At 70.7% G+C, this 115,343-nt stretch carries 103 protein-coding genes and 3 pseudogenes (2 of these 106 cut by a window edge); 62 read left to right on the top strand and 44 right to left on the bottom strand.

Features of this window, described 5'->3' with window-relative positions:
- From M2157_RS10945 to M2157_RS10900, 10 genes are all read left to right on the top strand, one after another.
- A protein-coding gene (locus tag M2157_RS10945; protein WP_280865133.1) for an NAD(P)/FAD-dependent oxidoreductase crosses the window boundary here: on the top strand, positions 1-766 show its 3' portion. 647 nt of this gene lie to the left of the window's left edge; 766 of the gene's 1,413 nt are visible here — the last part of the coding sequence; the start codon falls outside the window, past its left edge; the stop codon is at positions 764-766.
- A gap of 131 nt (positions 767-897) precedes the next feature.
- Complete coding sequence (locus M2157_RS10940) at positions 898-1,839, top strand: SCO3242 family prenyltransferase (RefSeq protein WP_280861617.1); 942 nt, start codon at positions 898-900, stop codon at positions 1,837-1,839.
- A gap of 32 nt (positions 1,840-1,871) precedes the next feature.
- On the top strand, positions 1,872-2,708 hold the full coding sequence (locus tag M2157_RS10935) for a sugar phosphate isomerase/epimerase family protein (RefSeq protein WP_280861616.1): 837 nt from the start codon (positions 1,872-1,874) through the stop codon (positions 2,706-2,708).
- A gap of 45 nt (positions 2,709-2,753) precedes the next feature.
- Positions 2,754-3,413: an EboA domain-containing protein gene (locus M2157_RS10930; protein WP_280868190.1), complete on the top strand. Its 660-nt coding sequence runs from the start codon at positions 2,754-2,756 to the stop codon at positions 3,411-3,413.
- Between the two features lie 3 nt (positions 3,414-3,416).
- Positions 3,417-4,283, top strand: a complete 867-nt coding sequence (locus M2157_RS10925) for a TatD family hydrolase (RefSeq protein WP_280861615.1) — start codon at positions 3,417-3,419, stop codon at positions 4,281-4,283.
- A gap of 7 nt (positions 4,284-4,290) precedes the next feature.
- A complete protein-coding gene (gene eboE / locus M2157_RS10920) occupies positions 4,291-5,448 on the top strand; it encodes a metabolite traffic protein EboE (RefSeq protein WP_280861614.1) in 1,158 nt (385 codons plus the stop codon).
- Positions 5,445-6,845 (top strand): nucleotide pyrophosphatase/phosphodiesterase family protein, encoded by a 1,401-nt coding sequence (locus tag M2157_RS10915; protein WP_280861613.1) that lies wholly within the window; start codon positions 5,445-5,447, stop codon positions 6,843-6,845. Before eboE ends, M2157_RS10915 begins: the two co-directional genes overlap by 4 nt.
- Before the next feature lie 63 nt (positions 6,846-6,908).
- Positions 6,909-7,418, top strand: a complete 510-nt coding sequence (locus M2157_RS10910; protein WP_280865132.1) for an O-acetyl-ADP-ribose deacetylase — start codon at positions 6,909-6,911, stop codon at positions 7,416-7,418.
- Positions 7,419-7,607: 189 nt separating this feature from the next.
- Entirely contained in the window at positions 7,608-8,168 is a 561-nt protein-coding gene (locus M2157_RS10905) for a hypothetical protein (RefSeq protein WP_280865131.1), read from the top strand.
- Between the two features lie 226 nt (positions 8,169-8,394).
- Entirely contained in the window at positions 8,395-12,252 is a 3,858-nt protein-coding gene (locus M2157_RS10900; RefSeq protein WP_280865130.1) for a glycoside hydrolase family 2 TIM barrel-domain containing protein, read from the top strand.
- A gap of 89 nt (positions 12,253-12,341) precedes the next feature.
- On the opposite strand, the gene M2157_RS10895 is transcribed toward M2157_RS10900, so the two are convergent.
- From M2157_RS10895 to M2157_RS10885, 3 genes are all read right to left on the bottom strand, one after another.
- A complete protein-coding gene (locus M2157_RS10895; protein ID WP_280861609.1) occupies positions 12,342-17,186 on the bottom strand; it encodes a hypothetical protein in 4,845 nt (1,614 codons plus the stop codon).
- 80 nt (positions 17,187-17,266) lie between these two features.
- Positions 17,267-17,812 carry a hypothetical protein gene (locus tag M2157_RS10890; RefSeq protein WP_280861608.1) on the bottom strand — a complete coding sequence of 182 codons (546 nt, stop codon included), beginning with the start codon at positions 17,810-17,812 and terminating at the stop codon, positions 17,267-17,269.
- Positions 17,813-18,089: 277 nt separating this feature from the next.
- A complete protein-coding gene (locus M2157_RS10885) occupies positions 18,090-18,452 on the bottom strand; it encodes a metalloregulator ArsR/SmtB family transcription factor (RefSeq protein WP_057608409.1) in 363 nt (120 codons plus the stop codon).
- Positions 18,453-18,509: 57 nt separating this feature from the next.
- Between M2157_RS10885 and M2157_RS10880 the strand changes: the two genes are divergently transcribed.
- Genes M2157_RS10880 through M2157_RS10870 form a run of 3 tightly spaced genes read left to right on the top strand, consistent with a single transcriptional unit; the run spans position 18,510 to position 22,566 of the window.
- A complete protein-coding gene (locus tag M2157_RS10880; RefSeq protein WP_280865129.1) occupies positions 18,510-20,543 on the top strand; it encodes a heavy metal translocating P-type ATPase in 2,034 nt (677 codons plus the stop codon).
- 49 nt (positions 20,544-20,592) lie between these two features.
- On the top strand, positions 20,593-22,074 hold the full coding sequence (locus tag M2157_RS10875; protein WP_280865128.1) for an AlkA N-terminal domain-containing protein: 1,482 nt from the start codon (positions 20,593-20,595) through the stop codon (positions 22,072-22,074).
- Between the two features lie 9 nt (positions 22,075-22,083).
- Positions 22,084-22,566 carry a methylated-DNA--[protein]-cysteine S-methyltransferase gene (locus M2157_RS10870; protein WP_280865127.1) on the top strand — a complete coding sequence of 161 codons (483 nt, stop codon included), beginning with the start codon at positions 22,084-22,086 and terminating at the stop codon, positions 22,564-22,566.
- Positions 22,567-22,612: 46 nt separating this feature from the next.
- On the opposite strand, the gene M2157_RS10865 is transcribed toward M2157_RS10870, so the two are convergent.
- The 7 genes from M2157_RS10865 to M2157_RS10835 all read right to left on the bottom strand — a co-directional run bounded on the left by M2157_RS10865 (position 22,613) and on the right by M2157_RS10835 (position 28,941).
- Entirely contained in the window at positions 22,613-23,107 is a 495-nt protein-coding gene (locus tag M2157_RS10865) for a GNAT family N-acetyltransferase (protein WP_280865126.1), read from the bottom strand.
- A gap of 7 nt (positions 23,108-23,114) precedes the next feature.
- Complete coding sequence (locus tag M2157_RS10860; protein ID WP_280865125.1) at positions 23,115-23,843, bottom strand: Sir2 family NAD-dependent protein deacetylase; 729 nt, start codon at positions 23,841-23,843, stop codon at positions 23,115-23,117.
- Between the two features lie 481 nt (positions 23,844-24,324).
- Positions 24,325-25,623: a sugar transferase gene (locus M2157_RS10855; RefSeq protein ID WP_280865124.1), complete on the bottom strand. Its 1,299-nt coding sequence runs from the start codon at positions 25,621-25,623 to the stop codon at positions 24,325-24,327.
- Positions 25,620-26,180, bottom strand: a complete 561-nt coding sequence (locus M2157_RS10850) for a sigma-70 family RNA polymerase sigma factor (RefSeq protein ID WP_280861602.1) — start codon at positions 26,178-26,180, stop codon at positions 25,620-25,622. Before M2157_RS10850 ends, M2157_RS10855 begins: the two co-directional genes overlap by 4 nt.
- Before the next feature lie 691 nt (positions 26,181-26,871).
- A complete protein-coding gene (locus tag M2157_RS10845) occupies positions 26,872-27,363 on the bottom strand; it encodes an NUDIX hydrolase (RefSeq protein WP_280865123.1) in 492 nt (163 codons plus the stop codon).
- 39 nt (positions 27,364-27,402) lie between these two features.
- Positions 27,403-28,482 (bottom strand): ADP-ribosylglycohydrolase family protein, encoded by a 1,080-nt coding sequence (locus tag M2157_RS10840; protein WP_280865122.1) that lies wholly within the window; start codon positions 28,480-28,482, stop codon positions 27,403-27,405.
- Between the two features lie 81 nt (positions 28,483-28,563).
- Positions 28,564-28,941 (bottom strand): helix-turn-helix domain-containing protein, encoded by a 378-nt coding sequence (locus M2157_RS10835; RefSeq protein ID WP_280861599.1) that lies wholly within the window; start codon positions 28,939-28,941, stop codon positions 28,564-28,566.
- An 84-nt stretch (positions 28,942-29,025) separates the two neighbouring features.
- Here M2157_RS10835 and M2157_RS10830 point away from each other — a divergent pair, with 84 nt between their 5' ends.
- On the top strand, positions 29,026-29,934 hold the full coding sequence (locus M2157_RS10830; RefSeq protein ID WP_280865121.1) for an NAD(P)-binding domain-containing protein: 909 nt from the start codon (positions 29,026-29,028) through the stop codon (positions 29,932-29,934).
- 172 nt (positions 29,935-30,106) lie between these two features.
- The gene (locus M2157_RS10825) at positions 30,107-31,225 is read left to right on the top strand and encodes a glycerate kinase (RefSeq protein ID WP_280868189.1); all 1,119 of its coding nucleotides are present in this window, start codon (positions 30,107-30,109) and stop codon (positions 31,223-31,225) included.
- A 27-nt stretch (positions 31,226-31,252) separates the two neighbouring features.
- Here the strand turns inward: M2157_RS10825 and M2157_RS10820 are convergent, their stop codons facing one another.
- Positions 31,253-32,449, bottom strand: coding sequence for a helix-turn-helix domain-containing protein (locus M2157_RS10820; protein WP_280865120.1), 1,197 nt, complete (start codon positions 32,447-32,449; stop codon positions 31,253-31,255).
- A gap of 179 nt (positions 32,450-32,628) precedes the next feature.
- On the opposite strand from M2157_RS10820, the gene M2157_RS10815 reads away from it, so the two are divergent.
- From M2157_RS10815 to M2157_RS10795, 5 genes are read left to right on the top strand one after another with little or no spacing between them, the layout of a single operon-like run.
- Complete coding sequence (locus M2157_RS10815; RefSeq protein WP_280861597.1) at positions 32,629-33,423, top strand: ABC transporter ATP-binding protein; 795 nt, start codon at positions 32,629-32,631, stop codon at positions 33,421-33,423.
- A 5-nt stretch (positions 33,424-33,428) separates the two neighbouring features.
- Positions 33,429-34,193: an ABC transporter ATP-binding protein gene (locus M2157_RS10810; protein WP_280865119.1), complete on the top strand. Its 765-nt coding sequence runs from the start codon at positions 33,429-33,431 to the stop codon at positions 34,191-34,193.
- Positions 34,190-35,080 carry a branched-chain amino acid ABC transporter permease gene (locus M2157_RS10805; protein ID WP_059209579.1) on the top strand — a complete coding sequence of 297 codons (891 nt, stop codon included), beginning with the start codon at positions 34,190-34,192 and terminating at the stop codon, positions 35,078-35,080. Before M2157_RS10810 ends, M2157_RS10805 begins: the two co-directional genes overlap by 4 nt.
- Positions 35,073-36,170: a branched-chain amino acid ABC transporter permease gene (locus tag M2157_RS10800; RefSeq protein WP_280865118.1), complete on the top strand. Its 1,098-nt coding sequence runs from the start codon at positions 35,073-35,075 to the stop codon at positions 36,168-36,170. Before M2157_RS10805 ends, M2157_RS10800 begins: the two co-directional genes overlap by 8 nt.
- Positions 36,167-37,435, top strand: a complete 1,269-nt coding sequence (locus M2157_RS10795) for an ABC transporter substrate-binding protein (RefSeq protein ID WP_280865117.1) — start codon at positions 36,167-36,169, stop codon at positions 37,433-37,435. The genes M2157_RS10800 and M2157_RS10795 overlap by 4 nt, the downstream gene beginning before the upstream one ends.
- A 68-nt stretch (positions 37,436-37,503) precedes the next feature.
- Here M2157_RS10795 and pssA read toward each other — a convergent pair whose 3' ends face one another.
- The 9 genes from pssA to M2157_RS10750 all read right to left on the bottom strand — a co-directional run bounded on the left by pssA (position 37,504) and on the right by M2157_RS10750 (position 48,438).
- On the bottom strand, positions 37,504-38,322 hold the full coding sequence (gene pssA / locus M2157_RS10790) for a CDP-diacylglycerol--serine O-phosphatidyltransferase (RefSeq protein ID WP_280868188.1): 819 nt from the start codon (positions 38,320-38,322) through the stop codon (positions 37,504-37,506).
- Positions 38,323-38,344: 22 nt separating this feature from the next.
- Positions 38,345-39,001 carry a phosphatidylserine decarboxylase gene (locus M2157_RS10785; protein ID WP_280868187.1) on the bottom strand — a complete coding sequence of 219 codons (657 nt, stop codon included), beginning with the start codon at positions 38,999-39,001 and terminating at the stop codon, positions 38,345-38,347.
- A gap of 170 nt (positions 39,002-39,171) precedes the next feature.
- Entirely contained in the window at positions 39,172-40,386 is a 1,215-nt protein-coding gene (locus M2157_RS10780; RefSeq protein WP_280865116.1) for an acyl-CoA dehydrogenase family protein, read from the bottom strand.
- A gap of 2 nt (positions 40,387-40,388) precedes the next feature.
- Positions 40,389-40,901, bottom strand: a complete 513-nt coding sequence (locus M2157_RS10775; protein WP_280865115.1) for a MaoC family dehydratase — start codon at positions 40,899-40,901, stop codon at positions 40,389-40,391.
- A gap of 5 nt (positions 40,902-40,906) precedes the next feature.
- Entirely contained in the window at positions 40,907-41,866 is a 960-nt protein-coding gene (locus M2157_RS10770; protein ID WP_280861592.1) for a CoA ester lyase, read from the bottom strand.
- Positions 41,863-43,935 (bottom strand): protein meaA, encoded by a 2,073-nt coding sequence (locus tag M2157_RS10765; RefSeq protein WP_280865114.1) that lies wholly within the window; start codon positions 43,933-43,935, stop codon positions 41,863-41,865. Before M2157_RS10765 ends, M2157_RS10770 begins: the two co-directional genes overlap by 4 nt.
- A 17-nt stretch (positions 43,936-43,952) precedes the next feature.
- Positions 43,953-45,290: a crotonyl-CoA carboxylase/reductase gene (gene ccrA / locus M2157_RS10760; RefSeq protein WP_280863740.1), complete on the bottom strand. Its 1,338-nt coding sequence runs from the start codon at positions 45,288-45,290 to the stop codon at positions 43,953-43,955.
- Between the two features lie 369 nt (positions 45,291-45,659).
- Complete coding sequence (locus M2157_RS10755) at positions 45,660-46,490, bottom strand: TetR family transcriptional regulator (RefSeq protein ID WP_280861590.1); 831 nt, start codon at positions 46,488-46,490, stop codon at positions 45,660-45,662.
- Between the two features lie 142 nt (positions 46,491-46,632).
- A complete protein-coding gene (locus M2157_RS10750) occupies positions 46,633-48,438 on the bottom strand; it encodes a 3-hydroxyacyl-CoA dehydrogenase family protein (RefSeq protein WP_280861589.1) in 1,806 nt (601 codons plus the stop codon).
- A gap of 376 nt (positions 48,439-48,814) precedes the next feature.
- Between M2157_RS10750 and M2157_RS10745 the strand changes: the two genes are divergently transcribed.
- Positions 48,815-49,390, top strand: a complete 576-nt coding sequence (locus M2157_RS10745; RefSeq protein ID WP_280861588.1) for an adenylosuccinate lyase — start codon at positions 48,815-48,817, stop codon at positions 49,388-49,390.
- 417 nt (positions 49,391-49,807) lie between these two features.
- On the opposite strand, the gene M2157_RS10740 is transcribed toward M2157_RS10745, so the two are convergent.
- The 4 genes from M2157_RS10740 to M2157_RS10725 all read right to left on the bottom strand — a co-directional run bounded on the left by M2157_RS10740 (position 49,808) and on the right by M2157_RS10725 (position 53,585).
- Positions 49,808-50,338 (bottom strand): GNAT family N-acetyltransferase, encoded by a 531-nt coding sequence (locus tag M2157_RS10740; protein ID WP_280865112.1) that lies wholly within the window; start codon positions 50,336-50,338, stop codon positions 49,808-49,810.
- A gap of 41 nt (positions 50,339-50,379) precedes the next feature.
- Positions 50,380-50,778, bottom strand: coding sequence for a RidA family protein (locus tag M2157_RS10735; RefSeq protein ID WP_280861586.1), 399 nt, complete (start codon positions 50,776-50,778; stop codon positions 50,380-50,382).
- 57 nt (positions 50,779-50,835) lie between these two features.
- Positions 50,836-52,413 (bottom strand): alpha/beta hydrolase, encoded by a 1,578-nt coding sequence (locus tag M2157_RS10730; RefSeq protein ID WP_280861585.1) that lies wholly within the window; start codon positions 52,411-52,413, stop codon positions 50,836-50,838.
- Between the two features lie 134 nt (positions 52,414-52,547).
- A complete protein-coding gene (locus tag M2157_RS10725) occupies positions 52,548-53,585 on the bottom strand; it encodes an Rv2578c family radical SAM protein (RefSeq protein WP_280861584.1) in 1,038 nt (345 codons plus the stop codon).
- 135 nt (positions 53,586-53,720) lie between these two features.
- Between M2157_RS10725 and M2157_RS10720 the strand changes: the two genes are divergently transcribed.
- The 4 genes from M2157_RS10720 to M2157_RS10705 all read left to right on the top strand — a co-directional run bounded on the left by M2157_RS10720 (position 53,721) and on the right by M2157_RS10705 (position 60,152).
- On the top strand, positions 53,721-54,164 hold the full coding sequence (locus M2157_RS10720) for an SRPBCC family protein (protein WP_266509966.1): 444 nt from the start codon (positions 53,721-53,723) through the stop codon (positions 54,162-54,164).
- A gap of 148 nt (positions 54,165-54,312) precedes the next feature.
- Positions 54,313-56,688 (top strand): MFS transporter, encoded by a 2,376-nt coding sequence (locus M2157_RS10715; RefSeq protein WP_280861582.1) that lies wholly within the window; start codon positions 54,313-54,315, stop codon positions 56,686-56,688.
- A gap of 132 nt (positions 56,689-56,820) precedes the next feature.
- Positions 56,821-59,289 carry a SpoIIE family protein phosphatase gene (locus tag M2157_RS10710; RefSeq protein ID WP_280861581.1) on the top strand — a complete coding sequence of 823 codons (2,469 nt, stop codon included), beginning with the start codon at positions 56,821-56,823 and terminating at the stop codon, positions 59,287-59,289.
- 137 nt (positions 59,290-59,426) lie between these two features.
- Complete coding sequence (locus M2157_RS10705) at positions 59,427-60,152, top strand: class I SAM-dependent methyltransferase (protein WP_280865111.1); 726 nt, start codon at positions 59,427-59,429, stop codon at positions 60,150-60,152.
- 33 nt (positions 60,153-60,185) lie between these two features.
- Here the strand turns inward: M2157_RS10705 and M2157_RS10700 are convergent, their stop codons facing one another.
- Positions 60,186-61,286 (bottom strand): acyltransferase family protein, encoded by a 1,101-nt coding sequence (locus M2157_RS10700; RefSeq protein WP_280868186.1) that lies wholly within the window; start codon positions 61,284-61,286, stop codon positions 60,186-60,188.
- A gap of 176 nt (positions 61,287-61,462) precedes the next feature.
- On the opposite strand from M2157_RS10700, the gene M2157_RS10695 reads away from it, so the two are divergent.
- The 7 genes from M2157_RS10695 (at position 61,463) to M2157_RS10665 (ending at position 69,228) form a co-directional block, all read left to right on the top strand.
- Complete coding sequence (locus M2157_RS10695) at positions 61,463-62,296, top strand: M55 family metallopeptidase (RefSeq protein ID WP_280861580.1); 834 nt, start codon at positions 61,463-61,465, stop codon at positions 62,294-62,296.
- The gene (locus tag M2157_RS10690; RefSeq protein WP_280865110.1) at positions 62,289-63,593 is read left to right on the top strand and encodes a M20/M25/M40 family metallo-hydrolase; all 1,305 of its coding nucleotides are present in this window, start codon (positions 62,289-62,291) and stop codon (positions 63,591-63,593) included. The genes M2157_RS10695 and M2157_RS10690 overlap by 8 nt, the downstream gene beginning before the upstream one ends.
- Positions 63,594-63,609: 16 nt before the next feature.
- Positions 63,610-65,562, top strand: a complete 1,953-nt coding sequence (locus M2157_RS10685) for a prolyl oligopeptidase family serine peptidase (RefSeq protein WP_280865109.1) — start codon at positions 63,610-63,612, stop codon at positions 65,560-65,562.
- Positions 65,559-66,482 (top strand): LD-carboxypeptidase, encoded by a 924-nt coding sequence (locus M2157_RS10680; protein ID WP_280861577.1) that lies wholly within the window; start codon positions 65,559-65,561, stop codon positions 66,480-66,482. The genes M2157_RS10685 and M2157_RS10680 overlap by 4 nt, the downstream gene beginning before the upstream one ends.
- 150 nt (positions 66,483-66,632) lie before the next feature.
- Complete coding sequence (locus M2157_RS10675) at positions 66,633-68,345, top strand: CocE/NonD family hydrolase (protein ID WP_280868185.1); 1,713 nt, start codon at positions 66,633-66,635, stop codon at positions 68,343-68,345.
- A gap of 59 nt (positions 68,346-68,404) precedes the next feature.
- On the top strand, positions 68,405-68,644 hold the full coding sequence (locus M2157_RS10670) for a LapA family protein (protein ID WP_280861576.1): 240 nt from the start codon (positions 68,405-68,407) through the stop codon (positions 68,642-68,644).
- Positions 68,645-68,664: 20 nt separating this feature from the next.
- On the top strand, positions 68,665-69,228 hold the full coding sequence (locus M2157_RS10665) for a GNAT family protein (protein WP_280861575.1): 564 nt from the start codon (positions 68,665-68,667) through the stop codon (positions 69,226-69,228).
- Here M2157_RS10665 and M2157_RS10660 read toward each other — a convergent pair.
- Positions 69,200-69,547 carry a DUF6204 family protein gene (locus M2157_RS10660; RefSeq protein ID WP_266509988.1) on the bottom strand — a complete coding sequence of 116 codons (348 nt, stop codon included), beginning with the start codon at positions 69,545-69,547 and terminating at the stop codon, positions 69,200-69,202. The two genes, M2157_RS10665 and M2157_RS10660, sit on opposite strands and share 29 nt — an antisense overlap.
- Positions 69,548-69,606: 59 nt before the next feature.
- Here M2157_RS10660 and M2157_RS10655 point away from each other — a divergent pair.
- A pseudogene (locus M2157_RS10655) lies at positions 69,607-70,556 on the top strand (arginase family protein).
- Between the two features lie 159 nt (positions 70,557-70,715).
- On the opposite strand, the gene M2157_RS10650 reads toward M2157_RS10655, so the two are convergent.
- Positions 70,716-71,066: a VOC family protein gene (locus M2157_RS10650; RefSeq protein ID WP_280863737.1), complete on the bottom strand. Its 351-nt coding sequence runs from the start codon at positions 71,064-71,066 to the stop codon at positions 70,716-70,718.
- A gap of 126 nt (positions 71,067-71,192) precedes the next feature.
- Here M2157_RS10650 and M2157_RS10645 point away from each other — a divergent pair, with 126 nt between their 5' ends.
- Positions 71,193-71,690, top strand: a complete 498-nt coding sequence (locus M2157_RS10645; RefSeq protein ID WP_280865108.1) for a phage holin family protein — start codon at positions 71,193-71,195, stop codon at positions 71,688-71,690.
- Between the two features lie 32 nt (positions 71,691-71,722).
- Entirely contained in the window at positions 71,723-72,730 is a 1,008-nt protein-coding gene (locus M2157_RS10640; protein ID WP_280861573.1) for an SDR family oxidoreductase, read from the top strand.
- Positions 72,731-72,771: 41 nt separating this feature from the next.
- Here the strand turns inward: M2157_RS10640 and M2157_RS10635 are convergent, their stop codons facing one another.
- Positions 72,772-73,863: an enolase C-terminal domain-like protein gene (locus M2157_RS10635; protein WP_280861572.1), complete on the bottom strand. Its 1,092-nt coding sequence runs from the start codon at positions 73,861-73,863 to the stop codon at positions 72,772-72,774.
- Positions 73,864-73,866: 3 nt separating this feature from the next.
- Positions 73,867-74,826, bottom strand: coding sequence for an LLM class F420-dependent oxidoreductase (locus tag M2157_RS10630; protein ID WP_280861571.1), 960 nt, complete (start codon positions 74,824-74,826; stop codon positions 73,867-73,869).
- Positions 74,827-74,963: 137 nt separating this feature from the next.
- Here M2157_RS10630 and M2157_RS10625 point away from each other — a divergent pair, with 137 nt between their 5' ends.
- From M2157_RS10625 to M2157_RS10565, 13 genes and pseudogenes are all read left to right on the top strand, one after another.
- Complete coding sequence (locus M2157_RS10625) at positions 74,964-76,898, top strand: NAD(P)/FAD-dependent oxidoreductase (RefSeq protein ID WP_280865107.1); 1,935 nt, start codon at positions 74,964-74,966, stop codon at positions 76,896-76,898.
- Positions 76,895-78,742 carry a transketolase gene (locus M2157_RS10620; protein WP_280865106.1) on the top strand — a complete coding sequence of 616 codons (1,848 nt, stop codon included), beginning with the start codon at positions 76,895-76,897 and terminating at the stop codon, positions 78,740-78,742. The genes M2157_RS10625 and M2157_RS10620 overlap by 4 nt, the downstream gene beginning before the upstream one ends.
- On the top strand, positions 78,739-79,671 hold the full coding sequence (ligD, locus tag M2157_RS10615; RefSeq protein ID WP_280865105.1) for a non-homologous end-joining DNA ligase: 933 nt from the start codon (positions 78,739-78,741) through the stop codon (positions 79,669-79,671). Before M2157_RS10620 ends, ligD begins: the two co-directional genes overlap by 4 nt.
- A 44-nt stretch (positions 79,672-79,715) precedes the next feature.
- Positions 79,716-80,084, top strand: coding sequence for a gas vesicle protein (locus M2157_RS10610; RefSeq protein ID WP_280861567.1), 369 nt, complete (start codon positions 79,716-79,718; stop codon positions 80,082-80,084).
- A gap of 58 nt (positions 80,085-80,142) precedes the next feature.
- Positions 80,143-80,568, top strand: a complete 426-nt coding sequence (locus tag M2157_RS10605) for a gas vesicle structural protein GvpA (RefSeq protein WP_280861566.1) — start codon at positions 80,143-80,145, stop codon at positions 80,566-80,568.
- Complete coding sequence (locus M2157_RS10600; RefSeq protein ID WP_280861565.1) at positions 80,565-81,335, top strand: GvpL/GvpF family gas vesicle protein; 771 nt, start codon at positions 80,565-80,567, stop codon at positions 81,333-81,335. Before M2157_RS10605 ends, M2157_RS10600 begins: the two co-directional genes overlap by 4 nt.
- A gap of 7 nt (positions 81,336-81,342) precedes the next feature.
- Positions 81,343-81,606: a gas vesicle protein GvpG gene (locus M2157_RS10595; RefSeq protein ID WP_280861564.1), complete on the top strand. Its 264-nt coding sequence runs from the start codon at positions 81,343-81,345 to the stop codon at positions 81,604-81,606.
- Positions 81,603-82,301, top strand: coding sequence for a DNA primase (locus M2157_RS10590; protein ID WP_280861563.1), 699 nt, complete (start codon positions 81,603-81,605; stop codon positions 82,299-82,301). The genes M2157_RS10595 and M2157_RS10590 overlap by 4 nt, the downstream gene beginning before the upstream one ends.
- Positions 82,301-83,407, top strand: a complete 1,107-nt coding sequence (locus M2157_RS10585) for an SRPBCC family protein (RefSeq protein WP_280861562.1) — start codon at positions 82,301-82,303, stop codon at positions 83,405-83,407. Before M2157_RS10590 ends, M2157_RS10585 begins: the two co-directional genes overlap by 1 nt.
- Positions 83,404-83,742: a gas vesicle protein gene (locus tag M2157_RS10580; protein ID WP_057608233.1), complete on the top strand. Its 339-nt coding sequence runs from the start codon at positions 83,404-83,406 to the stop codon at positions 83,740-83,742. Before M2157_RS10585 ends, M2157_RS10580 begins: the two co-directional genes overlap by 4 nt.
- Positions 83,739-84,510, top strand: a pseudogene (locus tag M2157_RS10575) (GvpL/GvpF family gas vesicle protein). The gene M2157_RS10580 and the pseudogene M2157_RS10575 overlap by 4 nt, the downstream one beginning before the upstream one ends.
- Positions 84,507-84,695 (top strand): gas vesicle protein, encoded by a 189-nt coding sequence (locus tag M2157_RS10570; protein ID WP_007385868.1) that lies wholly within the window; start codon positions 84,507-84,509, stop codon positions 84,693-84,695. Before M2157_RS10575 ends, M2157_RS10570 begins: the two are co-directional and overlap by 4 nt.
- Positions 84,692-84,976, top strand: coding sequence for a gas vesicle protein K (locus tag M2157_RS10565; protein WP_266391822.1), 285 nt, complete (start codon positions 84,692-84,694; stop codon positions 84,974-84,976). Before M2157_RS10570 ends, M2157_RS10565 begins: the two co-directional genes overlap by 4 nt.
- A 13-nt stretch (positions 84,977-84,989) precedes the next feature.
- On the opposite strand, the gene M2157_RS10560 is transcribed toward M2157_RS10565, so the two are convergent.
- The 3 genes from M2157_RS10560 to M2157_RS10550 form a co-directional block, all read right to left on the bottom strand.
- A complete protein-coding gene (locus M2157_RS10560; RefSeq protein WP_057608401.1) occupies positions 84,990-85,160 on the bottom strand; it encodes a hypothetical protein in 171 nt (56 codons plus the stop codon).
- A 42-nt stretch (positions 85,161-85,202) separates the two neighbouring features.
- Positions 85,203-86,024, bottom strand: coding sequence for a methyltransferase domain-containing protein (locus M2157_RS10555; RefSeq protein WP_280865104.1), 822 nt, complete (start codon positions 86,022-86,024; stop codon positions 85,203-85,205).
- A 100-nt stretch (positions 86,025-86,124) separates the two neighbouring features.
- Positions 86,125-87,612 (bottom strand): bifunctional phosphatase PAP2/diacylglycerol kinase family protein, encoded by a 1,488-nt coding sequence (locus tag M2157_RS10550; protein WP_280865103.1) that lies wholly within the window; start codon positions 87,610-87,612, stop codon positions 86,125-86,127.
- Positions 87,613-87,725: 113 nt separating this feature from the next.
- Between M2157_RS10550 and M2157_RS10545 the strand changes: the two genes are divergently transcribed.
- Positions 87,726-89,348, top strand: a complete 1,623-nt coding sequence (locus M2157_RS10545; RefSeq protein ID WP_266510033.1) for an ATP-binding cassette domain-containing protein — start codon at positions 87,726-87,728, stop codon at positions 89,346-89,348.
- A gap of 30 nt (positions 89,349-89,378) precedes the next feature.
- Here M2157_RS10545 and M2157_RS10540 read toward each other — a convergent pair whose 3' ends face one another.
- Positions 89,379-90,482 (bottom strand): Vms1/Ankzf1 family peptidyl-tRNA hydrolase, encoded by a 1,104-nt coding sequence (locus M2157_RS10540; protein ID WP_280861557.1) that lies wholly within the window; start codon positions 90,480-90,482, stop codon positions 89,379-89,381.
- A gap of 66 nt (positions 90,483-90,548) precedes the next feature.
- Between M2157_RS10540 and M2157_RS10535 the strand changes: the two genes are divergently transcribed.
- Complete coding sequence (locus M2157_RS10535; RefSeq protein ID WP_280861556.1) at positions 90,549-90,830, top strand: DUF6158 family protein; 282 nt, start codon at positions 90,549-90,551, stop codon at positions 90,828-90,830.
- Between the two features lie 78 nt (positions 90,831-90,908).
- On the opposite strand, the pseudogene M2157_RS10530 reads toward M2157_RS10535, so the two are convergent.
- The 6 genes and pseudogenes from M2157_RS10530 to M2157_RS10505 form a co-directional block, all read right to left on the bottom strand.
- Positions 90,909-93,114 (bottom strand): annotated as a pseudogene (locus tag M2157_RS10530) (catalase).
- Positions 93,072-93,614, bottom strand: a complete 543-nt coding sequence (locus tag M2157_RS10525) for a type 1 glutamine amidotransferase domain-containing protein (RefSeq protein ID WP_266510040.1) — start codon at positions 93,612-93,614, stop codon at positions 93,072-93,074. Before M2157_RS10525 ends, M2157_RS10530 begins: the two are co-directional and overlap by 43 nt.
- A gap of 6 nt (positions 93,615-93,620) precedes the next feature.
- Positions 93,621-94,289, bottom strand: coding sequence for a diguanylate cyclase (locus tag M2157_RS10520; RefSeq protein WP_280865102.1), 669 nt, complete (start codon positions 94,287-94,289; stop codon positions 93,621-93,623).
- Positions 94,286-94,720, bottom strand: coding sequence for a CBS domain-containing protein (locus M2157_RS10515; protein WP_280861553.1), 435 nt, complete (start codon positions 94,718-94,720; stop codon positions 94,286-94,288). Before M2157_RS10515 ends, M2157_RS10520 begins: the two co-directional genes overlap by 4 nt.
- The gene (locus M2157_RS10510) at positions 94,717-95,103 is read right to left on the bottom strand and encodes a DUF2795 domain-containing protein (RefSeq protein WP_280861552.1); all 387 of its coding nucleotides are present in this window, start codon (positions 95,101-95,103) and stop codon (positions 94,717-94,719) included. The genes M2157_RS10515 and M2157_RS10510 overlap by 4 nt, the downstream gene beginning before the upstream one ends.
- Before the next feature lie 256 nt (positions 95,104-95,359).
- A complete protein-coding gene (locus tag M2157_RS10505; protein ID WP_280865101.1) occupies positions 95,360-97,156 on the bottom strand; it encodes a thiamine pyrophosphate-requiring protein in 1,797 nt (598 codons plus the stop codon).
- A 239-nt stretch (positions 97,157-97,395) separates the two neighbouring features.
- Between M2157_RS10505 and M2157_RS10500 the strand changes: the two genes are divergently transcribed.
- From M2157_RS10500 to M2157_RS10485, 4 genes are all read left to right on the top strand, one after another.
- Positions 97,396-98,193 (top strand): RNA polymerase sigma factor SigF, encoded by a 798-nt coding sequence (locus M2157_RS10500; RefSeq protein WP_280861550.1) that lies wholly within the window; start codon positions 97,396-97,398, stop codon positions 98,191-98,193.
- Between the two features lie 223 nt (positions 98,194-98,416).
- Positions 98,417-99,097, top strand: coding sequence for a hypothetical protein (locus M2157_RS10495; RefSeq protein ID WP_280861549.1), 681 nt, complete (start codon positions 98,417-98,419; stop codon positions 99,095-99,097).
- A 156-nt stretch (positions 99,098-99,253) separates the two neighbouring features.
- Complete coding sequence (locus tag M2157_RS10490) at positions 99,254-100,498, top strand: aminotransferase class I/II-fold pyridoxal phosphate-dependent enzyme (protein WP_280865100.1); 1,245 nt, start codon at positions 99,254-99,256, stop codon at positions 100,496-100,498.
- Positions 100,495-101,547, top strand: a complete 1,053-nt coding sequence (locus M2157_RS10485) for an MBL fold metallo-hydrolase (protein WP_280865099.1) — start codon at positions 100,495-100,497, stop codon at positions 101,545-101,547. Before M2157_RS10490 ends, M2157_RS10485 begins: the two co-directional genes overlap by 4 nt.
- A 31-nt stretch (positions 101,548-101,578) precedes the next feature.
- On the opposite strand, the gene M2157_RS10480 is transcribed toward M2157_RS10485, so the two are convergent.
- Together M2157_RS10480 and M2157_RS10475 are read right to left on the bottom strand one after the other, a co-directional pair.
- On the bottom strand, positions 101,579-102,193 hold the full coding sequence (locus tag M2157_RS10480; protein ID WP_280865098.1) for a VTT domain-containing protein: 615 nt from the start codon (positions 102,191-102,193) through the stop codon (positions 101,579-101,581).
- A complete protein-coding gene (locus M2157_RS10475; RefSeq protein WP_280861545.1) occupies positions 102,190-102,963 on the bottom strand; it encodes an MBL fold metallo-hydrolase in 774 nt (257 codons plus the stop codon). Before M2157_RS10475 ends, M2157_RS10480 begins: the two co-directional genes overlap by 4 nt.
- An 83-nt stretch (positions 102,964-103,046) precedes the next feature.
- Between M2157_RS10475 and M2157_RS10470 the strand changes: the two genes are divergently transcribed.
- The 8 genes from M2157_RS10470 to dnaK all read left to right on the top strand — a co-directional run bounded on the left by M2157_RS10470 (position 103,047) and on the right by dnaK (position 113,207).
- The gene (locus M2157_RS10470) at positions 103,047-103,448 is read left to right on the top strand and encodes a hypothetical protein (RefSeq protein ID WP_057608211.1); all 402 of its coding nucleotides are present in this window, start codon (positions 103,047-103,049) and stop codon (positions 103,446-103,448) included.
- Between the two features lie 68 nt (positions 103,449-103,516).
- Complete coding sequence (locus M2157_RS10465) at positions 103,517-105,592, top strand: phage holin family protein (RefSeq protein WP_280865097.1); 2,076 nt, start codon at positions 103,517-103,519, stop codon at positions 105,590-105,592.
- A 95-nt stretch (positions 105,593-105,687) separates the two neighbouring features.
- Positions 105,688-106,749: a MoxR family ATPase gene (locus M2157_RS10460; protein ID WP_280865096.1), complete on the top strand. Its 1,062-nt coding sequence runs from the start codon at positions 105,688-105,690 to the stop codon at positions 106,747-106,749.
- Entirely contained in the window at positions 106,746-108,539 is a 1,794-nt protein-coding gene (locus tag M2157_RS10455) for a hypothetical protein (RefSeq protein WP_280865094.1), read from the top strand. The genes M2157_RS10460 and M2157_RS10455 overlap by 4 nt, the downstream gene beginning before the upstream one ends.
- A 64-nt stretch (positions 108,540-108,603) precedes the next feature.
- Positions 108,604-109,032, top strand: a complete 429-nt coding sequence (locus M2157_RS10450) for an OsmC family protein (protein WP_280861541.1) — start codon at positions 108,604-108,606, stop codon at positions 109,030-109,032.
- A gap of 94 nt (positions 109,033-109,126) precedes the next feature.
- Positions 109,127-110,485 (top strand): hypothetical protein, encoded by a 1,359-nt coding sequence (locus M2157_RS10445; RefSeq protein ID WP_280865093.1) that lies wholly within the window; start codon positions 109,127-109,129, stop codon positions 110,483-110,485.
- A gap of 7 nt (positions 110,486-110,492) precedes the next feature.
- Positions 110,493-111,251: a glycerophosphodiester phosphodiesterase family protein gene (locus tag M2157_RS10440; RefSeq protein ID WP_280865092.1), complete on the top strand. Its 759-nt coding sequence runs from the start codon at positions 110,493-110,495 to the stop codon at positions 111,249-111,251.
- A gap of 96 nt (positions 111,252-111,347) precedes the next feature.
- Complete coding sequence (gene dnaK, locus M2157_RS10435; protein WP_280865091.1) at positions 111,348-113,207, top strand: molecular chaperone DnaK; 1,860 nt, start codon at positions 111,348-111,350, stop codon at positions 113,205-113,207.
- 7 nt (positions 113,208-113,214) lie between these two features.
- On the opposite strand, the gene narJ is transcribed toward dnaK, so the two are convergent.
- From narJ to M2157_RS10420, 3 genes are all read right to left on the bottom strand, one after another.
- Positions 113,215-113,703 carry a nitrate reductase molybdenum cofactor assembly chaperone gene (gene narJ, locus M2157_RS10430; RefSeq protein ID WP_280865090.1) on the bottom strand — a complete coding sequence of 163 codons (489 nt, stop codon included), beginning with the start codon at positions 113,701-113,703 and terminating at the stop codon, positions 113,215-113,217.
- Positions 113,704-113,838: 135 nt separating this feature from the next.
- The gene (locus tag M2157_RS10425; RefSeq protein WP_280865089.1) at positions 113,839-114,633 is read right to left on the bottom strand and encodes an SAM-dependent methyltransferase; all 795 of its coding nucleotides are present in this window, start codon (positions 114,631-114,633) and stop codon (positions 113,839-113,841) included.
- A gap of 61 nt (positions 114,634-114,694) precedes the next feature.
- Positions 114,695-115,343: the 3' portion of a helix-turn-helix transcriptional regulator gene (locus M2157_RS10420; RefSeq protein ID WP_280861535.1), read on the bottom strand. It continues 215 nt past the right edge of the window; 649 of the gene's 864 nt are visible here — the last part of the coding sequence; its start codon lies beyond the right edge, outside the window; it ends in the stop codon at positions 114,695-114,697.

Below are 115,343 nucleotides of genomic sequence, written 5' to 3'. Positions count from 1 at the left end.
CTCCCAGTCCATCTCCGACGCGCTCGCCGCCTACCTCAAGGACCTCGGCGGCACCGTCCACACCGACTACGAGGTCAAGCGGCTCGACGACCTGCCGCCCGCGCGCGCGTACGTCTTCGACACCTCGCCCACCGCCCTGGCCCGCATCGCGGGCTTCGGCAACTACTACGAGGGCTACCGCTACGGCCCGGGTGTCTTCAAGGTCGACTACGCCCTCGACGGCCCCGTGCCGTGGACCGCGAAGGAGGCGCGCGCCGCGGGCACCGTGCAGATCGGCGCCGACAGCGCGGAGATCGGCACCGCCCTGCGCGCCGCGTCCCGGGAGGACCGCGCACCCGACAGGCCGTTCATGATCACGGTGCAGCCGAGCGTCGTCGACCCCGGCCGGGCCCCCGCCGGAAAGCATGTGTTCTGGGCCTACGGCCACGTGCCCAGCGGCTGGACCGGCGACCTCACCGACGCCATGGAGCGCCAACTGGAGCGTTTCGCCCCGGGGTTCCGCGACCGCGTCCTCGCCCGCGCCACCGCAGGCCCGCCCGAACTGGCCGCCCGCAACGCCAACTACGTCGGCGGCGACATCGGCTCCGGCGCGGTCAGCGGACTCCAGGTCATGCTGCGCCCCAAGCTCTCCCTGTCCCCGTACAGCACCCCTCATCCGGCCGTCTTCATCTGCTCGTCGGCGACCCCACCGGGACCGGGCGTGCACGGCATGTCGGGCCACAACGCCGCGAAGGCCGTATGGCGGAGGCTGCGACAGCAGACCTGAGGGTCCACAAGTCGGCCACAGGTGCAACAAGTTCAAGCCGCAGGTTGAGCGAAATGCGTGTCTTTTTTGTCACCCCGCTCACCTCGTCGTAAAACCGTGAAATTTCAATCTCAATAAGTAGAGTTCCGGTCATGAAAGACCGGAAAGGGCTCTTCCGTTTCGGCTACCTCTCTGCCGTGCGCGCATCCGACCTCGCCCAACTCGTCCGAGCGCCCGCGGCATTGAGCGTCCCCGGCGATGTGATCGCCGGAGCGGCCGCGGCCGGACGCCCCCTGAACGCCCGTGCTCTCGGCACGATCGGCTCATCCGTCTGCCTCTACTGGGCGGGCATGGCCCTCAACGACTACGCCGACGCCACCGTCGACGCCGTCGAGCGCCCCCGGCGGCCCGTGCCCTCCGGCCGGGTCCCGCGCCGGACCGCACTCGCCGTGGCCGGTGGCCTGACCGCCGCGGGCCTCGGACTCACGGCAGTGGCGAACGGCCGTCGCGGTCTCCTGGCCGCGCTCCCGTTGACGGGCCTGATCTGGGCCTACGACCTGAGGCTCAAGTCCACTCGGGCGGGCGCTGCGACCATGGCGGCGGCCCGCGCCCTCGACGTCCTGTCCGGCGCCCTCGCCACCGCACCCACGGGCGTGGCGCTGCGCCGGGGTGCGGTACCCGCCGCCCTGGTCGGTGTCCACACCTACACACTCACCGTGCTCAGCCGCCACGAGGTCTCCGGCGCCCCCGACGCTCGCGTCCCGGCCACCACCCTCGCCGTCTCCACCGCGACGGCCCTGGCCACGGCACTGTCGGCGGCCGGGACGGCGTCAGTGCCCCCGGCCGACTTCCGGACCGCCGTCACCGCCACCGGCACCCTCGCCTACCTCGCCACCTACGGCACCGCTCAGGCCCGCGCCGTACAGGAGCCGTCGGGAGCGAACGTACGACGGGCCGTCGGCGCCGGAATCCTCGGGCTGATGCCGCTCCAGGCCGCCCTGACCGCCCGCGCCGGAGCCCCCGGTGTCGCCGCGGCCCTGGGAGTCGTCCACCCCCTGGCGCGACGGCTCGCCCGCCGCATATCACCCACCTGAGCCACGCCGCCCCATCGGCAGAAACCGGCGCCATGAAACCCACCCCCCTCAGATTCGGCTACGGCACCAACGGCTTCGCCCACCACCGACTCACCGACGTTCTCGTGATCCTCGCCGATCTCGGCTACGACGGCGTCGCCCTCACCCTCGACCACAACCACCTCGACCCGTACGCCGACGACCTGCCCCGGCGGGTGTCGGCGCTCGCCCGCGATCTCGACCGGCACGGTCTGGACGTCACCGTCGAGACCGGCGCGCCCTACTTCCTCGATCCCTGGGGCAAGCACCTGCCGACCCTGATGTCGGACGGCTCCGGACTCCGCGTCGACCTGCTGGGGCGCGCCCTGCGCATCGCTGCCGACCTCGGCTCACCCACGGTCCATCTGTGCAGTGGCCCGGCCCCGGACGGGCTGCCGGAGCCGGACGCATGGAAGCGGCTGGCGGCCGGCGTCGAGACGGTCTTGGAGACCGCGCAACCGTACGGTGTGGCGCTGGCCTTCGAGCCGGAGCCGTACATGTTCGTGGACAGCGTGGAGCGCTGTGTGCGGCTCGCCGAACTGGTCGGCGGTCACGAGCTGTTCGGCATCACGCTGGACATCGGTCACGCGCACTGTGTGGAGGACAAACCGCTGCTCGACTGCGTCCGGCTGGCCGCCCCGTTGCTGCGTAACGTGCAGATCGAGGACATGCGGCGCGGTGTCCACCGGCATCTGGAGTTCGGCGCCGGAGAGATCGACTTCCCGCCCGTGCTGACCGCGCTGCGCGACCTCGGGCACCGCGGCCTGGTCTCCGTCGAGATCCAGGGCGGCGCACTGGACGCGCCCGAGGTCGCCCGCCGCTCGATCGAATTCCTGCGCGCGGCGGCCTAGGCGCCTTCGTCTCCTTCCCCCACCAGAGGGTTCCTCATGACTGTCATGGTTCCGGCAGACCCCCGACCCATCCTGTCGGCGGGCCTGGACGCGAGTGCTCGCGGCTGGCTCGATGAGGCCGCGGCCGCGATCGCCGCCGACGCGACCACGATCCGTCGGCTCTTCCCGGCCGCCCGAAGACGCTGCGGTCACTCCCGCCTGAACGATCACTGGACCGTGGACGAGGCCGCCCGAGCGGTCCTCCTCACCGCGCTGCCCCTGCGGGGCCGGCACCTCGCCGACGAGGTGACCTCACTGCACCGGCACGGCGACCCGGCGGAACAGCGAGCCGTCCTGCGCACGCTGCCCCTGCTGGACCTGGGAGACCTGGCCCTACCCCTCGTCCGCGAGGCCCTGCGCGGAAACGACACCACCCTGATCGAGGCCGCCCTCGGCCCCTACGCCACCCAGTACCTGCCCGACCCGGAGTACCGCCAGGCCGTACTGAAGTGCGTCTTCTGCGAGATCCCGCTCGACCGCGTCCATGGGCTCACCGCCCGCGCCGACCGCGAACTGGCCCGGATGCTCGCCGACTTCGCGCACGAACGGCTCGCCGCCGGACGGGATGTACCCCAGGACATCCGGCCCGTCGTACGCACCTTCCCGGACGTCATCGGCGACGCACTCCGGCACGCACTCGAAGAAGAGGAAGAGGAAGAGGCCTGACCCGTGCGCATCTTCGACCCCCACATCCACATGTCCTCCCGCACCACCGACGACTACGAGGCGATGTACGCCGCCGGAGTGCGCGCGGTCGTCGAACCCGCCTTCTGGCAGGGCCAGCCCCGCACCTCGCCCGAGAGTTTCTACGACTACTTCGACGCGCTGCTGGGCTGGGAGCCGTACCGCGCCGCCCAGTTCGGCATCCAGCACTTCTGTACGATCGCCCTCAACCCCAAAGAGGCCAACGACCCACGCTGCACTCCCGTCCTCGACGAACTCGACCGCTATCTCGCCAAGGACCGCGTCGTCGCCGTCGGCGAGATCGGCTACGACTCCATGACCCCCGAGGAGGACGAGGCGCTCGCACGCCAGCTCCGACTCGCCCTGGACCACGGTCTGCCCGCCCTCGTGCACACCCCGCACCGCGACAAGGCCGCGGGCACGAAAAGGACCCTCGACGTCATCCGTGAGTCCGGCATCGACCCCGCTCTCGTCGTCCTCGACCACCTCAACGAGCTCACCGTCGGGATGGTCCTCGACAGCGGCTGCTGGGCCGGGTTCTCGATCTACCCGAGGACCAAGATGAGCGAGGATCGCATGGTCGGGATACTCAAGGACGTCGGCACCGAGCACGTCCTCGTCAACTCGGCGGCCGACTGGGGCCGTTCGGACCCGCTCAAGACCCGCAAGACGGCCGACGCCATGACCGCCGCCGGGTTCGGCGAGGACGACGTGGACCAGGTGATGTGGCGCAACCCCGTCGCCTTCTACGGCCAGAGCGGCCGCCTCGAACTCGACTCGACGCTCGACGAGCCCAAGCCGGACGACCGGTCCACCTTCCAGGGCAACTCCATCAGGCGCGGGGGAGAGTGACCGGCTCATGCGCTTCCTGCACCCGGACGGCTCCACCGTCCACCTGGGCTACTGCAGCAACGTCCATCAGGCCGAGGACCTCGACGGCGTCATCGCCCAACTCGTCGGCCACGCCGAGCCCGTGCGCGAGCACCTGGGCGTCGACCGGCTGGGCATCGGACTCTGGCTGGCCAGGGGAGTCGTCACCGAACTCGCCGAGAACGAGCGGGCGTTGGCGCGACTCAAGGCCGAACTGCGGCTGCGCGGACTGGAGACCGTCACCCTCAACGCCTTCCCGTACGCCGGCTTCCACCGTGAGGTCGTCAAGAAGGACGTCTACCTCCCCGACTGGGCCGACGAGGCGCGTCTGACGTACACCCTCGACTGCGTCCGGATCCTGGCCGCCCTGCTTCCCGACGACGCCGACCGCGGCAGCATCTCCACCCTGCCGCTGGCCTGGCGCACCCCCTGGCCCGCCGCGCGCGCCGACGGGGCCCGCCGTGCCCTGGAGCGGCTGACCGACGGTCTCGCCGCGGTCGAGGAGCGCACCGGCCGCCGTATCCGGGTCGGCTTCGAACCGGAACCCGGTTGTGTCGTGGAGACCACGGTCCAGGCGGTACGACACCTGGGCGGCCTGGACCCGGACCGGCTGGGTGTGTGCCTCGACGCCTGCCACCTCGCCGTGCAGTTCGAAGAACCGGCGGAAGCCCTACGACGGCTCGCCGACGCCGGGCTGCCCGTCGTCAAGCTCCAGGCGTCCTGCGCCGTCGAGGCCACGGACCCGGCTGACCCGGCCGCCCGCAGGGCCCTGCGCCGGCTCGCCGAACCCCGGTTCCTGCACCAGACGAGAGCGTCGACGGGCGGTGACGTCCTCGCGGTCGACGACCTGCCCGACGCCCTGGACGGCGCGCTGCCCGCCGACACGGGACCGTGGCGCGTCCACTTCCATGCCCCGCTGCACACCGACCCCGAACCACCCCTGCGGACCACCACCGACCAGCTCGGCCAGGTCCTCGCCGGGCTGCTCGGCGGCCCCTCGGCCGGCTGCGACCACATCGAGGTCGAGACCTACACCTGGTCCGTCCTGCCCGACCCCCCTGCCGACCTGTCCGTCGGCATCGCCGCCGAACTCGCCTGGGCCCGCGCCCGGCTGACCGCGATCGGCCTCAAGGAGGACCCCTCATGACCAGCCGTGTCGTCGTGCTCGACATCGTCGGGCTGACCCCGAACCTGCTGAAGCACATGCCTGCCGTCTCCGCCCTCGGCGAGCGCGGCTTCCGATCCCGGCTCGACACCGTGCTCCCCGCCGTCACCTGCACCGTCCAGTCCACCCTCCTGACCGGCGAACTCCCCGCCACCCATGGAGTCGTGGCCAACGGCTGGTACTTCCGCGACCTCGGCGAGGTCATGCTGTGGCGGCAGCACAACGCCCTGGTCGGCGGCGAGAAGATCTGGGACGCGGCCCGCGCCCAGGACCCCGACTACAAGGTGGCCAACGTCTGCTGGTGGTACGCGATGGGCGCCGACGTCGACTGGACGGTCACCCCGCGCCCCGTCTACTACTCCGACGGCCGCAAGGAACCCGACTGCTACACCTGGCCCCCCGCCCTGCACGACGAACTCACCGACAGACTCGGAGAGTTCCCTCTCTTCACCTACTGGGGCCCGAACGCGGGCATGCCCTCCACCCAGTGGATCCTGGCCGCCGCCCGACAGATCTTCGACGAGAAGCATCCCGACCTCACCCTCGTCTACATCCCGCACCTCGACTACGAACCCCAGCGCTCCGGCCCCGACTCACCGGCCACAATCCGTGCCGCGCGCCAACTCGACGACGCTCTGCGCCCGTTGATCGACCACTTCCTCGAAGCGGGCGCCACCGTCGTCGCGCTCAGCGAGTACGGCATCGCGCCCGCCTCCCGCCCGGTCGACATCAACCGCGCCCTGCGCCGGGCCGGACTCCTCGAAGTCCACACCCAGGACGGTATGGAGTACCTCGACCCCTGGACCTCCCGCGCCTTCGCGGTCGCCGACCACCAGCTCGCTCATGTGTACGTCAAAGACCGGGCCGACACGGAGGCGGTCGCGAAGATCGTCCGTGAACTCGACGGCGTGGGCCAGGTGTTGGACGCCGAGGGCAAGCGGGCACACGGCCTCGACCACGAGCGCTCCGGTGAGCTGGTCGCGATCGCCGATCACGACGCCTGGTTCACCTACTACTACTGGCTCGACGACGAACGAGCACCCGATTTCGCCCGCCAGGTCGAGATCCACCGCAAGCCCGGCTACGACCCCGCCGAACTCCTCTACGACGAGGAGGTCCCGGCGGTGAAGCTGCGCGCCGTCGGTCAGGTCGCCCGCAAGAAGCTCGGTTTCCGCTATCGGATCCAGACGGTTCCGCTGGATCCGTCGGGCGTCCGCGGCAGCCACGGCCGGCTGCCCGCGGACGCCGGCTACGGCCCCGTACTGCTGTGTTCGGAGCCGGAGCGGGCCAAGGAGGTGTACGCGGCCACGGAGGTCAAGTCTCTGCTGCTGGGCCTCGCGGGACTCGACGCACCGGGGGCGACAACAGCCTCCGGCTGATCACCCGGCACGAGGACACCTCGTGCGAGGCGTCCGACGGCGCGGGCTGGAAGAGTGGCGGTCATGACCACCATCAGGCTTGTCCAGGGCGACATCACCCGAGAGAGCGCAGACGCGATCGTCAACGCCGCGAATTCCTCCCTCCTCGGCGGGGGAGGAGTCGACGGCGCCATCCACCGCCGCGGCGGCCCCGCGATCCTGGCGGACTGCCGCAAGCTGCGCGCCGGTCACTACGGCAAGGGGCTCCCCACCGGCAAGGCGGTCGCCACCACCGCGGGCGATCTGGACGCGCGCTGGGTGATCCACACCGTCGGCCCCCGCCACAGCCAGGAGGAGGACCGCTCGGAGCTGCTGGCCTCCTGCTACCGGGAGTCCCTGCGCGTCGCCGACGAACTGGGCGCTCGGACCGTCGCCTTCCCGGCCGTCTCCGCCGGCATCTACGGCTGGCCGATCGACGACGCCGCCCGGATCGCGGTGGAGACCGTACGGGAGACCCAGACCGCGGTCGAGGAGGCCCGGTTCGTGCTGTTCGACGAGAAGGCCTACCAGGCGTTCGTGCGGCAGGTCGACTGACCTCGCCGGGCTCCTCCTCTTACGGCCGAATGGCCGCGGGCGTCGAAAGCGGGGGTGCAGGGCGGGAAAGTCGCTGGTCAGAGGCGTCTCGGCGCGATGCTCGTCCGAGTCTGGGACCCGTGACCGGTTGCGCGGTGCGGGGGAGATTCTCACGGTGGGCCCAAAGAAGGACTTCGAAAGGACCCCCGCATGCGCCCCCTCGTCTCCCGCGGCCTCCTCCTGCCGACGCTGGTCTGTACCGCGCTGATCCTCGGCCCGGTCGGCACCGCGGCCGCCGTCGTCGACGCAGGCCGCGGCGCGTCGGACCACGGTGTGGCTCAGACGGCCGCCTGGTACGGCACCGACGACACGGACACCCTGACGGACCGCCTCGACGCACTGGACCGCTCCGCGCACGGCAGCGTCCTCCAGCCCCTCCTGGACGCCGTCACCGACCTCACCGCCCTGGACGGCACCCACCTCGACGCGAGCGAGGCGGCCGCCCACGCGAAGGCGGTGGAGGCGGCGAACGCCGAGGTCCAGGAGCAGCTGCGGAAGCTGAGCGACACGGACCGGTCCGCGGCGGCGGCCGACCCGGTCTCCGACCTCCTGGCCTTGCTCCAGTCCGCGGTCGACGACCTGCTCAAGTCACTGACCTCGCTGGATCTGGGCGGTGTGGTGGGCTCGGTCACCGGCCTCCTGGGCAGCGTGGTCGGAGCCGTCACCGGGCTCCTCGGCGGCGGACTGCCCTCCTTGCCGGCCACCAGCTGACAGCAGGGCACACGGCATCCCACGGCACCCCCGCGTGAGGGCATGCGGGGGTGCAGCATGTCGTGATGTCCTCAGGACCCCACAAAGTCCGACAGGGTCATTGCCTCGCACGTCTTCGGGATCTAGGTTGAGTCGCATCCTGAGCCGCAAAGTCACCAATAGCGCACAGGAATTGACGCTCCCTCAGTACGTACACCGCACTGTCGTCCCGAGGAAGGTTCCACCGATGCCCCACCCGTATCTGCCTGCCCCCATCAGCCGCCGGCGTCTGCTGGAGTCGGGGGCGGCCGTCCTCGGCGCCCTCGCCCTCTCCTCCGGTCCCCTGGCCGGTCGCGGCCACGCGGCGGAGGGCGCCCCGGAGTGGAACGGCGCCATCGATCTCTTCCGGGTGGGCACCCAGCCCCCGCACACCACCCTCATGCCGTACGCCAATGTCGGCCAGGCGCTCGCCGCCGACCGCACCCGCTCGCCGTACCGGCTGAGCCTCGACGGCAAGTGGAAGTTCGCCTACGCCGACCGCCCCGCCGACCGCGACACCGACTTCTACCGCACCGACGTGGACGACACGGACTGGGACACCATTCCCGTCCCCTCGGTATGGCAGGTGCATGGCTACGACTTCCCGATCTACGTCAACATCACCTACCCCTGGTGGGGCCCCAACGGCCTCGGCGAGGAGGCGCAGCCGCCCGCCGCCCCGACCCGCTACAACCCCGTCGGCCAGTACAGACGCACCTTTACCGTCCCGAAGGACTGGTCGGGGCGGCGGACCTTCCTGCACTTCGAGGGCGTCAAGTCCGCCCATTACGTGTGGATCAACGGTGAACTCGTCGGCTACCACGAGGACTCCTGCACGCCCGCCGAGTACGACATCACCCCGCACCTCAAGCCGGGCACGAACCAGATCGCGGTCGAGGTCTACCGCTACTCCGACGGCGACTGGCTGGAGGACCAGGACATGATCCGGCTGAGCGGCATCTTCCGCTCGGTCTATCTCTACTCCACCCCGGCCGTCCACCTGCGCGACTTCAAGCTGGACACCCCGCTCGGCGACGACTACACCTCCGCCGAACTCTCGGTCACCGCGAGCGTGCGCGACTACGGCGGCGGCAACCAGGGCCGCTACACGGTCGAGACACAGCTGTACGACTCGGGCGGCCACGCGGTCTGGTCCCGCCCCCTCCAGCAGGCCGTCGCACTCGACGCCGGCGACGAGACGACCGTACAGGCGGCCAAGGCGGTGCCCGCCCCGAAGCTGTGGTCGGCCGAACATCCGAACCTCTACACCGCCGTCCTGCGGCTGCGCGACCCCGCGGGCAAGGTGATCGAGACGCTGTCGCACCGCGTCGGCCTGCGTGAGTTCGCCCTGAAGGACGGGCTGATGCGCATCAACGGCAGACCCGTCTCCTTCCGGGGCACCAACCGCCACGAGATGCACCCCGACCGCGGCACCGCACTCACCCGCGCGGACCTCGTGAAGGACATCACGATCATCAAGCGGCTGAACATCAACTCGGTCCGCACCTCCCACTACCCCAACAACCCGCTGTGGCTCGAACTCGCCGACGAGTACGGCCTCTATCTCGTCGACGAGACCAACCTGGAGACCCACGGCATCCGCGGCGAGTACCCGGGCAACCACCCCGACTGGAGCGCGGCCTGTGTGGCCCGCGCCCAGAACATGGTCCACCGCGACAAGAACCACGCCTCGGTGGTGATCTGGTCCCTCGGCAACGAGGCGGGCGGCGGCAGCACCTTCGTCAACATGCGCGACTGGATCAAGTCGTACGACACCACCCGCGTCGTCCAGTACGAGGGCGACGACCGGCCCACCATCAGCGACATCCGCTCGGAGATGTACGAGAGCCCCGCGCGCGTCGAGCAGCGTGCCAAGGACACCTCCGACACCCGGCCGTACGTGATGATCGAGTACTGCCACGCGATGGGGAACTCCAACGGCAACTTCAAGAAGTACTGGGACATCATCCGCCGCTACCCCGTCCTCCAGGGCGGCTGGATCTGGGACTTCGTAGACCAGTCCCTCACCGAGCCCGTACCGGTACGCCAGTTGCTGACCGAGAGCGGGCCCGGCGCGCTGAAGGGCGAAGTCCTGCCCGCGAGTGCCAGGTTCGACCGCGGCAAGGGCGTCTCCGGTGCCACGGTGTTCGCCCGCGACAAGGGCCTCGACCTCACCGGCTCGCTGACCCTGGAGGCCTGGGTCACCCCGAAGGTGACGGGCTATCACCAACCGCTCATCGCCAAGGGAGACACCCAGTACGCCCTCAAACAGTCCGGAAGGACACTGGAGTTCTTCATCTACGGCGGCGGCCAGTGGATCACGGCCAGTTGGGCGCTCCCGGACGACTGGACGGGTCGGGAACACCACGTCGCCGGTGTCTTCGACGCGGCCGCGGGCACGCTGACCCTCCATGTGGACGGCCAGGTCAGGGCGACCAGGACCACCACACAGCGGCCCAGCAGCAACACCGCGCCCCTCGCGCTGGCCGTCGATGTCGACAACCCCACAAGGGAGTTCAGCGGCACGATCAGGAGGGCGCGCGTGTACGGCCGTGCCCTGAGCGCCGCCGAACTGGCCTCCGACGGCCGGGGGCCCGGCGACGAGGGTGTGCGGTTCTGGTTCGACGCGGCGACCGTGGGGCTCACCGAGAAGCGGCCCGCCCAGAAGACGTTCTTCGCGTTCGGCGGCGACTGGGGCGACAACCCCAACGACGGAGCCTTCGTCGCCGACGGCATCGTCACCGCCGACCGCGGCCACACCGGCAAGGCCGCCGAGGTCAAACAGATCTACCAGGCGGTAAACGCCTCCTGGGCCGCGAACGGGTCGGTGACCCTGACCAACGAGTACCTCTTCACCGACCTCCGGGAACTCGACGGAAGTTGGACACTCTCCGCCGACGGGAAGGTGGTGCAGCGCGGGAAACTGACACGGGAGCAGCTGAATCTGGCACCGCTGTCGAGCAAGGACATCACCGTCCCGTACAAGCTACCGAGCGCCCCCGCACCCGGCACCGAGTACTTCCTCCAACTCTCCTTCACCACCAGGGAGTCCACCCCCTGGGCGAAGGCCGGCTTCGAAGTGGCCAAGCAGCAGCTCGCCGTCGACGTGGACAGTCCGGCGGTGACCCCGGTGCCGCTCGCGAAGGTCCCGGCACTCATGTACGAGGACGCCTCCGGTCAAGTCACCGTCACGGGCAAGGACTTCTCCGTCACCGTCGACAAGAGCAGCGGGACCATCACGTCGTACAAGGCCCACGGCACCCGCCTGATCACCTCCGGACCCGTGCCCAACTTCTGGCGGGCGCCCACCGACAACGACCACGGCAACGGCCAGCACACCCGCAACCAGACCTGGCGCGACGCCGGCACGAACCGCAAGGTGACCGACGTCGGCGTGCGGGCGCTGCGGGACCGGGCCGTCGAGATCAAGGTGAGCGGCACGCTGCCGACGACGACCGAGTCGACGTACACCACGACCTACACGGTCTTCGGCAACGGCGAGATCAAGGTCGACAACACCCTGCACCCGGGCGCGAGTTCACTGCCGTACATCCCGGAGGTCGGCACGATCCTGTTCCTGCCGCGCCGCCTGGACCGGCTGCACTACTACGGGCGCGGACCCGAGGAGAACCACTGGGACCGCAACAACGGTACGGACGTGGGGCTCTACTTCGGGACCGTCGCCGAGCAGCGGACCCCCTACATCCGCCCGCAGGAGAACGGCAACAAGACCGACGTCCGATGGGCCGCCCTGACCGGCCGCGATGGCGTGGGACTGCTGGTCTCCGGTGAGCCCCTCCTGGAGGTCAACGCCTCGCACTTCACCCCGGAGGACCTGTCCGGCGGGGTGCGCCACGACTACCAGCTCGCCCCGCGCGACGCGGTCGTCCTGCGGGTGAACCACCGGCAGATGGGCGTCGGCGGCGACAACAGCTGGGGCGCGCACACCCACGACGAGTACAAGCTGTTCCCCAACCGGGACTACGCGTACACGTATCGGCTGCGCCCGCTGACGGATGTGGCCCGGGCGACGGCGGCCTCACGGCGGCCGACGGCGACCACATAACAACCCGTCGGGTGGGGAGACCCGCGGTGCGGGCCTCCCCACGCCCCCTGTCATCCGGTTATCTGTCTGTGGTGATCCATGTCCTGGGATCACATGACCTGGTTGCCGGTTCCCGCGCCGCCACCCTCCGTCCCCCCGCTCACGACATTGAATTGACCATTCGCTGCGTCCTCGAGAAGGAATCCGAGGCGTAGCAGAAGGCCACGCAGTTTCCCGCCTGCCAGCATTCGGATGTAACTCTGGTGGCCGAAGGTGTCCTGCAACGCTGTTCCTACCTGCAGAGAGGTGACAGGACTGTCCGCGGACCTTTGCTGCAGAAGGGAGCGGAGCAGGAAGCGGTAGGCCCCTTCCTCGTTCCTGGCGGCCATCTCGCGCGCCCGCACGCTGATCTTGGCGGGAGCCGTCGGTGCGGAGGGGCGGGTAGGGCCCTGTCGGACCACACGGGGGCGGATCGGCTCCTCGCGGGGCTGGGTAGGTGCAGTGGGTGCAGGAATGGGAACGGACAGGGGCAGCTTGGTGTCGTCGGCGACATGGGGACGGCGGCTCATGGCAGAAGGTGTCGCGAAGTCCACACACCAGGCTCGCAATCCCTCGTAGCTGAAACCGAGGTAGAACTCGACGACTTTGTTGATGTCGCTGTGGCGGCGGAATTTCTCCTTGGGGACGAAGAACGCGGCCATGCGCCCGTCACCGACCGTGATCCAGCCTGATTGCGGACCCTCGATCTCTTTGATGACGCCGGTCAAGCGGAGCAGTTTGTCCGAGTGTTCCCAGAGTTCGGGCTCAGGCCTGCGCTCACCGAGTTCCGTGAAGTGTACGAGGCGTGTGGGAAGCGGCTGATCGCCATCCTCGGGGTCGGTGACCCCGACCCATTCGTAGCTGTACTGCCGACGACTGTCCCGTGCCAGCCGCTTGGAATCCGCGAGATAACGCTCGACCTCCTGCTGGTTCTGCTCCTCGTTGCGCAGCCACCGCATGAAACGCAGGACGTACAGGTAGTAGTGGGCTTCCTGACTGCCGCTGCGAGAGTCGGCCAGCACGGCGAAGCGTTGCAGCGCGTTGAGTTCGTCGTACTCGTCGAGCTTTCGGTAACAGCGGAACCAGGTCCGCATGTCACTGTCGCTGAGATCGCCACGGTTGTCGAAAGCGGAGTCGTACAGGTCCACCACTGACCGGAACGCCTCTGCCGCGGTGGGGCTCCATTGCTGCTGCTGCTCCCTGAAGAACGCCCTGGCGAGCACCAGCGCCGCGCCAGAATGGCGCGATTCGGTGATCAGGGAACGCCACTGGCTGACGAGACTCGCGATGTTGCCGTGCAGCGTTTGCAGTTGTCGCTCACAGGTGTTGTGGTAACTGCTTCTGCGATGACCCGGTAGTGCCATGTCAAGCTGGTCGAGCAGGGATTCGGCGAGCCTCAACTGCTCATCGGCCCAAGCGCCGACGTCCCCGCTCTTGCGTACGAGATCCAGGAAGTTCTCGTAGGGCGAGATACGGACCAGCTGATTTAGCACATCGACGATCATCTGGACGGGTGTGACGTACGAGTGCTCGTCCTCAGAGTCGAGTCGTCGCCCCGCAGCAAAGGCTTCGAGCGCGTCTTCGTAGTGACTTCGGATCCGATCGAGGGCCTCCTCCACCTGTCCCGTGTTCGCGGTCTCTTTGGCGAGCAGGTGTTTCACCCAGAGACGGCGTACCATGCCGAGCGAGTGGAAGTGGATGGAATCCTTCCCCTCGGAGAGTTCGATGGCCTTGAGGAGGTACTGCTCCGCATCGGGATAGCCGTACTTCATCTCGTGAATGTGGTACCGGCCCATGTGGTTCCAGAAGTGCGGTTCCGACGGACACTTGCGGGTCAGCTCCTTGAGGATGCGGTATGCCTCGTCCCGCACCGGCACCTGGTGGATGAGCTCCGCAAAGCGGGCCGCCGAGGGCATGGATCCGCCGGACCACTGGTTCCGTCTGATGAAGATGTCCTGAAGGATCCGACGCGTCTGCGTGTTGTCGGAGCCGAGATGGCCGCAGACTTGTCCGATGAACTCGACGGCCGTGTCCGCGAGGCGCGACTGCCAGCGCCGCTGCCCGTCGGGCACCAGCACCGCCTCAAGGACATGCTCGGCCACGAAGGGGTGGAGCAGACGGAGTTCACCGCGGTCGTCGACCACGAGATGGCGCAGGTCCTCGCCCAGTACCTTCTGCAGGTCCTCCTGGTAGTCGATGTTCGACGCGGCGAGGTCCCCCCACTTACCGGTGAGCCACCGTCGCACGAGCGGGTATGGCAGTCCTGTCTGGGCGTACCGGGTGACCAGGGCCAGATACTTGGCCACTCGGAGATGACGTTCCCCGAGGTTGCTCAGATGGCTGTCGACGTAACCGCGGGTGCCGCCGAAGTCCTTCTCGAAGGCGGACAGACCGAAGAAGAAGGGCGAAAGTTGCTGCACGGGTACGTTGCCCGGCCGTAGGTTCGCCACGGCCGCCTGAGCTCGCTCATCTCTGGCCCGGATCTGAAAGCTCTGCCGGAACTCCGACGCCTCGTGGAGCGACATCGGGTCCATCAAGTGGTACTTGTGATGGCCGGGGACCCGGCGGTTGGTCCGTGTCACCCACAGGACCACGGCGGGAGTGTTCCACTGGTGCAGACGGTGATAGAGATTCTCCCTCTCGCTCTGCGTGAGGTCGGCGCTCTCGGCGACCACTACCACCGAGCGTCCGGTGTGCCGGTAGATGTCGTCGATCCGTTCGACGGTCTCCTGGCTGTACTTGCGCACCAGGACCACAGGGTAGTCGCGATGCAGGTCCCATGCGATGCGCCGGGCCAGCGTGGTGCCGCCCGCGCCCGGGGAGTGGAACAGTTCGAGGGTGGCCGAGCCCTGCTTCCCCAGAACGGACCTGATGTCGGTGGCGAGTTCCTGCTGGATGTCGCGCGGCACGTCGAGGCCCTGATCGAGATCGAGCCAGCTCGCGGGGCGGCCGCGCCAGAACTCGTCGATGGGCTCGTCCTTGAGCTGACTGCTCAGGGCCTGGGAGTGCAGCATCTCCAGATCGGCGGAGAGCCGGGCCAACTCGTCCCGCCCGAAGGGTACGGGGCCGTCCCTGCCCGGCATCGTGGCAGGGGGCATGACACGGGCAATGGTGCGGGCGTTGCCCAGCGCGTCGAGCAAAGCAGCGAACTCGGGGCTTCCGACAGTGACGGTCTGTACGTCGACTTCCTCGTAGGACTCCTCGATGTGCTCCAGGACCCGCTCGGTCCGCTCGTCCGGCTCCGGGGCGGCTGCCAGACACAGCACGGCGGCGGCGCGGTGAGGACTGAGCGAACTCTGCTTGTCGAAGAGGCGGCGGACGACGGGAAGATGGCTGCGCCGCCATTCCCGGAATGTGGCCGGCCGCAGCTCGCCCAGCCTTTCCCAGCCATCGGCCATCATCCAGGGGACGACCCCCCGCCCGGGTGTCACCGCACCGTCGTTCAGACCGAACCTGACGATGTGATGGTCGACGGTTTCCGTGGTCACCAGCCCGGCCAGACCGCTGGTCTCGCTCTCTGGGTTGAGGTCCACGATCGCTGACCATCGCTGAGTCGCCAGCTGTGCCAGATCGGGTTGCCAGACGTTGCTCTCGATCACGAGGAAGCGGTCAAAGCCGCTGCGCGTGTCCGTGGTGAAGAGTTTGAGTCGTTGTGACAGTTCGGCGGGGACGGCGACCGGGTCGGCAGGCTCCGCCTGTCTCTCGCGGACCGACGGGGTCTGCGAGGTCTGCCGTCGCTCGAGAGTCCGGAACCACAGTGGCTCGTGGTACTCCTTGAGAATTCGCTTGATCGTCCATGAGGCCAGATGGAAAGCAGTGATGCGTTCCGGCTCAGGCATTCGTTTGGCGGCGTAGTTCAGTGCCGCGCCAAGCCGGGCAAGGAGGTATTGGTAGCCGAGGGAGTCCTGGCGGTTGGGTTGGTGATCCCGCATAGCCGTGCGGGCTCCGCGCCGGATGCTCTTTGCCACCTCCACGAAGAGCTCGTCGTCCACCTCGAGGATGCCGCTGACGGCGACTTCGTCCAGTTCCAGCAGGACTTGTGAGGACACCTTCCGGTCGCGCCGCGCCTGAACGGTGAGGAGAGCGGCCGTCTCGAGGTATGCCTGGTCATAGAGGAGAGGAGCCGGGCGCATCCAATTGACGTCGATGAGCCAGTAGTTGCCGGCGTGCCGACGTGTGCGGTCGAGCAAGATGTTCCGCAAGTGCAGGTCACCGTGGCAGGCTCCCTGGAGGATGGCTTCGACCTGCTGCGTCAGCTCGTTGGGCTCGGCGAGGACGGACAGTGGATCGGGCAGCACCTCTCCGGCGAAATGGAACCAAGGGCCGGTCACGCCAGCCAGGTCGCGGGCCTCCCGTAAGGCACGGCCGCGCGTGGAATTGAGGAAATCGGCGCCCAGCCAGGCCTCGAGGACCTCAAGGGCCGACATGACCTTGCGGCCGGGCGAACTCATGAGCTGCGCGGCGAGCAGGTCGCGACTGACGACCTCGCACGCGGTCTGGAACTGTGCGCTGCCCGCTACTTCAGCGGCGTGCACACCACGGAGACTTCCACCGGCGATTTCGTAAAGGTCGACGGCGACCCGGTCGTCCTCCGCTGACAGCACCAGCTTGGGGACATGCTGATCGCTGAAGTCGCCGAGCGCGTCGATGAAGTGCTCGTGGGCGGCGCTCTGCCGTTGGTCACCGTTCAGGGGGGAGACCTTCACGATGAACTGGCCGTCCAGCTCTGTGCCCCTGACCCCGGCGACATCGCACTTGGCGACCGAAGCGTCCGTGTAGCCGCCGGCCAAGTCCTCCATGAACTCGACCGAGGCCTCTGGACCCAGTCGGCCATGAATGACGCGTGTCACGCGTTCGCGGACAGTGAGCGGCTGAGAAGGGGCGGCATCATTGCCGCGCTCTGTGGTGTGAGTCACACGAGCGATTGTAAGTCAATGATATGCGGAAAGTGTCGTAAATCGTGGGTTATTCGAACGCGAGGAGCACAAGGCGAACTCTAAGCGGGGTCGCTGACACCCAGGTCCGACCGCATCAAGAGCCGTAGTTCGTGCAGCAGTTCCCGGGTGCCGTCGATGAGGGCGCGCGCGGACTCGGCGGATTCGCCCTCCACGGCGGTGCCGTTCTCAAGTCTCTTAAGGACGCCGTACATCTGGTTGAGAGCCCCGTTGGCCTCGCGTGCGGTGGCCAGGACGGCATCGGAGGCAATCATCTGGGCCTCGGCGTAGCAGTTCCGGTAGTCGGCCCGGCGCTCTTCCACCTCGTCCATACCGGGAGTTGAACCCGGCGCCAGTTTCAGGGCGTGCACGTGGTTACGCATAGCTGTGAGGTATTGGCGGGACTGCATGTTCAGCGCGACGTAGGATGCCCGCCGGGTGTTGAGGGCTGCCTCGCGTGCACGATCCTCGTAATCGGCGCGACGTTGCCGCTCGGCGTGATCCAGTTCGCGCTCCTTGGTGTGGTCGGCGTGCTTCTGCGTCAACCAGGTGGCGGCGAGCGTCCCGCAGACACCTATCACAGCAATGAGTACGGCATCGACGGACAACTCCGGCCTGCTTCCCGTGTACTGGACCTAGGACGGTGCCATGCTAGAAGCCGCAGTGCCGCTCCGCTGCCGCGATGCCATCGATCCGGCGTGCCGGGGGAAGTCGTCGACGCGAGTTGCCATCCGCTGAGTCGAGTTGTCGGCGCCCGGCCGGCGCGACTGCGCCGAGCGCGGTCAGTTCGGCACCACGCTCGAGAAGGTGGACGTGGCAGTGAACGTCGCGAGTCGCCGACCGGCACCGGCCGCGTACAGCGGCCACATCAGGCGCCGATTCGGCTCACTCGGTGGCGTCACTGAGCCCGAGCCGCAGATGTTCGACGTGGTACACGGCCTGGTCGAGCAGCTCGGCGACATGGTGGTCGTGCAGCGCGTACACCACCGACCGGCCCCGGCGTTCGCCCACGACCAGGCCCAGATTGCGCAGCAGCCGCAGCTGGTGCGAGCACGCCGACTGCTCCATTCCCACCTCGGCGGCCAACTCCGTGGCCGGCAGCGGTCCTTCGCGCAGCCTCGCGAGGATCAGCAGCCGGGAGGGGGTGGACAGGGCCTGGAGGGTGGTGGCGACCTTGGCCACGTTGGCCGCGTCCAGACGTACGCGCTCGGCGGTTTCCTGCGCGGTGGTGACGGCTCCATGACCCATGGGCGGTATCTTACTCACGGCACATGAACAGATGAATGAGTCTTCATGTGTTCCTGTATGGTCGTTCGGGTGTCCACGACTCTCACCCCCACTCGTGTCCCCTCACCTGCCGGCCCGGCACCCCGCCGCCGCACCCGCGTCCTGGCCCTGCCCGAGGCCCGCTGGGCGCTGGCGTCGACCGTCGCCTTCCTGGTGGCCCTCGCCCTGGACCTCGGCGGCCTGCCGTGGTGGGCGTACGGCCCGCTGTACGCGGCCGCCTATGCCACCGGCGGCTGGGAACCGGCTCTCGAGGGACTCAGGGCGCTGCGCGACAGAACTCTGGATGTCGACCTGCTGATGATCGTCGCCGCGCTGGGCGGGGCCGCGATCGGACAGGTCCGGGACGGCGCCCTGCTGATCGTCATCTTCGCCACGTCCGGCGCGCTGGAGGCTCTGGCCACCGCCCGCACCGCCGACTCGGTACGCGGTCTGCTCGACCTCGCGCCCACGATGGCGACCCGGCTGACGGAGAACGGCGAGGAACCGGTCCCGACAAGTGAACTCGCCGTGGGCGACGTCCTGTTGATCCGGCCGGGCGAGCGCATCGGCGCGGACGGACGGGTCCTGGAAGGGGCGAGCGAGGCCGACCAGGCCACCATCACCGGCGAACCCCTCCCGGTCACCAAGGGCCCCGGCGACGAGGTCTTCGCCGGCACCCTCAACGGCACCGGCGTGCTGCGCGTCCGCGTCGAGCGCGACCCCGCCGACTCCGTGATCGCCCGCATCGTGACCCTGGTCGAGGAGGCCTCCCGGACCAAGGCGCCGACCCAGTTGTTCATCGAGAAGGTCGAGCAGCGGTACGCGCTGGGGATGGTGATCGCCACGCTCGCCGTGTTCGGCGTGCCACTGATCTTCGGCGCCGACCTCACCGACGCGCTGCTGCGCGCCATGACCTTCATGATCGTCGCCTCGCCGTGCGCGGTGGTCCTCGCGACCATGCCGCCCCTGCTGTCCGCCATCGCCAACGCCGGGCGGCACGGCGTCCTGGTCAAGTCGGCGGTCGCGATGGAGCGGCTGGGCGAGGTGGACGCCGTAGCCCTGGACAAGACGGGGACGCTGACGGAGGGGACGCCGGAGGTCTCGGCCGTACGGCCGCTGCCGGGCAGCGGCCTGACTCCGGACGCTCTTCTCGCGCTGGCCGCCGCGGCCGAGCACCCCAGCGAGCATCCGCTGGGGCGTGCGGTGGTGAGGGCGGCGCGGGAGCGGGGGCTGCGGATCGCGGACGCGCGGGACTTCGTCGCCGTGCCCGGGCGCGGGGTGACGGCGGTGGTCGGGGCGCGAGTGATCGGGGTCGGGCGCGCGGGTGACCCGGTGACCGAGAGCGTGGATCCCGATGCCGATGCCGAGACGACGGGGGTCGTCGACGGGCTGCGTGCCGACCCGCCTCGCGCGGACGTCCCCGGCACCGAGGACGGCGACACCGTCGTCCTGGTGACCGGCGACGGCGTCCCCCTCGGCACCCTCGCCCTCACGGACCGCCTGCGCCCCCAGGCCCCCGCGGCCACCGCCGCGCTCACCGCCTTGACCGGCACGGCTCCCGTCCTGCTCACCGGTGACAACGCCCGGGCCGCCGCGCGGGTCGCCGAGGCCACCGGCCTGGTGCGCGTCCGCGCGGACCTGCTGCCCGAGGGCAAGGTGGACGCCGTACGAGAGCTTCAGGACGCCGGACGCAAGGTGCTGTTCGTCGGGGACGGGGTCAACGACGCCCCCGCGCTCGCCGCCGCCCACTCCGGCATCGCGATGGGCCGTGCGGGCTCCGACCTCGCACTGGAGACGGCGGACGCGGTCGTCGTACGGGACGAGCTCGCGACCGTCCCCTCGGTCGTACGGCTGTCCCGGGCCGCCCGCCGGCTGGTCGTCCAGAACCTGGTGATCGCGGGGACCTTCATCACCGGACTCGTCCTGTGGGACCTCCTCGGCCATCTCCCGCTCCCGCTCGGCGTCGCGGGGCACGAGGGCTCCACGGTCCTCGTCGGACTCAACGGACTGCGGCTGCTGCGCGAGTCCGCGTGGCGATCGGGCCGGGCCCCGTTCCAGGGCACGCGAGGTTGATGTCGGATTCTCGCCAGCCGGGGCCCGGCCGGTGGCCGATGCTGGACGTATGCAGACGGGGATGTACGCCGAGACCGAGCGCTGTGTGCGCGCCGTGCAGTCCAAGGACGCACGGTTCGACGGATGGTTCTTCACGGCGGTCCTGACGACCCGCATCTACTGCCGGCCGAGCTGTCCGGTCGTACCGCCCAAGCCCCAGAACATGACCTTCTACCCGAGCGCCGCGGCCTGCCAGCAGGCGGGATTCCGGGCCTGCAAGCGGTGCCGGCCCGACACCAGTCCCGGCTCCCCGGAGTGGAACCGGCGCGCCGACCTCGTGGCCCGCGCGATGCGGCTGATCGCCGACGGCGTGGTCGACCGCGAGGGCGTGCCCGGCCTCGCCGCCCGGCTCGGCTACAGCGCCCGGCAGATCGAACGCCAGCTGCTCGCCGAACTCGGCGCGGGCCCGCTCGCCCTCGCCCGGGCCCAGCGCGCCCAGACGGCGAGGATCCTCATCGAGACGACCGCCCTCCCGATGGCGGACATCGCCTTCGCGGCCGGCTTCTCCGCGATCCGCACCTTCAACGACACCGTGCGCGAGGTCTTCGCGCTCTCGCCGAGCGACCTGCGCGCCCGCGCCGCGAAGAAGTCCACGCCGGACACCCCCGGCTTCCTGTCCCTGCGCCTGCCGTTCCGCGTCCCACTCAACCCCGACAACCTCTTCGGTCACCTGGCGGCCACCGCCGTCCCGGGGGTGGAGGAGTGGCGGGACGGCGCGTACCGCCGCACGCTGCGGCTGCCGTACGGACACGGCATCGTGGCCCTCACACCCCAGCCCGACCACATCGCCTGCCGGTTGATGCTGAGCGACCTGCGCGACCTGACCGTCGCCATCAGCCGCTGCCGCCGCATGCTCGACCTGGACGCCGATCCCGTCGCGATCGACGACCAGCTGCGCACGGACCCGCTCCTGGCGCCCCTGGTGGACAAGGCGCCCGGCCGACGCGTCCCGCGCACGGTCGACGAGGCGGAGTTCGCCGTCCGGGCCGTGCTGGGGCAGCAGGTCTCCACGGCGGCGGCCCGCACCCACGCGGCCCGCCTGGTCACGGCCCACGGCGAACCGGTCGACGACCCCGAGGGCGGCCTGACGCACCTCTTCCCGTCCCCCGAGGCCCTGGCCGCGGTGGACCCCGCCGCACTCGCGATGCCCCGCACCCGCCGCACGACCTTCACCACCCTGGTCGGTGAACTGGCCGACGGAACACTCCAGTTGGGCGTGGAGACCGACTGGACGGAGACCCGGACCCGCCTCCTCGGCCTGCCCGGCTTCGGCCCCTGGACGGTCGACGTCATCGCCATGCGCGCCCTCGGCGACCCGGACGCCTTCCTGCCCACCGACCTCGGAATCCGCCGCGCGGCCCAGGAGTTGGGCCTGCCCTCCACCCCGGCCGCGCTGACGGCCCGGGCAGCGGCCTGGCGTCCCTGGCGGGCCTACGCGGTCCAGTACCTGTGGGCGACCGACAGTCACCCGATCAACTTCCTGCCCGTATAAGGACGTCCAGTGAAACAGCACACCGTGATCGACAGCCCCTACGGCCCTCTGACCCTCGTCGCCGACGACGGCGTCCTGTGCGGCCTCTACATGACCGACCAACGCCACCGCCCACCGCAGGAGACCTTCGGCGAGCCGGACGACGGCTGGTCCAAGGAGGCCGAGGACCAGCTGATGGCCTACTTCGAGGGCGAGTTGAAGGAGTTCACCCTGGAAGTGCGCCTGCACGGAACGGCCTTCCAGCGCACGGTCTGGGAACAGCTCCGCCGGATCCCGCACGGCGAGACCCGCACCTACGGCGAACTCGCCGACGCCCTGGGCAACCCCAAGGCCTCCCGCGCGGTCGGCCTGGCCAACGGCAGGAACCCGATCGGCATCATCGTCCCCTGCCACCGCGTGGTCGGCGCGGACGGCAGCCTCACGGGCTACGGCGGCGGGCTTGAGCGCAAGCAGCGGTTGCTGGACTTCGAGCGGGGGGCGGCGCTGTTCTGACCGGTACCCGGTGATTCCCCGGGACCGGGGGTGCCGAGCGGCTTCCTCAGCCGCGCAGGTCCCGTCGGTACCGGATGCCGGCCTTGCCGCCGAGGTCGGCCGGGTCCGCCGGGCCGACCGCGGTGAAGCCCGCCTTGGCCAGCACCCTCTGGGACGCGGTGTTCTCGTAGCTGGTGGCCGCGCACAGGGTGTCCAGCCCGTACCGGGTCGCCGCGAGACGGCACAGCTCGCGGACGGTCGCCGTCGCCACCCCGCGGCCGGTGGCATGCTGCGCGACCCGGTATCCGAGGTCCGCGGTGCCGTCCTCGATGTCGACCAGGTTGAACCGGCCGAGTACCGACCCGTCCTCGTCGAGCAGCACGTGAAAGGCGCAGAGGCCGGTCTCCTGCTCGGCCAGCAAGGAGTCGAACCGCTCGGCGAACCCTTCGAAGAAGGCATCGCCGCGGTCGGAGACGGACGCGGCGAAGAAGGCGCGGTTGGCCAACTCGAAGGCCAGGACGGCCGTGGCGTGATCAGCGCGCAGCCGCAGGAGCTCGGGCACCGGGGCCTCAGCCCGCGCTCAGGCCGCGGAGCAGTTCGGGCAGCGCCGTGCCGATCGGTTCGCGGATCACCTCGTCGGCCTGGTCGTCATACGGTGTCGGATCCGCGTTCACGATGACGAGCCGGGCGCCGTGGTCGGCGGCGATGCCCGCGAGGCCCGCGGCCGGCTGAACCTGCAGGGTGGTGCCGACGGCGACGAAGATCTGGCAGGCCTTGGTGATGGCGACGGCCTCGCCCATGACGACGGGGTCGAGGCGCTCGCCGAACATCACGGTCGCCGACTTGAGGATGCCGCCGCAGGTCAGGCACGGCGGGTCCGCCTCGCCGGCCTCGACCCGGGCGAGCGCGTCCTCCATCGGACCGTGGGCGTGGCACTTCGTGCACACCACCTGCCGTGCGGTGCCGTGCAGTTCGAGGACCTTGCGGGCGGGCAGACCGGCGAGCTGGTGCAGCCCGTCCACGTTCTGCGTGATCACCCGCACCGGCACCCCGGACTTCTCCAGCTCGGCCACCGCCACATGTGCGGCGTTGGGCTCGGCCTTCAGCGTCCGGTTCGCGCGCCGCATCTGCCACGAACGGCGACGGATCTCCGGATCGCCCATGTAGTAGTCGTACGTCACGAGCTTCTCGGCCTCGGGGTCCTTGCGCCACAGCCCGTTCGGACCGCGGTAGTCGGGGATCCCGGAGTCGGTGGAGATTCCGGCGCCGCTGAGAAGGGCGACGAGGGGCTTGGTCATGGGCCGAGGGTAGGTCGGCCGCCTGGCGAGGGCCAGCGGTTAACCCGGGAGCCGGCGGTGACCCACTGCCCCGTACAACGAGTTCGCGAGTTCCGGCTCAGTGTCGGCGGGCGTTGCACATAACGACGGGCCCGCGTCACTCACTTGCAACAAACAAGAAATCACGGCCCGGGTCGGTCGAGGACCCGAGCCGCGATCTACACCCCTTGGAGAGGGATGTAATGGGAAAGCCCATCAACCGCCGGAAAGCGAACGGGAACTCTCCACGTTCGAAGGTTACCCCTGGATCGGTCGGAGCAACTTTCAGTTCGGTCACCGTCAGCGTGGCCAGTTCCTATGCTGCCACCGGGTCTGTCGTGATCACTTGTGTGGCCGGTGGCCTGGGACTCGCAGTGGTGATCATGCTTCTCAGGATATTCGCGGCTGTTCGTTAGGTCGTGGCAGCCGGCGCTCGGAATCATCGTGGCTCCGAGCGCCGGTGTCATTTCCATACTGTGAGGCAGAGCGGGTGCGGATGTGCCAGGCGATGCCCCTGGAGCGGATACGGCTTTTTGATGAAGGGCCGGGCATTCGATGTGGCCGTGTTCCCGTTATCCGCAGGGGCGCACGTGGTGAAGGAATTGGAGCTGAACAGCATCCGGGCCATGAGACGGCCGGTCGTCATCCCCGAAAGGCCGTCGTAGAAATCTCTGTTCGCCGTGACACGGTGCGGCACCACGATTTCGAGGTAATAGCGCAAGGCGTCCGAAACTTCCGGAAGACCCTCTCCGAGACCGAGAGGTTCGTTCCACAACGGTCCGACGATGCCTGGACGACACGCGAACACCCAGCGATACTTCTCGGGATAGGCCTCGGCCACGGCCGGATGCTCGGCCGGTGGCCCGAGCAGGGTGACATCTCCCCGGAGCAGGTTCCACAGGCGCGGCAATGCCTCCAGGCCCGTTTCCTGCAGAAGTTTTCCGACTCGGGTCTTGTTTCCCGCACTGTCCTGAGTTCTGAAGTCGTAGAGGTGAAAGAGGCGTCCGCCGGCTCCCACCCGCGGGCGTCGGACCAGCACGGGTCCCGCCGATGTCATGCGGATTCCCGCCGTGGCGGCCACGAGTATCAGGATCGACATCCACAGCAACGAGACAGAGACGATCACATCCAGGGCACGCCGGCCTCTGCGCATGGGCGCGGGACTGTCGGTTTCCGTCAGCGGCTCGGAGCGGCTCGCCATCAGTGCCTCGGGCTGGAGATCTTCCGATCGCCGTTCGCGCAGTCCCCGGATGTGGATGACCGCCAGCAGAACGGCAGGGCCCGACATGCCGAGGGCAACGCTGGGAAGCAAGGTGTCACACCACTGGGGCAGGTGTCCCTGCCCCAGTGGTGTGAGTGCCAGGCTGAGCAGTGTGATCAGCAGGCCTGTCGCGAGTCCGAACCACCAGTGCCTTCTGCGGGCCCGGACCGGCGGTGTCCTCGAGGCACGCCGCTCGGGCTTTCCTCCCTCGCGATCCGTCACCGCGGACAGGTTGAGGAACTCCTGAAGTGCCGTGCTCCCCGACCGGTGGTTCCGGAGCACGGCTCGACGAGCCGCCTCGACCTTGATCTCCAGGAGCTTCCGCTCCACCTCGGTGTCCGAGATCTCCGCTTCGATCTGCGCGTCCAGCGCGTCCCGGAAATCCTGGATCCGCTGTCCGGCACCGCTCCCTTCCAGGCCGGAGCCTGGAGTGCGCGCGCCGATCGATGTAAGGAGATCATGAATCGTCGCGGCGATGTTGTCATCGTCCCGGGTGCTCATCGTTCCTCCTTACTGCCGTGTCCGTCGACCGCAGCGTTGTTCTCCTGAAGAATTCGATCGAGATTGACTCTCGCCGATCGCAGATTGGATCGGACCGTTGCCGGGTTGTCGCCGATGAGGTCTGCTATTTCGGTGGGGCAGAATCCATCGATGTAATAGGCCATCACCTGGCGCTGCTTGTAGCCGAGTTTCCCCAGCAGGGCTAGAACGGACTGTTCTTCGTCCCTCGACGGCGATTCGGGGCAGGCCAGGTACTCGCTGACGCCCCAGCCTCCCCTGATCGCCCGGGTGGGGGCGTCCAGGTCCCGGACAGCGGAGCGAAGGAAGTACCGCTCCGCGGCCGTGCGGACCCACGCTCGCGGGTGTTCGATCTCGGTCCACTTTTCGAGTGCCTTGAGCATCGCGGTCTGCGCCGAGTCCTCCGCTTCCTCCTGTGAAGCGCCGATCCATCGAAGAAACCCGACCAGCTTCCGGTATTCCTGCCGGAAGAAGCTGTCGAAGTCGTCGCCACTCGGTTCCCGTCGACGCCCCACCGTGCATCCCTCCTCAATGGCCATGCACACCTGATGCAAAGGAGTGACATGACCAAGGGGCATCGTGCGATGCGAGTGAAGGGGTTTGACCGCAACTTCCGTAAATCGCGGATCAGTTCGGGTTCTGGTCCGGTGGTGATCGATTCGGGGGCGTCGTCGGAGCGCGGGCTGTTCGATGACGAACATGATCGTGGCGCACGGGAAATGCGAGCCTTCACGGTCGGACTCGAACAAGCGCCGGAATTCGCGATATCGCGGAAGGAGTCCGGGCCGCCGGGGCGACGAGGTATCCGCCATCAGCTCCACGGTGAACCTCATCGCGTGCCGACTCGGCGAACTGTCCATGGTCGGTCTCCTCCCCCCGTTCACTCCGTGCTCGGCTTCAGGCGGCTGTCGGGTGACACTGCCGCATGACACCGTCACCGGCCGCTGCCGGACGAGGCGGTCTTGCCGTTGCCTCCACACGTGAGTGGCATGGGGCGCGCCGAACGTGCAGTGGTGACCGGACCTTTTTTGAAATACACAGCGTCCGGTCTCGAACTCAGGGAGTGACGGCGGTGTGCAGACAGCGTCAGGTGGGGCGTGTCGGGGCAGAGTGATGGCGGCCGGACGCGGACGTGGACGCGGGACAAGAGCCCGTCCAGGGCTGCCCGGGCCGACGTCTCGCCGGACACCGGGCTCGCTACGGTACGAAGGCCCGAACCCGCCCCGGATGTCAGCCCACCCGGCGCCCGTTCTCCAGCTCCACCGTCCCCGACCCTTCCGCCAGTACGTCCAGCGCGGCCAGGACCCGGCGGCCGAGCCCGTCGGGCAGGTACTCGGTCAGCTCCTCGTGCGGCACGAGGCGCCACGACAGCAGCTCCTCCTCCTGGAGCCGGATCGCCTTGAGGTCGTCGTCGCCGAGGACACCGCCGTCGTAGAGGTAGGCGACCAGCGGCGGGCGGGCCGTTCCGTGCACCCAGTCGACCGCCAGCAGCCGCCCCAGCCCGCGGTCCAGGCCGATCTCCTCCAGGGTCTCGCGGCGCGCGCCCTGCCGTGGGGTCTCACCCTCGTCGGACTCGATCGTGCCGCCCGGAAGCGCCCAGCCCTCACGGTAGTTGGGCTCGACGAGCAGGACCCGGCCCGAGGCGTCACGGAAGAGAGCGGCGGCACCGGCGAGGATCCGGGGAAGACCGGCGATGTACGTGGCGAAGTCAGGGGTGGTCATCCTCGAAGGGTAACCAGCTCCGCGGCCGCCTTCGCCGGCTCAGCAGGTGGCCTCCGTCCCCGCCAACCGCACCGTACGCTCGGCCAGTTCGCTGATGTGCACCCCGTCGAAACCGAACACCGCGCTGCGCACCCGATTCTCCAGCGGCTCCTTCCACTGGTCCGGGATCGCGTCCGCGCCGGTGAGCACCCCGGCCACCGAACCGGCCGTGGCTCCGTTCGAGTCGGTGTCCAGACCGCCCCGGACGGTGAGCGTGATGGTGCGGGTGAAGTCGCCGTCGCCGTAGAGCAGTCCGGCGGTCAGGACGGCCGCGTTCGGGATGGTGTGGATCCAGCCGAGCCCGGCGGTCTCCTCCGAGACCGTCGTCAGGGTGTCCTCCCAGGTCATCCGGGTGTCGTGCAGGGACACCACCCGGCGTACCGTGCGCGCGAGGCGGCTGCTGGCGGGGATCACCGCGAGCGCCTGGTCCACGGCCTGCCGCACGGTGCCGACCGTGAACGCCGCCGAGATCAGCGCCGCCGCCCACATCGCCCCGTACACGCCGTTGCCGGTGTGCGAGAGCACCGCGTCCCGGCGGGCCAGGGCGGCGGCGCGGCGTGGGTCGCCGGGGCGGGTCCAGCCGTAGATGTCGGCACGGATGAGGGCGCCGATCCACTCCTGGCAGGGGTTGTCGTACGTCGCCGTCAGCGGCGGTTTCAGCCCGTTGGCGAGGTTGCGATAGGCGGCCCGCTCCGCGGTGAACGTCTGCAGATACGGCAGCCTCAGCAGCCACAGATCGCCCACCTGTTCGGTGCTGAAGCCGAAGCCGTGGGTCTCCAGGAGGTGGAGACCGAGGATGGCGTAGTCGACGTCGTCGTCACGGCAGCTGCCGTGGATGCGGCCGCGCACGCACTCGCGCCACTCGGGCCGCAGCTCGAAGCCGTCGCTCTCGCCGACGGGCTCGGGAAGGTAGTCGGTCAGCGGCAGGGCGGCGGCCCGCCGGAGATAGCGGTCGATCCGGTCCCGCGTCCACAGGTCGCCCTGCTCGACCGGCTTGCCGAGCATGTTGCCCGCGATCCGGCCGAGCCAGCCCCCGAGGATGCGGTCGGCGAGCTCTGGTTCGGTGCCCACAGGGGTCATAGCTCCGGTGTACCCGATTCCGGAGACCCGCACAGTCCCCCGCCGAGGTGGTGGTGTCGTCGCTCAGGGCGCGGGACCGGCTCATGCCCTGCCGGGGGAAGTCTCCGCCACCTCGACCTTTTCGAGGCCTTCGCGGCGCGTGCGTTCGGTCCCCCAGACGCCGAGCGGCCCGAGCGCCTGGTGGAGCGTGTGCCCGTCCTCGGTCAGGGAGTACTCCACCCGCGGTGGCACCTCGGCGTAGACCTCCCGGTGGACGAGTCCGTCCGCCTCCATCTCCCGCAGATGCTGGGTCAGCATCTTCTCGCTCACTCCGGGCAGACCGCGGCGGAGCTCGGCGAAGCGGCGTACCCGATGAGTGTCGAGTTCCCAGAGGATGAGCCCCTTCCACTTGCCGCTCACCACGTCCAGCGCGGCGTCGATGCCGCAGATGTACGGCCCGCGCCTCGGTCCCTTGGCCATCCCTGACCCTCCTTACTAAAAGGTAAGTACCGCAGAAAATAGTGGGTACTTCCGGGCTTCGGGGTGCTCTTCCAGGATGGAGGCGTGAACGCACACCAGAACCCCACCAGTACGCAGGGCAGCGCCGTCACCGTGATCGGGCTCGGCCCGATGGGCCAGGCGATGACCCGCACCCTCCTCACCGCGGGCCGCCCGGTCACCGTCTGGAACCGCACCGCCGGCCGGGCCGACGGCGTCGTCGCCGAGGGAGCGACCCGCGCGGCGACACCCGGCGAGGCGGTCGAAGCGAGTGACCTCGTGATCCTCAGCCTCACCGACTACCGGGCGATGTACGACATCCTCGACGGCTCCACCGCGTCACTCGCCGGCCGGACCCTGGTCAACCTGAGCTCGGACACGCCCGACCGCACACGCGAGGCGGCGACCTGGGCGGCGGGCCACGGCGCCGCCTTCCTCACTGGCGGTGTCATGGTCCCGGCGCCGATGGTCGGCACGGAGGCGGCCCATGTCTACTACAGCGGCCCCGGCGAGGTGATGGAGCACCATCGGGCGAGCCTGTCACCGCTCGGCACGCCGAGGTACCTGGGCGAGGATCCGGGCCTCGCCCAGATGATGTACCAAGCGCAGCTCGAGGTGTTCCTGACCACCCTGTCCGCACTGATACACGCCACCGCGATGCTGGGTACCGCGGGAATGAAGGCCACGGAGGCCCTGCCGGAGCTGCTCTCCTTCGCCGACTCGATCGGCGCCATCCTGAGGGCCGGGGAGGAGACCCCCGGTGCCGCGCTGGACGCCGGTGAGCATCCCGGCGACCTCAGCACGGTCACCATGATGGGCGCGACGTCCGACCACATCGTCGAGACCAGCAGGTCACTCGGCCTCGACCTCGCGCTCCCCCTGGCCGTGCAGGCCCATTACCGACGCGCGATCGAGAACGGACACGGCAGCGACAACTGGACCCGCGTCATCGACAGCATCCGCGAGCCGCGCTGACGGGACGCGGGACCGAGGGCACTGCGTGTGCTCCGCGACGGACGAGTTCCCTCCTTCTCAGGGACCGGGCGGTGCATGACGTCGGGGGGCGTCTCCGGTTAAGGTCGCAGCGGCGCGACTGGCCTTGACGTGCGCGAGGCCCGGAGAGCAAGGGGAAAACGTGACACTGCGCGTGCTCATCGCCGCGGACAAGTTCAAGGGCTCGCTCACGGCCGTGCAGGTCGCCGAGCGGGTGACGGCCGGGCTGCGCCGGGTCCAGCCGGGCCTGGAGGTCGAGGCGCTGCCCGTCGCCGACGGCGGTGACGGGACCGTCGCCGCGGCCGTCGCGGCCGGTTTCGAGCGCCGGGAAGTGGCGGTCGCCGGGCCCCTCGGGCAGGAGGTCACCGCCGCCTTCGCGGTTCGCGGGGACACCGCCGTCGTCGAGATGGCCGAGGCCAGCGGCCTGCAGCGGCTGCCCGCAGGCGTCTTCGCCCCGCTCGCGGCGTCGACGTACGGCTCCGGAGAGCTCCTGCGCGCCGCGCTGGACGCCGGCGCCCGCACGATCGTGTTCGGGGTGGGCGGCAGCGCCACCACCGACGGCGGTGCCGGCATGCTCTCCGCGCTCGGCGCCCGCTTCCTGGACGCCGACGGCGAGCCCGTGGCCCCCGGCGGCGGAGGCCTCGCCGACCTCGCCTCGGCCGACCTGTCGGGCCTGGATCCGCGGTTCGCGTCCGTCGAGTTCATCCTGGCCAGCGATGTCGACAACCCGCTGACCGGCCCCAAGGGCGCCCCCGCGGTCTACGGCCCGCAGAAGGGCGCCTCCCCGGACGACGTCGAGGCCCTGGACACCGCCCTCGCCCACTACGCGAAGGTGCTGGAGGAGGCCGTCGGTGCGAAGGCCGCCGCGTACGCCGCCTCGCCGGGTGCGGGCGCGGCCGGCGGCATCGGCTACGGCGCCCTCCTGCTCGGCGCCCGGTTCCGTCCCGGCATCGAGGTCATGCTCGATGTCCTGGGCTTCGCGCCCGCGCTGGAGTGGGCGGACCTGGTGATCACCGGCGAGGGCTCCCTCGACGAGCAGACCCTGCACGGCAAGGCCCCGGCGGGCGTCGCCGCGGCCGCCCGCGCCAAGGGCAAGGAGGTCGTCGCCGTGTGCGGCCGTCTCGCGCTGCCCCCGGAGGCCCTCGGCCGGGCGGGCATCCGCCGCGTCTACCCGCTCACCGACGCCGAGCCCGACATCCAGCGGTGCATCTCCGAGGCGGGGCCGATCCTGGAGGACGTGGCGGAGCGGATCGGCCGCGACTTCCTGGTCTGACCCGAACCATCCGTCCCGCCCCCCAGGTCACTGACGCGGCCCCGACAGCCGGTACGCGTCCAGCGCCAGCGTCATCTCGATCAGGTCCCGGGGCCGGGCCAGCGAACGCGACGTGAGCTGCTCGAGCCGCCGCAGCCGGTTGAAGACCGTGTTGCGGTGGCAGTACAGCCGCCCGGCGGCCCGCCCCGCCGAGCCCTCGCACACCAGCCACACATCGAGGGTCTCCAGCAGTACGGCCCGGTCGGCGGGCTCCAGCTCCAGGAGCGCGCCGAACACGTCCGACACCAGCCGGTCGGCCAGCTCCGGCTGGCTCACCACCAGCGCGGTCGGCATCCGCTGATCAAGGCGTACGACCGCGGTGGCGTCCGGCAGACAGGTGCGCAGAGCCAGCTCGGCGAGCCGCCGGGCCCGACCCAGCTCGGCGAGTCCGGGGACCACAGGACTGATCCCGCCCGGCCCCGCGCACCGCCCGTCCAGCGCACGCGCCACTCCGTCCAGGCCCTGCCCGGGCGCGAGAGCCACGACCGCCACCTCGCTGTCGGCCCGCATCCGCCAGATGAACCGGAACCCGGCGCCCCGCACCGGCCGCTCGGCCGCCTCCCGTCGCTCGGCCCGCAGCACCACCACGGCGTACGGCCCGTGCTCCGGAAGATCGAGGCCCGCCGCCGCCCGCGCCGCGAGCCCGGGCGTCGCCTGCCCCTCCAGCAGGGCGTCGAGGAGTGCCTGCAGCTGTTCGTCCGTACGCCGCCTGAGCTCCGCCTCGGTGGCCCGGTACGCCTCCGACGCCGCCTGCGCCTGCGCGTCCACCGCCGACCACACCATCGTCGTCGACCGCATCAGGGCCGCGAGCCGCTCCGGCTCCCGACCGGCGGTCCCCTCCACGAGCGCGTCCCACACCAGGTAACCGGCGTTCCGGTAGGCGTGCACCAGAAGGTCCAGCGGCAGCCCCTGATGGGCCCGGCGCCGGCCCGCGTCCTCGGCGTACTCCAGATCGCGGCGCGGGGAGTCCCGGGGCGCGGAGATCGTCTCGATGCCGATCCGCATCGCCTCCTCGGCCTCCCGCCACTGCTGGTCGTACGGCAGCACCTGGCCGTAGACGGTGGAGTGTTCGGTGAGTTGGCGCAGGTGCTCGTCGACGAGCTCCGGCACCCGTTCCAGCAGAGCCGTGCAGGACTCCGCGAGCAGCTTCCAGTCATGACCGGTCCGCGGCCGTAGCCCTCCCATGGCCGGAGGATGCCACCGGGACCCGGCCGCGCACAGGCCCCTGACACGCACTGTTGTGCAGACGCACAACGACGGCACCGGCCCGCTGGGCACCCGCAGCGATTGTGCCGCGGGCCGTGGACGGACGCCCGCGGCGGTGCTGGGGTGAGCGCCACACCGAGAGCGACAAGGGGGAGTCCATGACCGGATCCGGACTGGTCGTCCACGACCTGTCGGTCGGATACGGCCCCGTGCGGGCCCTGCGCCGGGTGTCCCTCGAGGTGCCCGAGGGAGCCGTGGTGACGGTGCTCGGCGCCAATGGCGCGGGCAAGTCCACCCTCCTGCGCGCGATCAGCAGGACCCTCTCCTTCCACGGCGGCACGGTCACCGACGGCACGGTCACCCTGGACGGCCGCCGCCTCGACGGGCTGAGCCCCGACCGGGTGGTCGCCGCCGGGGTCTGCCAGGTACCCGAGGGGCGACGGGTGTTCGCGCGCATGACGGTCGCCGACAACCTGCGCGCGGGCGCCCTCGGTGGCACCGGATCCGGCCGGTCCGCGGCCCTGGACCGCGTCCACGAACTGTTCCCCGTGCTCGCCGAACGCGCGGGCCAGCGCGCCGGACTCCTCTCCGGCGGCGAACAACAGATGCTCGCGGTCGCCCGCGCCCTGATGGCCGGCCCGCGCGTGCTGCTCCTCGACGAACCCTCCCTCGGCCTCGCCCCGCTCATGGCCCGGCGGATCGCCGACACCGTCCGGGAGATCAACACCCAGGGCACCTCGGTCCTCCTCGTCGAACAGAACGCGGCCCTCGCCCTGCGGCTCGCCACGCGCGCGTACGTCCTCGAAGTCGGCGAGGTCACCCTGTCGGGCCCGGCCGCGGAGCTGTCCGCCTCCGACGAGGTGCGCCGCCGCTACCTCGGTGTGGTCGACGAGGACGCGGCGGCCGACGCGGAACAGGCGACGGACCGGACCCTGACCCGGTGGAAGGGGTGACGGCGATGGACTCCCTGGAAGTCCGGGGGCTGACCGTCCGTTTCGCCGGACTCACCGCCCTCGACGACGTCGGCTTCACCGTGCGCCCCGGCACCGTCCACGCCCTCATCGGACCCAACGGCGCCGGAAAGTCCACCTGCTTCAACGTCCTGTCCGGCGTCTACCGGGCCACCGCGGGCAGCGTCCGCTTCGGCGCGCACGAGCTGACCGGCATGCCCTCGCACCGCATCGCCGCCCTCGGCGTCGCCCGCATCTTCCAGAACCTCGCGCTGCCGCCCCGGGCCTCGGTCGAGGACTGTCTGCTCCTGGGCCGCCACCGGCTCACCCGGACCGGCTTCCTCGCCGCGGGACTCCGGCTGCCGTCGGCGGTCCGCGAAGACCGGCTGCACCGCGAACGCGTCCGGGAGATCGCCGAGTTCGTCGGCATCGCGGACTGCCTGTCACGGCCCGCGGGCTCCCTCCCGTACGGACAGCAGAAGCTCGCCGAACTCGCCCGCGCGCTCTGCATGGAACCGCGCCTGCTGCTCCTCGACGAGCCGGTCGCCGGGATGACCGCCGACGAACGACGCCGGACAGCCGCCGTGATCGCGGGTGTCCGCGACTCACTCGGCATCTCGATCGTGCTGGTGGAACACGACATGGGGGTGGTGATGCGGCTCGCGGACGCGGTGACCGTACTGGACTTCGGGCGCCGGATCGCCGACGGGGCCCCCGCCGACGTACAGAACGATCCGGCTGTCGTACAGGCGTACTTGGGGGCCGCGTCATGAGCACCTTCGCCGAGATCCTGCTGAACGGCCTCTCGCTGGGGTCGGTGTACGCGCTCATCGCGCTCGGCTTCGTGGTGATCTTCCGGGCCACCGAGGTCGTCAACTTCGCCCACGCCTCGCTGCTGCTGGCGGGCGGATACGTCACCGCGGTCCTCCACGACGACATCGGTTTCTGGCCCGCGCTGCTCGCCGGGATCGCGGGTGCCGCGCTGGTCGGGGCCGCCGTGGAGTTCCTGGTGATGCGGCGGTACCGGGGCACCGACCACAGCGTCCTTGCCATCGTCACCATCGGCGTCGACATCCTGCTCACCACCGAGCTGACCCGCCGTATCGGCACGGATGTGCTGACGCTCGGCGACCCGTGGGGCGACGCCGTGCTGAGGCTCGGGCCGATCTCGCTGGCCCACACCCGGATCGCCGCGTTCGTGGCCGCCGCGCTGCTCATCACGGCGTTCCTGCTGGCCTTCCGGTACACGTCGTGGGGCGTGGCGATGCGGGCGGCGGCGGAGAGCGCGGAGACGGCCGCGCTGATGGGGGTCCGGCTCGGGCGGGTGTCGATGGGTGCGTGGGCGGTGGCGGGCGGACTCGCCGCCGTGGCCGCCCTGTTCCTGACCGTGTTCCCGACGCCGGGTCTGGAGCGGGCGACCTCACTGGCCGCGCTGAAGGCGTTCCCCGCGGCCATCCTCGGCGGCCTTGACTCGACGACGGGCGCGCTGGTGGGCGGGCTGCTGGTCGGCGTCACGGAGTCCCTCGCGACCGGCTACCAGAGCGATCTGACCTTCCTGGGGCGGGGGCTGGGAGACCTCGCGCCCTACCTCGTGATGGTCGCGATCCTGCTCATACGGCCCGCGGGGCTGTTCGGCACGAAGGAGCTCGCCCGTGTCTGAGGTCCTGGTGAAGCCGTTGCGGCTGGTCCGCTCCCGTACGTACCTCTGGGCCGCCGGGGGAGTGCTCCTGCTGGCCCTGCCCTTCTACCTGGACCGGTTCTGGCTCCAGGCGGGCCTGTTCGCGATGGCCGCCGCGATCGGCGCGATCGGCATCAACCTCCTCACCGGGGCGACCGGGCAGCTCTCCATGGGGCACGCCTTCTTCCTCGCCGTCGGCGCCTACGGCTACTGCGTGTTCGCGGCGGACGGCGGCGACGGGCTGACCGGGCTCGGGCTGCCGACCTGGCTCGCGGCGGTGCTCGCGGTGCTGGTCGCGGGCGTCGCGGGCGGGCTGTTCAGCCCCATCTCGGGCCGCCTCAGCGGCGCTTACCTGGGCATCGCCACACTCGCGCTCGTCTTCATCGGCCAGCACGTGATGTTCAACGCCCACGACCTGACCGGCGGCGCCAACGGCCGTGACGTACCGCCGCTGAGCCTGTTCGGACTCACCTTCGACGACCGCGAACTCCTCGTCGCCGCCGTGCCGTTCGGGTCGGCGGAGAAGCTCTGGTACGCGGGTCTGGTCCTGCTGGCGGTCGGCGCGCTGTTCGCGCGCGGAGTGCTGCGTGGCCGTCCGGGCCGGGCCATGAACGCGATCCGCGACCACCGCATCGCCGCCGGTGTGCTGGGCGTGCCGGTCGCCCGGCACCGGGCCGCGGTCTTCGTGCTGTCGTCGATGTACGCGGGTCTCGCGGGCGTACTGCTCGCGCTGGTCTTCCAGCGGACGGTGCCCGACTACTTCGGCATCACGCTCTCGCTCGAGTACCTCGCGATGATCGTCATCGGCGGGCTCGGTTCGGTCTCCGGGGCGGTGGCGGGTGCCGTGTTCGTGTCCCTGCTGCCGCAGCTGCTGACCCGCTACAGCGACGCGCTGCCTCTTGTCTCCGCCCCCGGCACGGGCGGGATCGCACCGGGCGAGGCATCCCGGTACCTCTACGGCGCCGCCGTCGTGCTGGTGGTGCTGTTCCTGCCGGGCGGCCTGGTCGGGGCGGCCGCCCGGCGTCACGTCAGACCCCGTTCAGGGGAGATCCATCCAGGGGAGGAACGATGACTACGAGGTACGCCGCCAGGGCCGCCGCGGGCGCGCTCGCCGCACTGCTGGTGCTGGCCGGATGCAGTTCCAAGGCCAAGGACTCCGACGGCGGGGACGGTGACAAGTCGGCCGGCGGGGTCAGGACCGGGGAGGGTATCTCCGGGAAGACGATCACGCTCGGCGCGCTCACCGACATGACCGGGGTCTACGCGACTCTCGGCAAGAGCGTCACCCAGGCCCAGCAGCTGTACGTGAAGCAGCTGAACGCCGCCGGCGGCGTCTGCGGCTACAAGGTGGCCCTCTCGGTCCGCGACCACGGCTACGACCCGCAGAAGGCCGTCTCCGGCTACACCGAGCTGGAGCCGAAGGTGCTCGGCTTCGCACAGTTCATCGGCTCGCCGTTCGTCGCCGCGGTCAAGCAGCGGATCGACGGCCAGGACAAGGGGCTGGTGCTCCCGCAGGCCTGGTCGGCCGCGCTGCTCGGCAGCCCGTACATCCGGGTCATCGGATCCACCTACGACATCGAGACGATCAACGCGGTGGACTTCCTGATCAAGGAGAAAGGGGTGAAGAAGGGGGACAGGATCGGCCATGTGTACTTCGAGGGCGATTACGGCGAGAGCGCCCTGGTCGGCTCCCAGCACATCGCGAAGGAGGCCGGGCTCACCGTCGTCGAGCAGAAGATCAAGCCGACCGACAACGACATGACCGCCCAGGTCACCGCCCTCAAACAGGCCGGCGTCAAGGCGATCGTGATCAGCGCGGGCCCGCGGCAGGCGGCCTCGCTGGTGGGGGTGGCGGCGGCGAGCGGCTTCGCCGTACCGATCATCGGCAACAACTCGGCCTTCGCGCCGCAGCTCCTGGCCACCCAGGCAGGCCCGGCCCTGATGAAGAGCTACTACGTGGCCTCGCCCTCGCTGCCCATCGGCGCGGACACCCCGGAGGCGAAGAAGCTCGTGGCCGACTACAAGGCCGCCTACCCGGGCGACGCCCTGGACAACGGCATCGTCGCCGGCTGGACCGCGGTGTCGGCCTTCGGCGAGGCACTGAAGAAGGCCTGCGCGAACAAGGACCTCACCAGGGAGGGCGTCGACAAGGCCCTGCTGTCGATCGACTCCTACGACGTCGGCTTCGGTATCGCCCAGAACTTCACCGACCCCAAGGCCCCGTCCTCCCGCGAGAGCGTGATCCTCCAGCCGGACAAGAGCGTGACGGGCGGCATGAAGGTCGTACGGGAGGCGGGGGCGTCCGACGTGGCGAAGGGGTACACACCGGGGGCGTGAGACTCGGCGCAACAGCGAGGGCCCGAACCGGTGTCGGTTCGGGCCCTCGGAAGTGCGACGGCAAAGACTTACGGCAGCTGGGCCGCGCGGGCCTCGCGCCGGTTGCCGCGGAAGTTGTTCACCCGGCGGGCCGTGGCGAACAGGGGGATCACCGCGCCCATGACCAGTTGGAGGGCGCAGCCCGTCTGGAGGAGGAGCTGGCCGCCCGGGGCGCCGAACGCCCAGGCCGCGAGCAGGCCCATTCCCAGGACGATCCAGGAGAGCATCGCGACCGCGAGGCGGCCCCGCGGCTTCGGGTACTCGACCCGGCTCACCATCAGCCAGGCGGTGCCCAGGATCGCCAGGAGCGTCGCCACGAAGGGGAGCTCCAGCAGCACGATCGAGACCACTGTCAGCGCGCCGAACGGCGAGGGCATGCCCTGGAAGGTGCCGTCCTTCACGGTCACACAGGAGAATCTCGCGAGCCTCAGCACCACCGCCAGCAGCACCACGACGGCGCCCACCGCCGCCACCCGCTGGGACGCGTCGTCCGCCACCATGCCGTAGACGAGGACGAAGTACGCCGGTGCGAGACCGAAGCTGATCAGGTCCGAGAGGTTGTCCAGCTCGGCGCCCATCGGGGAGGAGCGCAGCTTGCGCGCCACGAGGCCGTCGAAGAGGTCGAAGACCGCGGCGCAGAGCATCAGGATGACCGCGGTGGCCGCGCTGTTGCGCGCCATGCCGGTTTCCTGGCTGTCGGTCAGATGCGGGATCAGGATGCCGGTGGTGGTGAAGTACACCGCCATGAAGCCGCAGGTGGCGTTGCCGAGGGTGAGGGTGTCCGCTATCGAGAGGCGGAGAGAAAGAGGCATCTCCTCCTCGTCGTCGACCTCGTCGGCGTCGGGCACCCAGCCCGCCTGTGTCTCGGGATCAATCACGGTCAATGCGAGTCACCCCAGCCACCGTCTTCTGGCCGACCTCGACCGCGACCTCAACGCCCTCCGGCAGGTAGATGTCGACGCGCGAGCCGAAGCGGATCAGACCGATGCGGTCGCCCTGCTCGACCTTCGTGCCCTGCGGGAGGTAGGGAACGATGCGGCGGGCGACGGCGCCGGCGATCTGGATCATTTCGATGTCACCGAGCTCGGTGTCGAAGTGCCAGACGACGCGCTCGTTGTTCTCGCTCTCCTTGTTGAACGCCGGAACGAACCCGCCGGGGATGTGCTCGACCGAGGCCACCGTGCCGGAGAGCGGCGCGCGGTTGACGTGGACGTTGAGCGGGCTCATGAAGATCGCGACCCGGGTGCGACCGTCCTTCCACGGCATGATGCTCTGCACCACACCGTCGGCGGGCGAGATGACCCGGCCCGGGGCGATCTCGCGCTCGGGGTCGCGGAAGAACCACAGCATGCCCGCCGCCAGCGCGGTGGCGGGCACGGCGACGGCCTTGGCGGCGCCGGACTTGCGCGCGCGTACCAGGCTCACTGCTGCGGTGGCGACGGTCGGGAGGAGCCACGGCGATGCTCCGCGCGCGAGGCGTACGCCTGCCAGGCTGTCGCGAGGTGCAGAGGTTTGGCTGTGGGGCATGGATGACCTTCGTAGCGGATGATGCCGCGCACTAGACGGGGGACGGCGGCTTTCCGGGATCGTACCGGTCGTGGGCCACAACTGGGCAAGCCAGGAAGCCGAGTCGGCGGCTGAACCGACTTGACGGGGTGTGATCTTCTTCTCCAAGAAAACACCCCGTATCCGGACATCTAGCCCTGGAACCGATACTCTTCGAGCAGCCTGCGACCGATGATCATTTTCTGGATCTCGGCGGTACCTTCACCGATCAGCAGCATCGGAGCCTCACGGTAGAGGCGCTCGATCTCGTACTCCTTGGAGAAGCCGTAGCCGCCGTGGATCCGGAAGGCGTCCTCCACGACCTCCTTGCAGTACTCGGAGGCGAGGTACTTCGCCATCCCTGCCTCAAGGTCGTTTCGCTCACCGGAGTCCTTTTTGCGTGCCGCGTTGACCATCATCGCATGCGCGGCCTCGACCTTGGTAGCCATCTCGGCCAGCTTGAACTGAATCGCCTGGTGCTGAGCGATCGGCTTGCCGAAGGTGTGACGCTGCTGGGCGTACGAGACACCCAGCTCGAAGGCACGCTGAGCGACACCGCAGCCACGTGCCGCCACATTGACGCGGCCTACTTCGACTCCGTCCATCATTTGGTAAAAACCTCGGCCGGTGGCCCCGCCGAGCACACGGTTGGCCGGAAGTCGCAGGCCATCCATGATCATCTCGGTGGTGTCGACACCCTTGTAGCCCATCTTGTCGATCTTCCCGGGGATGGTGAGGCCCGGACGGACCTCTCCGAAGCCGGGCTCCTTCTCGATCAGGAAGGTCGTCATCGACTTGTGGGGCTTGGCGGCCGCCTCTTCAGGGGAGTGTCCTTCATCACTTCGGACGAGAACGGCGACCAGGCTTGACGTCCCGCCGTTCGTCAGCCACATCTTCTGACCGTTCAGGACGTACTCGTCGCCGTCCTTGACCGCCTTGGACGTGATGGCGGACACGTCCGAGCCGAGCGCCGGCTCCGACATCGAGAAGGCGCCGCGGATGTCGCCGGCCGCCATCCTCGGCAGGAAGTGGTCCTTCTGCTCCTGGGTGCCGTGCTGCTTGAGCATGTACGCCACGATGAAGTGGGTGTTGATGATGCCGGAGACCGACATCCAGCCGCGGGCGATCTCCTCCACACACAGCGCGTACGTCAGGAGGGACTCGCCCAGACCGCCGTACTCCTCGGGGATCATCAGCCCGAACAGGCCCAACTCCTTGAGCCCGTCGACGATCTGCTGCGGGTACTCGTCGCGGTGTTCCAGCTCGGTGGCGACCGGGATGATCTCCTTGTCCACGAAGTCGCGGACGGTGGAGAGGATCTCCTGCTGGATGTCGGTCAGACCGGCGGTCTGGGCGAGTCGCGCCATGGCTACTTCTCCTGCTCCCTCAGCTGGGGGCGGCCCGGCTGCTCGCCGCCGCGCTCCTTGATGTACGTCTCGGTCGGCACCATCACCTTGCGGCGGAACACGCAGACCAGCGTGCCGTCCTGCTTGTAGCCCTTGGTCTCGACGTACACGATCCCGCGGTCGTTCTTCGACTTGGACGGCCACTTGTCGAGCACGGTCGTCTCGCCGTAGATCGTGTCGCCGTGGAAGGTCGGCGCCACGTGCCTGAGCGACTCGATCTCCAGGTTGGCGATCGCCTTGCCGGAGACGTCCGGCACGGACATGCCGAGCAGCAGGGAGTAGATGTAGTTCCCGACCACGACGTTCTTGCCGAAGTCGGTCGTCTGCTCCGCGTAATTGCTGTCCATGTGGAGCGGGTGGTGATTCATGGTCAGGAGACAGAAGAGATGGTCGTCGTACTCCGTGACCGTCTTCCCGGGCCAGTGCTTGTAGACCGCCCCGACCTCGAACTCCTCGTAGGTGCGTCCGAACTGCATCGCGCTCAGCCTTCCGGGATCTCGAACTTGGACGTGCGCTGCATGCCGGCCGCACGGCCCTTGCCGGAGATGACCAGCGCCATCTTGCGGCTGGCCTCGTCGATCATCTCGTCGCCGATCATCGCCGAGCCCTTCTTGCCGCCCGCCTCGGACGTGAAGTACTCGTACGCGTCCAGGATCAGCTCGGCGTGGTCGTAGTCCTCCTGCGAGGGCGAGAAGATCTCGTTGGACGCCTCCACCTGGCCCGGGTGCAGCACCCACTTGCCGTCGAAGCCGAGGGCCGCGGCGCGCTGGGCGACCTCGCGGTAGCCGTCGACGTTGCGGATCTGCAGGTAGGGGCCGTCGATCGCCTGGAGGTTGTTGGCGCGGGCCGCCATCAGGATCTTCATCAGGATGTAGTGGTAGGCGTCCGCCGGGTAACCGGGCGGCTGCTCACCCACGACCAGCGACTTCATGTTGATCGACGCCATGAAGTCGGCCGGGCCGAAGATGATCGTCTCGACGCGCTGGGAGGCCGTCGCGATCTCGTTGACGTTGTTGAGGCCCTGCGCGTTCTCGATCTGCGCCTCGATGCCGATCTTGCCGACCTCGAAGCCCATGGTCTTCTCGATCTGGGTCAGCAGGAGGTCGAGCGCGACGATCTGCTCGGCCGTCTGCACCTTCGGCAGCATGATGCAGTCGAGGTTCTGGCCCGCGCCCTCGACGACCGTGACGACATCGCGGTACGTCCACTCGGTCGTCCAGTCGTTGACGCGCACGACCCTCGTCTTGCCGGTCCAGTCGCCCTCGTTGAGGAACTTGACGATGGTGTGCCGCGCCTCGGGCTTGGCGAGCGGGGCGCACGCGTCCTCCAGGTCGAGGAAGACCTGGTCCGCCGGGAGGCCCTGCGCCTTCTCCAGGAAGCGGGGGTTGCTTCCCGGTACCGCGAGACACGAGCGGCGGGGACGCAGACGGTTGACGGTCATGCGGGGACCTCCAGGGGGTCGAGCTTGTTCGCTTTCCGGATCTCGTCGACGATGCGGCCGATGATTCCGGTGATGTCGAAGTCCTTCGGGGTGAAGACCGCGGCCACGCCGGCAGCCCTGAGCTGTTCGGCGTCTCCATTGGGGATGATCCCACCGGCGATGACAGGTACATCTGTGGCGCCTGCCACATGCAGCCTCTCGAGCACGTCCGGCACCAGCTGGGCGTGCGAGCCGGAGAGGATCGACAGACCGACCGCGTGCACGTCCTCGGCGAGGGCCGCGTCCACGATCTGCTCGGGCGTCAGCCGGATGCCCTGGTACACCACCTCGAAGCCGGCGTCCCGCGCGCGTACGGCTATCTGCTCGGCGCCGTTGGAGTGCCCGTCCAGGCCCGGCTTGCCGACCAGGAAGCGCAGCTTTCCGACGCCCAGGTCCTTCGCGGTCACGTCGACCCTGCGGCGGACGTCGGCCATGGCCGAACCCTCCTCCGCCGGGACCGCGACCGGCGCAGACGACACGCCGGTCGGGGCGCGGAACTCGCCGAACACCTCGCGCAGCGCCCCGGCCCACTCGCCGGTCGTGACACCGGCACGGGCGCACTCCAGGGTGGCCTCCATGAGGTTGGCGGTGCCCTTGGCGGCCTCCTTCAGCTTCTCCAGCGCCTTGCAGGGACGCGGATGGTTGAAGGGCGGCTGGTAGCGGGTGTCGCGCCAGTGCTGGAGCCCCGAGATGACCCGGGCCTCGACGGCCGGGTCGACCGTCTGGATCGCGGTGTCGAGGTCGGCCGTCAGCGGGTTGGGCTCGGTCGTCTCGAAGATGTTGACGCCGATGATCTTCTCCTGCCCGGACTCGATACGGGCCCGGCGCTCGGCATGCGAGGAGACGAGCTGCGACTTCAGATAGCCCGACTCGACGGCGGCCATCGCGCCGCCCATCTCCTGGATCCGGTCGATCTCCGCGAGGGACTCCTCGACCAGCATGGAGACCTTCGCCTCGATGACGCGGGAGCCCTCGAAGATGTCCGCGTACTCCAGCAGGTCGCTCTCGTACGCCAGGACCTGCTGCATCCGCAGCGACCACTGCTGGTCCCAGGGCCGGGGGAGACCGAGGGCCTCGTTCCAGGCCGGCAGCTGGACGGCACGCGCGCGTGCGTCCTTCGAGAGGGTCACGGCCAGCATCTCGAGGACGATCCGCTGGACGTTGTTCTCCGGCTGCGCCTCGGTCAGCCCGAGGGAGTTGACCTGGACGCCGTACCGGAAGCGCCGGTGCTTGGGGTTCTCGATGCCGTAGCGCTCCCGCGTGACCTCGTCCCAGATACGGCCGAAGGCGCGCATCTTGCACATCTCCTCGATGAACCGGACGCCCGCGTTCACGAAGAAGGAGATACGGCCGACGACATCGCCCATGCGCTCCTGCGGCACCTGGCCGGAGTCCCGGACGGCGTCCAGCACCGCGATCGCCGTCGACATCGCGTACGCGATCTCCTGGACCGGTGTGGCGCCCGCCTCCTGCAGGTGGTAGCTGCAGATGTTGATCGGGTTCCACTTCGGGATGTGGGAGACCGTGTACGCGATCATGTCGGTCGTCAGACGGAGGCTCGGCACCGGCGGGAAGACGTGCGTCCCGCGGGACAGGTACTCCTTGACGATGTCGTTCTGGGTCGTGCCCTGGAGCTGGGTGATGTCCGCGCCCTGCTCCTCCGCGACGACCTGGTAGAGCGCCAGCAGCCACATGGCGGTGGCGTTGATCGTCATCGAGGTGTTCATCTGCTCCAGGGGGATGTCCTGGAACAGCCGGCGCATGTCACCGAGGTGCGCGATCGGCACGCCGACCCGGCCGACCTCGCCGCGGGCGAGGATGTGGTCGGAGTCGTAGCCGGTCTGCGTCGGCAGGTCGAACGCGACCGACAGGCCGGTCTGCCCCTTGGCGAGGTTGCGCCGGTACAGCTCGTTCGACGCCTCGGCCGTGGAGTGACCGGCATACGTGCGCATGAGCCACGGCCGGTCCCTTTCCTTGGGCGCCTGCGGCGCAGGCTCCCGCTTGCCTTCGGCGGACTGACGCTCAGTCATCTATGACCCCGGGTGTCTCAGATGTTGCGGAAGCGGTTGATGGCGTCGATGTGCTTGGCGCGCATCTCCTCGTCGCGCACACCGAGACCCGCCTCGGGGGCCAGGCACAGCACGCCGACCTTGCCCTGGTGGAGGTTGCGGTGCACGTCGTAGGCCGCCTGGCCGGTCTCCTCCAGGGAGTAGACCTTCGACAGCGTCGGGTGGATCTTGCCCTTCGCGATGAGCCGGTTGGCCTCCCAGGCCTCGCGGTAGTTGGCGAAGTGCGAGCCGATGATCCGCTTCAGGGACATCCACAGGTAGCGGTTGTCGTACTCGTGCATGTAGCCCGAGGTCGAGGCGCAGGTGGTGATGGTGCCGCCCTTGCGGGTGACGAAGACGCTCGCGCCGAAGGTCTCGCGGCCGGGGTGCTCGAAGACGATGTCGATGTCCTCGCCGCCGGTGAGTTCGCGGATGCGCTTGCCGAAGCGCTTCCACTCCTTCGGGTCCTGGGTGGTCTCGTCCTTCCAGAACTTGTAGTCCTCGGCGTTGCGGTCGATGATCGCCTCGGCGCCCATCGAGCGGCAGATGTCCGCCTTCTGGTCGCTGGAGACGACACAGATCGGGTTGGCGCCTCCGGCCAGCGCGAACTGCGTGGCGTACGAGCCGAGTCCGCCGCTCGCACCCCAGATCAGGACGTTGTCGCCCTGCTTCATGGCGGCGCCGTTGCGGGAGACGAGCTGCCGGTAGGCGGTGGAGTTCACCAGCCCCGGGGCGGCGGCCTCCTCCCAGCTGAGGTGGCCCGGCTTCGGCATCAACTGGTTGGACTTGACCAGCGCGATCTCCGCCAGTCCGCCGAAGTTGGTCTCGAAGCCCCAGATGCGCTGCTCGGGGTCGAGCATCGTGTCGTTGTGGCCGTCCGAGGACTCCATCTCGACCGAGAGACAGTGGGCGACGACCTCGTCGCCGGGCTTCCAGGCGTTGACGCCCGGGCCGGTGCGCAGGACGACGCCCGCGAGGTCGGAGCCGATGATGTGGTACGGCAGGTCGTGGCGCTTGGCCAGGTCGTTGGTACGGCCGTAGCGCTCCAGGAACCCGAAGGTCGACAGCGGCTCGAAGATCGAGGTCCACACCGAGTTGTAGTTGACACTCGATGCCATGACGGCGACCAGGGCCTCGCCCGGGCCGAGCTCGGGCACCGGCACGTCGTCGAGGTGGATCGACTTGCGCGGGTCCTTGTCGCGGGTCTGCAGGCCCGCGAACATCTCCGTCTCGTCCTTGTGGACGGTGATGGCGCGGTACGACTCGGGGAGCGGCAGAGCGGCGAAGTCGGCCGGAGTCGAGTCCGGCGACTGGATCGCGTCCAGGATGTCCTTCACGGTCACGGTGTTGCCTCCGGCGAATGGCGTCTTGAGGGGAGACGCTGAGGGTTACGTCGGTGCCGTCGGTTCGGCGGTCATGCTGTTCGGCAGCGCTTTGTGGCGCAGGAGGTTGCCTGTGACGCAGGCGTCCGGGCGGGCAAGCCGATGACTTGTTGGGACAGCCGACGTACGAATGGTCTCTGCACGCCGGCCGCCCGGACACCTTCAACGTAAGACACCGCGTGCCACCGTGCAAGGCACTGAGTGCCAGAGATTCCCCTCAGATGAAATCTTTACGTAACAAATGAGCGATGATCGATCAAAGCTACTCGTGAGTAGGTATCAATCGGGTGCTACCGGTCGCCGGACTCGACGCACCCGCGCCCGTCAACGCTCCTTGAGAGCCTGCTCGATGGCCCGCATCACTTCGTCGAGCGGCGCGTCCGTGCGAGCGACGGTTACCAGGACCTCCCCCTGAGAGGCCACGGACGCCGGAGCCGGCCGCGGCGCGGCGGTGTCCCGCCCGGCCCCGATGCCCGTCCCGAAGGTCTTCCGCACGATCGCGAAGGCGTGGTCCAGCTGTGCCTCCACGTCCCCCTGCCCGCCGGCCCGGAGCCATCGCCGCAGCACATGGTTGTGCGCGGTGACCACGGCGGACGCGGCCACCTCCGCCAGCAGCGGATCGTCGTTCGCGTCGTCGTCGTGCGCGTGCTCGTCGAAGTGCCCGAGCAGATACCGCGTGAACAGCCGCTCATAGCGGGCCACCGACGCGATCTCCGCCTCGCGCAGCGTCGGCACCTCGCGCGTCAGCTTGTAGCGGGCGACCGAGATCTCCGGCCGGGCCGCGTACATCTTCATGACTTCCTTGATGCCGCGGCACACCGTGTCGAGAGGGTGCTCGTGCGCGGGGGCCGCGTTCAGCACGGCTTCCGCCCGGATCAGCGTGTCGTCGTGGTCGGGGAAGATCGCCTCTTCCTTGGAACGGAAGTGGCGGAAGAAGGTGCGACGGGCGACCCCGGCCGCGGCCGCGATCTCGTCGACAGTGGTTGCCTCGTACCCCTTGGTGGAGAACAGCTCCATCGCGGCGGCCGCCAGCTCTCGGCGCATCTTGAGCCGCTGGGCGGCCGCGCGACTGCCTGCGGCACTTTCCGGCGCGTCGGACGTGGCTGGTGTACGGGAGGACTTGGCGGGCTGGGACATGACCCGAACGTACTGCATGTGCGCAGGCTGGTGCGCGTGTCCCTGGGTTGTCCCGCGCGGGGCCGGCGGGCAGGTGCCGGACCCCGTCAGCGGGGGGTGGCTGCCCGGGTCGAGCAGTCCACCCCAGTCCTCACCGTCTGTGAACCAGTCGCCGGGACGCTCAGCGCCGGGCATATTCGCGGAAGCCACGGCCGGTCTTGCGGCCGAGGCAGCCCGCTGCCACGAGGTGCTCCAGGAGCGGGGCCGGAGCCAGGCCCGGGTCACGGAACTCGCGGTGCAGGACCTTCTCGATCGCGAGCGAGACGTCCAGACCGACGACGTCCAGCAGCTCGAAGGGGCCCATCGGGTAGCCGCCGCCCAGCTTCATCGCCGCGTCGATGTCGTCGAGGGACGCGTAGTGCTCCTGCACCATCTTGATCGCGTTGTTGAGGTACGGGAAGAGCAGGGCGTTCACGATGAAGCCCGCCCGGTCACCGCAGTCGACCGCATGCTTCTTGATCCTGCCGCAGACCTCGCGGACCGTCGCGTGCACGTCCTCGGCCGTCAGGACCGTACGGACGACCTCGACCAGCTTCATCGCGGGCGCCGGGTTGAAGAAGTGCATGCCGATCACGTCCTGCGGCCGCGAGGTGGCGCGGGCGCAGGCGACGACGGGCAGCGAGGAGGTCGTGGTGGCCAGGACCGCGCCCGGCTTGCAGACCTTGTCCAGCGTCTGGAAGAGCTGCTGCTTGATCTCCAGGTCCTCGGCGACGGCCTCGACGGCGAGGTCGACGTCCGCGAAGGACTCGTACGAGCCCGCCGGGGTGATCAGGTCCAGGGTCCGCGCGGCCGCCTCGGCGGTCATCCGGCCCTTGTCGACGGAACGGGAGAGGGACTTGCCGATACGGGCCTTCGCCGTCTGCGCCTTCTCCTCGCTGCGGGCGGCGAGCACGACCTCGTAACCGGCCTTGGCGAAGACCTCCGCGATACCGGACGCCATGGTGCCGGAGCCCGCGACACCGACGGAGCGGACCTCGCGGCCCTGGTTCCGCGCGGAGCTCTCCAAGGGCGTCAGCGCGTCCCGCACGACCGTCGCGCTGCCCGGAGCCTCGTAGGTGTAGAAACCGCGTCCCGACTTGCGTCCGGTCAGGCCCGCCTCGCTGAGCTGCTTGAGAACCGGGGCGGGGGCGTGCAGCCGGTCGTGGGACTCGGCGTACATGGCCTCCAGGACCGTCCGCGCGGTGTCGACGCCGATCAGGTCCAGCAGCGCCAGGGGGCCCATCGGCAGACCGCAGCCGAGCCGCATCGCCGCGTCGATGTCCTCGCGGGAGGCGTACTTCGCCTCGTACATCGCAGCCGCCTGGTTGAGATAGCCGAACAGCAGCCCGTCCGCGACGAAGCCTGGCCGGTCGCCGACCGCGACGGGCTCCTTGCCGAGGTCCAGGGCGAGGTTGGTGACCGCGGTGACCGCGGTCGGCGCGGTGAGCACCGAGGAGACGACCTCGACCAGCTTCATCGCGGGCGCCGGGTTGAAGAAGTGCAGGCCCAGCACACGCTCCGGGCGGGCCGAGTCGGCGGCCAGACGGGTCACGGACAGGGCGTTGGTGCCGGTCGCGAGGATCGTCTCGGGGCGCACGATCCCGTCGAGCTCGCGGAAGATCTGGTGCTTGATCTCGTACGACTCCGGAGCCACCTCGATGACGAGGTCGGCGTCGGCCGCGGCGGTGAGGTCGGTGGTGGTGCGGACACGGGCGAGGACGTCCGCGCGCTCCTGCTCGGTCAGCCGGCCGCGCTGCACGGCACGGGCGGTCGCGGTCTCCAGGGTGGCGGTGGCCTTGGCGGCCGCGGCCTCGCTGATGTCGATGCCGACGACCTCGCGGCCGGCCCTGGCGAGGACCTCGGCGATGCCGGTGCCCATGGTGCCGAGGCCGACGACGGCGATCGTCTGGAGCGGGGACAGGGAGGGGTCGGACAGGGGAGTGGCCATGGCGGAACTCCAGGAATGAGGGTGACGACTGGGAGCGCGACCCGGTACGCCGAGGGGCGCACCGGGTGCGTGGGGAACTGCTGAATGCGGGTGTTGCCGGGCTGCGAGCGCACACGCCCGGGCCGTCGTCGCGGGCATTGCACATGCCCGGTGAACGGTGGAACCGACCGGCCCTGTCCCAGGCCGGGTCGTACTGGTGGTACCCGAGGTACCGAACCGACTGCTCTCGCGGCGGCTGCGTCACCAGGCCACCGCAAGGAGTTCCACGAGTGGGTAACTCGCTCGTCTGAGCTTAACCGGTGGGTAACGAGCGCGCCAGCCCCCGGATTTGTGATGTACGTCCCGAGCTCCGGGCGGGCCGCCTAACCTCGGGTTCATGGACGAAGAGTTGCGATCACTCACGGAGCGTTTACGGCAGGAGTCGGGAGCATCGGCCGCCTACGACCGTCTGATGGCGACCGAGGACCTCGACGAGCTGGCCGGGGTGCTCACCGAGCCGGGACAGCCGCTGTGGGCCCGGGAACTCGCCGCGTTCCGGCTCGGCCTGGCCGGGGACCGCCGGGCCTTCGAGTCCCTCGTCCTGCTGCTCAACCACCGGGATCCGCCGCGCTGCGCCGCCGCCGCGTACGCCCTCGCCCGTCTCGACGACCCGCGCACGGCCCGCGCGGCCGCCGCCCTCGCCACGAACGAACTGCGGGTCGCCTACGCGCTGCATCCGGTCCGGCTCCTGGCCGAACTGCGTGCCCCCGAGTCCGTGCCCGCGCTGATCACCACACTGGAACGCCGGCTGCGTCCGCACGACCCCTACCGCCGCGTGGCGCTCGCCTGCGTGGAGGGCCTGGGCACCCTGGCGGACACCCGCGCCAGATCCGTACTGAACGAGGCGCTCGCGCATCCCGCGCTCGCGGAGGCGGCGGTGCGGGCGCTGGCACGGATCCCGAAGCAGCGGTGAGCCGGCCGGCGGCTTGCGGGGAGCTGTCGGGCGCGGCGGGTGGAGGTGCGGGGTGGTGGAGGGTGAGTTCGCGGGCGTCGGCCTCAAGCGTCGGCTGTGGGCCGGAGGTCGGGGACGTAAGGACGCGGGCGAGGACGCCGGATCGGCGCCGGTGAGCGCCGTGCCCAGCAGCGCGTGGGTGCCGTGGACCCTGCTGTTCGACGGAGGTTGCGGCGGGCGTTGGCGTTGGCCGCGGCCCGCAGGGCGGTGAGGTGTGGACGCGGGTGAGGTCGCCGGGTCGGCGTCGGTGACTCCGTGCCCGGCAGCGTGTGGGTGCCGTCGACCTTGCTGTACGGCGAAGGTGTGGACGCGGGGCGACGGCGTCCGCGTCTCCCGCTCGGTCGGCCGGCCGCGCTCCACTGCACAGGCGGAGGGCGGTCAGGCGTTGAGCGGCCGGGCGTACCGCACCTCCGGCACCGGCACGCCGTCCGCCTCGAAGGGCTCCTCGGTGCCGTCGGCCTCGAAGCCCGCCCGTTCGTAGAAGCGGCGCGCGCGGGTGTTGTCCTTGAGGACCCACAGGTACATGCGGTCGTGGCCCAGGGCCGTGCGGTTCCACAGGGCCTCCAGCAGCAGGGCGTGTCCGATGCCGGTGCCGTATCTCCGCGGGTCCACGTAGACGGCGTACAACTCGGCGTCGGCGGTGCGGACTTCGCCGTCCCGGTACGGGCCGTGACAGGCCCAGCCCATGACCTCGCCGTCCCGCTCGGCCACGAGGTTCACGACGCTGCCGTCCCCCTGCGCGAAGCGGGTGCGGTGCCGCTCGGCGTCCCGCGCCATGCTCATGGCGTCGAGGTACGACTGCGGGATCAGGCCCCGGTACGCGCTCTGCCAGCCGCGGACGCGGATCTCGGCCACGCGGTCGCAGTCGGCGAGGACCATCGGGCGGATGAGGAGTCGGTCGTCGTCCATGGCGGCACTCTAGGCACCACCCGCCCGCCCCGGCCTCGGATTTATTCGCCCACCACCGCGAACGCCTCCACCTCCATCAGGAACTCCGGCCGCACCAGCGCCGCCACCTGCACGGCCGAGGCCGCCGGCAGCCGGTCGTCGGGTATGTGCTCGGCGCGGGCCGCGCGGAGCGCCGGCATGTGGGCCATGTCCGTGACGAAGTAGGTGAGCTTGACGACGTCGTCGAAGTCCGCGCCGGCGGCGGTCAGGCAGCGGCGGAGGTTCTCGAAGACCTGGCGGGCCTGGGCCACGGCGTCGCCCTCGCCGACGAGTTCGCCGTCCTCGTCGAGGGCCACCTGGCCCGAGATCGCGACGAAACGGCCACGGCCCAGCACCACGTGGGAGTACTGGGCCGCGGGGGCGACCCCGGCGGGGGCGGGAATCCTGGTCAGCTCACTCATGCGTCCATGGTGGACCACGGCACTGACAACGCCCGCCCCCGACGGAGCGTCAGGCGCTCAGCCGCGGGCGCCGAGCAGCCGGTGCAGCGCCGCGCCGCGCGAGGACGTCGACGCCGCCTTGGCGGTCAGCGGCTTCGGATCGGGCAGCGCCTGGCAGACCGCGTCGGCCTCGCCGCCGCCACGCGGCACCTTGCCGTCGGTCAGATACGCGGCGAGATACTTGTCCAGGCAGGTGTTCCCGCTCAGCGTGATGCCGTGGTTGCCGCCGCCCTCCTCGACGACGAGGCTGGAGCCGGCCAGCAGACGGTGGACCGTCGCACCACCCTCGTACGGGGTGGCCGCGTCGTTCGTCGCCTGGAAGAGCAGTGCCGGCGGAAGCTGGCCGTTGGCGATGTTCACCGGCGTCAGCGAGTCGGTCGGCCAGAAGGCGCACGGCGCGTTGTACCAGGCATTGCTCCAGGCCATGAACGGGGCCTTCTCGTACACGGCCCAGTTGTCCTTCTGCCACTGCCGCCAGTCACGCGGCCAGGAGGCGTCACGGCACTGCACGGACGTGTAGATGCTGTAGCCGTTGTCCCCGGACGCGTCCACGGCGCCGAAGTTCTCGTACGCGTCGACCAGCGGGTCGGCGTTCTTGCTGTTCACGTACGCCGCGAACGCCTCGGCCAGATAGGGCCAGTAGCCGTTGTAGTAACCGCCCGGGACGAAGGTGTCCTCCAGCTCCGAGGCGCCGACCTTGCCGCCCGCGGGCTTCTTGGCCAGGGCCGCCCGCATCGCGTACCACTTGGCCTCGATCTTCTCGGGGTCGGTGCCGAGCTTGTATGTCGCGTCGTACTTGGCGATCCAGGCCATCAGCGCGCGGTGCCGGTCGTTGAACGCGTAGTCCTGGCCGAGGTTGTCGTCGTACCAGACGCCGGTCGGGTCCACGATCGAGTCCAGGACCAGGCGGCGCACCTGGTGCGGGAAGAGCTTGGCGTAGACCGCGCCCAGGTAGGTGCCGTACGAGTAACCGAAGTAGTTGATCCTCTTGGCGCCGAGGGCCCGGCGGATGGAGTCCATGTCCTGCACGGCGCTGACGGTGTCGATGTACGGCAGCACGCTCGCGTACTTCCGGCCGCAGGCCGCGGCGAAGGACTTCACCCGCTCGAGGTTGGCCTTCTCGATCGCGGGCGTGCTCGGCACGGAGTCCGGGCGCACCGGGTTGAAGTAGCCCGGCCTGCAGTTCAGGGCGGGCTTGCTCGCGCCCACCCCGCGCGGGTCGAAGCCGATGACGTCGTACCGGGCCGCGACGGCCTTGGGCAGGCCGGAGGCGATGAACCCGGCGAAGGTCAGACCGCTGCCGCCGGGGCCGCCGGGGTTGACCAGCAGCGGGCCCTGGTACTTCTTCGCGGTGTGCGGGACCCGGGACAGCGCGAGGGTGATCTGCCGCCCGCGCGGGTTCGCGTGGTCGAGCGGCACCTTGAGGGACGCGCACTGAAGGGTCGGGTAGTCGGCGGTGCCGCACTTCTTCCAGGTGAGTCCGGCGGCGGACGCGGTGGGTGCGGACTGCGGGGCGCTGGCGTCGGCGGGGACGGCGGTGAGGGTCCCGGCCACGACGACCGCGGCACCGCACAGCACGGCTGCGCGTTTTCTCATGAAGTCCTCCCAGGACGGAGGGTTTCGGCCGCGAGGGTCACGGTCCACGCGGCATCGTCCCGGAAAGTACGCCCGGAAGAACGTGTTCTGACAATACTTGACCCGATTGGGCCGCCCGATGCGCTCGAACGCTCTCAGATCAACGTGAGTTGGGTCGGTTCGGACATCGGCTCGACCTCGGGCTCCGGCTCCCGGATCCGTCGCGGCATCCCCCCGCCCGCGGGACCGATGCCGTACTCCTGGGCCAGCTCATGGACCTGACGGGTGATCCGGCGCTGGTACCACTTCGGGGCGTAGGCGCCGTCCGCGTAGAGCCGCTCGTAACGGCGTACCAGATACGGGTGCTCCCGGTTCAGCCAGGCCATGAACCACTCCCTGGCCCCCGGCCGCAGATGCAGCACCAGCGGGGTGACCGAGGTGGCCCCCGCGGCGGCGATCGCGCGCACGGTGGCCCTCAGCTGTGCCGGCCGGTCGCTCAGGAACGGGATGACCGGCGCCATCAGCACCCCGCACCCGATCCCGTGCTCGCCCAGTGTCCGTACGACGTCCAGGCGCCGCTCCGGAGCCGGTGTGCCCGGCTCGACGGTGCGCCACAGCTCGGGGTCGGTGAAGCCGACCGACACGGAGATCCCGACGTCCGTCACCTCGGCGGCCTGTGTGAGGAGGTCGAGGTCCCGCAGGATCAGCGTGCCCTTCGTCAGGATCGAGAAGGGGTTCGCGTGGTCGCGCAGGGCGGCGAGGATGCCCGGCATCAGGCGGTAGCGGCCCTCCGCGCGCTGGTAGCAGTCGACGTTGGTGCCCATCGCTATGTGGTCGCCCGCCCAGCGGCGCGAGCCCAGCTGGCGGCGCAGCAGCTCGGGGGCGTTCACCTTGACCACGATCTGCGAGTCGAAGCCGAGACCGGTGTCCAGGTCCAGATAGCTGTGGGTCTTGCGGGCGAAGCAGTACACACACGCGTGCGTGCAGCCCCGGTAGGGGTTGACCGTCCACTCGAAGGGCATGCGGGAGGCGCCCGGCACCCGGTTGATGATCGAGCGGGCCCGGATCTCGTGGAACGTGATCCCGGCGAACTCGGGCGTGTCGAAGGTACGGCTGACCACCGCGTCGGCGCCGAACAGGGCGGCGTCGGCCCGCCCGTGTTCGGCGGACTCGGTGAGGTTCTCCCAGCGCATGAGGCCTCCTCGGTAGCACTGTCCCTCGAGTGAAACACTTGTTCGAATTCCTGTGCAACCCCCGATTTGGGTGCCCGTGGGCGGGGGTGGTTGGCTTGCCCCGACCCCGAGAACTTGAAGTCCTGGAGGAAGTCGATGGCGCAGGTCGAAGCCACTACGGAGCGGATCGTCGCGGCGGACGCGGAGAAGGTGTTCGACGCCGTCGCCGACTACAGCGGCACGCGCGGCAAGGTGCTGCCCGAGCAGTTCAGCGAGTACGAGGTGCGCGAGGGCGGTGACGGCGAGGGCACCCTCGTCCACTGGAAGCTCCAGGCCACCAGCAAGCGCGTGCGCGACTGCCTCCTGGAGGTCACCGAGCCCACCGACGGGGAGCTCGTCGAGAAGGACCGCAACTCCTCCATGGTCACCACCTGGCGGGTCACCCCGGCCGGCGAGGGCAAGTCCCGGGTCGTCGTGACCACCACCTGGGACGGTGCCGGCGGCATCGGCGGCTTCTTCGAGAAGACCTTCGCGCCCAAGGGCCTCGGCCGGATCTACGACGCCCTTCTCGGCCGGCTCGCCACCGAGGTCGAGAAGTAAGTCCCCGGCGCTCGGCGGATGTTGATCTCGGTCACCGGATCGAGTGGATCTCCACGGGGCCTCCCGGTATGCCGTAACTCGTCGCGCTTGTTCGTAGTTGTCGCCCAAAGCGGGAATTGCGTGGCAGGCGCGACGAGGGGAGCGGGACGTGGGCGTGACGACTCCGGTACACGAGGAATGGGTCGAAGCGCCCCCCGAGGTCCCCGCACCGCCCGTCGAACTCGGCCCGCGCCGGGTGCGGTTGGTCTTCTTCGGGCTGATGCTCGCGCTGCTCCTCGCGGCGCTGGAGCAGATGATCGTCGCCACCGCGCTCCCGAAGATCGTCGGTGAGCTGCACGGCCTGGACCGGATGTCCTGGGCGATCACCGCCTACCTGCTCACCGCCACGATCGGGCTGCCGGTCTACGGCAAGCTCGGCGACCTGCTCGGCCGCAAGGGCGTCTTCCAGTTCGCGATCGTCGTGTTCGTCGCCGGCTCCGCGCTCGCCGGACGGGCCGGGACCATGGACCAGTTGATCGCCTTCCGCGCGGTGCAGGGTGTCGGCGCGGGCGGGCTCATGATCGGGGTGCAGGCGATCATCGCCGACATCGTGCCGCCCCGGCGGCGCGGCCGCTTCATGGGCCTGATCGGCGCCGCCTTCGGACTGGCCTCCGTCGCGGGCCCGCTGCTCGGCGGCTACTTCACGGACCACCTCTCCTGGCGCTGGTGCTTCTACATCAACGTGCCCTTCGGTCTGCTGACCCTGGCCGTCGTCACCGCCGTACTGAAGCTTCCCAGGCCCCGGGTCAAACCCCGGCTCGACATCCTCGGCACCCTCCTGCTCGCCGCCGCCTCCACCTGCCTGGTACTGCTGACCAGTTGGGGCGGGACCGAGTACGCCTGGGACTCGCGGGTCGTCCTCGGACTCGGCGCCGGGGCCGCCGCCTCCGCGGTGCTCTTCCTCGTCGCCGAGCACTTCGCCGCCGAACCCCTCATGCCGCTCCGGCTGTTCAGGGACTCCGTCTTCAACGTCACCGGCCTGGTGGGCCTGGTGATCGGTGTCGCGCTCTTCGGGGCGGCGAGCTATCTGCCGACCTTCCTCCAGATGGTCGACGGGGCGAGCGCCACCGAGTCCGGACTGCTGATGCTGCCCATGATGGCCGGGATCGTCGGCGCCTCCATCGTCTCCGGGCAGCTCATCAGCCGCACCGGCCGCTACCGGATCTGGCCGATCCTCGGCAGCGCCCTCTCCGTCGTGGGCATGTGGCTGCTGTCCCGCCTGGAAGCCGACACACCCCGGCTGCACTACAGCGTCTGGATGGCCGTCCTCGGCGCCGGGATCGGCATGGTGATGCCGGTGCTGATCCTCGCCGTGCAGAACTCCGTCCGCCCCGCCGACCTCGGCACCGCCACCAGCGCCAACAACTACTTCCGGCAGATCGGCGGAAGCGTCGGAGCGGCGATCTTCGGCACGCTCTTCGCCGACCGGCTCGCCGACGCCCTCGCCGAGCGACTGCCGACCGGTGCCGGGCTGCCCGACCCAAAGTCCATCACCCCGCAGCTCGTCCACGCCCTGCCCCCGGAGCTCCGCGACAACTACATCCGGGCCTACGCCGACGCCATGCCGAGGATCTTCCTCTACCTCGTGCCGGTGCTCGTCCTCGGCCTGCTCATCGCCTTCTTCCTCAAGGAGAAACCGCTGGTGACCCACGACGCCACCGAGACGACGGCCGCGCCGGTCAACACCACGATCCCGCAGGCCCGTCCGTCCTGCACCGGCACCGCCGGGGCGGCCCCCGTCCACGGCACGGTGCAGCACTGCGACGGCACCGTCCTGCCCCGGGCCGCGCTCACCCTCATCGACGTGGCCGGAGCACAGATCGGGCGCGGTGCCAGCGGCGAGGACGGGCGGTACGCACTGTCGACGCCCGGACCGGGGGCGTACGTCCTCATCGCCGCCGCGGGCGGCCACCAGCCGCAGGCCGTCTCCGTGACCGTCGGCGAGCGTGCCGTCGAACTGGACATCGTCCTCGGCGGCGCCGGACGGCTCGCGGGCCGGGTGCGGACCGCCGACGGCACGCCCGTGCGGGACGCCGCCGTCACCCTCACCGATGTGCACGGCGAGGTCGTGGCCACCACGCGCAGCGGAGACGAGGGCGGCTACGCCGTCACCGAACTGGTCGCCGGGGAGTACACCCTCGCCGCCAGTGCGCCCGCGTTCCGCCCCGCGGCGCTCCCCGTCACCGTCCAGGCCTCCCGGGACACCCGCCAGGACGTCGAACTCGCGGGCGGCGCGGTGCTGCGGGGCACCGTGCGGGCCGGTGGCGGACGGTCCGTCGAGGACGCGCGCGTGACGCTCCTGGACATGGCCGGCAACGTCGTGGACACCCTCACGACCGGCCCCGACGGCACCTTCCGCTTCGTCGACCTGTCCAGCGGCGAGTACACCGTCATCGCCGCCGGCTACCCGCCGGTCGCCACCGTCCTCCAGGTGGCCGGAGGCGGCCGGACGGAGCGGGATCTCCAGCTCGGACACGGTGACTGACAGGGCGTCAGAGCGGGGGGCGCGCCGGTGCGATCCGGTCCGGGCCAATTCCCGCATTGCCGCACACCGTGACGGCGGGGCGCCGTACGGTGGAGTAGGCGGCACAGATCTTGCGGAGAGAGGGCCTGGGCCATGGACCGTGGCACCGAGAGGGGCGCACCTCCCAGCCGCGGAGCTGGGAACGGCGCGGCGGACGGACCCGCCGCGGCCGGACGTGTCCCGCTGGCCGTGGTCGTGGTGGACCGCGACGGCATGGTCTCCCACTGGAGCCGCGGCGCGAGCCGTCTGTTCGGCGCCAGCAAGGAGGAGGCCATCGGCCGCTCGGCGGCCGACCTGTTGCCCGTCTCCGGAGCACTCACCGACGCGGAGGACACCCCGCCCTACGGCGTGTACGCGGCCTACGACGGACTCGGCCCCGATCTCGAGTCCTCCCTCGACGGCGGCCTTTCCTACCCGGCCGCCGGCCGCGCCCGTCTCACCGTGCCCGGCGCGGACCGCGTGGACGTCCTGTGGTGGGCCTACCCGCTGGTGGGCCCCGGCCGGGAGCGTCTGCTGGTGCTGGCCGCCGACGCGGGCGCACTCCACCAGGACCTGGACCTGGACGAGGGCACCGTGGCCGTCGAGCGGATCGCGCCCGCCTTCGCCCTGCACACCGACTTCCCGGGCGCCGACGAACTCGCCCGCCGGCTTCCCGAGATCCTGCCCAGCATGAGCGTCGGCGAGAGCGCCCGCATCGTCGCGCAGGTTCTCGAACTGGGCTATCCCGTACTGGAGTTCAGCCAGAACGACCGGGTGCCCGTCACCCCCGACTGGGGCGTGCCCCGGCGTGCCGAGCGCAAGGCCCGCCGTGAGCGGGCGGCCCGGGCGGCCGCGGAGGGACTGCCGTTGCCGCAGGACGACGTGGAGGAGGGCGAGGACCTCGAGTACGTCGCCGTACGCGAGCGTCTGGAGTTCCTCAACGAGGTCAGCGGGAAGATCGGCACCTCCCTCGACCTGTCCCGCACCATCGTCGAGGTCAGCAGGGCCGTCGTGCCCCGCTTCACCGATGTCGCCGGCACCTATCTGCGCGAACAGGTCGTCGCCGGTGAGGGGTTCCCCGACGGTGTTCCCGACACCACCACCATGTGGCACCGGGTGGCCCTGGAGCACACCGACGAACCCGGCCGCTGGGACGATGTGGTGCCGGTCGGCGAGGCCATGCCGTTTCCCGCGCACACCCCGTTCTTCCAGTGCATGACCACCGGTGAGCCCGTCCTCGTGCCGCGGATCAGCGAGCAGATGGGGCACGCGATCGCCTCGCAGTTCGAGAAGCGGGACATCAGGCCGCTGATCACCGGCCGCTCCATGCTGGTCGTACCGCTGAAGGCCCGCAATGTGGTCCTCGGCTTCATGATCCTGCTGCGCCACCCCGAGCGCGTCGAGTTCAACGACATGGACCGGGTCACCGGCGCCGAACTCGCCGCCCGCGCTGGCCTCGTGCTCGACAACGCGCGCATGTACACCTTCCAGGAGTCGGTCGCCGAGACCCTCCAGGACAGCATGCTGCCGCACATCCCGCCACGCATGGCGGGCTGCGACATCGCCACCCGCTATCTGCCGGGCACGCTCCTGGGACGCGTCGGCGGCGACTGGTTCGACTCCGTCAAACTGCCCGGGGCGCGTACCGCTCTGGTGGTCGGCGACGTGATGGGGCACGGGCTCAACTCGGCCGCCATGATGGGCCAGTTGCGTACGGCCGTACAGACCATGGCAGCGCTCGACCTGCCGCCGGCCCAGCTGCTGCGCAACCTCGACGACCTCGCCCAGCGACTCGGGGACAGCTACCTCGCGACCTGCCTCTACGCCGTCTACGACCCGATCGCGAGCGAACTCCACATCGCCAACGCGGGCCATATCCCGCCGGTGATCGTGCGGGCCGGGGACGGGCGCAGTGAACTGCTCGACCTGCCCACCGGTGCGCCCATCGGTGTCGGCGGGGTGCCGTTCGAGGCCGTACGCGTGCGCGTGGCACCCGGTGACCGGCTGCTGATGTGCACCGACGGGCTGGTGGAGGTGCGGGGCGAGGACATCGGAGTGGGTCTCGCGACGCTCACCGAGTCCGCCGCGCATCCGGCCGCGTCCATGGACGACGCCTGCGACGCCATCATCCGCGCGCTCAACACACGCGGCGGGCGCAAGGACGACGTGGCGCTGCTCATGGCCCGGCTCAACGGCATCGAGCCCGACGACGTGGCCGAGTGGCGGATCTCCCTGGACCCGGCCGAGGTGGGGCGGGCCCGGGCGGTGGTGCGGGAGCAGCTTCACGAATGGGGGCTGGGCAGGCTGGCCGACGGCGCCGAGCTCATGGTGAGCGAGCTGGTGACCAATGCGGTGCGGCACTCCCACGGCCGTCCCGTCGAACTGCGGCTCGTGCGGGGGGACTCCTTGCTGTGCGAGGTGGACGACGACGACCATGATCTGCCGAACCTGTCGAGTGCCGGGCCCACCGATGAACAAGGGCGGGGGCTCAGGGTGGTCAGCACGCTGGCCCGGGAGTGGGGGGCGAGTCGTACGAAGGCCGGGAAGACCGTCTGGTTCGAACTGACCCTGCCGCGTCGCTGAGTGGCTCCCTACGGGCGCGGCTTCTCGAACTGGCAGTGAAGGAATGCGCCACGCGCTTGTCCGCGTGACCATGGCGCGATACACCGTACTGGCCTGTCAGATGTGGCGGGTTGTGTTCGCATCCTGGGGAGTTGGGCATGAGCGTGAGCGGTCGGTACCGGGAGTCCTGGGAGGGGTTCTGGCGGGAGGCCCCGGGACGGCAGGGGGCCGTGTTCTGGGATGCGGAGCCGGTGTTGACCGCCGGGGTCCACCTTGCCCACTTCGAGCCGCTCCTGGTCGATCCCGGGCTGCCACTCGTGGACCTGGGCTGCGGGAACGGCACCCAGAGCCGTTTCCTCGCCGCCCACTTCACCCAGGTGATCGGCGTCGACCTGTCCGCCGCCGCCCTCGATCGCGCCCGTGACGCCGACCCCGACGAGCAGGTGACGTACCAGCTGCTGGACGCCTCCGACAAGGGCGAGCCGGAGAACCTGCACGCCGAACTCGGGGACGCCAACATCTACATGCGGGGCGTGCTGCACCAGGCCGCGCCCGAGGACCGGCAGCAGATGGTCGACGGGATCGCCACGCTCGTCGGGGAACGCGGCCGGGCCTTCCTCGTCGAGCTCTCCGAGGCGGCCAAGTCCGTCCTCGTGGGTCTCGCGCAGAGCCCCGACGGGCCGCCCGCCAAGCTGGCGCCCATCTTCGCGCACGGCATCGCCCCTGGTGAGGTGGCCGACGAGGCGGTGCCCGTGTACCTCGGGGCGGCCGGGCTGACGATCGTGGCGAGCGGTGACCTGCCGCTCGTCACCACCGAGTACCGGTCCGACGGCACCCGGATCGAACTGCCGTCGAAGTGGTGGGTGGTGGGACGCACCGCCTGACGACCGGGCTGACCTCTTCCCCGGAGGCAGGCCTTACCGGCGCACCTGCGCGGGTACCGCGCCCGTGCCGGGCGAGGTCTTCCCAGGTGAGGTCTTCCGGAACGCCCACTCCATCCTCGGCTCCATCACGCACCGGAAGACCCGCCGCACGGGCGCGGTGCACAGCGCGGTCACCACCACGGCAGCGACAACGGTGACCGCGATCTCACCGAGCGGCGTGTGCGGCCAGCGGTGGCCGGCCCAGTCGAAGTGGTTGCCGGCCTGGACGACGAAACCGTGTAGCAGATAGCCGTAGAGCGTGCCCGCGCCCAGGGCCGTGAACCACATCCGGCGCCCGGGCACCCAGGACAGGAAGCAGGCGACCAGGACGAGCGAGCAGCCGAAGAGGGCCAGCGTCATCAGCGGCCCGTACCAGGCGGGCACACCGAGGTCCTCGGCGGCGCCGCGGTGGAAGAACCAGGCGTAGTCCATGCGCGGGACCGCCCAGTACGAGAACACCAGCGAGGCCGCGAAGACCGGGACCGCGAGGATGCGCACCCGCCACTGCCGGACCAGCGAGAAGTGCGCGGGGCGCAGACACAGGCCGAGCACGAAGTACGGCAGGAACTGCAGGGTGCGCTGGAGGTCGAGGTCATTACCGATGGACGGGCTCAGGGTGGCGAGCGCGGCGACGGTGAGGGCGATCGGCAGCGGCCACCGCACGCTCCGCCAGATCGGGGTGGTCAGCCGCCAGATGAACAGGGCGGCCAGGAACCACGTCAGATACAGCGGGTCCAGAAGGCTGATCTCACGGTCCGGAACACCGTCGGACCACCGGGTGAAATAGGTGTACGCCGTCTCGAACACGACGTAAGGGACGACGACCCCGGTGACCAGTCGCTTGATCTTCGCCGGGCTCGCGTCGAAGGAGCGGGAGAAGTAGCCCGAGATGATGATGAACGCCGGCATGTGGAAGGCGTAGACGATCGTGTAGAGCGCGGTGACGGCACGGCTGTCGGAGCGCAGCGGCTCCCAGGCGTGCCCCATGGCCACCAGCACGATCGCGAGGTACTTGGCGTTGTCGAAGAACGCGTCCCGCTGCTCCGGGCGTCCGGGCGGGTTCCCCGGCGCGGTGGCCGCCGTCGTCCGTCGCACCGACTGTACGGGCTGTGCGGTGTCGCTCACGCTGCTCCCTGTCCGTCTCCTGTGGAACCCGCGAGGGAGGATACGCGTCTTCCGGGGGAGGCCTGTGCGGCAGGGGGGAGCGGCATGGGGCTCGCCTCACCACCTGCGGGCGACGCAAACCTCCGCGACGCGTAACGTGACGGACCATGAAGATCCTCATCAGCGCCGACATGGAGGGCGCGACGGGAGTGACCTGGCCGGCCGACGTGCTGCCGGGCACACCGCAGTGGGAGCGGTGCCGGTCGATGTTCACCTCGGACGTGAACGCCGCCGTGCTGGGCTTCTTCGACGGGGGTGCCGACGAGGTGCTCGTCAACGAGGCCCACTGGACCATGCGCAATCTGCTCCTGGAGCGGCTCGACGAGCGCGCGCAGATGCTCACCGGCCGGCACAAGTCGCTGTCCATGGTCGAGGGCGTCCAGCACGGCGACGTCGACGGCATCGCGTTCCTCGGCTACCACGCGGGCGCGGGCCAGGAGGGCGTGCTCGCCCACACCTATCTCGCCAACTCCATCACCGGGGTGTGGCTGAACGACGTGCCCGCGAGCGAGGGACATCTCAACGCGCACGTGGTCGCCGAGTACGGCGTCCCCGTCGTCCTCGTCACCGGCGACGACGTGGCCTGCGAGGACGCGCTCGGCTACGCTCCTCAGGCGCTGAAGGTCGCGGTCAAGGACCACGTCTCGCGTTACGCGGCCGTGTGCCGTACGCCGACCCGCACGGCCGCCGACATCAGGGCCGCCGCCAAGGAGGCGGCACAGCTGGCGGTCCGTCAGGAGCCGGTGCAGGCAGGGCCGTTCACGATCGCGGTCGAGTTCGACGCCGAGCATCTCGCGATGGCCGCCACCGTGGTGCCGGGGGTGCGGCGGACCGGGGAGCGGAAGGTGGCGTACACCAGCGAGACCATGTACGCGGGAATCCGTACCTTCAAGGCGGTCACCACCATCGTCTCGGCCGCCGTGGAGGAGCAGTATGGCTGACCAGCAGGCACTGGACGAGGTCGTCCGGTTCACCTCCGACCTCATCCGCATCGACACCACCAACCGGGGCGGCGGCGACTGCCAGGAGCGACCCGCCGCCGAGTACGCGGCCGAGCAGCTGGCCGGGGCGGGCCTTCAGCCCATGATGCTGGAGCGCACCAAGGGCCGTACGAACGTCGTCTCCCGCGTCGAGGGCAGCGACCCGTCGGCGGACGCGCTGCTCGTCCACGGTCATCTGGACGTCGTGCCCGCCGAGGCCGCCGACTGGAGCGTGCACCCCTTCTCGGGGGAGATCCGCGACGGGGTCGTCTGGGGGCGCGGCGCGGTCGACATGAAGAACATGGACGCGATGATCCTGGCCGTGGTGCGGGGCTGGGCCCGGCAGGGCGTACGGCCCCGGCGGGACCTCGTGATCGCGTTCACCGCCGACGAGGAGGCCAGTGCCGTGGACGGCTCAGGGTTCCTCGCCGACGAGCACCCGGAGCTCTTCGAGGGGTGCACGGAGGGGGTCAGCGAGTCGGGGGCGTTCACCTTCCACGACGGCGCCGGGCGGCAGATCTACCCCATCGCCGCGGGGGAGCGCGGCACGGGCTGGCTGAAGCTCACCGCGCGCGGCCGGGCCGGGCACGGCTCCAAGGTCAACAAGGAGAACGCGGTCACCCGGCTCGCCGCCGCCGTCACCCGCATCGGCGAGCACGAGTGGCCGCTGCGGCTCACCCCGACCGTCCGCGCGGCCCTCGCCGAACTCGCCGCGCTCTACGGCATCGAGACGGACCTCACCGACGTGGACCGGCTGCTGGAGAAGCTGGGCCCCGCCGCCAAGCTGGTCGAGGCGACCGTCCGCAACAGCGCCAATCCGACCATGCTGGAAGCCGGTTACAAGCTCAACGTGATCCCCGGGGAGGCCGTGGCCTACGTCGACGGCCGGTATCTGCCCGGCGGCGAGGACGAGTTCCGGGCGACCCTCGATCTGCTCACCGGCCCCGACGTGGACTGGGAGTTCAGTCATCGCGAGGTCGCCCTCCAGGCACCGGTCGACTCGCCGACGTACGCCAGGATGCGTGCCGCCGTGGAGGAGTTCGCGCCGGAGGGGCACGTGGTGCCGTACTGCATGTCCGGCGGCACGGACGCCAAGCAGTTCTCCCGCCTGGGTATCACCGGGTACGGTTTCGCGCCGCTGAAGCTCCCGGAGGGCTTCGACTACCAGGCCCTGTTCCACGGGGTCGACGAGCGCGTCCCCGTCGAGGCACTGCACTTCGGCGTGCGGGTACTCGACCGCTTCCTGCGAACGGCCTGAGCAAGTGGGGGAGAACGTGCAGACGTCGGCATACGGTTCCTGGCCCTCGCCCATCGACGCGGCCCTCGCGGCCGCGCACGACGGGCACCCCGAATGGCTGGGCTTCGTCGGGGACGAGGTGTGGTGGACCGAACCACGGCCCACCGAGGGCGGCCGCCGCACCCTCGTGCGCAGACGCGCCGACGGCCAGGAGGAGTCGGTGCTGCCGGCGCCGTGGAACGTGCGCAGCCGCGTCATCGAGTACGGCGGCCACCCCTGGGCCGGCGCGGTGGTGGCCGGCGAACCGCTTGTCGTGTTCGTGCACTTCGCCGACCAGCGGCTGTACCGGTACGAGCCCGGGAGCGAGCCGCGCCCCCTGACACCCGTCTCCCCGGTGGGCGGCGGACTGCGCTGGGCGGAACCGCAGGTGAGACTCGACCTCGGTGAAGTGTGGTGCGTTCTGGAGGAGTTCACCGGCGACGGGCCCACCGACGTCCGCCGGGTCCTGGCCGCCGTACCGCTGGACGGCTCGGCGGTGCGGGACCGGGACGCGGTGCGCGAACTCACCGACGACCGCCACCGGTTCGTCACCGGCCCCCGCGTCTCCCCCGACGGCTCGCGCGCGGCCTGGCTCGCCTGGGACCACCCGCGCATGCCCTGGGACGGCACGGAACTGGTCGTCGCGGACATCGGCTCCCACGGCACGCTCGTCGAGCCCCGCACCCTGGCGGGCGGTCCGGAGGAGTCGATCGCCCAGGCCGACTGGTCGCCCGACGGCCGTCTGCTGTACGCGAGCGACCGCACCGGCTGGTGGAACCTCTACCGCGACGGCGAGCAACTCTGCCCGCGCGAGGAGGAGTTCGGCGGCGCCCTCTGGAAGCTCGGCCACCGCTGGTTCGCGCCCCTGGACAGCGGACTGATCGCCGTCGTGCACGGCAGCGGCTCGACCGCCCTCGGGATCCTGGACCCCGAGAGCGGTGAACTCGTCGACGCGGCAGGACCCTGGACCGAGTTCGCACCCACCCTCGCGGTGCACGGCGAGCGGGTCGTCGCCGTCGGCGCCAGCCCCCGCACCGCCCACGAGGTCGTGGAGCTCGACACCCGCACCGGCCGGGCCCGGGTGATCGGCGCCCCGCACGACGACCCCGTCGACCCCGTGTATTACCCCGAGCCCCTGATCCGCACCTTCACCGGACCGGACGGCCGCGACATCCACGCCCACGTCTACCCGCCCCACCACCCCGGACACCGGGCGCCCGGCGGCGAGCTGCCGCCGTACGTCGTCTGGGCGCACGGCGGGCCCACCGGACACGCGCCCCTCGTGCTCGACCTCTCGATCGCCTACTTCACCTCGCGCGGCATCGGCGTCGCCGAGGTCAACTACGGCGGCTCGACCGGGTACGGGCGGGAGTACCGCAACCGGCTGCGCGAGCAGTGGGGCGTGGTCGACGTCGAGGACTGCGCCGCCGTCGCGCTCGCCCTCGCCGACGAGGGCACCGCCGACCGCGACCGGCTCGCCGTCCGCGGCGGCAGCGCCGGAGGCTGGACCGCGGCCGCCTCGCTCACCGCGACCGACGTCTACGCCTGCGGCACGATCGTCTACCCGATCCTCGACCTGGCCGGCTGGGGCACGGGGGAGACCCACGACTTCGAGTCCCAGTACCTGGAGAGCCTGGTCGGACCGCTCGCCGAGGTCCCCGGACGGTACGCGGAACGCTCGCCCGTCGAGCACGCCGACCGGGTCACCGTGCCCTTCCTGCTGCTCCAGGGCCTGGACGACGTGATCTGCCCGCCCGCGCAGTGCGAGCGGTTCCTGGCCCGGATCGCCGGCCGGCAGGTGCCGCACGCGTACATCGCCTTCGAGGGGGAGGGGCACGGGTTCCGTCGGGCCGAGACGATGATCCGGGCGCTGGAGGCCGAACTCTCCCTGTATGCCCAGGTGTTCGGGCTGAACCCGCCCGGCGTACCGACATTGGAGCTCGTCAAGTGAAGGAACTCGTCAGACCGTCCAGACTCACTCCGGGCGCGCGCGTGGCCGTGGTCGCGACCAGCGGACCGGTGCCGGAGGAACGGCTCCAGGCGGGCCTGGACGTCCTGCGCGGCTGGGATCTGGACCCCGTCGTGGGTCCCCATGTCCTCGACCGGCACGGCGAGTTCGGCTACCTGGCGGGCACGGACGCCGACCGGGCGGCAGATCTCCAGAACGCCTGGTGCGACCCGTCCGTGGACGCCGTACTGTGCGCCCGCGGCGGGTACGGCGCGATGCGCATGGTCGAACTGCTCGACTGGAACGCCATGCGCGCGGCCGGTCCGAAGGTGCTTGTCGGGTTCAGTGACGTGACCGCGCTGCACGAGGCGTTCGCCATCCGGCTCGGCCTGGTCACGCTGTACGGTCCGATGGCCGCCGGCATCGACTTCATCAAGAACGCGCGGGCCCAGGAACATCTGAGGTCCACGCTGTTCGCGCCGGAGACGGTCCGCACGATCGCCTCCGGCGGCAGGTCCCTCGTCCCCGGCCGGGCCCGCGGTGTCACCCTGGGCGGCTGTCTGTGCCTGCTCGCCTCCGAACTGGGCTCGGCGTACGCCCGGCCCGGCGCGCGCGGGGGCCTGCTCTGCCTGGAGGACGTCGGTGAGGAGACGTACCGTCTCGACCGCTACCTGACCCAGCTCCTGCGCGCCGACTGGCTCGACGGGGTGCACGGGGTGCTCCTCGGGTCGTGGGAGAAGTGTGAACCGTACGAGAGGGTGCGCGCGCTGCTCCTCGACCGGCTCGGGGGACTCGGCGTACCCGTCGTCGAGGAGTTCGGATTCGGGCACTGCGAAGGGGCGTTGACGATCCCGTTCGGAGTGGCCGCCGAGCTCGACGCCGACGCGGGGACGCTGACGCTGGAGGAACCCGCTCTTCACTGAAACTCCGTCAGAAACCACCCGGTCGGGCGATTGACCTCCTCTGACACGTGTCACACCATGACTACCGGTCGGTAAGTTTCGGGTTGTCGTCAGTGTGGAGGTCTCTCCGTGTTCCGTCGTGTGCTCGGGCATTCCGTCCCGCTCGCTCTCCTGCTCGGCGCCACGCTCACCACCCCCGCCCCCGCGACCGGCCAATACACCGTCAGCGCGCTGAAGTTCACGGTCCGGGCCGGCGGCCGCACCTGCACGATCGACGCCGACCTGTACCGCCCCTCTGGCTCGGGGCGGGCGCCCGCCGTGCTCACCACCAACGGCTTCGGCGGCAGCAAGTCCGACGGGTCCACGGACGCCACCGCCAGGGCCTTCGCCCAGCGCGGTTATGTCTCGCTCGCCTGGTCGGGGCTCGGCTTCGGCAGGTCCGGCTGTCTGATCTCCCTCGACGATCCGCGCATCGACGGGACGGCCGCCTCGGCGCTGATCGACTTCCTGGGCGGGAAGCGTGCCGCCGACGACGGGACCCGGGCCGACTTCGTCACCCTCGACGGCCCGGGCGACCCGCGGGTCGGCATGATCGGAGGCTCCTACGGGGGCGCGATCCAGCTGGCGACCGCCGCCGTGGACCATCGGGTGGACGCGCTCGTGCCGATGATCACCTGGAACGACCTGGCGTACGCACTGGCCCCCAACAACGCGACGCGCGGCGGCAGCATCCCCGGTGCCTTCAAGTGGCAGTGGGCCAACGGCTTCTACCTCATCGGCGAGAGCCAGCCGCTGACCGAGGTGAACCTCGACCCGTCCCGGATCAACTCCCTCGGCTGTCTGCACTTCGTGACCGAGGCCTGCGACACCGTCCGTACGCTCAACTCCGGGAGCTTCCCGGCGGCCCGCACGGCCGAGCTGCTCGACTACTCGCGCAGTGTGTCGCCGGTGTCGTACCTGAGCCGCGTCAAGGCCCCCACCCTGCTCGTCCAGGGGCAGGCCGACAGTCTCTTCAATCTCAACGAGGCGACGGCGACGTACAAGACGCTCAAGGCGCAGGGCACGACCGCCAGGATGATCTGGCAGTCCGGGGGGCACAGCGGCGGGATCACCGATCCGGCGGCCGGTGAACTCAACCTCGTCCAGGGCAACCTGGAGACCAGCTACGTGGGCCGGCGGATCCTCGCCTGGTTCGACCGGTACCTGCACGGGCAGCGGAACGTCGACACGGGCCCGGCCTTCGCCTACTACCGCGACTGGATCACCGACCCGAACGGCACCTACGCCACCGCCGACCGCCTGCCCGCGCTCAGCCAAAGGCTCTACCTCTCCGGGGACGGCAAGCTCGTCGACAACAGCAGGAAGGTGGCGTGGGGCAGCCGGTCGTACAGCAACCGGCTTGTTCCCACGAGCCATTCGGAGAGTTCGCTGCACGGTGTCATCGGCCTCCCGGACCCGGCGCCGTACGACACCGCGGGCACCTACGCCGACTGGACCAGTGCGCCGCTGCCCCGGGCCCTCGACGTCGTCGGCGCCCCGAAGGTCACCCTCGAGGTGCACTCCGCGAAGGCCGAGCGGACGCAGGACTCGGGCGACGCCGCCGACAAGCTGGTGCTGTTCGCCAAGATCTACGACATCGCTCCGGACGGCACGAAGACGCTCGCCCACCGGCTGGTCGCCCCGGTCCGGGTGCCCGACGTGACGAAGCCGTTCACGGTGACCCTGCCGGGGGTCGTCCACCGCTACGAGCAGGGGCACCGGCTCCAGTTCGTCATCGCGGCGAGCGACGACGCCTACTTCGGGAACCGGGGGATCAAGCCGGTGACCGTGGTGAGCGCGCCCGGGCGGGCCGGGGTGCTGGAGCTGCCCGTCGCGGGACGGTGAGTCACCCGGAGGGCAGCTCTCACCGTGCGTGACCAAGGCTTCGGGCTCACCCTGGTCGCATGAGCCCGAAGACCTCCGCAGGCGGCACCACCAAGGGCAGGAGCGGGGCGGTGACGCCCGCCAGGGCGGTCGTCCTGCTGCTGGCCGTCCTCGCCCTGACCTTCATCTTCGAGAACACCCGGGCGACGAGGATCCGACTGCTGGTCCCCGAGGTGACGATGCCCCTGTGGACGGCTCTGCTCGCCACCGCCCTCATCGGCGCCCTGTGCGGGGCGTACTTCATGAAACGCCGCAGTTAGGGTCGCCGTAGGCTGGCGCAATGCCGCACACCACGTCCCGCTATCTCGCCGAAGGCCCCCGCGTGGGCATACGCCACTTCACCTACGAGGACGGCGCCGAGTTCACCGCCCGGGCCCGGGAGAGCAAAGAACTCCACCAGCCGTGGCTGTTCCCGCCCGACAGCGAGAGCGCTTATCTCGCCTACGCCGGCCGGCTGATCGAGGACCGGACCAAAGCGGGGTTCCTGGTCTGCGAGAAGGACGGCGAGCGGGGCGACGGGGCCATCGCCGGGTACATCAACATCAACAACATCGTCGAGGGCGGCTTCCAGTGCGGGGCCCTCGGCTACGGCGCCTTCGCGCACGCCGCCGGGCGCGGGCTGATGCGCGAGGGGCTGAACCTCGTGGTCGACCACGCCTTCGGCCCGATGCGGCTGCACCGCCTCGAGATCAACGCGCAGCCCCGGAACGCCGCTTCCCTCGCCCTCGCCCGAAGCTGCGGGTTCCGGCTCGAAGGCTTCTCACCGAAGATGATCTACATCGACGGGGACTGGCGGGACCACGAGCGCTGGGCCATCACCGCCGAGATGCGGGCTTCCGGTTGATCTTCATGGTGTCGAGGTCCGTGACCGTCGACTTCAGGTCCCGGAAGCCGTAACCGAGATCCCGCAGCGTGCCCTCGGCGCGGTCCTCCGCGATCGCCCCCGCCATCTCCTCGCCGTCCGCCGCGTCCGAGACCACCACGTACCGCATCGAGAAGTGCTTCAGCGGCGCCGGCTCGTACGACAGCGAGCCCTCCTCGGTGAACCGCATGCTCGCCATGCCGTGCTCCGCCGCCTCGGCGAGCAGCCGGGCGCGGGCCTCGTCGGTGAGCCCGTCCCAGGTTCCGCGCACGATCACCCGGTAGGTGTGCTGCTCACTCACTGTCGCTCCCTCGTCAATCTCCGCGGACGGTCGACTGTACGTCGGCGAGGATGATCCGCATGCGGAATATCGTCGTGCTGGACGCCCCCTCCAACCTCGGCCTGCGCCCGCCCGCCCCCGGCACCGTGCCCGGCCGCCACAAGCTCGCCGGCGCTCTGCGTGAGCAGCGGATCGTGCTGGGGGTCCCCCCACGCCTTTGAGGCAGTGGGGGAGGCTGCACGCCCTGGAAGGCGGGGTGGTGGTGCCGCCGCGCTACGACCGCGGGGACTGGCAGGAGGGGGACGGCGTCTTCAACGCCGCCGCGATCGCCTCGTACACCGTCAGGCTCGCCGACCGCATCGAGGGCCATGTACGCGCCGGGGATCTCCCCGTCGTCCTCGGCGGCGACTGCTCCATCCAGCTCGGCGCCTCGCTCGCCCTGCGCCGTGTCGGACGCTACGGCCTGGCCGCGATCGACGCCTCGCCGGACTTCCGGCACACCGGCAACTCCGACCGGATCGGCGCGGCGGGCGGCGAGGAGGTCGCGCCGGCCACCGGGCGCGGGCAGGAGGACCTGACGAACCTGGAGGGCCTGCGGCCCTATCTGCGGGACGAGGACGCGCGGTTCTTCGGGATCCGTGACGAGTTCGAGGAGGACCGGGCCGAACTCGCCGCCCTGAAGATCCCGGTCGTGACCTTCGGCGACCTCCGGGAGTGGGGCGCCGACGCCCTCGCCCGGGCCACCGCCCAGGCCTTCGAGATCCCCGAGATCGACGGCTTCTGGGTACACCTGGACGCCGACGTCCTCGACCCGTCCGTCATGCCCGCCGTCGACAGCCCCGACCCGGAGGGACTGCTGCCCGGCGAACTCACCTCGCTGCTGCGGCCGTTGCTCGCCTCCCCCTCCTGTGCCGGCCTCAACATCACCATCTACGACCCTGATCTGGACCCCGAGGGCACGGCCGGCGCGCTGCTCACCGACATCGTCGTGGACGCCTTAACGACCTGGTCAGGTGGGTACGGCCAGTAACTGCAGGGAGGCCCCGGACCATCATCGAGGGCTTCGAGGTCGCCGATCCGCGGGAGGGCGTCGAGGCGATCGGTGAGCTGTGGAGCCGTGTCAGCGACGAAGCGCTGCCGCCGCTCCACGACTTCCGGATGCGGTCCGAGACGTAGGGATCCGGTCCCTCTAGCTCACGTTGCGGTCCACGTACTCGTACACCACGCCGTCCGGATGCATCGCGATCAGGTTGCGGCCCACGGGCGTCGGCACGGGACCGGCGATGACGCGGGCGCCCAGCTCGCTGAGCAGTTGGTTGGCCTCGTCGACGTCCTTCACCGCGATGGTCGCCGCGACCTTGCGCAGTACCTCCAGCTCGGCCTCGGGACCGCTCATCAGCAGGAAGCAGCCCACCGCGGCCACCTGGACGCCGCCGCGCTCGAAACGGAGAGCCTTGGCGCCCGCCAGCCGTTCGTAGAAGACGACCGCGGCCTCCAGGTCGTCGACACAGACACGCAGCGTGGTTCCCAGAATGTCCATGCGGACGAGCCTAATTGCGGCGGCCGGGCCGCGGAGATCGTTTCACGCGATCCTCCCGACCCGACCGCCCGCACCGCACAGATGACCCCGGCGTTATGCGCACGCCTGTGCGGGTACCCGGCGGCCATGGAGCGCTTGGATCACCTGGAGCATCTGGACAAGCATCTGGTCGACGAGCTGGCGCAGGTGGCGCGCGAGACCGTACGGGACGAGCTGCGCGAGCAGACGCGCAAGCAGCGCCGTACGGCCATGCTGTACGCCGCGTCCGGTGCCGTCGCGCTGTACGCGGGAGCGGCCCTGGCACTGGCCGTGGGCCTCGCCCTCGCTCTCGGGCTGCCCGACTGGGCCGCCGCGCTGATCACCGCCGCGATCCTGGGGGCCGTGGCCTATGTGCTGCGCGGTGCCGCCAGGCCCGCCGGATCCCGGCCCACGGCCGGGGAGACGGTGGCCGGAAAGGGCGGGGCCGCCGACGCAACCGCACCGGTGGCCGCGCCGCCGAGCGGGCTCGGGACGCCGTATCCGCCCATGCCGCCGGTCGCCCCCGGGGCACCGGGCACCCCGGAACCGGCCGCGGCGCCGCGGCAGGACGACATCGATCCCGAGCAGCCGCACCACCGGGCGTGACGCGTGGTGCGCGACGCACGGAAGGAACGGGCGTGAAGCGCGGCAAGGTCGTCGTGGTGACCGGGGCCAGCGGCGGTGTGGGACGGGCCACGGCCCGGGCCTTCGCCGAACGCGGGGCCCGGGTCGCCCTGTTGGCCCGGGGCCGCGAGGGCCTCGCGGCAGCCGCCGACGAGGTGCAGCAGGTGGGCGGTGAGGCGCTCGTCGTGAGCGTCGACATGGCCGACTCCAAGGCGGTCGACGACGCGGCCCAGCAGGTCGTGGATGCCTTCGGGCACCTCGACGTCTGGGTCAACAACGCCTTCTCCGGGGTCTTCGCGAGGTTCACGGAGATCACGCCGGACGAGTTCCGGCGGGTGACCGAAGTGACGTACCTGGGCTATGTGTTCGGCACCCGGGCCGCCCTCCACCACATGCTGCCACGGGACCGCGGGTCCATCGTGCAGGTGGGATCCGCGCTGGCCTACCGGGGCATTCCGCTGCAGTCGGCGTACTGCGGAGCCAAGCACGCCATCCAGGGCTTCAACGAGTCCCTGCGGTGCGAGCTGCTCCACACGCGCAGCGGAGTCCGTACGACGATGGTGCAGCTGCCGGGCGTCAACACCCCCCAGTTCGACTGGGTGTTGAACCGGATGCCGGGGCGGGCACGTCCCGTGGCGCCGGTGTATCAGCCGGAGGTCGCCGCTCGCGCGATCGTGCACGCGGCCTTCCACGCGCGGCGGCGGGAGTACTGGGTCGGCGGGTCCACGGTGGCCACGCTCATCGCCAACGCGGTCGCGCCGGGGGCGCTGGACCGCTACCTCGCCCGCACCAACGTCGAGGCACAGCAGGAAGAGGGGGAGCACGGCGGTCCCGGGAACCTGTGGGTGCCCGCGGACGGGCCGCACGGGCGGGACTTCGGGGCGCACGGGCGGTTCGACGAGGAGGCTGTGTCCTCCAGCCCGCAGGACTGGCTGTCCCGGAACCGGGGACGCATGCTCGTGGCCGCCGCTGCCGGTGGGCTGGGCGCCGCGGTGACCGCCGGGTTGCGGCGTCGGGCCTGAGCCCCGACGCGGGCCGGTCGTGCGGTGGGGGGTCGCGGGGTTCAGGCCACCCGGTACTCCTCCACCTCGTCCGTGCGCAGCGTGAGGCCGTGTCCCACTCCCGCCACCGGGCGGACCGTGCCGCCCGTCGGGTCCAGTGCCCCGTCGAAGAACATGTCCTCGATGCGGACGTGGTCGTGGAACCACTCCAGGTGCCGGATGTTGGGGATCGCGGCGGCCGCCGCAGCGTGCGCGTGCGGGGCGCAGTGGGTGGAGATCTCCAGGCCGTGGGACTGGGCCAGGGCAGCCGCGCGCAGGAACTCCGTGATGCCGCCGCAGCGGGTCACGTCCACCTGGAGACAGTCCACCGCGCCGGCTGTGATCATGCGGGCGAAGTACGGGAGGTCGTAGCCGTACTCACCGGCCGTGACATCGCAGACCAGGGCGTCGCGGACCAGGCGCAGACCGGTCAGGTCGTCGGAGGACACCGGCTCCTCGAACCAGCCGACGCCGTGCTCCACCAGGGCGTTGCCCACCCGGATCGCCTGCTTGCGGGTGTACGCGCCGTTCGCGTCGACGTACAACTCCGCGTCCGGGCCGATGACTTCGCGGGCCGTGCGGACCCGCGACAGATCGCGGGAGACCGCGCGCCCCCAGCTCTCGCCGATCTTCACCTTGACGCGGGGAATGCCCTGACCGTGCACCCAGCCGTTGAGCTGCGCGGCCAGATGCGTGTCGTGGTACGTCGTGAAGCCGCCGCTGCCGTAGACGGGAACGCGTTCGCGGGCGACGCCGAGCAGGCGTGCCAGCGGGAGTTCCAGGAGGCGGGCCTTCAGGTCCCACAGGGCGATGTCGAGGGCCGAGATCGCGCAGCCCGCGATGCCGGGGCGGCCCGCGTTGCGGACCGAACGGCACATCGCCTCGTGCAGCGCCGGGATGTCCAGCGCGCTGCGGCCCTCGACCAGCGGGGCGAGCTGCTCGGTGAGGAAGTCACCGACCGCGGCCGGGCCGTAGGTCCAGCCCGTGCCGGTCTCGTCACCCGTCGTCACCTCGACGATCACCATGGTCGTGGTGTCCCAGGACAGCGTGCCGTCGGCCTCGGGGGCGTCGGTCGGCACCGTGTACACCGAGACGACCGGCCTGAGGAGTTTCATCGTTCACCCCTGCTGGAGCTGGGGCAGCACCTTCGTACGGTAGAAGTCGAAGAAGCCGCGCTGGTCGGGTCCGATCTGGTTGACGTAGACGCGGTCGAAGCCCGCGTCGGCGAACGCGCTCAGCGTGGCGATGTGCTCGTCCACGTCGTCCCCGCACACCGCCTTCTCGCGCACCATCTCCTCGGTGACCAGCGGCTCCAGCTGCTCGAAATGGCTCGGTGAGGGCAGGATCTGGGCCATCTCGCCGGGCAGGAACTGGTTGAACCACAGCTTGCGGACCGTACGGACGCACTCGTCCCGGTCGACGCCGTAGCAGACCTTGGTACCGCCGATGACCGGCTTCCCGGCCCCGCCGCCCTTGCGGAACTGCTCGACCATCGACTCGTCGGGCGTCATCGTGATGTAGCCGTCGCCGACCCGGGACGCGAGCGCCGTGGCCGTCGGGCCGAAGCCGGAGATGTCGATGGGGACCGGCTCGTCGGGGATCGTGTAGAGGCGGGCGTTCTCCACCGTGTAGTGCGTGCCGTGGTGGTTGACCTCCTCGCCCGTGAAGAGGCGCCGCATCACCTGGATCGACTCCTCCAGCATCTCCAGCCGGATGTGCGCGGGCGGCCAGACATGGCCGAGGACGTGCTCGTTGAGGGCCTCCCCGGAGCCGACGCCGAGGCGGAAGCGGCCGTTCGTCATCACGGCCGAGGTCGCCGCGGCCTGCGCCACCACAGCGGGATGGATCCGCACGGTCGGGCAGGTCACGGCCGTCTCGATCGGAAGGGACACCGCCTCCGAGAGCGCGCCGATCACCGACCAGACGAAGGGGCTCTGGCCCTGCGCGTCGTTCCACGGGTGGTAGTGGTCGGAGATCCACAGCGAGCTGAAGCCCGCCTGCTCCGCCATCCGCGCCTGTTCGACCAGCTCCGCGGGACCGAACTCCTCGCACGACAGGAAATAGCCGTATTCGGGCATGGGGTACCTCCGTCGGCTCCATGACTAGGTGGCTTCGTCCGAGTACCCGGCGGCCCGTACGGAAACCGGCGTTTGGGCGCCCTGGCCAGGGGGACGCGGAAGGCTCCCGAGGTACGCGACAGCCCCGGAGGCGAACCGTGAGTCGACCCCGCATCGTGATCGTCGGTGCCGGCTTCGCCGGGTACCGGACGGCCAAGGAACTGTCCCGAAAGGCCCGCGGCAAGGCCGACATCACCCTGCTGAACCCGACCGACTACTTCCTGTATCTGCCCCTGCTGCCCCAGGTCGCCGCCGGGATCCTGGAACCCCGGCGGGTGACCGTCTCCCTCTCCGACACCCTGCCCCGGGTGCGGCTGGTGCTCGGCGAGGCCGACGGCATCGACCTGGACGCACGCACCGTCCACTACACCGACCCGGAGGGCGCAGGCGGCACGCTCGGCTACGACCGGCTGGTGCTGGCCGCGGGCAGCGTCAACAAGCTGCTGCCCATCCCCGGGGTCGCCGAGCACGCGCACGGCTTCCGCGGTCTGCCCGAGGCGCTGTACCTGCGCGACCACGTGACCCGGCAGGTGGAACTCGCCGCGGCCGCCGACGATGCCGCGACCTGCGCCGCCCGGTGCACCTTCGTCGTCGTCGGCGCGGGCTACACGGGCACCGAGGTCGCCGCGCACGGACAGCTGTTCACCGACGCGCAGGTGCGCAGGCATCCGCTGCGGAAGGGCATGCGGCCGCGCTGGCTCCTCCTGGACATCGCGGAGCGGGTCCTGCCCGAGCTCGACGTGCATCTCTCCCGCACCGCCGACCGCACGCTCAGGGAACGGGGTGTGGAGGTGCGGATGGGCACCTCCGTGAAGGAGGCCACGCCGGACGGAGTGCTGTTGACCGACGGCGAGTTCGTCGAGACACGGTCGCTGGTGTGGTGCGTGGGCGTACGGCCCGATCCGCTCGCCGAATCACTCGGGCTGCCCATGGAGCGCGGCCGGCTGCTCGTCGATCCGAACCTGCAAGTACCGGGGCGGCCCGAGGTGTTCGCGTGCGGCGACGCGGCCGCGGTGCCCGATCTGGAGAATCCGGGGCAGTTCACGCCGATGACGGCGCAGCACGCCTGGCGGCAGGGACGTACGGCGGCCCTCAATATCGCCGCCTCCCTGGGAGCCGGTGTGCGCCGCCCCTACGAACACCGGGACCTCGGCTTCGTCGTGGACCTCGGCGGAGTGAAGGCCGCCGCGAATCCGCTGGGCGTGCCGCTGTCCGGCTTCGCGGCCGGTGCCGTCACCCGCGGCTACCACCTCGCCGCGATGCCGGGCAACCGCGTCCGGGTCGCCGCCGACTGGCTGCTGGACACCGTACTCCCGCGCCAGGCCGTCCAGTTGGGCCTCGTACGGTCCTGGTCGGTACCGCTGGACACGGCCTCGCCGGAGCTGGCACGGGTCCCGGGACGACCGCGGGCCCGCCAGGAGGCCGACGCACGCTCCGGACCCGGGGCCGCGACGGAGCAGGAGACGAGGCCGGGGCGGAGGGCGACCGAGCCGGCCGCGCCCGCGGTGGAGCAGGCCGAGCCGGGGGTGGCCGCGGTGGAGCCGACCGAGGTGGCGAGCGCGGGCGAGGCGGTGATCTCGGAGGCGAAGGCACGCGAGGCGGCCGAGCAGGAGTTGCCTGAGTGGCGGGGGCCTGAGCAGGAGTCGCCGGTGCGGTGGGGCCCGGCGCCGAATGCGCCCGAGCGGACGGCACCTGAGCAGGACCCGCCTCAGCCGTTGGCGCCTGAACGGGATGCGCTTGAACGGCAGGTGTCCGAGCAGGAGTTGCTTGAACGGCGGGGGCCCGAGCGGAATGCGCCTGAGCAGGAGTCGCCGGAGCGGCAGGCGCGAGAACAGAAGTCGCCTGAGCAGAAGGCGCCCGAGCCAGCCAAGAACCAGCCCGGCGGTGAACCGGCGAAGACCCAGCCCGCCCCCGAGCCCGCCAAGAACCAGCCCAGTCCCAAGCCCGCCAAACCCCAACCCGACGGTGAGCCGGCTCAAGCCCCCGGCCCCGTCAAGCGCACCGACGCGGACCCCGCAGAAGGAGACTCATGAACACCGGTGAACTCGTCGAACTCGGCCAGCAGTTGCGCGTGGACAGTGTGCGCGCCGCAGATGCCGCGGGCTCCGGGCACCCGACCTCCTCGATGTCCGCCGCGGACCTGATGGCCGTACTCCTCGCGAACCACTTCCGCTACGACTTCGACCGCCCCGAACACCCCGGAAACGACCGCTTCGTGCTGTCCAAGGGCCACGCCTCGCCGCTGCTGTACTCCGCGTACAAGGCGGCCGGCGCCGTGGACGACGAGGAGCTGCTGAGCTTCCGCAAGCTCGGCAGCCGCCTCGAAGGACACCCGACGCCGCGCAAGCTGCCCTGGGTCGAGACGGCGACCGGATCGCTGGGTCAGGGACTGCCGGTGGGCGTCGGCATCGCGCTGTCCGGGAAGCGGCTGGACCGCACCGGCTACCGCGTGTGGGTGCTGTGCGGCGACAGCGAACTCGCCGAGGGTTCGGTCTGGGAGGCCGCCGAACACGCCGGTCACGAACACCTCGACAACCTCACCGCGATCGTCGACGTCAACCGGCTCGGCCAGCGCGGCCCCACCCGGCACGGCCACGACCTGGACGCCTACGCCCGCCGCTTCCAGGCCTTCGGCTGGCACACGGTCGAGGTCGATGGCCACGACGTGGACGCCGTCGACCGCGCGTACGGCGAGGCGGAGTCCACCAAGGGCCAGCCCACTGCGATCCTCGCCCGCACCCTCAAGGGCAAGGGCGTCGCCGACGTCGAGGACCGCGAGGGGCTGCACGGGAAGCCGCTGAAGAACGCCGACGACGCCATCGAGGAGCTCGGCGGCGTGCGCGACCTCCGGGTCCAGGTGCACGAGCCGCCGGCCGCCCGCATGCTGCACGCCGTCCGCTCCGGGCACCTGGAACTGCCCCGATGGGACACCGGTGACGAAGTGGCGACCCGGAACGCCTACGGGCAGGCCCTCACCGCCCTCGGCACCGGACGCGGTGACGTCGTCGCCCTCGACGGCGAGGTCGGTGACTCCACCCGCTCCGAGTTCTTCGCCAAGGAACACCCCGACCGCTACTTCGAGTGCTACATCGCCGAGCAGCAGATGGTCGCGGCCGCCGTGGGACTCGCCGCGCGCGGCTGGGTGCCGTACGCCGCCACCTTCGCGGCCTTCCTCACGCGCGCCTACGACTTCGTGCGCATGGCCTCCATCAGCGGGGCCGGCATCAACCTGGTCGGCTCGCACGCGGGCGTGGCCATCGGGCAGGACGGGCCCAGCCAGATGGGCCTGGAGGACCTGGCGATGATGCGGGCGGTGCACGGCTCGACCGTGCTGTACCCGTGCGACGCCAACCAGACCGCCCACCTGGTCGCCGAGATGGCGGGCCTGGACGGCATCCGCTATCTGCGCACGGGTCGCGGCGAGAGCCCGGTGATCTACGGCCCCGACGAGGACTTCCCGATCGGTGGCAGCAAGGTGCTGCGCTTCTCCCAGAGCGACCGGCTGACGGTCGTCGCCGCGGGCGTCACCGTGCACGAGGCGCTGAAGGCCGCCGAGGCGCTGGACCAGGAGGGCATCCGCGTCCGGGTCGTCGACCTGTACTCGGTCAAGCCCGTCGACCGCGCCACCCTGCGGCAGGCCGCCGAGGACACCGGCTGCCTGCTGACCGTGGAGGACCACCGCGAGGAGGGCGGTCTCGGCGACGCCGTCCTCGACGCCTTCGCCGACGGCCGGCCGGTACCGCGCCTGGTGCGCCTGGCCGTCCGTACGATGCCGGGCTCGGCCTCGCCCGAGGAGCAGCTGCACGCCGCGGGCATCGACGCCGAGTCGATCGCGGCCGCCGGCCGGCTGCTGGTGGAGCAGGCGATCGTGCCATGACCGGGGACGACGTGCGGACCGTACGGGCGGGGAAGCTCACCGTCCAGGTGCACCGGCCGGACAAGGTGCTCTTCCCCGGCGGCGACGGCGCCAAGGAGTACACCAAGGGCGATCTCGTCGAATACCACCGGTCCGTGGCGCCCTTCATGCTGCCGCACCTGCGGGGCCGTCCGCTGATGCTGGAACGGCATCCGGACGGTGTCACCGGCCCCCGTTTCATGCAGAAGAACACCCCGGACTCCTACCCGGAGTGGATCGGCCGCGTCGAGGTGCCGAAGGAGGGCGGCACCGTCTGCCACACCGTCTGTGACGACACCGCCACCCTCCTGTACCTCGCCGACCAGGCCTCCCTCACCCTGCACCGCTGGCTGTCCCGGGTCGGGAGTGTGGAGCAGCCCGACCGGATGGTCTTCGACCTCGACCCGGCCGGGGACGACGACTTCGCCCTGGTGCGCGAGGCGGCCTGGCTGCTCGGGGAACTCCTCGACGAGCTGAACCTGCCCTCGGCGCTGATGACCACCGGCTCGCGCGGGCTGCACGTCATCGTGCCGCTCAACGGCCGGCACGACTTCGACGAGGTCCGTCAGTTCGCCAAGGACGTCGCCGACACCCTGGTCGCCGGCCACCCCGACCGGCTCACCACCGCCGCCCGCAAGAAGGACCGCGGCGACCGCCTCTACCTCGACATACAGCGCAACGCCTACGCGCAGACCGCCGTCACACCCTTCACCGTACGGGCGAAACCCGGCGCTCCCGTGGCCACCCCGATGGCCTGGGACCAGCTGGACGACCCGGGCCTGGACGCCCGCCGCTGGACCATCGCCGACGCGGTCGAACAGGCCCGCACCAACCCGTGGGCCGAGGTCATGGCCAAAAGGCGCGCCCTCGGGCCCGCCCGGCGCAGGTTGAACGCCTTGATGCGCTCTTGAAGGTTTGGCGAAGGAACGAGCGGCCACCCGAGGTGAGAGGTGCCATGTCGAACACAAAAAACTCATCCGAATCACAGGATTCACGCAACTCCCGCAAAGGGAGAGAAGAGGACACGGACGAGAACGTGGCGGAGAACCGGCGGCCCAAGCCCATGGAGGTGCTGCGCAACGCGCGCGCCCAGTTGGCCGAGCTCACCGGCATGACCGCCGAGAACGTGTCGTCCTTCGAACAGACGGAGGGCGGCTGGGCGCTCGAGATCGAGGTCCTCGAGCTGACCCGCGTGCCCGACACGATGAGCCTCATGGCGAGCTACCAGGTCGAACTCGACCCGGAAGGACAGCTCACCGGCTATCGGCGCGTTCGCCGTTACGAACGCGGGCGCTCGGACGCACAAAGGCAGGGCGGCCGCTAGACCGCTCCGCCGCACAGACATCCGTTCACCAGCACACAGAAAAGGAGGCGCGGTCGACATGACCGTTGTCCCGGCACAACAGGGCGGTGGCGGAGGCGGCTCCAGCGGCCTCTACGACGTTCTGGAACTGGTCCTCGACAGGGGTCTCGTCATCGACGCGTTCGTACGGGTCTCCCTGGTCGGCATCGAAATCCTGAAGATCGACGTCCGGGTCGTCGTGGCCAGCGTGGACACCTATCTGCGCTTCGCCGAAGCGTGCAACCGGCTGGACCTGGAGGCCGGGCCGCGCAAGGACCCCGGCCTGCCCGACCTGGTCGGCGAGATCACCGAGTCCGGCGCCCGCGGCAAGTCCAAGGGAGCGCTCTCCGGTGCCGCCGAGACCATCTCCGGTGCTTTCAAGCAGGCCCGTGAGGAGGGCCAGACGGAGTCCAGGCCGCGAGCCCGCAAGACGACGTCCGCGCGCCGGAAGGAGGAAGAGGAGTGAGCACGTATGTGTACGGCATCACTGCCGCCTCCCACCCCGCGCTGCCCGAGGGCCTGGGAGGGGTCGGCGACCCCGCGCTTCCGGTACGGGTGCTGACGGAGGGCGATCTGGCGGCCATCGTCAGTGACTCCCCCGAAGGCCTGCGCCCCAAGCGCCGTGACCTCCTCGCGCACCAGAACGTCCTGAGCGAGGCGGGCGCGGGCGGCTGCATCCTGCCCATGCGGTTCGGCAGCGTGGCGCCCGACGACGGCACCGTCACCGGGGTGCTCGCGGAACGCCAGGAGCACTACAAGGAGCGCCTGCGGACCCTCGACGGCAAGGTCGAGTACAACGTCAAGGCCACGCACGACGAAGAGGCCGTACTGCACCGAGTGATGTCCGACAACCCGGAGATCCGCGCCGTGACCGAGGCCAACCGGAAGGCGGGCGGCGGCAGTTACGACGAGCGTCTCCGGCTCGGCGAGATGGTCGTGGCCGCGGTCAAGGCCCGCGAGGCCGAGGACGCCGGCGAGGTGCAGCGCGCCCTGGAACCGGTCGCCGACGCGATCAGCGTGGGCCCCGAGTCCTCCGGCTGGCTCGCCAACGTGTCCTTCCTCGTGGAGCGCGACGCGGCGGCGTCCTTCCTGGAGACGGTGGACCAGCTGCGCAAGGACCATCCGCACCTCGACCTGCGGGTCAACGGCCCGCTGCCGCCGTACAGCTTCGTCGACCCGGGCCCGGCCGAACCCGCGGGCACCAAGGTCGGCATCGACCACGCGGAGGAGTGAGGCGGCCATGGGTCTCATCGGAGAGGTGCTGCTGCTGCCGTTCGCCCCGGTACGCGGCAGTGCCTGGGTGATCAGACAGGTGCTGAACGAAGCCGAGCGCCTCTACTACGACCCGGCCACGGTCCGGGCCGAACTCGCCCAGCTCGAGGAGCGACTCGAGGCGGGCGAGATCGACGAGGAGGAATTCGACCGACAGGAGGACGAGCTCCTCGAACGACTGGAGATCGGCCTGCGCGGTGGCGCGGGGACTGGCGACGGGACGACACGATGAACCGAGTGGGAATGGGCCTCGCGATAGGGGCCGGATACGTCCTCGGACGTACGAAGAAACTGAAATTCGCGTTCGCCGTCGGCACCCTCGTGGCCGGCAAGCGGATGCACCTGAGCCCGAAGGCCGTGGCTGACCTGGTCTCCCAGCAACTGCTGAAGAACCCGCAGTTCAAGGAGATAGGCGACACGCTCCGCGAGGACCTGCGAGGCGTCGGCAAGGCGGCCTCGGGTGCCATGGTGGAGCGGCAGATCGACGCGATCGCCGACCGGCTGCACGGCCGTACCGCCGAGGTCCGCGACCAGCTCTCGGGCGTGGTGCCGGAGGTGCCGGGCCTCTCCGAGGACGAGGAGTCCGAGGGCGACGAGGAGCCCCGCGAGGAGGAGACTGGGGACACGGAGGCCGAGGCGGACGAGGAGCCCTCGGACGAGCGCGAGGACGACGAGGCGGACGAGGCCGGGGACGAGCAGGACGAGGCTCCGGCCGCGGCGAAGAGGACCGCCAGGAAGGCCCCCGCCAAGAAGACCGCGCAGAAGGCGCCGGGCCGGAAGCCGCCCGCGAAGAAGACGGCGCAGAGCCAGGGCCGTACTGCCGGCAAGAAGACCACGGCGAAGAAGACGGCCGCCAGGAAGGCGACCGCGGGCGGCGGGGCCGGCCGAGGCGCCCGGGCCCGGCTGCCGAAGGGAGGCGGTGAGTGATGACCGAGACGCTCGGATCCGCCGGCAAGGCGACTGACAAGGCGAAGAACAACCCGCTCACCGACGTGGCCCACAGTGAGGCCGCCGACCGGCTCAAGGCCGAGCTGCAGGAGTACGTCTCCGCGCAGGCCCAGCGCATGCTGGTCGGCGTCGGCCGCAAGCTGGGCGAGACCACCGGCAAGCTGAACGACATCGCCGAGGGCAACAGCCCCGGCTTCGCCAAGCTCGCCCTCGACGGCGGCCGCAAGCTCGCCCAGGGCAAGGGACCGCTGCGCTCCGCGCTGGAGGTCGGAGCCACCCGCGCGAAGGACAACGTGGTCGGCGCGCTGAAGAACCTCGGCGGCGGCAAGGGCAAGGGCAAGGGCAAGGGCCGCGCGGGCCAGAAGCCCACGGTGATCATCGAGTTCATCGACGTCGGCGTGCCGCTGCGCACCGCCTACGACCAGTGGACCCAGTACCAGGACTTCTCCACCTTCGCGAAGGGCGTCAAGAGCGCGAGCCGCGCCGACGACACCCACACCGACTGGCAGATGAAGATCTTCTGGTCCAGTCGCGGCTGGAAGGCGACCACCACCGACCAGACCCCCGACGAGCGGATCCAGTGGACGTCGGAGGGCGCCAAGGGCACGACCAAGGGCGTCGTCTCCTTCCACAAGCTCGCCGACAACCTCACCCGCGTCCTGCTGGTGATCGAGTACTACCCCCAGGGCCTGTTCGAGAAGACCGGCAACATCTGGCGCGCCCAGGGCCGCCGGGCCCGGCTGGACCTCAAGCACTTCGCCCGCTTCATCACCCTCAAGGGAGAGGCGGAGGACGGCTGGCGCGGCGAGATCGAGGACGGCGAGGTCGTCAAGAGCCACGAGGACGCGGTGGCGGAGGAGGAAGAGGCCGAGGGCACCGAGGAAGAGGAAGAAGAGGAAGGCCCGTACGCCGAGGACGAGACCGAGGACGAGGGCGAGCCCGAGGACGAGTACGAGGAGTACGACGAGGAAGACGAGGAGGAGCCCGAGGAGGAGGCCGAGGCCGAGGCACCCGCGGACGAGGAAGACGTGCCCGAGGAAGAGGAAGAGGAATACGAGCACGCCGAGGGCGGGAGCCGACGATGAGCATGCCCAGCCGGCTCCCGGATCCCTACGGCCAGGGGAGCGGTGCCAACCTGGCCGACATCCTGGAGCGCGTGCTGGACAAAGGCATCGTCATCGCGGGAGACATCCGCATCAACCTTCTCGACATCGAGCTGCTCACGATCAAACTGCGGCTCATCGTCGCCTCGGTCGACAAGGCCAAGGAGATGGGCATCGACTGGTGGGAGGACGACCCGGCGTTGTCCACCCGCGCCCGCCGTGACGAACTGACCCGGGAGAACGCCGAGTTGCGCGAGCGGCTCGCGCGCCTGGAGGAGCTGGAGCCCAGCCGCCGTGCCGAGGAGGAGAGTTCATGACCGGACTGCGGTACGTGTACGCCGTCTGCCGGCCCTTCGGCACCCCGCTGCAGGCCCAGCTGGCCGGGGTTGCCGGTGACCCGCCCAGACTGCTGCACCACCACGGCCTGGTGGCCGTCGTCAGTCATGTGCCGGAGCGGGACTTCGCCGAGGAGCCGCTCCGCAGGCATCTGGAGGACCTGGACTGGCTGACCACGACCGTGCGCGCGCACCAGAGCGTGATCGACGCGCTCACCGTCGTCACCACCCCGCTGCCGCTCCGGCTCGGCACCGTCTTCCGTTGACGACAGCGGCGTGCGGGTGATGATCGAGGCACGCGAGGAAGGCTTCCGACGCACCCTCGACCGGCTTCAGGGCCGGGTGGAGTGGGGCGTCAAGGTGTACGTCGAGACGGAGTCCCCGGCCCGTGCGGAGACCACCGAGACGCCGGACAAGCCGGTCTCGGGCCGGGACTATCTCCGGCAGCGGCGCCAGCGGGTGCGTTCGCACGAGGACAGGTGGCAGCAGGCGGAGGCCTTCGCGACCCGGCTGCACGAAAAGCTTTCCGCGTACGCCGAGAACGCACGGCTGCACGCCCCGCAGAACCCCACGCTTTCCGGGGCCTCAGGACAGAATGTTCTGAATGCCGCCTATCTTGTACCGCGCAGCGAGTCCGAGGAATTCGTGGAATTGGTGGACCGGACGAAGGACGACGTCCCGGGAATGCGTGTGGAACTCACAGGGCCCTGGGCGGCCTATTCCTTCGCGGGGGAGGAACAGCAGCCGTGACCGTCATCGAACGCCGGGAGGTGGCCCTCGTCGACCTGCTCGACCGGCTGCTGGCCGGCGGGGTCGTCATCACGGGGGACATCACGCTGCGCATCGCGGACGTCGACCTCGTCCGCATCGACCTGAACGCGCTGATCAGCTCGGTCAACGCTCAAGTCCCCTCACCATGGGAGGAGTTGCTGTGACGACCCGACGCAACCGGCTGGACCTGGAGCCCGACACGGTCGAGCGTGACCTGGTCAAGCTCGTGCTGACCGTCGTGGAGCTGCTGCGGCAGCTCATGGAGCGCCAGGCGCTGCGCCGGTTCGACGAGGGCGACCTGAGCGAGGAGCAGGAGGAGCGGATCGGGCTCACCCTGATGCTCCTCGACGACCGCATGACCGAACTGCGCGAGCGGTACGGACTGCGGCCCGAGGACCTGAACCTGGACCTCGGGCCGCTGGGACCGTTGCTTCCCCGGGAATGAATTCCCGGGAATGTCACCACCTGTACCAACGACCCCTGCTTCCGGCCGATGTCGTCCCACGCATCAGGAACCCCAGCAACCACAGCACGAGCACAGCCAGTGCGATCCACCAGAGAATCTTCAGTGCGAATCCGGCACCGAAAAGAATCAGCACCAGAAGCAGCACGAGCAGGATGGCAATCATAATGTGAACCTCCTGCATTCTGAGTTTCCCGGAATCTGCGTTTCAGACTTCCTTTCGGCACAGAATCTCTCCGTGCAGCACACAGAACCACCCGTCGTCCTTCGTGCCCCAGTCCCGCCAGGCCTCCGAGACTGCCCGCAGCCGCTCCGCGGTGGCGTGGCCGCCCTCGGTGGCCCGCTGCGCGTAGGTCGAGGCCACCGTGCGGTCCGCCCACAGCCCGCTCCACCACTCCCGCTCCTCGGCGGTGGAGTAGGTCCAGGTGCCGGAGCTCGCCGTGATGTCCGTCAGGCCCGCCCGCAGCGCCCAGGACTTCAGCCGCCGCCCGGCGTCCGGCTCACCGCCGTTGGCCCGGGCCACCCGGCGGTACAGGTCCAGCCAGTCGTCCAGCCCCTCGGAGGCCGGGTACCAGGTCATGGCCGCGTAGTCCGAGTCGCGTACCGCGATGAGTCCGCCCGGCCTGGTGACCCGCTTCATCTCGCGCAGCGCCCGCACCGGGTCCCCGACGTGCTGCAGCACCTGGTGGGCGTGGACCACGCAGAAGGTGTCGTCCTCGAAGTCCAGGGCGTGCACGTCCGCGACCGCGAAGTCGACGTTCGTCAGATGCCGCTCGGCGGCCGTGGCGCGGGCCTGGTCCAGGATGCCGGGCGCGTGGTCGACGCCGGTGACATGTCCGTCCGGGACCAGGGCCGCCAGGTCGGCGGTGATCGTGCCGGGCCCGCAGCCGATGTCCAGGATCTTCATGTGGGGCTTCAGTGAACCGAGCAGGTAGGCGGCCGAGTTGGTGGCGGTGCGCCAGGTGTGCGAGCGCAGCACGGACTCGTGGTGGCCGTGCGTGTAGACGGCGGTCTCCCGCGGTTTCGACATGGCTGATCTCCCCTTCTCGACAACTGCGTCGGTACTCGGAACCGTACGCCCGCATGTCGAATGGTGAGACCTGCGTATTGCCATGTGGACTGACGGGTGATCAGTTCCTGGGGAGCGGGCGGTACACGGTGAGTGCCTCCGGCAGCTTCTCCAGCGTCACCTCGCCCTCCACCTCGGTCACCTCACCGTCGTAGGCGAGGAGCGTGCCCGGCGCGACACCCGACAGGTGCAGCCGCCCCACCTGGACCGCCGCATGGGCGGGGGAGCGGGTCAGGGGACCCGCCACCGCGGCGGCGAGCAGACGCAGCGCGGGCCGGCGTCCGCCGTGCACGACCCGCACGTCGAACTGTCCGTCGGCGAGGTCGGTGCGGCGGCCCGGGGTGAGCCCCATCCGGTGGTAGGTGCCGTTGCCGACGAACAGCAGCCACAGCGGCCTGGTCCGGCCCCGGAACCCGGCCTCCAGCGGATGCCGGTCGGCCCGCAGCACCCGCAGCGCCCCGACCACCCCGGCAGGCCAGCCGCCGATCCGGCGCGACCAGCGCTCCCGCTCGCGCACCAGCTCCGGATACACGCCCAGGCTGCACGCGTTGACGAAGACACCCTCGCGGCCGTCGCCGCTGAACCGGCCCGCGTCCACGCGCACGGCCTCGCCCTGCCGGACGGCCCGGGTCAGGTCCCGCGCCCCCTCCACGCCGAGGTCGTAGGCGAAGTGGTTCAGGGTGCCGCCGGGCAGTACCGCGAGCGGCACGCCATGGCGCAGGGCGATCTCGGCGGCCGCGTTGACCGTGCCGTCGCCGCCGCACACGCCGAGCACCGTGGCGCGGGCCGCCGCCTTCTCCAACTCGGCCCGCACGTCCGTCGGTTCGCACTCGACGATCTCGGCCAGCGGCAGCCCGTCGTGCAGGGCGCGCACCCGCTCGGCGGTGCCCGACGCGGTGTTCGCCACCATCACCAGACCCTCGCCGTCCGGCAGCGCCGGCACCTGCGCGCGGGGCCGGGCCGGCGGCACGACCTGGGCGCGCGTCGGCACCAGGCCCCGTACGGCGAACGCGGCGCCCGCGCCCAGCGCCGCGCCGGCCAGGACGTCGCTCGGGAAGTGCACACCGGTGTAGACGCGGGAGAGCGCGACCGACCAGGCGATCGGGGCCACCGCGGCTCCCCAGGTCGGGGACTCCAGCGCGACACCGGTCGCGAAGGCCGCCGCCGACGCGGAGTGGCCGGAGGGGAACGAGGTCGTGATCGGCTGCCGCTTCAGCTGCCGGACCAGGGGGACCGGGTCCAGGACGGGGCGGGTGCGGCGGACCGAGCGCTTGCCGAGCGTGTTGATGGTCAGGGAGGCGAGGGTCAGGGAGGCCAGGCCCCGGGCTGCCGCGCGGCGGGAGCGCGGGGTGCGGCTCGCGGCCATCGCGGCGGCGGTGGCGAACCAGAGCACGCCGTGGTTCGCGCTTCTGCTCAGCCGGGGGAGGACCGGCTCGGCCGCGGGCCAGTTCCGGCCGGCCGCGAACTCGAAGAGACGGGAGTCCAGGGCGAGGAGGCGGTCGCGCAGGGGGCCGGGGCGGCGGGCGGTGAGGTCTACGTCTGGGCTCATGGTGGGTCGGGTACCCGCAACCGGCGGGCATGCGCCACGCCCCTGCACCCCTTGCCCGGTACCAAGCCATAAGCGTTTGCCCAGGTGGTGTCCTCGCATCGACAATGCGCCCCATGGGACATCTGGAAGCAGCGCACCTCGAGTACTACCTCCCCGACGGGAGGGCGCTGCTCGGCGACGTGTCCTTCCGGGTGGGGGAAGGGGCCGTCGTGGCCCTCGTCGGGCCCAACGGCGCCGGCAAGACCACCCTGCTGCGGCTGATCTCCGGCGAGCTGAAACCGCACGGCGGGACGGTCACCGTGAGTGGCGGCCTCGGGGTGATGCGCCAGTTCGTGGGGTCCGTACGGGACGAGACGACCGTACGGGACCTGCTCGTGTCGGTCGCGCCGCCGCGGATCAGGGAGGCCGCGCAGGCCGTCGACCGGGCCGAGCACCTGATCATGACCGTCGACGACGAGGCCGCCCAGCTGAAGTACGCGCAGGCCCTCTCCGACTGGGCCGAGGTGCGCGGGTACGAGTCCGAGACGCTCTGGGACATGTGCACCATGGCCGCGCTCGGGGTGCCGTACGACAAGGCGCAGTTCCGGCAGGTGCGGACCCTGTCCGGCGGTGAGCAGAAGCGGCTGGTGCTGGAGGCGCTGCTGCGCGGCACGGACCAGGTGCTGCTGCTCGACGAGCCGGACAACTACCTCGACGTGCCCGGCAAGCGCTGGCTGGAGGAGCGGCTGAAGGAGACCCGCAAGACGGTCCTCTTCGTCTCCCACGACCGGGAGCTGCTCTCCCGGGCCGCCGAGAAGATCGTGTCGGTGGAGCCCTCGCCCGCCGGGGCGGACGCCTGGGTGCACGGCGGCGGTTTCGCCACGTACCACGAGGCGCGGCGCGAACGCTTCGCCCGTTTCGAGGAGTTGCGCCGACGCTGGGACGAGAAGCACGCGCAGCTCAAGAAGCTGGTGCTGAATCTCCGTCAGGCGGCCAGCATCAGCCACGAGTTGGCTTCCCGCTACCAGGCGGCCCAGACCCGGCTGCGCAAGTTCGAGGAGGCCGGCCCGCCGCCCGAGCCGCCGCGCGAGCAGGACATCAAGATGCGGCTCAAGGGCGGCCGTACCGGTGTAAGGGCCGTCACCTGCACGGGACTTGAACTGACAGGCCTGATGAAGCCCTTCGATCTGGAGGTCTTCTACGGCGAACGCGTCGCCGTCCTCGGCTCCAACGGCTCCGGCAAGTCGCACTTCCTGCGGCTGCTGGCGGGGGACTCCACCGTGGCGCACACGGGGCAGTGGAAGCTCGGGGCGAGGGTCGTGCCCGGGCACTTCGCGCAGACACATGCCCACCCCGAGCTCTTCGGCCGCACCCTTCTCGACATCCTCTGGAAGGAGCACGCCCAGGACCGGGGCGCCGCGATGTCCCGGCTGCGCCGCTACGAGCTGACCGGCCAGGCCGAGCAGGGCTTCGACCGGCTCTCCGGCGGCCAGCAGGCCCGCTTCCAGATCCTCCTCCTGGAGCTCCAGGGCGTCACAGCGCTCCTTTTGGACGAGCCCACGGACAACCTTGACCTGGAGTCCGCGGAGGCCCTCCAGGAGGGCCTGGAGGCCTTCGACGGCACGGTCCTCGCGGTCACCCACGACCGCTGGTTCGCGCGCTCCTTCGACCGGTACCTGGTCTTCGGCTCGGACGGGCGGGTGCGCGAGACGGCGGAGCCGGTGTGGGACGAGCGACGCGTGGAACGGGCCCGGTAACCGCAGGTCACCGGGCCCGTCCCAGGCGTCTCAGGCCCAGCGCAGCAGGGCGCCCAGACCGCCCACCGGGGCCTCGTCACCCGCCGGTGTCACCGAGAGAGCCGGAGCCCCCGTCGCCACCGCCGACCTGATCAGCGCGTCGTCCGCCCGGGCCGACCAGGAGTTCTGTTCGCCGAGGATCTTCAGATCCGTGCGGCGGACCGCCAGCTGGTCCGGGTCCTCCCCGACCCACACCTCGCGGTGCGCGTCCGGCCCGTCCGGGCGGATCAGGAGCTCGTCGATACGGTGCTCGCGCGCCGCCGCGACCAGCGCGGGCACGCCCTCCACGGCTCCGGGCTGCCCGTCGTCGCCCGGTGTGCGGGCCGCGAGGAACCGTTCCAGCTCCCGCTCCGCGCGCTGCCGTACATGCTCGGAACGGGCCTGTTCCACGTCCTCGTCGAGCAGTCGGCTGCCGGCGCCGTGCTCGGCCTCGACGACCCGGTCCTGCAGCCGCTTCGGCAGCCGCTCGTGCACGGACCGCTTCTCCCGCTCGTCACCGACCAGGATCAGCAGGTCGGCGCCGGTCTCCTCCTGGCACACGGCGAGCGCGTCGGCGATCTCGGCCGCGTTGTGCTCCCAGGTGTTCTCCACCCGCAGCTGGAAGTGCCGCTCCGACCAGTCGGAGCTGGTGGTCCGGTGGACGGGCCACTGCTTGCCGGTGACCGACCCGGCGCCCTGCCGGCCGAGCGCCCCGCGCAGCTCGAAGTCGGCGCCCTTGCGGTCGACGTACGCCACCACGCACACCGGGTCCTCGCCGGCCAGCTCCAGCAGCGGCGCGGTGTGCGGCAGCGGGGCCCAGCGGACCAGACTGCCCTCGGGGGACGTGGTCAGCGCCGGGTCCAGGACGACCTCGCCGGCCCGCGCGAAGAGGGCCCGGCCGTGCGGTTCGGACGAGTGCTGCAGTTCCTCGATCGCCTCCCGCACGGCCACGCAGGTCTCCTCGTCGGCCCCCTGCGTGGACAGCTCGCGGGCGACCGCGACCGCCGCGAGATGCCGTTCGTGGAGTGTGTCCTCCGTGGGGCGGGGGGCGTCGACGTACACGGAGGCCCAGGGGCCGGGATGTTCGTAGAGTGGATGCAGAAAGGCGAGATCCATGGGTTCCCTCCCGGATGCCGCTCGGGGGCAGTGCGGTAATGCTTGCCGGGCGGGTACCCGAAGCGCATGAACGAACACGACGAGCGGGGTACCACCATGACCGGAGTCGACCCCACCAGGTTGGACGACCAGCAGCTCATGAAAGAGCTGGAGACGATCCATCGCACCCGGCACGAAACGCTGCTCCACGGCTCGAACGACGCGCTCAGCACCCACAACGAGCGCATGGCCCGGCTCGAGGGCGAGTACCTGCGCCGCAACCCGCGCCGGACGGTGGCCGCGGGCCGCACGCGTGAGGGCGCGCGGGACCGCGGGCCCGGGGAGTCGGCCACACCCGCGCTGGACTGACCGGGGGACCTGCGCGGACAGCCGACGGCGACCTGCCGATCACGTGATCAGCAGGCCACCGGCGACGTGCCCGCAGACTCAGTGGCGCGTCGGCAGCCGGTCCCAGTGCCGGTGTGCCGCGATCGCGGCCACGAACGCGTCCAGGAACTCCTCGCCCGCCGGCCCCGGGGACGTCTCCGTCACCACGCCCTGGTCGGCCTCCACGCGGTGGAACTCGGTGGACAGCCGCAGTCCCTCCGGCTCCAGCGACGACAGGATCCCGACGCCCGAGCCGAGCGCGCCGACCGGCTTGCCGTGCCGGTAGGCGTCCCGCACGAAACGCATGACGTCCTGGTCGGCGGCCGTCGGCGGGGTGCCCACGGGACCGCCGGGCAGCAGGACGGCGTCGTACAGCACTGACGCGACGGTGGGCAGCGCGCGGTCCACGGTGTACAGCTCGCCGTCGGAGCCCCGCACCTCGCCGTCCGTCGGAGCCAGTGCCTCCACGATCGCGCCCTCAGCTGCCAGCCGCTCCCGCACCGAGGTCACCTGCTCGGCGTCGATCCCGTCGCTGACCAGGACCGCGACCTGCCGGGTGCGGATGGAGCCGTCGCCGCGCAGCGACTCCAGGCTGAGAGCGGGGGAGGAGAGCTTGTCCGCCGTCTCGCCCGCGGTGGGCTCCGGTACCCCGACACCGCGCGCCACCTGCGTCGCCAGCCCGCCGTCCACCTTCGCGAGGTGCTCGACCGTACGGGCCCGCACGGTCCGGGCGCTGACCTTGCCGAGCTCGAACCGGAACGCCTCGACGATGTGCTGCTTCTCCCAGTCGGCCATGCTGTTCCAGAACAGCGCGGGCTGGCTGTAGTGGTCCTGGAAACTCGGGCTGCGCCGCCGGATCTTGTGCCCGTCCACGCGTTCCGCGGATGGGGGTCCCCCGCGCCGTTCAGGCTGTGGGGGAGCGTGAAGGCGTGCCCGTCGACACCGGCGTGGGCCGGGCAGCCGCCGCCGAGCGAGTTCGGGAAGTAGTTCGTACCCCGGTGGATCGCGCTCTGGTGGTAGCCGTCACGCTGGTTGTTGCGCACCGGCGCCACCGGCCGGTTCACCGGCAGCTGCGAGAAGTTCGGCCCGCCCAGCCGGATCAACTGGGTGTCCAGGTAGGAGAAGTTGCGGGCCTGGAGCAGCGGGTCGTTGGTGAAGTCGATACCGGGCACGACATTGGCGGTGTGGAAGGCGACCTGCTCGGTCTCGGCGAAGAAGTTCTCCGGGTTGCGGTCGAGCACCATCCGGCCGATCGGCCGGACGGGCACCTGCTCCTCCGGGATGAGCTTCGTGGCGTCGAGCAGATCGAAGTCGAACGCGAACTCGTCCTCCTCCGGCACCAGTTGCACGCCGAGCTCCCACTCCGGGTACTCGCCGGCCTCGATGGCGTCCCACAGGTCGCGCCGGTTGAAGTCCGGGTCACGGCCCTGGCACTCCTGCGCCTCGTCCCACACCAGCGAGTGCGCGCCCAGCCTCGGCTTCCAGTGGAACTTCACGAAGGTGCCCTTGCCCTCCGCGTTCACGAACCGGAAGGTGTGCACGCCGAAGCCCTGCATCATGCGGTAGCTGCGCGGGATCGCCCGGTCCGACATCAGCCACATGATCGCGTGCAGGGTCTCCGGCTGGAGCGACACGAAGTCCCACAGGGTGTCGTGCGCCGAGGCGCCGGTGGGGATGTCGTTGTGCGGCTCCGGCTTCACCGCGTGCACGAAGTCCGGGAACTTGATGCCGTCCTGGATGAAGAAGACCGGGAAGTTGTTCCCGACGAGGTCGTAATTGCCTTCCGACGTGTAGAACTTGGTGGCGAAGCCCCGCACGTCCCGCACGGTGTCCGCGGAACCCTTGGGTCCCTGCACGGTCGAGAACCGGACGAAGACGGGTGTGCGGACCGCCGGGTCCTGGAGGAAGGCGGCCCGGGTGAACTCCGCGCAGGACTCGTACGGTTCGAAGTAGCCGTACGCGCCCGCGCCCCGCGCGTGCACCACCCTCCCCCACTGCCCTAAAGGCGTGGGGGGACCCCCACCGGGATCCGCTCGTGGTCGAAATGGGTGAGCTTCTCCGGGAAGTGGAAGTCCTCCATGAGCGTCGGACCGCGCTCACCGGTGGCGAGCGAGTCGTCGGTGTGGTCGACCTCGACGCCCTGGTCGGTGGTGAGCGGCCCGGCCGTCGGGTCGTCGGCGTGAAAACCTTCGCGCTGACGCTGTTTGCGGTCTGCGGAGTCCACTAGGCGGCCTCCTTCGCGAACACGTCCAGGAACGTCTCGCAGAACGCCTTGAGGTCGTCCGGCTTGCGGCTGGTGACCAGCTTGTTGTTCCCGTGGTCGCAGACCTTCACCTGCTCGTCCACCCAGGTGCCGCCCGCGTTGCGGATGTCCGTCTCAAGACTCGGCCAGGAGGTGAGCACCCGGCCCCGTACGACGTCCGCCTCGACGAGCGTCCACGGCGCGTGGCAGATCGCGGCCACCGGGCGCCCCTGGGTGAAGAAGTCCCGTACGAACGCCACGGCCTTCTCGTCCATCCGCAGGAAGTCCGGGTTGGCCACCCCACCGGGCAGCACCAGCCCGCCGAAGGAGTCCGCGGACGTCTCGCCCACGACCTCCTGCACGGGGAAGGTGTCCGCCTTGTCGAGATGGTTGAACGCCTGGATCTTGCCGGGCTCGGTCGACACGAGCACGGGCTCGTGTCCCGCGTTCACCGCCGCCTGCCACGGATCGGTGAGCTCGATCTGCTCGACGCCCTCGGGTGCGGTCAGAAACGCGATACGCATGATGGTTCAACGTCCTTTCCTGGTCCTGGAAAGCTTTTTCCTCGCTCGGGAAGCGCGCGCACAGCGCAGCAGCTCCTCGCCGTACCGCAGCAGCACACACGCGCCGATCGCGGCGCCGATGCCGGCGAGATAGCCCGGTGACAGCGGCCGCCTGCGCGGCACGAGCCGCCACGCGTCCGGGTCTCCGCGCCCGCCGCGCAGCAGCGACCTCACCTGGTCGGAGTGCAGGCACATCAGCGACGCGAGCGCGGCGAACGGCAGCGACTCCAGGAAGCTGTGGATGTGCTGCTCGACCGGCCTGACCTCGCGGTCGCTGTCGACGGCCGTCTTCACGTCCCACAGGGCGGTCGCCTCGTGCACGGCCGCCCCGCCCAGCTGCACGCTCAGCAGCAGCGGATTGACCTCGTAGCGCAGGGTGAACGCGATGGGCAGACCGACCTGGGCCATCATCAGGGTGGGGGTCCCCCCACGCCCTTTCGGGCAGTGGGGGAGGATCAGGGACTCCTTGGTCCCCGCGGTGTCCTCGATGCGGGTGCGCCGGCGCATCACCCAGTCGGCGAGCCCCGGCACGAACCAGCCGGGCAGCAGCCCGTAGAGGAGATACCGGGTGGTCACGTCCCCGACGTCGACCGTGGCACCGGTGGCACTGATCTCCGCGGCCTGGCCCCGGCTCACAGGCGGGCCCCGTCGTCCGGATCAGCACGGCTGATGTCGGCGAGCGCCGACCCCGGGTCCCGGCCCTCGGCGATGTCGCCGAGGCTCACCATGCCGACGGGCAGCCCGTCCTCGATGACCGGCAGCCGCCGTACGGCATGTGCGCGCATCAGCGCGACCGCCTGCGTCACCGGATCGCCGGGGCCGACGGTCAGCGGATCCGGCGTGCACACCGACTGGGCACTCACCGTCAGCGGGTCGACGCCGTCGGCGACGGCCCGGACCGTGATGTCCCGGTCGGTGAGCAGCCCCACCACGTGCTGACCGTCGGCCACCACGACATCGCCGATGTCCTGCGCGCGCATCAGCCGCGCCGCCTCGACCAGCGAGGCGTCCGGGCGGACGGCCACCACACCGGGCGTCATCACGTCCCTCACGAGCTCCGCCGTCACGGGGTGCCCTCCGTCCGGGTGAGGGCCCGAGCGAGCTCCTGGACGTTGGCGTAGTTCTCCTTGCGTGGCAGTGCCTCCACCGCCTCCACGAGGGTGTCGGGGGCGTTCTTGCGGCGCAGCACCCGCCCCAGCTCCACGGAAGTGGCCGGGAACGAGCTGCGGCCCAGGAGCCGGGCCAGCTCCAGTCGGACGGACTCCAGTGACGCCCCGCCGCTGCCCGGCGCCACGGGTCCGCCCCAGACCTGCGGATCGTCGTCGGCCGTCGGCTCCGGGTCGTTCCACTCCTCACTCCGGGTGGGATGCCCGGAGCGGAGCAGACCCTGGAGTTCGTGCTTCATCTCGTCGTCACGATGGCGACTCAGCCGGTCGCTGCCTCGCTGCATGTCTCCCTCCAGATCTTCGGGGTCCGCACCGCGTACCCGTGCACCGGAGGCCGACACAGGGTTTGCCGGACCGAAGCCGGGAGACCCGGCCCGGACCCCCCGCGCACCGCCCTTGGGAAGGACATGGCGATGGTGGTCCTCGCCGCGCTCATACCGATCCTCATGCTCGGCGTCGTGCTCGCGCTCGGCCGGTACGAGGAGCTGATGCTTTCGGAGCGGAAGGACGACCGGCGCGAACCGGCCGCCCTCCCGGTGGCTACTTCTTCTCCCGCCCCGGCAGGAACTCCTGCACCTTCGCCTTGAAGCCCTGCTTCACCATGGACGCCCGGTCCGCGTCACCCTTGAGGATCGACGAGGCCGTGGCCTCCATCTGCTCCCAGGTCGCGTGCGGCGGGATGGGCGGTACGGCCGGGTCGGTGAGGAACTCCAGGACCGCGGGCCCGTCCGCCTCGAGACCGGCCCGCCAGGCCGCCTCCACGTCCTCCGGCTTCTCCACCCGGATCCCGGTCAGACCGAGGGAGCGGGCGAACGCGGCGTACTGGACGTCCGGGAGCTGCTGCGAGGGCAGGAAGGACGGGGCGCCCTCCATGGCCCGCATCTCCCAGGTGACCTGGTTGAGGTCGTGGTTGTTCCAGATGGCGACGATCAGCCGCGGATCCTCCCACAGCTCCCGGTACTTGGCCGCGGTGATCAACTCGGCCATGCCGTTCATCTGCATCGCCCCGTCCCCGACCAGCGCGATCGCCGGCCGGTCCGGGTGCGCGAACTTCGCGCCGATCGCGTACGGCACTCCGGGGCCCATCGTCGCCAGCGTGCCGGACAGCGACGAACGCATGCCGGGACGCATGGTCAGGTGCCGGGCGTACCAGTTGGCGGTGGAACCGGAGTCCGAGGTGACGATCGCGTTGTCGGGCAGCAGCGGGTCCAGGGCGCGGGCCACGTACTCCGGGTTGATCGGGTCGGCCGACTGCTGCGCCCGCCGCTCCATCACCTCACGCCAGCGCGTGACGTTGTCGCACACCGTGTCGTACCACTCGCGCCCGCCGCGCTCCACGTCCAGCATCGGGATCAGCCGCTGCAGCGTCGCCTTCGCGTCGCCGACGAGGTTCACCTCGTACGGATAGCGCATCCCGACCATGTGCGGGTCGATGTCGATCTGCACGCCCCGCGCCTTGCCGAAGTCCGGCAGGAACTGCGTGTAGGGGAACGACGAGCCGATGGTCAGCAGGGTGTCGCAGTCCCGCATGAGTTCGTACGACGGTCGCGTGCCCAGCAGGCCGATCGAGCCGGTGACGTACGGGAGTTCGTCGCTCAGCGCGTCCTTGCCGAGCAGCGCCTTGGCGACGCCCGCGCCGAGCAGCTCGGCGATCCGCTCCACCTCGGCCCGTGCCCCGGCCGCGCCCTGACCGATCAGGATCGCGGGCTTGTCACCGGAGTTGAGGATCTCCGCGGCCCGCTCCAGGGACTCCTGGGACGGAACCGCCGTCCAGTCGCTGCGGTCCAGGCTGGACGGCACCATCTTGAACTCGTGGGTGGGCGCCGAGTAGTCGAGCTCCTGCACGTCCCCGGGGATGATGATCGCCGTGGGACAACGGCGGGCGTACGCGGTGCGGATCGCCCGGTCCAGGACGTTGGGCAGCTGCTCGGGGACCGTCACCGTCTCCACGAACTCCGAGGCGACGTCCTTGAACAGGGTGTGCAGGTCCACCTCCTGCTGGTACGAACCGCCCATCGCGGTGCGGTGCGTCTGGCCGACGATCGCCAGCACCGGCACATGGTCCAGCTTGGCGTCGTACAGACCGTTGAGCAGGTGGATCGCGCCGGGTCCCGAGGTTGCCGCGCACACTCCGATACGCCCGCTGAACTTGGCGTAACCGACCGCCTCGAACGCGGACATCTCCTCGTGCCGGGACTGCACGAACCGTGGCTGGTTGTCGGCCCGGCCCCAGGCCGCCAGCAGGCCGTTGATGCCGTCGCCCGGATAGCCGAAGACATGGTCCACACCCCATTCGCGGAGCCGCTCGAGGATGTGATCGGACACCTTGGTGCTCATGGGCTGGCCTCCCGACATAGATGGCACAGGCAGCAGCCTTACGAGTCACCCTGCGCCGCTCCGGAAAACCTGTCCCGGGTTTGCCGCCGGTGGCCGGGGGCAGGCGCGTCACAGTGCTTCGGACCGGAGGCACGTGTGGGGGAGCGGCGCCCGGCCGCGACGGCCGCGCCTGTCCGAACGCGGACGCGCTCCCCGCCGACCGTCCAACCCAGAGCATCATCTAGGGAGTTGCGACGCACATGCCCACTTCAGTGAGCGCGAAGCACCACCCGCACGACGACGCACCCGACACCGCCGACTCCTTCCGCAGGCTCGCCGATCTCCCCCCGGGACCCGAGCGCGACACCCTGCGCGGACAGATCGTCGAGGCATGGCTGCCCATGGCCGACCGGCTCGCCGGCCGCTTCCGCAGCCGCGGTGAGAGCTTCGAGGACCTGCGCCAGGTCGCGGCCCTCGGCCTCGTCAAGGCCGTCGACCGCTACGACCCCGCGCGCGGCAACGCCTTCGAGAGCTACGCCGTCCCCACCATCACCGGCGAGATCAAGCGGCACTTCCGCGACCACATGTGGACCCTGCACGTGCCGCGCCGGGTCCAGGACCTGCGCAACCGCGTCCGCTTCGCCTCCCAGGACCTCGCCCAGACCATCCCGGGGCGCAGGCCCACCGTCGCCGAGATCGCCGCGCACGCGAACATGAGCGAGGAGGACGTCCTGGTGGGCCTCGAGGCCCTGGAGAGCTTCACCGCCCTCTCCCTCGACGCCGAACTGCCCGGCAGCGAGGACGGCTACTCGCTCGCCGACGCCCTCGGCTCGTCCGACCCCGCACTGGACACGGTCGTCGACCGCGAGTCCGTCAGGCCCCGGCTGGCCGCGCTGCCCGAGCGGGAGCGCGCCATCCTCTACATGCGTTTCTTCGGCGACATGACCCAGAGCCGGATCGCCGAGCAGCTGGGCATCTCCCAGATGCACGTGTCCCGCCTGATCAGCCGCTGCTGCGGACGGCTGCGTGAGCAGATCATGCGGGACGCCGCCGCCTGACGGGACCCTCTGAAGGAACGCCCCGACGCCCCGGCGCCGACGTCACCCACTCGGCCCTCCCCGTCCCGCCAATGGCCTCCGGCCGCGCGCGGGAGGGGGAGGGCCGGGCTGTGATGGCTGTGGGTGCGACCGTCGTGCCCTCGGTCCGCCGTCACCGTCCAGTCGTCGTCCCCCCGACGCCCGACGACGGGCCCCGCAGCCGTCGGCCGAAGGAGTCCACCCCATGCGCCGCACCGCCCGTCTCCGGGCCCTGTCCGTCGTCCTCCCCGCGCTCGGGATCGCCCTGGGCGTCGCCCCGCCGAGCGCCTTCGCGGAACCGGCCGCGGAGGTCAGCCCGAGCAGTGTCCAGCCGGGCGGCAGCGTCACCGTGTCCGTCTCCTGCGATCCCGGTACTGGGACGCCGCCCGCCACCCTCGACGCCACCTCGGAGGCCTTCGAGACGCAGACCGTCCGGCTGCAGCTGGTGCCCGGCAACGACGACAAGGTCTCCGGCCCCGCCTACAGCGGCACCGCGCGCGTCTCCGCCGACCAGGAACTCCAGGAAGGTGCCGGCGGCGTCGGCCCGGACTCCGCGTGGACCGTCGACGGCACCTGCCCGACGGCGGACCGCGCACCGGGCCAGGCCTGGAGCGCCACCTTCACCGTCACCCGCGGCCCCGCAACCGGCAGCAGCCACCACCCGTGCACCGAGCCGCACACCGAGCCGCCGTACCCCGAGCCCCGCACCGAGCCGCGCACCGAGAGCTGCGGCACCGCGGTCATCCAGAGCCCGGTCCGCGCCGGTCAGGGCGGCAGCTTCACCGACTCCGTGCCCGCTCTGGCCGCCGGCGCCCTGCTGATCGCGGGTGCCGCCGCGGGCGCCGTCTACCGGCTGCGCCGCAAGTCACCCGCGGCGGACGCCTGAGACGAAACGTCAGGCCCGTGTGACGGGCGCAACCCGCACGGGTGCCCATGGCCGGGCGGCACCGTGGGTACTCAGATCGCGAGGAGCGCGCCAGGCGCGAGAACACGAGACGGCGGACCAGGACGAGCCACCGGACAGCGCCTTACGGAGGTGACCATGCGGACCGACCCGGAGGGCCACGGCCCCGTCCGCTACGGCCCTCCGCTGCCCGACGACGGACTGCCCGTACTGCCCGAACTCACCGCCGTCCTCGCCGCCGCGGCGGGCCGCCGCCGCGCCGAACCGGTCGGCGGTGGCGCCCCGCTCCTGGAGGCCGCCTGCGACTACGCGGCCCGGCGCGGTCTGCCCGCCGAACCCGACCACGTGGCCGCCGCCCCCGGCGCCCCCTCCCTGCTGCTCGCCCTGACCGCCGCGCTCGGCGGCGACGTCCTGGTGCCCCGTCCCTGCGCCGCCTGGTGGGCGCCGTACGCACGGCTGTTGGGAAGACCCGTCTTCCACGTGGCGACACCGGCCGAGTGCGGCGGTGTCCCGGATCCGTACGCCCTTCTGGAGACCGTGCGCCGTGTGCGTGCCGAGGGCGGTGACCCCCGGCTGCTGGTGCTGTCCGTCGCCGACGACCCCACCGCCACCGTCGCCCCGCCCGAGGTGCTGCACGAGACCATCGAGGCCGCCGCGGGTGAGGGCCTGCACCTGGTCAGTGACGAGACCTGGCGCGACACCGTGCACGCCCCGCACGAGACGGTCCTGCTCAGCCCTGCCGAGATGCTGCCCGACCGGGTCACCGTCGTCACCGACCTGGCCGGCAGCCTGCTCCCGACCGGCTGGCCGGCCGCCTTCGCCCGCTTCCCGGCGAACGGCGACGGCGACGGCCTCCACGCGCGCGTGCTGGACGTCCTGACCGCCCTCGGCGCCCGCATCGCCGCCCCCGTCGCCGCGGCCGCCGCCCACGCCCTCACCGAGCCCGAACCGGTCACCGCCCACCGCGCCGCCGTAGGACACCTCCACGCGCGTGTGGCCGCCGCGGCGCACGCCGTCGTCGTCGGAGCGGGCGCCCTGTCCCGGCCCCCGCGGGCCGGCCGCCACCTCTACGTCGACCTCGGCCCCCTGCGCCCCGCGCTCACCGCGCACGGCGTCGGAGACGCCCAGGACCTGGAGGACTTCCTCACCGCCCGGCTCGGCATGCCCGCACCCGGCGGCCACCGCTTCGGCGACGACCTCGGCGCGCTGCGCGTACGGCTGTCCACCGGCCCCCTGCTCGGCGGTTCCGACGAGGAACGCGCGGAATGCCTCACGTCACCCGCACCGTTGGAACTGCCACACGTGCAACGCGCGTTGATCACCCTGGAGTCGGTCTTCGACGACCTCCGCGACGACGCTCAGCGATGGGAGCCTCCTCGATGACGCAGCAGTCCGAGTCGACCACCAGCACCCGAGTGGCCGACGAGCCCCCGGCCCCCTCCTTCGCGCCCCTGTCCCCGCCGCTCGCCGAGCCCCGCCCGCTGGGGGAGCAAAGAGCGTGGCCGCGGTCCTTCCACGACCGTCTGACCGCACCGCTGCCCGGCCTGAAGGCCATGGCCCGCTTCGCCCGCGAGGGCGCCGTACGCCCCGGACCCGAGGGCCTCGCCGACATCCCGAAACTGCCCTACGCGCCCGCACCGGTCCCCGCCGTCGACGCCCGCACGGTCGCCGTCTCCTGGGCGGGACACGCCAGTTGGGTGGTGCTGATCGGCGGCCTGACCGTCCTCACCGACCCGGTCTGGTCCCGCCGCATCCTCGGCACCCCGGCCCGCATCACCCCGGTCGGCATCGACTGGGACGCCCTGCCGCGCATCGACGCGGTCGTCATCAGCCACAACCACTACGACCACCTGGACGCCCCGACCCTGCGCCGCCTCCCGCGCGACACCCCGGTCTTCGTCCCGGCCGGCCTGGCCCGCTGGTTCCACCGCCGCCGCTTCACCGCGGTGACCGAACTGGACTGGTGGGAGGCGGCCGAACTGAACGGCGTCCGCTTCGACTTCGTCCCCGCCCACCACTGGTCCAAGCGCTCCCTCACGGACACCTGTCGCACCCTCTGGGGCGGCTGGGTCCTCACCGCGCAGGACGGGCAGCGCGTCTACTTCGCGGGCGACACGGGCTACGGCCACTGGTTCTCCCGTATCGGCCACCGCTATCCCGGCATCGACCTCGCCCTGCTGCCCATCGGCGCCTACGACCCCCGCTGGTGGCTCAGCGACGTGCACTGCGACCCGGAGGAGGCGGTGCGAGCGGCCCAGGACCTGGGCGCCCGCCGCATGGCCCCCATGCACTGGGCGACGTTCGTGCTGTCGGCGGAACCGGTGCTGGAACCGCTGACGAGGGTCAGGCAGGCGTGGGAGAAGGCGGGCCTGGCACGCGAGGACCTGTGGGACCTGCCGATCGGAGGCTCACGGGTGCTGGAGCACCCCTAGGAGCACCTCATGAGCACACCTCTGAACGCCCCTAGGAGCGCACCCGCTTCCACACCGTCGGCGCCACGCTGATCGCCACGGTCAGCGCGACCGCCGCCACCACACCCTGCCAGGGCTCCGGGAACAGCGACCCACCCAGAATCCCGATCAGCTGATACGTCACGGCCCAGGCCAGACAAGCCGGCAGATTCCCCCGGACGAACCGACGCAAGGGCCACTCGGCCATGAGGCAGGCCAGCATCACCGGAATCCGCCCCGCCGGCACCAGCCGGGAAAGGACGAGGACGGCCACCCCGTGGTCGGCCAGCTTCCCCTGCGCCTGGGAGAGCCGCTCCTCCGGCGCCCGGGACCGGATGGCCTCCAGCCACCGCGACCCGTTCTTCGACTTCATCCCCCGCCGCCCCAGCCAGTACAGGGCGATGTCCCCGAGAAAAGCGGCGGAGGAGGCCGTGACGAACACGAACAGCAGAGAAAGAGGCGCCGTCTGATGAAACGCCACGACGGCCGCCGAACTCACCAGCGCCCCCGTCGGCACCACCGGTACCAAGGCCCCCAGGAACACCAGCAGGAACAACGTCGGGTATCCGATCGCCTGTCCGGCGGCCCCAGGCGTCGCCCCCGTGGTGGCGGCCGCGAGCCATATCACCGCGCAACCTCCAGCCGCACGCTCTCCCCGTGCTCCAACCGGTGCACATCCACGCCCGGCGCGAACTCCGCCGCGAGCCGCACGAACTCCGCGCCCGGCGCATGGAATTCATGCGGCCGCACCGCGTCCATCCCGATCGGCCAGTACGTTCCGTAGTGCACCGGCACCGCACTGCGCGGCGCCAGCCGGGCCAGGGCCTGGGCCGCGCGCCCGGCGTCGAGGTGCCCCTCCCCGAGATACGGCCCCCACCCGCCGACCGGCAGCAACGCCACGTCGACCGGCCCGACCTCCTTGGCCATGTCGTCGAACAGCCCGGTGTCCCCGGCGAAGTACGTCCGCGCCGAGCCCTCGACGACGTAACCGAGCGCGGGGGAGCGGTGCGGCCCGACCGGCAGCCGGCGCCCGTCGTGCCAGGCCGGGACCACGCGTATCAGGAGGTCGCCGACGCGGCGCTCGTCGCCGGGCGCCACCTCGTCCACCCGGAGGTGGGTGAGCCGGCGCAGCCCCGGCACCTGCCGTGGTGCGCCCCGGGGCACGAGCAGGCGCGTGCCCGGCTCCAGCCGTGTCAGCGAGGGAACGTGCAGGTGGTCGGCGTGCAGATGGGAGACGAGGGCCACGTCCGCACGCCGGGCGCCGGGCGGCGGTACCGCACCGCGGCGCCGGCGCAGATGGGCGAGACGGCGGGCGAACAGAGGGTCGGTGAGCACACGTACGTCCGAATCCGTCACCGTGCAGGTGGCGTGGCCCCACCAGGTGATCTCCACCGGCACCTCTTTGCCTCCTTCGCGCGACTCCCCGAAGCCTACGGGCTGGAGTAGGGTCGGCGGCGAAACCCGGAGGTGAGGGGGACACCATGGGAGCGGTTCATGTCACGGCGATCGCGAGTCTGACGCCGCTGGAGGAGCTGGACGCCGACCCCTTCCTGGTGGACTCCCGCAGCCAGCACGCGATGTGTGCGCGCTGGGCCGCGGAGCGGGGGTACACCGTGCGGCGGGAGCTGCTGGTGCGGGGGCTCAGGGCCGACCACTGCGTGCTGTGGGACGGGGTGCGGGCGGGGCGGGATCTCTTCGTGGCCCCGAGCCGCAGGGTCCTGGAGAGCGCCCTGTCCTCCGTGGACGAGTTCACCGCCGAGTGCGCCCGCCGCGGGGTACGGGTCGAGACGGTGGGCTTCGCGGAGCCCCTCTACGACGCCCAGATGAAGGCCAGGGTGCATCGCAGGCTGTCGATGCCGACGGCGGGATACGACGGCCGTTAGCCACCCGTATGACACGCTGGTCCCAGCGCCCGCACCGACGACGGGCCGGGACGTGAGGTGTACGGGGCGTGCGTGCAGGGCGTTGGCGGCGGGTGGCCAGTCAGGTCGGGCGGAGCGTCACGGTATGGGTCGTCTCCACCCTGACGATGCTGGTGCTGGCGGGCATCCTGCCGGACTTCCGGCTCCAGTCCCCGACCGGTGACAGCGCGACCCGGATCGCGGTCACGGCGGCGTTCGGCGCCGGTGCCTTCGGTGTGCTGTCGGCCGTCGTGTGGCCGCTGCTCGTACGGCTGTTCCTGCTCGTGCCGACCCTGGTGCTCGGGCTCCTCGTCTTCTTCCTCAACGGGGCGCTGCTGCTGCTCGCCCTGCGCCTGAACCCCGCCGAACGCGGCGACGCCGCCCCGGAGACCGCGGTCGTGGTGGCCGCCGTGATGTCCGCGGTCGCCTCCGCCACCGGTGGTGCCCTCGCGGTGCGCGACGACGACGCCTACCGGCGCCGCCTGTACCGTCTCGCCGACCGCCGCCGCAGAGGCGGCCCCGTGGGTCCGGCCACCCCCGGCGCGGTCTTCCTCCAGCTCGACGGAGTGGGCCACGACGTCCTGCTGGCCGCGGTCCGCAACGGACTGATGCCGACGATCGCCCGGTGGCTGGGCCACGGCGACCACTCCGGCCGCGGCGCACGCCCCACCCACCGGCTCACCCCCTGGCGCACCGACTGGTCCAGCCAGACCGGTGCCAGCCAGCTCGGCATCCTGCACGGCAGCAACCACGACGTCCCCGCCTTCCGCTGGTACGAGAAGGACCGCGGCGAGGTGATGGTCTGCAACCGCCCGACCAGCGCCGTCGAACTCCAGCAGCGGGCCGTGGCACAGGCGGGACACGGCGGACTGCTGGCCGTCGACGGCGCGAGCCGCGGCAACCTCTTCTCCGGCGGCGCCGAGGAACAGGCCCTCGTCCTGTCCATCGCCACCCGCCGCCGCAGCCGCGAGACCCGCTCCCGGGCCGGCTACTTCGCCTACTTCTCCGACCCCGCCAACGCCGTCCGCACCGCCATGTCGTTCTTCGCCGAGGTCGGCCGCGAGATCGGCCAGTCGACCCGCGCGCGGATACGCAAGGAGCGCCCCCGGGTGGGCCGCGGAGGCCTGTACCCGCTCGTCCGCGCCTTCGCGACTGTCGTGGAACGCGATGTCGTGGTCGCCGCCGTCATGGGCGACATGCTCGCCGGGCGTACGGCCGTCTACGCCGACCTCGTCGCCTACGACGAGGTCGCCCACCACTCCGGGCCGACGAGCCGTGACGCCGCGAAGGTCCTGGAGCGCCTGGACCGCTCGCTCGCGCTGATCGAGAACGTCGCCGAGCACGCCCCGCGCCCGTACCGGATCGTCGTCCTCTCCGACCACGGCCAGAGCCCCGGCGAGACCTTCCGCACCCGCTACGGGCTCACCCTCGGCGACCTGGTCCGGGCCGGCTGCGGGCTGCCCGTGTCGCGCAAGGCCGAGCGCACCCACAGCGGGGCCGAGGCCCGCGCCGCCGTCCGTGCCGCGCTGCGCAGGCCGGGCAAGGAGGCGCGTGAGCAGTACCGGCCCGTGCGCGGCTCCGAGCCGATCGTGCTGGCCTCCGGCAACCTCGGGCTGGTCTCCTTCCCGGACGTGCATCACCGGATGAGCAAGGAGGAGATGGACGCGAGGCACCCGGCTCTGCTGACCACGCTCGCCAATCATCCTGGTGTCGGCTTCCTCCTGGTGCGCAGCGAGGAGCACGGTGGGGTGGTGCTGGGGCCGTTCGGTACGGAGATCCCGCTGGAGCAACTGGACGAGAATCCGGGGCCGTTGGCCGACTTCGGGCCCGGGGCGGCCGATGTCGTGCGCCGGACCCACTCCTTTCCGCACACCGCCGACATCATGGTCAACTCCTGGTACGACCCCGCGGAGGGGGAGGTGCTCGCCTTCGAGGAGCAGATCGGGTCGCACGGCGGGCTGGGGGGTGCGCAGGCCAAGCCGTTCCTGTTGTCGCCGCTCGCCCTGTCCGCGCCGCCCGAGGGGCTTGCCGGGGCGGAGCGGGTGCACGACGTGCTGCGGGGGTGGCTCGACGAAGCGGGAGGTCCTCAAGTGCCGTTGGGGAGGGCGGAGGAGAAGGCCGCGTAGACCTTCGGCCTGAGAAAATCGGCTGCGCCTCTTCGGCCCGGCGCGGACACTGTTCGAGTTGCCCCTTTTCTCGAACACTCCCTGGAGCCACCGCTTTGCAGGCTGCCGTCACCGTTTCGCCCTCCCGTATCCCCGAGCTTCTCCTCGGCCTCGCCACCGTGCGGCCCGTCTTCGTCTGGGGTGCCCCCGGCATCGGCAAGTCGTCCCTCGTCAGGGAGTTCGCCGCCTCGCTGGGGCTGGAGTGCGTGAGCCTGATCGGTACGCAGCTCGCTCCCGAGGACCTCATCGGGGTGCCCCAGATCCGGGACGGGCGGTCGGTGTTCTGTCCGCCGGAATCCATCGCGCGCGACGAGCCGTACTGTCTGTTCCTCGACGAGCTGAACGCGGCCACGCCGGATGTGCAGAAGGCGTTCTACTCGCTGATCCTGGACCGCCGTATCGGGGACTACGAACTCCCCAAGGGCTCCATCGTCATCGGTGCCGGAAACCGGGCCACCGACAACGCCCTCGCCCGGCCCATCGCCTCCGCCCTCGTCAACCGTCTCACCCACGTCCACCTGGAGGCGTCCGCGAAGGACTGGCTGGTCTGGGCCGCCGAGAACGGCATCCACCCCTGGATCCTCGACCACCTCACCGACCGGCCCGACCACCTGTGGTCCAAGCCGCCGAAGACCGAGGAGCCCTTCTCCACGCCCCGCTCCTGGCACATGCTCTCCGACGCGCTGCACTCCTTCGGCCGGGACCTCGACGAGGAGACCCTGAAGGTCCTCGCGCACGGCACGCTGACGCCCAGGCACGCCACCGCGTTCTGCGGCTACGTCAAGATCGTGCGCAGCCGGTTCGGTATCGAGGCGATCATCAAGGGCGACGCACCCTGGCCGAACCGCCTGGAGGACCGCGACCTGCTCTACTACCTCGCCGAGTCCTTCCGCGGCCGCCTGATCAAGGAACTCCCGGTCAGCAAGGAGCACATGTCGGCGAACGGCCGCCAGACCGCGTACCGCGCCAAGTCGCTGCTCGTCCAGCTCGCCGAGATCTCCGTCGAGGTCGCCCAGACAGTCATCGCCTCCGACGCCGACGGCAACCCGGTACTGCCCTCCTGGTTCCTCGTCGAGGCGGCCCGTGACATGCCCCGCCTGGTGGAGGCGCGGCGGTGAACCGAAGCCCCGAAAAGAAGAAGAAGCGGGACCTCGCGGGCGAGGCGTTCGCCGAGGGAATGAAGCTGATGCGGGCCAACCCCGCCCTCGCGGCGGTCGAGTACGACGTCTGCCGCCGGCAGGAGTGCGGGTTCGCGCCGCGGAACGGGCTCGTGGTCGTCGACTCCGACGGCCATCTCCACGCCCACCCCGACCGGCTCGCCGAGCCCACCGCCTGGGCCTGGGCGCTCGCCCACGCCGTCCTGCACCTCGGCTTCGGGCATGTCCCGGCGGTGAAGAGCGAACGCACCCAGCCCGACCGCTTCGACCTCGCCGCCCGCTGTCTCGTCGTCAACCGCTTCCTGCTCGGCTTCCCCGTCGGCAGGGCCCCCGAGCACCTGCCCGCCTCCTACCCCGACGGCGACGAGGAGCAACTCGCCGCCCGCTGGCGGCGCGACGGCATCCCGGCCGTCTACGAACACTGCGGTACGGCGGGCCCCGAGCCCGACCAGCTGCTGCTCAGGTGGGCGGGCTGGTCCCAGCCGCCCGACTGGCAGCTGGCGTTCGCCACCGCCCTGACCCGGACCGTGTCCGCGGCGATGGACATGGCGGGCGGCCGCCGCGACTCCCTCGACGGCGAGGCGCCCACGCTGCGCCCCTGGCAGCAGGCCCTGAGCTGGTTCATCTCCTCCTACCCGCTGCTCGGCGGCATCGCGGCCGGCATCAAGCTGGTCGCCGACGCCGAACTCGCCCGCGCCCACGGCATCGCCATCGCCGCGGTCAACGCCGAGGCCGGCGAGATCTACATCAACCCGATGCGCCGCTTCGACGACGAGGAATGGCGGTTCATCCTCGCCCACGAGATGCTGCACGCCGCCCTGCGCCACGGCGACCGCTGCGGCACCCGCGACCCCTACCTCTTCAACATCGCCTGCGACTACGTCATCAACGGCTGGCTCAACGAGATGCGCGTCGGCACCATGCCCGAGGGCCTTCTGTACGACCCCGCGCTCGCCGGCCTCTCCTCCGAGGAGGTCTACGACCGCATCGCGGGCGACCTGCGCCGCATGCGCCGGCTGGCCACCCTCCGCGGCAAGGGCGCAGGCGACATCCTCGGCGGCCCGCTCGGCTCGCCCCGCGACTACGTCGACCTCGACGAGTTCTACCGCCGTGGCCTCGCCCAGGGTCTCGACCTGCACCAGCGGCAGGAGCGCGGGTTCCTGCCCGGCGGCCTGGTCGAGGAGATCCGCGCGCTCAGCCATCCGCCGCTGCCCTGGGACGCGCAACTCGCCCGCTGGTTCGACGAGTTCGTGCCCAGCCCACAGCCCGTGCGGTCCTACGCCCGTCCCTCGCGCCGTCAGTCCTCCACCCCCGACATCCCGCGCGCCGGCCGGTACTTCCCGCCCGAGGAGATCGCCCGCTGCACCTTCGGCGTGGTCCTGGACACCTCCGGGTCGATGAACCGCACCCTGCTCGGCAAGGCACTCGGCGCGATCGCCTCGTACGCCGAGGCCCGGGACGTACCGGCCGCCCGGGTCGTGTTCTGCGACGCGGCCCCGCACGACGCCGGCTATCTGCCCGTCACCGAGATCGCCGAGCGGGTCCGGGTGCACGGCCGCGGCGGCACCGTGCTGCAGCCCGGCATCGACCTGCTGCACCGCGCCGACGACTTCCCCACGAGCGCGCCCGTGCTGGTAGTCACCGACGGCTGGTGCGATGTGCTCCGCGTCCGGCGTGAGCACGCCTATCTGATCCCGCAGGGGGCCAGGCTGCCGTTCACCGCAAGGGGGCCGGTCTTCCGCGTGAGCTGAGCCGTAGTGTGATCGGATGGTTCCCGTACACCCCCGTCAGCGGGACCACACGAAAGGACTGACCGTGGCTACCACGCGCTCCGCACACACCGTCTGGGAAGGCAACCTCCTCGAGGGCAACGGTGTCGTCACCTTCGATTCCTCCGGTGCCATCGACGAGCAGCCGGTGACGTGGGCTGCCCGCACCCAGGAGGCGAACGGCAAGACCAGCCCCGAGGAGCTGATCGCGGCCGCCCACTCCAGCTGCTTCTCCATGGCGTTCTCGCACGCCCTCGCCGGGGCGGGCACCCCGCCCACCAAGCTCATCACCTCCGCCGATGTCACCTTCCAGCCGGGCGAGGGCATCACCGGCATCCACCTCACCGTCGAGGGCACCGTGCCGGGTCTCGACGAGGAGGGTTTCGTGGCCGCCGCCGAGCAGGCCAAGGTCAACTGCCCGGTCAGCCAGGCCCTGAAGGCCGTACCGATCACACTGGACGCGAAGCTCGCCTGAACCCGAGGGCACCAGGACGCGCAGGCCGCCCGTCCGGGGCGGTCTGCGCGCGGCGCGGTTCGGGAATCGGTTCGGTGGCGCGGGAGGCAACGCGATGATCGTGGGAACCGCCGGCGGCATGCCGGCACTCGACTCCGGCACCCGTGAACTCACCCGTGTCGTCGTGCTGTTCAGCCTCACCGGCCGCCTGGACCCGGGGCGGCCCTCGCTGGGCAGCCTCGTCGACAGATTCGACTTCGGCCGCTTCGCCCTGCACCTGAAGTCCAGCGAGGCGGTGCTGCCCGTGCCGGTGCTCGTCGAGGACGTGGCCCCCTCGGAGCTGCGCCTGCCGCACGGCGGCCACGGACTCGACCTCGCCTCCGTCGAGCTCGCCGTCCTCGCCACCCCGCGCGGGGACATCACCCTGGCCCTGGACTGCGGATTCGCCGGACAGACGCCTCCAGCCGCCCTCGCGGCATGGCTCGCCGACACCTGCTTCGACCGGGACCGGATCACGCTCGGCACCAACGCCCTGCTCGACTCGCTGAGCGGCCGGCTCGCCCCGCGGGAGCCGCTCGCCTTCGGCCAGAACGTCCACCAACTGGTCTTTCCCGGTGGCGACTTGGAGAACGACCTGCTGGGCCCCGACGAGACCCGCCTGCCCACCCTGCTCAACGAGATCGTGTACCGCGGCCGGCTGTCCACGTCGGAGCCGCCCCACCTCCACAGGAACGGCCGCACGCTCTCCGCGCACGGCCGCGGGGTCTCCGTCCACGCCGGCTGGGCCGGGCACGTGGAGAACGGCCTGATCCTGGTCGCCGTCGGCGTGGTCTCCGCCCTCGCCGTCCTCCAGCGCACCCGGCTGGCCGCCTTCGAGACCATGCGCGCCAACGAACAGGCCGCGGCCGAGTCGCCGTACGAGATCCGCAGGCTGATCTCCACTCTCTCCGACGGGGTGAACGAACTCCAGCTGGACCTGGCCTTCGGCGTCGAGGCGTACGTCGACAGCCTGCTGATCCCCGAGATGGTCATGGAGGCCTTCCAGTCCTCGCTGCGCGACGCCCTCGGCATCCCCGACAGCCTGGACAACTCCGCCAGGATGGTCGAGCGGCTGACCTCGGTGATCAGCGCCCGCTCGGCCGCTCTGGAGGCCCAGCTCGCCGAGCGCGACGACCGCAGGGACCGTACGGTGTCGGCGCTCGTCGCGGTGGCCACCGGCATCGCCCTGCCGCCGACGCTGCTGCTGGCGTTCTTCGGGGCCAACGCCTCGAACGTGGACAGCCGGCGGTCCGTCTTCGACGCCCACTACCTCCCGGCCTACCTGCTGGCCTGGCTTCCCTTCATCGCTCTCGCCGTGATCGGATACCTCCTGCTCAGGCGGGTCAGCAGGCGCTCCGGCGCGCTGCTGGCGACCCCGACCGCCGCCCCGGTGCCCGCCCCGCGGTCGCCGTCGCGTCCACCGTCCGGAAGCTGAGAGCCGTATGCCACGACGTCCCGCCGTCTCCGCCCACCGGGGCGGATCCGAGCGTGCCGGCGCCGCGACCTGGGAGGCCTACGAGGACGCGATCCGGTCCGGGGCGGAGTACGTCGAGTTCGACATCCGGCGCACGGCGGACGGGGTCTTCGTCGTCCACCACGACCCCCGGGCCGGGCGCACCGGACCGCTTCTCAGCGAGATCACCCACGCCGAGCTCAGCGAACGGTCCGGTCGTCGCGTGCCGGTCGCCGACGAGGTGATGTCCCTGATCGCGGGGAAGCTGGTCGGGCACCTGGACCTGAAGGAGAGCGGCTACGAGCGCGAGCTGATCGACCGGGCGGTCGCCCTGCTCGGCGCGGACGGCTTCGTCGCCACGACCCTGGAGGACCGTTCCGTCGCGGCCATCGCAGGGGCCTTCCCGCGCGTGCGCACCGCGCTGTCGCTGGGGCGCGACCGCAGGGAGATCGCCCGGGCCCGCCTTGCCGGCACCCGGCTCAGCGAGCTGCTGCCGATGCGCCGGGTGCGCGCCTGCGGCGCGAGCGGGGTGGCCGTGCACCAGCGGCTGGCCCGCGCCAACGTGCTGCGCGCGGCGGCCCGGCACGACCTGTTCACCATGGTCTGGACGGTCAACGACGACACCCTGATGCGGGCGTTTCTCGGCCATCCACGCGTCGACGTCCTGATCACCGACCGGCCGCGACGGGCCGTCGCGCTGCGCGAGGAACCGCACGAGGAGCGCCCGCCGGGGTACTCGTCCCACTGAGCAGGGCCACCCGCGCCATTGACAAGAGCGCACTCAAGTTTTGTGCTGGAGTGCGGGACGGCTCCCTGTCGGAAACCCTGGCGGAAGGGGACAGCGATGGCACGAGCGGTAGGAATCGATCTCGGGACCACGAACTCGGTGGTCGCCGTGCTGGAGGGCGGTGAACCCACGGTCGTCGCCAACGCGGAGGGAGCCAGGACCACACCGTCGGTCGTGGCCTTCGCGAAGAACGGCGAGGTGCTGGTGGGCGAGGTCGCCAAGCGGCAGGCCGTGACCAACGTCGAGCGCACCGCGCGCTCCGTGAAACGGCACATGGGCGACGGGAGCTGGCGCTTCCCGGACCAGGGCTCCGTCGACGGCACCCGGTACCGGGCGCAGGAGCTGTCGGCGCGGGTGCTGCAGAAGCTGAAGCGGGACGCCGAGTCCTATCTCGGCGAGGACGTCACCGATGCCGTGATCACGGTGCCCGCCTACTTCGACGACTCCCAGCGGCAGGCCACCAAGGAGGCCGGGGAGATCGCGGGGCTGAAGGTCCTGAGGATCATCAACGAACCCACGGCGGCCGCGCTGGCGTACGGCCTGGACCGGGGCGAGGAGCAGACGGTCTTGGTCTTCGACCTGGGCGGCGGGACCTTCGACGTGTCCCTGCTGGAGATCGGCGACGGGGTCATCGAGGTCAAGGCGACCAACGGCGACACACACCTGGGCGGCGACGACTGGGACCAGCGGGTCGTCGAGCACCTCGTGAAGAAGTTCCAGGGGCAGTACGGCGTCGACCTCGGCAAGGACAAGATGGCGCTGCAACGGCTGCGCGAGGGGGCCGAGAAGGCCAAGATCGAGCTGTCGTCGTCCTCCGAGACCACGATCAACCTGCCCTACATCACCGCCTCCGCCGAGGGGCCCCTGCACCTCGACGAGAAGCTGACCCGCGCCCAGTTCCAGGAGCTCACCGCCGATCTGCTCGACCGCTGCAAGACCCCCTTCCACCAGGCGGTCAAGGACGCCGGCATCAAGCTCGCCGCGATCGACCACGTGATCCTCGTCGGCGGCTCCACGCGGATGCCCGCGGTCACGGACCTGGTCAAGGAGCTCACGGGCAAGGACCCGCACAAGGGGGTCAACCCGGACGAGGTCGTGGCGGTCGGCGCGGCGCTCCAGGCGGGCGTCATCCGCGGCGACGTCAAGGACGTGCTCCTCCTCGACGTCACCCCGCTGTCCCTGGGGATCGAGACCAAGGGCGGCATCATGACGAAGCTCATCGAGCGCAACACCACGATCCCCACCCGCCGTTCGGAGATCTTCACCACCGCGACCGACAACCAGCCGTCGGTCGGCATCCAGGTCTACCAGGGGGAACGCGAGATCGCCGCGTACAACAAGAAACTCGGCGTCTTCGACCTGACCGGCCTGCCGCCCGCCCCACGGGGCGTCCCCCAGATCGAGGTCGCGTTCGACATCGACGCGAACGGGATCATGCACGTCTCGGCGAAGGACCTCGCGACCGGACGCGAACAGAAGATGACGGTCACGGGCGGATCGGCGCTGCCCAAGGACGACATCGACCGCATGATGCGCGAGGCCGAGCAGTACGCCGAGGAGGACCGCAACCGCCGAGAGGCCGCCGAGACCCGCAACCAGGCCGAGCAACTCGTCTACCAGACCGAGAAGTTCGTCCGGGAGAACGGCGACAAGGTCCCCGCCGACACGAAGACGGAAGTCGAGTCGGCGGTCGCGGAACTGAAGCGGCTCCTGGAGGAGAACGCCGACACGAACACCCTCCGGGGCGGTGTCGAGAACCTCGCCTCCGTCAGCCAGAAGATGGGCCAGGCGATGTACGCCCAGGCCCAGCAACAGCCCCCGCAGGACGATCCGGCCGCACCGCACCAGGAGGAGGAGGGCGTGGTCGACGCGGAGATCGTGGACGACGAGAAGGACCAGAAGGGCGGGGCCGCCTGAGGTCCCGTCAGACGTCCGTCTGCGCGGTCGGCAGTGTGGCGCACACCGCGTCGAGTACCGTCGCGTACGGCGTGCCGAAGTCGGTGAGCCGGAAGCGGAGTCGGTGCAGGCCGTCGCGGTGCTCGGTGAGCAGGTCGATGTCCCCGGTGCGGGCCGCGAACTCCAGCACCGAGGGCAGGAAGTCCGGCAGTTCCTCACCGGTGAACTCCAGCCCGGCGGCCCGGTAGACGTCCTCGAACCGCGCCGGCGACGTCCCGCGCCGCCGGGTGTCCCCGTCCTGCCACGAGCTCAGATACAGACTGTGCCGGTTTCCGAAGTCGAAGACCTGGACGTAGTGCGCCGCCAGTTCCGGCGCGGGCGTCACCGCCGCGTGGTCGACGAACTCCCGCAGTTGCGGGGCCGCTTCCCGCAGCAGCGGCAGCCGCGCGCGGAAGTCGTCGTCGGGATACGTCAGGCATAGCGCCGCCGCCTGGTACAGCACTGCGTCCGAGGGCATCAGACCTCCTCAGCGTCGTCCCGCGGTCGCGGCGGTGTCCGGGTGCCCGTCACGTGCGCTCCCTCGGCTTGCCCATGGCTGCTTCGAACCTAGGGCGGGGCGCGGGAGCGCACCCGTTCACGGCACCCGTACGGGTCAGACCTTGCGCGCGACCCCCGCGTACACCGGCACGATGCCCTCCGCCTGGGCCGCCACGTCCTCCGGACCCGGACGCCAGCCCGACACCGGGATCACCCCGGGGCCGAGCAGCTCGAGCCCGTCGAAGAAGCGGGAGAACTCGGTGAGCGAGCGGGGGAAGAAGGGGGTGCCGTTGCGGCGGAACTGCTCGGCGGCCTTCTCGACGGCCTCGGGGCTCAGATCGGGCGTGACCTGCGAGAGGATCACGAAACTGCCCGGGGCGAGCTCGGCGACGTACCGCTTGAGCAGCCCGTACGCGTCGTCGTTCAGGTAGTGGGTGAGCGCCACCAGGGACAGCGCGACCGGCTCCGAGAAGTCCAGGGTCTCGGCGGCCGGCCGCAGGATGGTGTCGGGGTCGCGGACGTCCGCGTGCACATAGTTCGTGGTGCCCTCGGGGCTGCTGTGCAGCAGGGCCTGCGCGTGCCTCAGGACGATCGGGTCGTTGTCCGCGTACACGACCTTCGACTCCGGGGCGATCTCCTGCGCCACCTGGTGCAGATTCGGCTCGGTGGGGATGCCGGTTCCGATGTCGAGGAACTGGCGGACACCGGCCTCCGCGGCCGTCCGCACCGCGCGGTGCATGAAGCGCCGGTTGGCACGCGCCCCGCGCACCACGGTGGGGTCCACTTCGAGGATCTTGCGGGCCAGTGCCTCGTCCACCGGATAGTTGTCCTTGCCACCCAGCCACCAGTCGTACACCCGCGCCGGGTGCGGGCGGCTCGTGTCGATTCTGGGTGCGTCGGATCCGGTCATGCGGTGTCTTCTCCCCTGGGATGTGGTCGTGGTGCGCCTGGCGTGTGGTCGTGCTGCCCGCTCAGAAGTCCTCGCGCCGCTCCCGCAGCAGCTTCTTCGTACGCTCGGCCGACGCGGCCCGCGCCGACATGTGGTCCAGGACCTCCAGGTGCGTCGCGACCTCCTGGCGGGAGTCGAGATACAGCGCACCGGTCAGGTACTCGGTGAAGACCAGGTCGGGCAGCTCCGGCTCGGAGAAGCGGAACAGCGAGAAGGGCGCGTACGTCCCCGGGTGCGGGCCCTCCTCGAACTCGCACACCTGGAGCGTGACGCGGTCGCGCTCGGCGAACTCCAGGAGTTTGTCCAGCTGTTCGCGCATCACCTCGGAGCGGATGCTCACCGGGCGGCGCAGCACCGTCTCGTCCATGATCACCCACAGATGGGGTGCGTTCGGGCGCTCCAGAAGTTGCTGCCGGGCCATGCGCAGCGACACATGCCGCTCCAGCGCCTCAGGACCCGCCTGCCCGATGGTCCCGGCCTCCATGACGGCACGCGCGTAGTCCTCGGTCTGGAGCAGTCCGGGCACGAAGTGCGGCTCGTAGGACCGGATGATCCCGGCCGCGCCCTCCAGGCTCACGTACAGGCTGAACCACTCGGGCAGCACATCGTGGAACCGCTGCCACCAGCCCGGTTTGTTCGCCTCCTCGGCCAGCTGGACGAAGGCCTCGACC

Origin of the sequence: Streptomyces sp. SAI-127, from assembly GCF_029894425.1 — a bacterium.
Classification (GTDB): domain Bacteria; phylum Actinomycetota; class Actinomycetes; order Streptomycetales; family Streptomycetaceae; genus Streptomyces.
This window is presented reverse-complemented; position numbering and strand designations above follow the sequence as displayed.

Excerpts from the sequence above, each read along its gene's own strand:
- M2157_RS10470 (WP_057608211.1), top strand. The coding sequence starts at position 103,047 with ATGGGAGCGGTTCATGTCACGGCGATCGCGAGTCTGACGCCGCTGGAG.
- M2157_RS10555 (WP_280865104.1), bottom strand. The coding sequence starts at position 86,024 with ATGTCGAAACCGCGGGAGACCGCCGTCTACACGCACGGCCACCACGAG.
- M2157_RS10720 (WP_266509966.1), top strand. The coding sequence starts at position 53,721 with ATGGCGCAGGTCGAAGCCACTACGGAGCGGATCGTCGCGGCGGACGCG.
- M2157_RS10900 (WP_280865130.1), top strand. The coding sequence starts at position 8,395 with ATGCCCCACCCGTATCTGCCTGCCCCCATCAGCCGCCGGCGTCTGCTG.
- M2157_RS10765 (WP_280865114.1), bottom strand. The coding sequence starts at position 43,935 with ATGACTGAGCGTCAGTCCGCCGAAGGCAAGCGGGAGCCTGCGCCGCAG.
- M2157_RS10805 (WP_059209579.1), top strand. The coding sequence starts at position 34,190 with ATGAGCACCTTCGCCGAGATCCTGCTGAACGGCCTCTCGCTGGGGTCG.
- M2157_RS10535 (WP_280861556.1), top strand. The coding sequence starts at position 90,549 with ATGAACGAACACGACGAGCGGGGTACCACCATGACCGGAGTCGACCCC.
- M2157_RS10695 (WP_280861580.1), top strand. The coding sequence starts at position 61,463 with ATGAAGATCCTCATCAGCGCCGACATGGAGGGCGCGACGGGAGTGACC.
- M2157_RS10560 (WP_057608401.1), bottom strand. The coding sequence starts at position 85,160 with ATGATTGCCATCCTGCTCGTGCTGCTTCTGGTGCTGATTCTTTTCGGT.
- M2157_RS10620 (WP_280865106.1), top strand. The coding sequence starts at position 76,895 with ATGAACACCGGTGAACTCGTCGAACTCGGCCAGCAGTTGCGCGTGGAC.
- M2157_RS10605 (WP_280861566.1), top strand. The coding sequence starts at position 80,143 with ATGACCGTTGTCCCGGCACAACAGGGCGGTGGCGGAGGCGGCTCCAGC.
- M2157_RS10735 (WP_280861586.1), bottom strand. The coding sequence starts at position 50,778 with ATGAGTGAGCTGACCAGGATTCCCGCCCCCGCCGGGGTCGCCCCCGCG.
- M2157_RS10610 (WP_280861567.1), top strand. The coding sequence starts at position 79,716 with ATGTCGAACACAAAAAACTCATCCGAATCACAGGATTCACGCAACTCC.
- M2157_RS10440 (WP_280865092.1), top strand. The coding sequence starts at position 110,493 with ATGCCACGACGTCCCGCCGTCTCCGCCCACCGGGGCGGATCCGAGCGT.
- M2157_RS10725 (WP_280861584.1), bottom strand. The coding sequence starts at position 53,585 with ATGCGCTGGGAGAACCTCACCGAGTCCGCCGAACACGGGCGGGCCGAC.
- M2157_RS10780 (WP_280865116.1), bottom strand. The coding sequence starts at position 40,386 with ATGGCGCGACTCGCCCAGACCGCCGGTCTGACCGACATCCAGCAGGAG.
- M2157_RS10860 (WP_280865125.1), bottom strand. The coding sequence starts at position 23,843 with ATGACCAAGCCCCTCGTCGCCCTTCTCAGCGGCGCCGGAATCTCCACC.
- M2157_RS10815 (WP_280861597.1), top strand. The coding sequence starts at position 32,629 with ATGACCGGATCCGGACTGGTCGTCCACGACCTGTCGGTCGGATACGGC.
- ligD (WP_280865105.1), top strand. The coding sequence starts at position 78,739 with ATGACCGGGGACGACGTGCGGACCGTACGGGCGGGGAAGCTCACCGTC.
- M2157_RS10635 (WP_280861572.1), bottom strand. The coding sequence starts at position 73,863 with ATGAAACTCCTCAGGCCGGTCGTCTCGGTGTACACGGTGCCGACCGAC.
- M2157_RS10650 (WP_280863737.1), bottom strand. The coding sequence starts at position 71,066 with ATGGACATTCTGGGAACCACGCTGCGTGTCTGTGTCGACGACCTGGAG.
- M2157_RS10510 (WP_280861552.1), bottom strand. The coding sequence starts at position 95,103 with ATGCAGCGAGGCAGCGACCGGCTGAGTCGCCATCGTGACGACGAGATG.
- M2157_RS10595 (WP_280861564.1), top strand. The coding sequence starts at position 81,343 with ATGGGTCTCATCGGAGAGGTGCTGCTGCTGCCGTTCGCCCCGGTACGC.
- M2157_RS10875 (WP_280865128.1), top strand. The coding sequence starts at position 20,593 with ATGCAGACGGGGATGTACGCCGAGACCGAGCGCTGTGTGCGCGCCGTG.
- M2157_RS10820 (WP_280865120.1), bottom strand. The coding sequence starts at position 32,449 with ATGGGAGGGCTACGGCCGCGGACCGGTCATGACTGGAAGCTGCTCGCG.
- M2157_RS10425 (WP_280865089.1), bottom strand. The coding sequence starts at position 114,633 with ATGACCGGATCCGACGCACCCAGAATCGACACGAGCCGCCCGCACCCG.
- narJ (WP_280865090.1), bottom strand. The coding sequence starts at position 113,703 with ATGCCCTCGGACGCAGTGCTGTACCAGGCGGCGGCGCTATGCCTGACG.
- dnaK (WP_280865091.1), top strand. The coding sequence starts at position 111,348 with ATGGCACGAGCGGTAGGAATCGATCTCGGGACCACGAACTCGGTGGTC.
- M2157_RS10770 (WP_280861592.1), bottom strand. The coding sequence starts at position 41,866 with ATGACCGTCAACCGTCTGCGTCCCCGCCGCTCGTGTCTCGCGGTACCG.
- M2157_RS10500 (WP_280861550.1), top strand. The coding sequence starts at position 97,396 with ATGCCCACTTCAGTGAGCGCGAAGCACCACCCGCACGACGACGCACCC.
- M2157_RS10915 (WP_280861613.1), top strand. The coding sequence starts at position 5,445 with ATGACCAGCCGTGTCGTCGTGCTCGACATCGTCGGGCTGACCCCGAAC.
- M2157_RS10485 (WP_280865099.1), top strand. The coding sequence starts at position 100,495 with ATGACGCAGCAGTCCGAGTCGACCACCAGCACCCGAGTGGCCGACGAG.
- M2157_RS10930 (WP_280868190.1), top strand. The coding sequence starts at position 2,754 with ATGGTTCCGGCAGACCCCCGACCCATCCTGTCGGCGGGCCTGGACGCG.
- M2157_RS10940 (WP_280861617.1), top strand. The coding sequence starts at position 898 with ATGAAAGACCGGAAAGGGCTCTTCCGTTTCGGCTACCTCTCTGCCGTG.
- eboE (WP_280861614.1), top strand. The coding sequence starts at position 4,291 with ATGCGCTTCCTGCACCCGGACGGCTCCACCGTCCACCTGGGCTACTGC.
- M2157_RS10445 (WP_280865093.1), top strand. The coding sequence starts at position 109,127 with ATGATCGTGGGAACCGCCGGCGGCATGCCGGCACTCGACTCCGGCACC.
- M2157_RS10710 (WP_280861581.1), top strand. The coding sequence starts at position 56,821 with ATGGACCGTGGCACCGAGAGGGGCGCACCTCCCAGCCGCGGAGCTGGG.
- M2157_RS10580 (WP_057608233.1), top strand. The coding sequence starts at position 83,404 with ATGAGCATGCCCAGCCGGCTCCCGGATCCCTACGGCCAGGGGAGCGGT.
- M2157_RS10730 (WP_280861585.1), bottom strand. The coding sequence starts at position 52,413 with ATGAGAAAACGCGCAGCCGTGCTGTGCGGTGCCGCGGTCGTCGTGGCC.
- M2157_RS10705 (WP_280865111.1), top strand. The coding sequence starts at position 59,427 with ATGAGCGTGAGCGGTCGGTACCGGGAGTCCTGGGAGGGGTTCTGGCGG.
- M2157_RS10795 (WP_280865117.1), top strand. The coding sequence starts at position 36,167 with ATGACTACGAGGTACGCCGCCAGGGCCGCCGCGGGCGCGCTCGCCGCA.
- M2157_RS10840 (WP_280865122.1), bottom strand. The coding sequence starts at position 28,482 with ATGACCCCTGTGGGCACCGAACCAGAGCTCGCCGACCGCATCCTCGGG.
- M2157_RS10745 (WP_280861588.1), top strand. The coding sequence starts at position 48,815 with ATGGACGAAGAGTTGCGATCACTCACGGAGCGTTTACGGCAGGAGTCG.
- M2157_RS10645 (WP_280865108.1), top strand. The coding sequence starts at position 71,193 with ATGGAGCGCTTGGATCACCTGGAGCATCTGGACAAGCATCTGGTCGAC.
- M2157_RS10590 (WP_280861563.1), top strand. The coding sequence starts at position 81,603 with ATGAACCGAGTGGGAATGGGCCTCGCGATAGGGGCCGGATACGTCCTC.
- M2157_RS10525 (WP_266510040.1), bottom strand. The coding sequence starts at position 93,614 with ATGCGTATCGCGTTTCTGACCGCACCCGAGGGCGTCGAGCAGATCGAG.
- M2157_RS10910 (WP_280865132.1), top strand. The coding sequence starts at position 6,909 with ATGACCACCATCAGGCTTGTCCAGGGCGACATCACCCGAGAGAGCGCA.
- M2157_RS10495 (WP_280861549.1), top strand. The coding sequence starts at position 98,417 with ATGCGCCGCACCGCCCGTCTCCGGGCCCTGTCCGTCGTCCTCCCCGCG.
- M2157_RS10850 (WP_280861602.1), bottom strand. The coding sequence starts at position 26,180 with ATGGCCATTGAGGAGGGATGCACGGTGGGGCGTCGACGGGAACCGAGT.
- M2157_RS10545 (WP_266510033.1), top strand. The coding sequence starts at position 87,726 with ATGGGACATCTGGAAGCAGCGCACCTCGAGTACTACCTCCCCGACGGG.
- M2157_RS10630 (WP_280861571.1), bottom strand. The coding sequence starts at position 74,826 with ATGCCCGAATACGGCTATTTCCTGTCGTGCGAGGAGTTCGGTCCCGCG.
- M2157_RS10785 (WP_280868187.1), bottom strand. The coding sequence starts at position 39,001 with ATGCCCCACAGCCAAACCTCTGCACCTCGCGACAGCCTGGCAGGCGTA.
- M2157_RS10935 (WP_280861616.1), top strand. The coding sequence starts at position 1,872 with ATGAAACCCACCCCCCTCAGATTCGGCTACGGCACCAACGGCTTCGCC.
- M2157_RS10755 (WP_280861590.1), bottom strand. The coding sequence starts at position 46,490 with ATGCAGTACGTTCGGGTCATGTCCCAGCCCGCCAAGTCCTCCCGTACA.
- M2157_RS10490 (WP_280865100.1), top strand. The coding sequence starts at position 99,254 with ATGCGGACCGACCCGGAGGGCCACGGCCCCGTCCGCTACGGCCCTCCG.
- M2157_RS10740 (WP_280865112.1), bottom strand. The coding sequence starts at position 50,338 with ATGGACGACGACCGACTCCTCATCCGCCCGATGGTCCTCGCCGACTGC.
- M2157_RS10585 (WP_280861562.1), top strand. The coding sequence starts at position 82,301 with ATGACCGAGACGCTCGGATCCGCCGGCAAGGCGACTGACAAGGCGAAG.
- M2157_RS10505 (WP_280865101.1), bottom strand. The coding sequence starts at position 97,156 with ATGAGCACCAAGGTGTCCGATCACATCCTCGAGCGGCTCCGCGAATGG.
- M2157_RS10835 (WP_280861599.1), bottom strand. The coding sequence starts at position 28,941 with ATGGCCAAGGGACCGAGGCGCGGGCCGTACATCTGCGGCATCGACGCC.
- M2157_RS10665 (WP_280861575.1), top strand. The coding sequence starts at position 68,665 with ATGCCGCACACCACGTCCCGCTATCTCGCCGAAGGCCCCCGCGTGGGC.
- M2157_RS10775 (WP_280865115.1), bottom strand. The coding sequence starts at position 40,901 with ATGCAGTTCGGACGCACCTACGAGGAGTTCGAGGTCGGGGCGGTCTAC.
- M2157_RS10905 (WP_280865131.1), top strand. The coding sequence starts at position 7,608 with ATGCGCCCCCTCGTCTCCCGCGGCCTCCTCCTGCCGACGCTGGTCTGT.
- M2157_RS10810 (WP_280865119.1), top strand. The coding sequence starts at position 33,429 with ATGGACTCCCTGGAAGTCCGGGGGCTGACCGTCCGTTTCGCCGGACTC.
- M2157_RS10845 (WP_280865123.1), bottom strand. The coding sequence starts at position 27,363 with ATGACCACCCCTGACTTCGCCACGTACATCGCCGGTCTTCCCCGGATC.
- M2157_RS10855 (WP_280865124.1), bottom strand. The coding sequence starts at position 25,623 with ATGAGCACCCGGGACGATGACAACATCGCCGCGACGATTCATGATCTC.
- M2157_RS10885 (WP_057608409.1), bottom strand. The coding sequence starts at position 18,452 with ATGGGTCATGGAGCCGTCACCACCGCGCAGGAAACCGCCGAGCGCGTA.
- M2157_RS10750 (WP_280861589.1), bottom strand. The coding sequence starts at position 48,438 with ATGGCCACTCCCCTGTCCGACCCCTCCCTGTCCCCGCTCCAGACGATC.
- M2157_RS10690 (WP_280865110.1), top strand. The coding sequence starts at position 62,289 with ATGGCTGACCAGCAGGCACTGGACGAGGTCGTCCGGTTCACCTCCGAC.
- M2157_RS10880 (WP_280865129.1), top strand. The coding sequence starts at position 18,510 with ATGGTCGTTCGGGTGTCCACGACTCTCACCCCCACTCGTGTCCCCTCA.
- M2157_RS10540 (WP_280861557.1), bottom strand. The coding sequence starts at position 90,482 with ATGGATCTCGCCTTTCTGCATCCACTCTACGAACATCCCGGCCCCTGG.
- M2157_RS10550 (WP_280865103.1), bottom strand. The coding sequence starts at position 87,612 with ATGAGCCCAGACGTAGACCTCACCGCCCGCCGCCCCGGCCCCCTGCGC.
- M2157_RS10670 (WP_280861576.1), top strand. The coding sequence starts at position 68,405 with ATGAGCCCGAAGACCTCCGCAGGCGGCACCACCAAGGGCAGGAGCGGG.